Annotated in this window: 102 protein-coding genes (1 of these 102 only partly in view); 69 read left to right on the top strand and 33 right to left on the bottom strand. The window is 58.6% G+C overall.

From position 1 onward, the window contains the following. The first annotated feature begins 192 nt into the window (after positions 1 to 192). The 14 genes from ROO76_18120 to ROO76_18055 all read left to right on the top strand — a co-directional run bounded on the left by ROO76_18120 (position 193) and on the right by ROO76_18055 (position 12,655). Positions 193 to 537 carry a TM2 domain-containing protein gene (locus tag ROO76_18120; protein ID MDT8070086.1) on the top strand — a complete coding sequence of 115 codons (345 nt, stop codon included), beginning with the start codon at positions 193 to 195 and terminating at the stop codon, positions 535 to 537. 168 nt (positions 538 to 705) lie between these two features. Next, on the top strand, positions 706 to 1,062 hold the full coding sequence (locus tag ROO76_18115) for a PilZ domain-containing protein (protein MDT8070085.1): 357 nt from the start codon (positions 706 to 708) through the stop codon (positions 1,060 to 1,062). Between the two features lie 111 nt (positions 1,063 to 1,173). After that, positions 1,174 to 1,650 (top strand): N-acetyltransferase family protein, encoded by a 477-nt coding sequence (locus ROO76_18110; protein MDT8070084.1) that lies wholly within the window; start codon positions 1,174 to 1,176, stop codon positions 1,648 to 1,650. Between the two features lie 99 nt (positions 1,651 to 1,749). Then, positions 1,750 to 2,889, top strand: coding sequence for a tRNA guanosine(34) transglycosylase Tgt (tgt, locus tag ROO76_18105; GenBank protein MDT8070083.1), 1,140 nt, complete (start codon positions 1,750 to 1,752; stop codon positions 2,887 to 2,889). Positions 2,890 to 3,206: 317 nt separating this feature from the next. Further along, entirely contained in the window at positions 3,207 to 3,530 is a 324-nt protein-coding gene (yajC, locus tag ROO76_18100; protein ID MDT8070082.1) for a preprotein translocase subunit YajC, read from the top strand. A 14-nt stretch (positions 3,531 to 3,544) separates the two neighbouring features. Then, positions 3,545 to 5,182: a protein translocase subunit SecD gene (gene secD / locus ROO76_18095; GenBank protein MDT8070081.1), complete on the top strand. Its 1,638-nt coding sequence runs from the start codon at positions 3,545 to 3,547 to the stop codon at positions 5,180 to 5,182. 36 nt (positions 5,183 to 5,218) lie between these two features. Then, positions 5,219 to 6,460, top strand: coding sequence for a protein translocase subunit SecF (gene secF / locus ROO76_18090; GenBank protein MDT8070080.1), 1,242 nt, complete (start codon positions 5,219 to 5,221; stop codon positions 6,458 to 6,460). A 228-nt stretch (positions 6,461 to 6,688) separates the two neighbouring features. Further along, complete coding sequence (locus ROO76_18085; protein ID MDT8070079.1) at positions 6,689 to 7,420, top strand: energy transducer TonB; 732 nt, start codon at positions 6,689 to 6,691, stop codon at positions 7,418 to 7,420. A gap of 255 nt (positions 7,421 to 7,675) precedes the next feature. Next, on the top strand, positions 7,676 to 8,431 hold the full coding sequence (locus tag ROO76_18080) for a MotA/TolQ/ExbB proton channel family protein (GenBank protein ID MDT8070078.1): 756 nt from the start codon (positions 7,676 to 7,678) through the stop codon (positions 8,429 to 8,431). 27 nt (positions 8,432 to 8,458) lie between these two features. Next, the gene (locus ROO76_18075; protein MDT8070077.1) at positions 8,459 to 8,917 is read left to right on the top strand and encodes an ExbD/TolR family protein; all 459 of its coding nucleotides are present in this window, start codon (positions 8,459 to 8,461) and stop codon (positions 8,915 to 8,917) included. Between the two features lie 10 nt (positions 8,918 to 8,927). Then, positions 8,928 to 9,365, top strand: coding sequence for a biopolymer transporter ExbD (locus ROO76_18070; protein ID MDT8070076.1), 438 nt, complete (start codon positions 8,928 to 8,930; stop codon positions 9,363 to 9,365). A gap of 155 nt (positions 9,366 to 9,520) precedes the next feature. Next, positions 9,521 to 10,348, top strand: coding sequence for a tetratricopeptide repeat protein (locus tag ROO76_18065; GenBank protein MDT8070075.1), 828 nt, complete (start codon positions 9,521 to 9,523; stop codon positions 10,346 to 10,348). 265 nt (positions 10,349 to 10,613) lie between these two features. Further along, complete coding sequence (accC, locus tag ROO76_18060; protein MDT8070074.1) at positions 10,614 to 12,158, top strand: acetyl-CoA carboxylase biotin carboxylase subunit; 1,545 nt, start codon at positions 10,614 to 10,616, stop codon at positions 12,156 to 12,158. Further along, entirely contained in the window at positions 12,155 to 12,655 is a 501-nt protein-coding gene (locus ROO76_18055) for a biotin/lipoyl-containing protein (protein MDT8070073.1), read from the top strand. Before accC ends, ROO76_18055 begins: the two co-directional genes overlap by 4 nt. A gap of 160 nt (positions 12,656 to 12,815) precedes the next feature. Here ROO76_18055 and ROO76_18050 read toward each other — a convergent pair whose 3' ends face one another. The 5 genes from ROO76_18050 to ROO76_18030 all read right to left on the bottom strand — a co-directional run bounded on the left by ROO76_18050 (position 12,816) and on the right by ROO76_18030 (position 17,519). After that, positions 12,816 to 13,871 carry a SurA N-terminal domain-containing protein gene (locus tag ROO76_18050; protein ID MDT8070072.1) on the bottom strand — a complete coding sequence of 352 codons (1,056 nt, stop codon included), beginning with the start codon at positions 13,869 to 13,871 and terminating at the stop codon, positions 12,816 to 12,818. A 93-nt stretch (positions 13,872 to 13,964) separates the two neighbouring features. Next, positions 13,965 to 14,909 carry a thioredoxin domain-containing protein gene (locus ROO76_18045; protein MDT8070071.1) on the bottom strand — a complete coding sequence of 315 codons (945 nt, stop codon included), beginning with the start codon at positions 14,907 to 14,909 and terminating at the stop codon, positions 13,965 to 13,967. A gap of 185 nt (positions 14,910 to 15,094) precedes the next feature. Next, positions 15,095 to 15,946, bottom strand: a complete 852-nt coding sequence (gene larE, locus ROO76_18040; protein MDT8070070.1) for an ATP-dependent sacrificial sulfur transferase LarE — start codon at positions 15,944 to 15,946, stop codon at positions 15,095 to 15,097. Positions 15,947 to 16,040: 94 nt separating this feature from the next. Continuing rightward, entirely contained in the window at positions 16,041 to 16,418 is a 378-nt protein-coding gene (locus ROO76_18035) for a RidA family protein (GenBank protein MDT8070069.1), read from the bottom strand. A gap of 132 nt (positions 16,419 to 16,550) precedes the next feature. Beyond that, positions 16,551 to 17,519 carry an EamA family transporter gene (locus ROO76_18030; GenBank protein ID MDT8070068.1) on the bottom strand — a complete coding sequence of 323 codons (969 nt, stop codon included), beginning with the start codon at positions 17,517 to 17,519 and terminating at the stop codon, positions 16,551 to 16,553. 80 nt (positions 17,520 to 17,599) lie between these two features. On the opposite strand from ROO76_18030, the gene ROO76_18025 reads away from it, so the two are divergent. Then, the gene (locus ROO76_18025) at positions 17,600 to 18,229 is read left to right on the top strand and encodes an ABATE domain-containing protein (GenBank protein MDT8070067.1); all 630 of its coding nucleotides are present in this window, start codon (positions 17,600 to 17,602) and stop codon (positions 18,227 to 18,229) included. Positions 18,230 to 18,366: 137 nt separating this feature from the next. Here the strand turns inward: ROO76_18025 and add are convergent, their stop codons facing one another. The 4 genes from add to ROO76_18005 all read right to left on the bottom strand — a co-directional run bounded on the left by add (position 18,367) and on the right by ROO76_18005 (position 24,624). Next, positions 18,367 to 19,419 (bottom strand): adenosine deaminase, encoded by a 1,053-nt coding sequence (gene add / locus ROO76_18020; protein ID MDT8070066.1) that lies wholly within the window; start codon positions 19,417 to 19,419, stop codon positions 18,367 to 18,369. 75 nt (positions 19,420 to 19,494) lie between these two features. After that, on the bottom strand, positions 19,495 to 21,219 hold the full coding sequence (locus ROO76_18015; GenBank protein MDT8070065.1) for an amino acid permease: 1,725 nt from the start codon (positions 21,217 to 21,219) through the stop codon (positions 19,495 to 19,497). Positions 21,220 to 21,372: 153 nt separating this feature from the next. Continuing rightward, positions 21,373 to 22,344, bottom strand: a complete 972-nt coding sequence (locus ROO76_18010; GenBank protein ID MDT8070064.1) for a hypothetical protein — start codon at positions 22,342 to 22,344, stop codon at positions 21,373 to 21,375. Positions 22,345 to 22,485: 141 nt separating this feature from the next. Beyond that, the gene (locus ROO76_18005; protein ID MDT8070063.1) at positions 22,486 to 24,624 is read right to left on the bottom strand and encodes an alkaline phosphatase family protein; all 2,139 of its coding nucleotides are present in this window, start codon (positions 24,622 to 24,624) and stop codon (positions 22,486 to 22,488) included. A 257-nt stretch (positions 24,625 to 24,881) separates the two neighbouring features. Between ROO76_18005 and ROO76_18000 the strand changes: the two genes are divergently transcribed. The 3 genes from ROO76_18000 (at position 24,882) to ROO76_17990 (ending at position 27,848) form a co-directional block, all read left to right on the top strand. Then, positions 24,882 to 25,283, top strand: coding sequence for a MerR family transcriptional regulator (locus ROO76_18000; GenBank protein ID MDT8070062.1), 402 nt, complete (start codon positions 24,882 to 24,884; stop codon positions 25,281 to 25,283). Positions 25,284 to 25,295: 12 nt separating this feature from the next. Next, entirely contained in the window at positions 25,296 to 26,648 is a 1,353-nt protein-coding gene (locus tag ROO76_17995; GenBank protein ID MDT8070061.1) for an APC family permease, read from the top strand. Positions 26,649 to 26,795: 147 nt separating this feature from the next. Next, positions 26,796 to 27,848 (top strand): radical SAM protein, encoded by a 1,053-nt coding sequence (locus ROO76_17990; protein ID MDT8070060.1) that lies wholly within the window; start codon positions 26,796 to 26,798, stop codon positions 27,846 to 27,848. On the opposite strand, the gene ROO76_17985 is transcribed toward ROO76_17990, so the two are convergent. Continuing rightward, complete coding sequence (locus ROO76_17985; protein ID MDT8070059.1) at positions 27,817 to 29,490, bottom strand: cobalamin-dependent protein; 1,674 nt, start codon at positions 29,488 to 29,490, stop codon at positions 27,817 to 27,819. The genes ROO76_17990 and ROO76_17985 overlap by 32 nt on opposite strands. Before the next feature lie 357 nt (positions 29,491 to 29,847). On the opposite strand from ROO76_17985, the gene ROO76_17980 reads away from it, so the two are divergent. The 4 genes from ROO76_17980 (at position 29,848) to dacB (ending at position 32,848) form a co-directional block, all read left to right on the top strand. Then, positions 29,848 to 30,417 carry a hypothetical protein gene (locus ROO76_17980; GenBank protein ID MDT8070058.1) on the top strand — a complete coding sequence of 190 codons (570 nt, stop codon included), beginning with the start codon at positions 29,848 to 29,850 and terminating at the stop codon, positions 30,415 to 30,417. 117 nt (positions 30,418 to 30,534) lie between these two features. Continuing rightward, complete coding sequence (locus tag ROO76_17975; protein MDT8070057.1) at positions 30,535 to 30,981, top strand: DoxX family protein; 447 nt, start codon at positions 30,535 to 30,537, stop codon at positions 30,979 to 30,981. Positions 30,982 to 31,001: 20 nt separating this feature from the next. Beyond that, entirely contained in the window at positions 31,002 to 31,187 is a 186-nt protein-coding gene (locus ROO76_17970) for a hypothetical protein (protein MDT8070056.1), read from the top strand. Positions 31,188 to 31,267: 80 nt separating this feature from the next. Continuing rightward, entirely contained in the window at positions 31,268 to 32,848 is a 1,581-nt protein-coding gene (gene dacB, locus ROO76_17965; GenBank protein MDT8070055.1) for a D-alanyl-D-alanine carboxypeptidase/D-alanyl-D-alanine-endopeptidase, read from the top strand. Positions 32,849 to 32,922: 74 nt separating this feature from the next. Here dacB and ROO76_17960 read toward each other — a convergent pair whose 3' ends face one another. Next, positions 32,923 to 33,303: a hypothetical protein gene (locus tag ROO76_17960; protein MDT8070054.1), complete on the bottom strand. Its 381-nt coding sequence runs from the start codon at positions 33,301 to 33,303 to the stop codon at positions 32,923 to 32,925. 296 nt (positions 33,304 to 33,599) lie between these two features. Beyond that, complete coding sequence (locus ROO76_17955) at positions 33,600 to 34,031, bottom strand: DUF488 family protein (GenBank protein MDT8070053.1); 432 nt, start codon at positions 34,029 to 34,031, stop codon at positions 33,600 to 33,602. Between the two features lie 30 nt (positions 34,032 to 34,061). Here ROO76_17955 and ROO76_17950 point away from each other — a divergent pair, with 30 nt between their 5' ends. Continuing rightward, positions 34,062 to 34,421 carry a cytochrome c gene (locus ROO76_17950; protein ID MDT8070052.1) on the top strand — a complete coding sequence of 120 codons (360 nt, stop codon included), beginning with the start codon at positions 34,062 to 34,064 and terminating at the stop codon, positions 34,419 to 34,421. A 46-nt stretch (positions 34,422 to 34,467) separates the two neighbouring features. On the opposite strand, the gene ROO76_17945 is transcribed toward ROO76_17950, so the two are convergent. Then, positions 34,468 to 36,903, bottom strand: a complete 2,436-nt coding sequence (locus ROO76_17945) for an ABC transporter permease (GenBank protein MDT8070051.1) — start codon at positions 36,901 to 36,903, stop codon at positions 34,468 to 34,470. 182 nt (positions 36,904 to 37,085) lie between these two features. Here ROO76_17945 and lipA point away from each other — a divergent pair, with 182 nt between their 5' ends. Beyond that, entirely contained in the window at positions 37,086 to 38,012 is a 927-nt protein-coding gene (lipA, locus tag ROO76_17940; protein ID MDT8070050.1) for a lipoyl synthase, read from the top strand. 177 nt (positions 38,013 to 38,189) lie between these two features. Here the strand turns inward: lipA and ROO76_17935 are convergent, their stop codons facing one another. After that, a complete protein-coding gene (locus tag ROO76_17935) occupies positions 38,190 to 38,504 on the bottom strand; it encodes a hypothetical protein (protein ID MDT8070049.1) in 315 nt (104 codons plus the stop codon). A 160-nt stretch (positions 38,505 to 38,664) separates the two neighbouring features. Here ROO76_17935 and ROO76_17930 point away from each other — a divergent pair, with 160 nt between their 5' ends. The 3 genes from ROO76_17930 to ROO76_17920 all read left to right on the top strand — a co-directional run bounded on the left by ROO76_17930 (position 38,665) and on the right by ROO76_17920 (position 40,422). Next, positions 38,665 to 39,558: a sulfite exporter TauE/SafE family protein gene (locus tag ROO76_17930; protein MDT8070048.1), complete on the top strand. Its 894-nt coding sequence runs from the start codon at positions 38,665 to 38,667 to the stop codon at positions 39,556 to 39,558. A gap of 8 nt (positions 39,559 to 39,566) precedes the next feature. Next, the gene (locus ROO76_17925; protein ID MDT8070047.1) at positions 39,567 to 39,968 is read left to right on the top strand and encodes a DUF1634 domain-containing protein; all 402 of its coding nucleotides are present in this window, start codon (positions 39,567 to 39,569) and stop codon (positions 39,966 to 39,968) included. 139 nt (positions 39,969 to 40,107) lie between these two features. Further along, positions 40,108 to 40,422 carry an HU family DNA-binding protein gene (locus ROO76_17920; protein ID MDT8070046.1) on the top strand — a complete coding sequence of 105 codons (315 nt, stop codon included), beginning with the start codon at positions 40,108 to 40,110 and terminating at the stop codon, positions 40,420 to 40,422. Positions 40,423 to 40,534: 112 nt separating this feature from the next. Here the strand turns inward: ROO76_17920 and pgeF are convergent, their stop codons facing one another. Beyond that, a complete protein-coding gene (pgeF, locus tag ROO76_17915) occupies positions 40,535 to 41,575 on the bottom strand; it encodes a peptidoglycan editing factor PgeF (GenBank protein ID MDT8070045.1) in 1,041 nt (346 codons plus the stop codon). Positions 41,576 to 41,722: 147 nt separating this feature from the next. Between pgeF and ROO76_17910 the strand changes: the two genes are divergently transcribed. The 3 genes from ROO76_17910 to ROO76_17900 all read left to right on the top strand — a co-directional run bounded on the left by ROO76_17910 (position 41,723) and on the right by ROO76_17900 (position 47,542). Beyond that, positions 41,723 to 42,079: a hypothetical protein gene (locus tag ROO76_17910; protein ID MDT8070044.1), complete on the top strand. Its 357-nt coding sequence runs from the start codon at positions 41,723 to 41,725 to the stop codon at positions 42,077 to 42,079. A 234-nt stretch (positions 42,080 to 42,313) separates the two neighbouring features. Beyond that, positions 42,314 to 44,146 carry a phosphoenolpyruvate carboxykinase (GTP) gene (locus tag ROO76_17905; protein MDT8070043.1) on the top strand — a complete coding sequence of 611 codons (1,833 nt, stop codon included), beginning with the start codon at positions 42,314 to 42,316 and terminating at the stop codon, positions 44,144 to 44,146. Positions 44,147 to 44,278: 132 nt separating this feature from the next. Continuing rightward, a complete protein-coding gene (locus ROO76_17900) occupies positions 44,279 to 47,542 on the top strand; it encodes a glycosyl hydrolase (protein MDT8070042.1) in 3,264 nt (1,087 codons plus the stop codon). A gap of 90 nt (positions 47,543 to 47,632) precedes the next feature. Here ROO76_17900 and ROO76_17895 read toward each other — a convergent pair whose 3' ends face one another. Then, positions 47,633 to 50,110 (bottom strand): ABC transporter permease, encoded by a 2,478-nt coding sequence (locus ROO76_17895; protein MDT8070041.1) that lies wholly within the window; start codon positions 50,108 to 50,110, stop codon positions 47,633 to 47,635. Between the two features lie 294 nt (positions 50,111 to 50,404). Here ROO76_17895 and ggt point away from each other — a divergent pair, with 294 nt between their 5' ends. Continuing rightward, on the top strand, positions 50,405 to 52,084 hold the full coding sequence (gene ggt / locus ROO76_17890) for a gamma-glutamyltransferase (GenBank protein MDT8070040.1): 1,680 nt from the start codon (positions 50,405 to 50,407) through the stop codon (positions 52,082 to 52,084). 13 nt (positions 52,085 to 52,097) lie between these two features. On the opposite strand, the gene ROO76_17885 is transcribed toward ggt, so the two are convergent. Next, complete coding sequence (locus ROO76_17885) at positions 52,098 to 52,919, bottom strand: winged helix-turn-helix domain-containing protein (GenBank protein MDT8070039.1); 822 nt, start codon at positions 52,917 to 52,919, stop codon at positions 52,098 to 52,100. A 107-nt stretch (positions 52,920 to 53,026) separates the two neighbouring features. On the opposite strand from ROO76_17885, the gene ROO76_17880 reads away from it, so the two are divergent. The 12 genes from ROO76_17880 to ROO76_17825 all read left to right on the top strand — a co-directional run bounded on the left by ROO76_17880 (position 53,027) and on the right by ROO76_17825 (position 63,277). Then, positions 53,027 to 53,152, top strand: coding sequence for a hypothetical protein (locus ROO76_17880; GenBank protein MDT8070038.1), 126 nt, complete (start codon positions 53,027 to 53,029; stop codon positions 53,150 to 53,152). Further along, a complete protein-coding gene (miaA, locus tag ROO76_17875; protein MDT8070037.1) occupies positions 53,152 to 54,099 on the top strand; it encodes a tRNA (adenosine(37)-N6)-dimethylallyltransferase MiaA in 948 nt (315 codons plus the stop codon). The genes ROO76_17880 and miaA overlap by 1 nt, the downstream gene beginning before the upstream one ends. A 78-nt stretch (positions 54,100 to 54,177) precedes the next feature. Beyond that, entirely contained in the window at positions 54,178 to 56,082 is a 1,905-nt protein-coding gene (locus ROO76_17870; protein MDT8070036.1) for a glycoside hydrolase family 3 protein, read from the top strand. Continuing rightward, the gene (locus tag ROO76_17865) at positions 56,057 to 56,671 is read left to right on the top strand and encodes a hypothetical protein (protein ID MDT8070035.1); all 615 of its coding nucleotides are present in this window, start codon (positions 56,057 to 56,059) and stop codon (positions 56,669 to 56,671) included. The genes ROO76_17870 and ROO76_17865 overlap by 26 nt, the downstream gene beginning before the upstream one ends. A 117-nt stretch (positions 56,672 to 56,788) precedes the next feature. Continuing rightward, positions 56,789 to 57,436: a hypothetical protein gene (locus ROO76_17860; protein MDT8070034.1), complete on the top strand. Its 648-nt coding sequence runs from the start codon at positions 56,789 to 56,791 to the stop codon at positions 57,434 to 57,436. Between the two features lie 182 nt (positions 57,437 to 57,618). Next, positions 57,619 to 58,359, top strand: a complete 741-nt coding sequence (locus ROO76_17855; protein MDT8070033.1) for a zinc ribbon domain-containing protein — start codon at positions 57,619 to 57,621, stop codon at positions 58,357 to 58,359. Between the two features lie 60 nt (positions 58,360 to 58,419). Next, positions 58,420 to 58,995, top strand: coding sequence for a bifunctional pyr operon transcriptional regulator/uracil phosphoribosyltransferase PyrR (gene pyrR, locus ROO76_17850; GenBank protein ID MDT8070032.1), 576 nt, complete (start codon positions 58,420 to 58,422; stop codon positions 58,993 to 58,995). Continuing rightward, positions 58,992 to 59,906: an aspartate carbamoyltransferase catalytic subunit gene (locus ROO76_17845; protein ID MDT8070031.1), complete on the top strand. Its 915-nt coding sequence runs from the start codon at positions 58,992 to 58,994 to the stop codon at positions 59,904 to 59,906. The genes pyrR and ROO76_17845 overlap by 4 nt, the downstream gene beginning before the upstream one ends. Beyond that, on the top strand, positions 59,903 to 61,195 hold the full coding sequence (locus tag ROO76_17840; protein ID MDT8070030.1) for a dihydroorotase: 1,293 nt from the start codon (positions 59,903 to 59,905) through the stop codon (positions 61,193 to 61,195). The genes ROO76_17845 and ROO76_17840 overlap by 4 nt, the downstream gene beginning before the upstream one ends. A gap of 85 nt (positions 61,196 to 61,280) precedes the next feature. Beyond that, positions 61,281 to 62,027 carry a 3-oxoacyl-[acyl-carrier-protein] reductase gene (gene fabG / locus ROO76_17835; protein ID MDT8070029.1) on the top strand — a complete coding sequence of 249 codons (747 nt, stop codon included), beginning with the start codon at positions 61,281 to 61,283 and terminating at the stop codon, positions 62,025 to 62,027. 48 nt (positions 62,028 to 62,075) lie between these two features. Beyond that, positions 62,076 to 62,750, top strand: coding sequence for a DUF2238 domain-containing protein (locus ROO76_17830; protein ID MDT8070028.1), 675 nt, complete (start codon positions 62,076 to 62,078; stop codon positions 62,748 to 62,750). Between the two features lie 176 nt (positions 62,751 to 62,926). Next, on the top strand, positions 62,927 to 63,277 hold the full coding sequence (locus ROO76_17825; protein ID MDT8070027.1) for a helix-turn-helix transcriptional regulator: 351 nt from the start codon (positions 62,927 to 62,929) through the stop codon (positions 63,275 to 63,277). A 48-nt stretch (positions 63,278 to 63,325) separates the two neighbouring features. Here the strand turns inward: ROO76_17825 and ROO76_17820 are convergent, their stop codons facing one another. Next, complete coding sequence (locus tag ROO76_17820; GenBank protein ID MDT8070026.1) at positions 63,326 to 64,540, bottom strand: hypothetical protein; 1,215 nt, start codon at positions 64,538 to 64,540, stop codon at positions 63,326 to 63,328. 57 nt (positions 64,541 to 64,597) lie between these two features. Beyond that, positions 64,598 to 65,251 carry a response regulator transcription factor gene (locus ROO76_17815; protein MDT8070025.1) on the bottom strand — a complete coding sequence of 218 codons (654 nt, stop codon included), beginning with the start codon at positions 65,249 to 65,251 and terminating at the stop codon, positions 64,598 to 64,600. A gap of 235 nt (positions 65,252 to 65,486) precedes the next feature. On the opposite strand from ROO76_17815, the gene ROO76_17810 reads away from it, so the two are divergent. Both ROO76_17810 and purH read left to right on the top strand, forming a co-directional pair. Further along, a complete protein-coding gene (locus ROO76_17810) occupies positions 65,487 to 66,095 on the top strand; it encodes an MXAN_5187 C-terminal domain-containing protein (GenBank protein ID MDT8070024.1) in 609 nt (202 codons plus the stop codon). 178 nt (positions 66,096 to 66,273) lie between these two features. Next, entirely contained in the window at positions 66,274 to 67,863 is a 1,590-nt protein-coding gene (gene purH / locus ROO76_17805; GenBank protein ID MDT8070023.1) for a bifunctional phosphoribosylaminoimidazolecarboxamide formyltransferase/IMP cyclohydrolase, read from the top strand. A gap of 75 nt (positions 67,864 to 67,938) precedes the next feature. Here purH and prmC read toward each other — a convergent pair whose 3' ends face one another. The 3 genes from prmC to ROO76_17790 all read right to left on the bottom strand — a co-directional run bounded on the left by prmC (position 67,939) and on the right by ROO76_17790 (position 71,174). After that, positions 67,939 to 68,832 (bottom strand): peptide chain release factor N(5)-glutamine methyltransferase, encoded by an 894-nt coding sequence (gene prmC / locus ROO76_17800; protein MDT8070022.1) that lies wholly within the window; start codon positions 68,830 to 68,832, stop codon positions 67,939 to 67,941. Between the two features lie 97 nt (positions 68,833 to 68,929). After that, the gene (gene prfA, locus ROO76_17795; GenBank protein MDT8070021.1) at positions 68,930 to 70,006 is read right to left on the bottom strand and encodes a peptide chain release factor 1; all 1,077 of its coding nucleotides are present in this window, start codon (positions 70,004 to 70,006) and stop codon (positions 68,930 to 68,932) included. 163 nt (positions 70,007 to 70,169) lie between these two features. Next, entirely contained in the window at positions 70,170 to 71,174 is a 1,005-nt protein-coding gene (locus ROO76_17790) for a DUF1385 domain-containing protein (protein MDT8070020.1), read from the bottom strand. Positions 71,175 to 71,345: 171 nt separating this feature from the next. Between ROO76_17790 and ROO76_17785 the strand changes: the two genes are divergently transcribed. From ROO76_17785 to ROO76_17775, 3 genes are all read left to right on the top strand, one after another. Then, complete coding sequence (locus tag ROO76_17785) at positions 71,346 to 72,698, top strand: MFS transporter (protein MDT8070019.1); 1,353 nt, start codon at positions 71,346 to 71,348, stop codon at positions 72,696 to 72,698. Positions 72,699 to 72,771: 73 nt separating this feature from the next. Continuing rightward, a complete protein-coding gene (folP, locus tag ROO76_17780; protein ID MDT8070018.1) occupies positions 72,772 to 73,692 on the top strand; it encodes a dihydropteroate synthase in 921 nt (306 codons plus the stop codon). 20 nt (positions 73,693 to 73,712) lie between these two features. Continuing rightward, positions 73,713 to 75,122: a deoxyribodipyrimidine photo-lyase gene (locus tag ROO76_17775; GenBank protein MDT8070017.1), complete on the top strand. Its 1,410-nt coding sequence runs from the start codon at positions 73,713 to 73,715 to the stop codon at positions 75,120 to 75,122. 10 nt (positions 75,123 to 75,132) lie between these two features. Here ROO76_17775 and dtd read toward each other — a convergent pair whose 3' ends face one another. After that, entirely contained in the window at positions 75,133 to 75,582 is a 450-nt protein-coding gene (dtd, locus tag ROO76_17770) for a D-aminoacyl-tRNA deacylase (protein ID MDT8070016.1), read from the bottom strand. Between the two features lie 170 nt (positions 75,583 to 75,752). Here dtd and ROO76_17765 point away from each other — a divergent pair, with 170 nt between their 5' ends. Continuing rightward, positions 75,753 to 77,321: a fatty acid--CoA ligase gene (locus ROO76_17765; protein MDT8070015.1), complete on the top strand. Its 1,569-nt coding sequence runs from the start codon at positions 75,753 to 75,755 to the stop codon at positions 77,319 to 77,321. A 116-nt stretch (positions 77,322 to 77,437) separates the two neighbouring features. Here ROO76_17765 and ROO76_17760 read toward each other — a convergent pair whose 3' ends face one another. The 3 genes from ROO76_17760 to ROO76_17750 all read right to left on the bottom strand — a co-directional run bounded on the left by ROO76_17760 (position 77,438) and on the right by ROO76_17750 (position 82,509). Further along, complete coding sequence (locus tag ROO76_17760; GenBank protein ID MDT8070014.1) at positions 77,438 to 77,719, bottom strand: HU family DNA-binding protein; 282 nt, start codon at positions 77,717 to 77,719, stop codon at positions 77,438 to 77,440. Positions 77,720 to 77,866: 147 nt separating this feature from the next. After that, entirely contained in the window at positions 77,867 to 80,317 is a 2,451-nt protein-coding gene (locus ROO76_17755) for a DUF3536 domain-containing protein (GenBank protein MDT8070013.1), read from the bottom strand. Between the two features lie 614 nt (positions 80,318 to 80,931). Continuing rightward, complete coding sequence (locus ROO76_17750; protein MDT8070012.1) at positions 80,932 to 82,509, bottom strand: hypothetical protein; 1,578 nt, start codon at positions 82,507 to 82,509, stop codon at positions 80,932 to 80,934. A 398-nt stretch (positions 82,510 to 82,907) separates the two neighbouring features. On the opposite strand from ROO76_17750, the gene tldD reads away from it, so the two are divergent. From tldD to amrA, 7 genes are all read left to right on the top strand, one after another. Then, complete coding sequence (gene tldD, locus ROO76_17745) at positions 82,908 to 84,341, top strand: metalloprotease TldD (protein ID MDT8070011.1); 1,434 nt, start codon at positions 82,908 to 82,910, stop codon at positions 84,339 to 84,341. Positions 84,342 to 84,491: 150 nt separating this feature from the next. Then, on the top strand, positions 84,492 to 85,880 hold the full coding sequence (locus ROO76_17740; GenBank protein MDT8070010.1) for a metallopeptidase TldD-related protein: 1,389 nt from the start codon (positions 84,492 to 84,494) through the stop codon (positions 85,878 to 85,880). Positions 85,881 to 85,979: 99 nt separating this feature from the next. After that, complete coding sequence (locus ROO76_17735) at positions 85,980 to 86,933, top strand: hypothetical protein (protein MDT8070009.1); 954 nt, start codon at positions 85,980 to 85,982, stop codon at positions 86,931 to 86,933. A 402-nt stretch (positions 86,934 to 87,335) separates the two neighbouring features. Then, positions 87,336 to 88,598 (top strand): Glu/Leu/Phe/Val dehydrogenase, encoded by a 1,263-nt coding sequence (locus tag ROO76_17730; protein MDT8070008.1) that lies wholly within the window; start codon positions 87,336 to 87,338, stop codon positions 88,596 to 88,598. A gap of 133 nt (positions 88,599 to 88,731) precedes the next feature. After that, entirely contained in the window at positions 88,732 to 89,523 is a 792-nt protein-coding gene (lgt, locus tag ROO76_17725; protein ID MDT8070007.1) for a prolipoprotein diacylglyceryl transferase, read from the top strand. A gap of 338 nt (positions 89,524 to 89,861) precedes the next feature. After that, on the top strand, positions 89,862 to 90,515 hold the full coding sequence (pgsA, locus tag ROO76_17720) for a CDP-diacylglycerol--glycerol-3-phosphate 3-phosphatidyltransferase (protein ID MDT8070006.1): 654 nt from the start codon (positions 89,862 to 89,864) through the stop codon (positions 90,513 to 90,515). Positions 90,516 to 90,525: 10 nt separating this feature from the next. Continuing rightward, entirely contained in the window at positions 90,526 to 91,131 is a 606-nt protein-coding gene (gene amrA, locus ROO76_17715) for an AmmeMemoRadiSam system protein A (GenBank protein ID MDT8070005.1), read from the top strand. 170 nt (positions 91,132 to 91,301) lie between these two features. On the opposite strand, the gene ROO76_17710 is transcribed toward amrA, so the two are convergent. After that, positions 91,302 to 92,234, bottom strand: coding sequence for a hypothetical protein (locus tag ROO76_17710; protein ID MDT8070004.1), 933 nt, complete (start codon positions 92,232 to 92,234; stop codon positions 91,302 to 91,304). A 317-nt stretch (positions 92,235 to 92,551) separates the two neighbouring features. Between ROO76_17710 and aroE the strand changes: the two genes are divergently transcribed. Further along, positions 92,552 to 94,132 carry a shikimate dehydrogenase gene (gene aroE, locus ROO76_17705; protein MDT8070003.1) on the top strand — a complete coding sequence of 527 codons (1,581 nt, stop codon included), beginning with the start codon at positions 92,552 to 92,554 and terminating at the stop codon, positions 94,130 to 94,132. 992 nt (positions 94,133 to 95,124) lie between these two features. Here aroE and ROO76_17700 read toward each other — a convergent pair. Beyond that, complete coding sequence (locus ROO76_17700) at positions 95,125 to 95,661, bottom strand: transposase (protein MDT8070002.1); 537 nt, start codon at positions 95,659 to 95,661, stop codon at positions 95,125 to 95,127. A 72-nt stretch (positions 95,662 to 95,733) separates the two neighbouring features. Between ROO76_17700 and ROO76_17695 the strand changes: the two genes are divergently transcribed. Further along, positions 95,734 to 96,378: a sce7726 family protein gene (locus ROO76_17695; protein MDT8070001.1), complete on the top strand. Its 645-nt coding sequence runs from the start codon at positions 95,734 to 95,736 to the stop codon at positions 96,376 to 96,378. A 1,030-nt stretch (positions 96,379 to 97,408) separates the two neighbouring features. Here the strand turns inward: ROO76_17695 and ROO76_17690 are convergent. The 3 genes from ROO76_17690 to ROO76_17680 form a co-directional block, all read right to left on the bottom strand. Further along, a complete protein-coding gene (locus ROO76_17690) occupies positions 97,409 to 98,317 on the bottom strand; it encodes an FRG domain-containing protein (protein ID MDT8070000.1) in 909 nt (302 codons plus the stop codon). An 89-nt stretch (positions 98,318 to 98,406) separates the two neighbouring features. Next, positions 98,407 to 98,883 carry a zinc ribbon domain-containing protein gene (locus ROO76_17685; GenBank protein MDT8069999.1) on the bottom strand — a complete coding sequence of 159 codons (477 nt, stop codon included), beginning with the start codon at positions 98,881 to 98,883 and terminating at the stop codon, positions 98,407 to 98,409. 217 nt (positions 98,884 to 99,100) lie between these two features. Further along, a complete protein-coding gene (locus ROO76_17680) occupies positions 99,101 to 100,198 on the bottom strand; it encodes a sensor domain-containing diguanylate cyclase (GenBank protein MDT8069998.1) in 1,098 nt (365 codons plus the stop codon). Between the two features lie 664 nt (positions 100,199 to 100,862). Here ROO76_17680 and ROO76_17675 point away from each other — a divergent pair. From ROO76_17675 to ROO76_17655, 5 genes are all read left to right on the top strand, one after another. After that, a complete protein-coding gene (locus tag ROO76_17675; GenBank protein MDT8069997.1) occupies positions 100,863 to 101,588 on the top strand; it encodes a GvpL/GvpF family gas vesicle protein in 726 nt (241 codons plus the stop codon). Positions 101,589 to 101,784: 196 nt separating this feature from the next. Continuing rightward, positions 101,785 to 103,392 (top strand): response regulator, encoded by a 1,608-nt coding sequence (locus ROO76_17670; protein MDT8069996.1) that lies wholly within the window; start codon positions 101,785 to 101,787, stop codon positions 103,390 to 103,392. Positions 103,393 to 103,785: 393 nt separating this feature from the next. Beyond that, positions 103,786 to 105,297 (top strand): sigma-54 dependent transcriptional regulator, encoded by a 1,512-nt coding sequence (locus ROO76_17665; protein ID MDT8069995.1) that lies wholly within the window; start codon positions 103,786 to 103,788, stop codon positions 105,295 to 105,297. A 297-nt stretch (positions 105,298 to 105,594) separates the two neighbouring features. Next, the gene (locus ROO76_17660; protein ID MDT8069994.1) at positions 105,595 to 106,854 is read left to right on the top strand and encodes a hypothetical protein; all 1,260 of its coding nucleotides are present in this window, start codon (positions 105,595 to 105,597) and stop codon (positions 106,852 to 106,854) included. A gap of 402 nt (positions 106,855 to 107,256) precedes the next feature. After that, a complete protein-coding gene (locus tag ROO76_17655) occupies positions 107,257 to 107,628 on the top strand; it encodes a TraR/DksA family transcriptional regulator (GenBank protein MDT8069993.1) in 372 nt (123 codons plus the stop codon). A gap of 158 nt (positions 107,629 to 107,786) precedes the next feature. On the opposite strand, the gene ROO76_17650 is transcribed toward ROO76_17655, so the two are convergent. Next, positions 107,787 to 110,636, bottom strand: a complete 2,850-nt coding sequence (locus tag ROO76_17650; protein MDT8069992.1) for an AsmA family protein — start codon at positions 110,634 to 110,636, stop codon at positions 107,787 to 107,789. 279 nt (positions 110,637 to 110,915) lie between these two features. On the opposite strand from ROO76_17650, the gene ROO76_17645 reads away from it, so the two are divergent. Next, a complete protein-coding gene (locus ROO76_17645; GenBank protein MDT8069991.1) occupies positions 110,916 to 111,626 on the top strand; it encodes a tetratricopeptide repeat protein in 711 nt (236 codons plus the stop codon). Between the two features lie 73 nt (positions 111,627 to 111,699). On the opposite strand, the gene ROO76_17640 is transcribed toward ROO76_17645, so the two are convergent. Then, entirely contained in the window at positions 111,700 to 112,824 is a 1,125-nt protein-coding gene (locus ROO76_17640) for an aldo/keto reductase (GenBank protein MDT8069990.1), read from the bottom strand. 138 nt (positions 112,825 to 112,962) lie between these two features. On the opposite strand from ROO76_17640, the gene ROO76_17635 reads away from it, so the two are divergent. From ROO76_17635 to plsX, 5 genes are all read left to right on the top strand, one after another. Further along, positions 112,963 to 113,205, top strand: a complete 243-nt coding sequence (locus ROO76_17635) for a YtxH domain-containing protein (GenBank protein ID MDT8069989.1) — start codon at positions 112,963 to 112,965, stop codon at positions 113,203 to 113,205. 281 nt (positions 113,206 to 113,486) lie between these two features. After that, positions 113,487 to 113,972, top strand: coding sequence for a prepilin-type N-terminal cleavage/methylation domain-containing protein (locus ROO76_17630; protein ID MDT8069988.1), 486 nt, complete (start codon positions 113,487 to 113,489; stop codon positions 113,970 to 113,972). A 214-nt stretch (positions 113,973 to 114,186) separates the two neighbouring features. Continuing rightward, on the top strand, positions 114,187 to 114,732 hold the full coding sequence (locus tag ROO76_17625; GenBank protein ID MDT8069987.1) for a DUF177 domain-containing protein: 546 nt from the start codon (positions 114,187 to 114,189) through the stop codon (positions 114,730 to 114,732). An 80-nt stretch (positions 114,733 to 114,812) separates the two neighbouring features. After that, complete coding sequence (gene rpmF, locus ROO76_17620) at positions 114,813 to 114,998, top strand: 50S ribosomal protein L32 (protein MDT8069986.1); 186 nt, start codon at positions 114,813 to 114,815, stop codon at positions 114,996 to 114,998. A gap of 14 nt (positions 114,999 to 115,012) precedes the next feature. After that, a protein-coding gene (gene plsX / locus ROO76_17615; GenBank protein ID MDT8069985.1) for a phosphate acyltransferase PlsX crosses the window boundary here: on the top strand, positions 115,013 to 115,343 show its 5' portion. 770 nt of this gene lie beyond the right edge of the window; only the first 331 of its 1,101 coding nucleotides appear in the window; its start codon is at positions 115,013 to 115,015; its stop codon lies off the right edge, out of view.

Genomic DNA, 115,343 nt, shown 5'->3' with positions numbered 1-115,343 from the left:
TTGGTCTCGGCTGACGCCTGGGCCTGGGTGGCCGTTGCCTATTGCTCTTCGTTACGGTGCCGGGTACCGGGTACCGGGAGAACTACATCACCTTAGCGAATAGCAGATTGGCGATTGCGTTCTCGCAGTTGCTCTTGACCTTTCTCCCGCAACCGTTCTACTGTCGCTTCATCCCAAGGGAAGGAAGCAAGCATGGTTACTTCTTCTATGGTGTATTGCACAGCCTGTGGTAAGCAGATCCACGAATCCGCGGCGACCTGCCCGGGATGCGGAGCGCCGCAGCAGGTGAGGACGGCGCCGGCGATGGTTGCGGTAGCGACTCCGCCGACCGACAAACGCATTCTGCCGGCGTTTCTCCTGTGCTTTTTCCTCGGAGTTTTCGGCGCGCACCGGTTCTACGTCGGTAAGATTGGGAGCGCCATTGCGATGATCCTCACCATTGGCGGATTGGGAATCTGGGCGCTGATCGACCTGATCATGATCGTCACAGGGAGCTTCAAGGACGAGAACGGAGTGAGGATCACGGAGTGGACGTAGAAGGCTGCGAGGTAGGAGGCGCGAGGTACAAGATACGGGTCGTCGGGGGCATCCATATCCTTACTATTGAGTCACCACCGTTTCTTGACCTTCTTTCGGTTCCGTTCTAATTTCTGAACAGTCCCCCGAAATCTACTGCAGTCGTGGTTTCCCGCAAAGGAGGCGACCATGACGGATGCGCGGAATCCGCACGAAGAGAAGCGGAAGTGGAAGCGCTACTCGATCGACATAGCGGTGAAGGTGAAGGTTTCGGGTTCGGACGGACTCTCGACCTACTGTTATGGCCGGGGCAACGACGTCGGCGAGGGCGGAATGTGTCTCTACATTGCGCACGAGCTGAAGGTTGGCCGCGTGATCGACCTGACGCTGACGCTGCCGTACTCCGAACGTCCGATTCACTGCAAGGTCGTGGTGCGCAATCGCGAGAGCTTCAAGTACGGAGTGGAGTTCAAGGAGCTGGGGACGATCGATCGGGAGATCCTGTTCGACACGTGCAGGAAGTTGGGAGTTATTCAGTCGATATAGAGGTGCGAGGTACGGGGTACGGGGTACGAGGACCTGCGAACACACCTCTCAGCTGCTACGATTAACCCGATGAGCACGACGAAAGCAAAACACGAGCTGCATATCGACGCGATGGTTGAGGCGGATTGGGCGAATGTGTCGTCGATCTACCTGGAAGGGATTGCGACGGGCAACGCGACGTTCGAGACGCTGGCGCCGACATGGGACGAGTTCGACCGCGCGCACCTGCCGTTTGGGCGACTGGTTGCGCGGCATGGGAGAACGATCTCGGGCTTTGCGGTGCTGAGCAGGGTGTCGCAGCGGATGGCTTACCAGGGTGTTGCGGAGCTGAGCGTGTACGTGGCGAGTTGGGCACGCGGACAGCGCGTCGGTTCGGCGCTGATGGCGGCGGCCATCAAGGAGGCGGAGCGCGCCGGGATTTGGACGCTGCAGGGAACGATCTTCACGGAGAACAAGGCCAGCCTCAGGATGTGCGAGTCGGCAGGGTTCCGGCAGGTCGGGTATCGAGAGAAGATCGGGAAGCTGGCGGGAAAGTGGAGAGATACGGTGATCGTGGAGAGGCGGAGTAGGGTCGTCGGGATCGAGTAGAACGGTAAAACGGCAAAAGGGAAAAGCAGAAGCCAGGTAGGCAATTGGCCAGAATGACACTTCAGTAGTTCAGCATTGCTCCCATATACAATCAGGTTGATGGCGTTTGCGTTCCAGGTAGAGGCGGAGTGCGGGCCGGCGCGGGCAGGGCGGATGGTGACTCCGCACGGCGAGGTCGAGACCCCGGTGTTCATGCCGGTGGGAACGGTTGCGACCGTTAAGGCCGTGCCGCAGGACGTGCTGGAGGAGTTGGGCGTCCAGATTCTGCTGAACAACACCTACCACCTTTATCTGAGGCCCGGGGTGGAGCAGGTTCGGAGGCTCGGCGGGGTACAGAGATTCATGGCGTGGGACAAGCCGATCCTGACGGATTCGGGCGGGTTCCAGGTGTTCAGCCTCAGCGAGTTGCGGAAAGTGACGGAAGAGGGGGTGGCGTTCAAGTCGCACCTGGACGGGTCGGCGCACTTTTTTTCGCCGGAGAAGTCTCTGGAAGCGGAGATTGGGCTGGGCGCGGACATTATCATGGCCTTCGACGAGTGCACGGAGTATCCGGCGGAACGGGATCGGGCGCAGGAGTCGATGGAGATGACGGCGCGGTGGGCGCGTCGGAGCAAGGATTACTTTGAAGCTCACAGGCGGGAAGCGCCGTGGGTCGAGCGGTTGACGGAGGAGAAGGGCGAAGAGCAGAGGCAGGCACTGTTCGGGATCGTGCAGGGAGGGATGTACACGGATTTGAGGCGAGAGTCCGCGGAGCGAACGGTCGAGATTGAGTTCGACGGATATGCGATTGGCGGCCTGAGCGTCGGCGAACCGAGAGAGAAGACATGGGATATGGTAGCGGCGACCATCCCAATGCTGCCAAAGGACCGGCCGAGGTACGTGATGGGCGTGGGGACGCCGGAGGAGATCGTGCAGTATGCCTCGATGGGCGTGGACATGATGGATTGTGTGCTGCCGACGCGGGCGGCGCGGCACGGGCTGCTGTTTACTTCCGAGGGGAAGATTAATATAAAGAACGCGCGATATGCGCTGGACGAGGGTCCGCTGGACCCGAAATGCGGGTGCAAGGTTTGCGCCCGCTATTCACGCGCCTATTTGCGCCATCTGTATGCCGCGAAAGAGGTAGTGGCGCAAGTGCTAAACACCGTTCATAACCTGGCCTATTACCTTGACACTATGAGACGCGTGCGGCAAGCTATTAAGGTTGGAGAGCTCGAAAGTTTCCGTTCTGCTGTTTGATTCCGCAGTTCACTGTCGAGCGGCTGCAATTAGCTGGTCCAGAACGAGCTCACCGAATTACGAGTGAAGGAAGAAGGTTCGACCTCCCTAGGTCAGCGCCCGAAAGAGAAGGTGCTTTGACTGCGCGCGAAGCTGCCGCGCGCTCCGCTCAGCATGACACGGCCTCAGGCAACTCTGCTTAGCGACCCAGGTGATGGGAGATTTCCGAAGACACACGGGTCAGTGCGCATCGCAGTCCAGCAGGCAAGTGTCAGAAGTGTGAGTGGATCAGCGGTGAGGGATCAAAGGCGGTTGCTGTCAGGAGAGCTGGCAAGAGCATGAACTTAACATTCGGATTCATTTTGCAGCAGGCGGGGCCCTCGAGTTGGGGATTGTTTCTGCCCATCATCCTGATGATCGGGATCATGTACCTGCTGATGATTCGTCCGCAGCAGAGCAGGCAGAAGAAGTGGCAGGCGATGCTGGAGCAGTTGAAGCCAGGTAATAAGGTGGTGACCAGCGGCGGCTTGCGGGGCGCGATCATTTCCATAAAAGATGATGCACTGATTTTGCGGATTCCGCCGGATAACCTGAAGCTGGAAGTAACGCGGAATTCGATTGTTACGGTGATTACGGACGACGAAGAAGAGAAAAAGTCTTAGGTGGTTTTGGCTCCATGAAGAAGAATTTGAAGGCAAAAGTATTGCTGATCGTCGGGATCCTCCTGGTTTTTGTGTGGGGGATTTTTCTTGGTACCAATCCCGAGGCCAGCATCCAGGCGATCAAGCAGGGTGGCTTGCTGGCAGGTATTCAGCAGAACATCCATCTTGGTCTCGATCTCAAAGGCGGAACTCACCTCATCCTGCAGGTCCAGGTAGATGATGCGGTTCGGGCGGATTCGCAACAGGTCATCGAGCGTCTGAAAGACGCACTGCAAAAAGCGAACATTGCATACGCCGATATCTCGATGCCGGACCCGAAGGGCCATCCTGAGCTGATCGACATTAAGGGTGTTTCGCCGAATTCGGCTGGAGACCTGCGGACCATACTGAGCGACAGGCTCCCGGAGTACAACGGGACGTCATTGCCGAACGGTGACTGGACTGTGCAGATGAAGCCGGCCCAGCTCTCGCAGATGAAGCAGAATACGGTGACGCAGGCGATCGAGACGATCCGCAACCGTATCGACCAGTTGGGCGTGACGGAACCGACGATCCAGGAGTACGGCCTGGGCCAGTACCAGATCCTAGTCGAGTTGCCCAGCGTGGACGATCCGGCGCGCGTGAAAAACATCATGCAATCGACCGCCATGCTGGAGATCAGGCAGGCGATGGATAACGGCACGGCATATCCGACGGAGCAAGCCGCTCTGCAAAAGCACAACGGAGTGCTGCCGCCAGATGCGGAGATACTGAAGGGCCGGACGGAACGTACGGGCGAGGGGCCGGAGGAAGCGTTCTTCGTAGTTTCGCGTGTGCCGGCGGTGAGCGGTCGCGAATTGCGCGACGCGCAGCCCGGACAAAACCAGCAGGGCCAGCCCTCGGTGAACTTCACGCTGACGCGTGAAGGCGGCAACCGTTTCTGGGCGTTCACGAGCGCGCACGTCGGCGACTACCTGGCCGTGGTTCTGGACGGGAAGGTACGCGAGGTCGCCAGCATCAAAGAGCCGATCCGTGATCGTGGCGAGATTTCCGGCAGTATGACCGACCAGCAGTCGAAGGACCTGGCAATGATTCTGCGGTCGGGCGCGTTGCCGGCGAGCATTAGCTACTTGCAGGAGAGCACGGTGGGTCCATCGCTGGGCGCGGACTCGATTCGTGAAGGCGTGCGCGCGGCGGTCTATGGCATGGCCGCGGTCATGATCTTCATGTTCGTGTACTACAGGTTTGCCGGCGTCAACGCGAACGTGGGCCTGACGCTGAACCTGCTGATCCTTTTGGGGTTCCTCGGGTTTACCGGAGCGACATTGACGCTGCCGGGTATCGCGGGACTGATCCTGACGGTCGGTATGGGCGTCGACTCGAACGTGCTCATATTCGAGCGTATTCGAGAAGAATTGCGAAATGGAAAGACGGCATCGTCGGCGGTGGACCAGGGCTTCGGACATGCGTGGCTGACAATTGTTGACACTCACGTGACGACGATCGTATCGGCGGCGATTCTGTTCCTGTTCGGAACCGGTCCGGTGAAGGGTTTCGCGGTCACGCTGACCTTCGGTTTGCTGGCCAACCTATTCACGGCGGTGTACGTTTCGCGCGTGATCTTCGACAGCATCCTGAACCGGCACCAGCATGGCGAGGCATTGAGTATCTAGACAAGGTTGTCACCCGCATTTGCCGAACGAAGGCAGATGTGGGGCGCCAACACAGACAAAGAGTTTGAGGGTTACAAAGTGGAGTTTTTCCGCAATCCCAACATCGATTTTCTTGGCAAGAAGTGGTTCTTCCTGGGCCTGTCCCTGGTCCTCAGCGTTGGTGGCTTGCTGTCGATGCTGTTCTGGCACCACATTCCGCTGGGCATTGATTTCCGCGGCGGCACCCAGGTTCTTGTCAGGTTCACACACGCTCCGAACGCCGACAAGATTCGTGCAGATATGGATAAGGCCGGCCTGAAGGATGTGCGCATCCAGCCGATCAACCAGGCCAACAACGAAGAACTAATTTCGCTGCCTGAGAAAACGCTGAGCGAGATGTCGCTGGACAAGGGTCGCGAGACGATTGTCAAGGCGCTCTCGTCCGGCCATGAGCAGGCGGGCAAACTGGACCTCAATAACATTGGTTATGCGAGTTTGCAGCAGTACCTGATGACCAAGGACCCGCTACACGCGGGAACGGATGCGGAGCAGCGCTACTCGCAAATTGCGCGGGCGATTGTGGATTATCGGGACAAAACCAGCGGCGGTGTGCTGAACAACGTCTCGGAGATTTCGACGGTTGCGCCACCGGCGGTACAGCAAGCGATCCAGGCCGACTTCTACACTTCGGATTTTGGCGTCCGCAACGTGGATGTGATCGGTCCGACGGTTGGAAAGCAGCTGCAGAAGCAAGCAATTCTGGCGACGCTGTACTCACTGGCTGGGATGCTGATTTACCTGTGGTTCCGGTTCGAACTGATCTATGGTGTGGCAGCCGTGGTGGCCTGCTTCCACGACACGCTGATCACGGTGGGCCTGTTTTCCATTCTGAATGTCGAGATGTCGCTGACGGTGATTGCGGCGATCCTTACGTTGATCGGTTACTCGATGAATGACACTATCGTGGTGTTCGATCGAATCCGAGAAAACGTGAAACTGCTCCGGCGTGAGAGTCTGACGGATATCGTGAATCGCTCGATCAACCAGACACTGAGCAGAACGGTCCTGACATCCGGACTGACGTTCCTGACGGTTCTCTCCCTGTTTATTTTTGGAGGAGAGGTTCTGCATGGGTTCTCTTTGGCCCTTGTGATTGGCATCTTAATTGGGACGTATTCCTCGATCTTTATTGCGGCACCGATGCTGGTGGCGTACCAGGAATCGCGCGCTGCGAAGAAGGCGGTGGTTGCAACGCTGCCGGCGCAACGCGGCAAGAGCAAGTTAAAGGTAAAGGTATAAGTAATGGATTTGCAAGGGTTTAGAGGGTTAGCGGGGCGCAGCGAGCGTCCCGAAGGCAGTAGGGTTAGCGGGCGTCCGGAAAAAAGGGCGCCCGTAGCCCATTGCGGGGTTTAGAATGCTCCGGCTTGCGGAACGCGGTTGAAAGATCGTGACTGTAAGTGGTTCGATTTTGGGAGCAAAAGTGGTATCCCCGGTGTCTAAGAGAGTAGTACGACGGAGATCAGGCGTATGTTTGAAGACAGCCTACTTGAATTGAGGACGAAGAAGCGCAGTCCGTGGGCGACCTTGTTTTCGTTTGTGTTCCAGGTCGGTCTCGTCTTTGTGATGATTCTGGTTCCTCTGATTTACACCGAAGCTCTTCCCAAACAGCAATTAATGACGTTCCTAGTAGCTCCGCCTCCACCCCCACCGCCTCCACCTCCGCCAGCGGCTCAGCCTGTAGTTCATGTGGAGAGGGTAGTCAGCGAACTGGATAATGGCGAACTCCGCACTCCGACCAAGATTCCTAAAAAGATTCTGATTACGAAGGACGATGAGCAGCCAGTGGCTGCCTCGGCAGGCGTTGTTGGTGGCGTGCCGGGTGGCGTACCGGGTGGGCAGATGGGTGGCGTAATCGGCGGCATTATTTCGTCGACGCCGGTAGCGGTTCCCAAGGTAGCGACTCCGCAACGCATAAGAGTTTCCGCGGGTGTGACGGAAGGTCTGCTGATCCACAAGGTTCAGCCGACGTATCCGCCGCTGGCCCGGTCGGCCCGTATTCAGGGCACGGTTGTGTTGCAGGCTGTGATCGGGAAGGACGGTACGATCCAGAACCTGCGAGCGGTGAGCGGGCACCCGATGCTGACGCCGGCTGCGATCGACGCGGTGCGGCAGTGGCGTTACAAGCCATATTTCTTGAATGGCGAGCCGGTAGAAGTTGATACGCAGATCACGGTCAACTTCACGCTAGCCGGCGGTTAAACCTCGGCGGCCGCGGGGCGGAATGCGCTGCGGCTCAGGCCGTATCCCGGCTCGGGAAAGCTTCGGTGGACGGGCTCGAAAGGACGAGCCCGCCATTGATCACTCCGAATGCATCCTATCCTGAGCAGTCACGCGCCGGACTTGTTCCGCGATTCTCCCCGAAGGAGACCAGTGTGCGAAAGGAGCACAGCGGGAGCAAGTTCAGCAAGCCCAAGTTCTGAAGAGTTCTGAAAGTCCTGAGGAGGAAATCAACTTATGTTTCTCGCAAACCTAGCAACGTTAGCATTGTGCCAGACCCATCTTGCTGCAGTCTGGATGTTCCAGGAAGGTGGAGTAGGTTGGGACCCGATTTCGCTGTGGAAGCAGATGGGCTGGCTGGCCCGTATCGTTGTCATCGTTCTCTTCATTATGTCCGGTTGGTCGATTGGCGTCATGATTGATCGTGCGATGGCATACAGTGCGGCTCGCAAGCAGTCGCGTGCATTTGCTCCGGCGGTTGCCGGCGCGTTGCGTGAAGGCAAGATTGAAGAAGCGATCAAGATTGCCGAGCGCAACAAGAAGAGCCACCTGGCGAAGGTCGTAACGGCGGGCCTGCAGGAGTTCAAGGCGCATGGCGAGTCGAGCGAAATTCCTGGCGAGCAGATTGAAGCGTCGCGTCGCGCCCTGGAGCGCGCGGAAGCTATCGTGCACGCGGAATTGAAGCGCGGCCTCGGCGGACTTGCGACGATCGGATCGACGGCTCCCTTCGTGGGCCTGTTCGGCACGGTGGTCGGCATTTTGAATGCGTTCCGCGAAATCCAGAACCAGAAAGCAACCGGTCTGGGCGCGGTCGCCGGCGGTATTTCGGAAGCCCTGGTAACCACGGCTGTGGGTCTGTTCGTGGCGATTCCGGCGGTGTGGATGTTCAACTACTTCACGAACCGCGTGGAAGCGTTTGACGTGGAGATGGACAACAGCTCAAGCGAATTGATCGACTACTTCCTGAAGCGTCGCAACATGCTGCGGAAGTAAGCGGTCCCTGGAGAGATCAGTATGTCAATGGCAGGCGAAAATCGTAAGCGGCACGCCGGCGATGTCAACTCGGACATCAACGTGACACCGATGGTGGACGTGATGCTCGTGTTGCTGATCATCTTCATGGTGATCACGCCCATGCTGCAGAAAGGTCAGAGCGTCGATCTGGTCAAGACCGATAATCCGGTGCAGATGCCGGATGCGGATAAGGAAGATGCGGTGCTGGTAGCGGTAATGCGCGACGGCTCCATTTACCTGGGTCAAGACAAGGTCTCGGCTGACCAACTCGCTGAGAAGGTTAAGGACAAGCTGGAGAACAAGGCCGACAAGGAAGTGTTCGTGAAGGCTGACGCCCGCGCCAAGTACGGTGCCGTGGTGGAAGTCGTCGACAACGTCCGTTCGGCTGGCGTCGACCAGTTGGGTCTGTTGACTGAACAGCGCAAGCAGGGATCGTTCGAGAACCCTCCGGGCGGAGGGAAGTAGAGAGGCTTCTATGAGTATGAATGTTGGCGGAGGAAAGGGCGGTCCCTCCGCGGATATAAATGTAACGCCGCTGATCGACGTGCTGCTGGTGCTGCTGATCATCTTCATGGTCATCACGCCACTGACGCCGAAAGGCCTGAACGCGCTCGTACCACAGCCGCCGAAAGACCAGAAGCAGCAGCCCCAGAGCAACGATCGTACGATCGTGGTTCAGGTGCTGAAAGCCGGGAATGGCATCGCCTACAAGATCAACCAGGACGATGTGACTCTCGACACGCTGCAGGAGCGGCTGACGGACATCTTCAAGACGCGCGCGGAAAAGGTCGCCTTCGTGAAGGGCGACACGGACCTGACCTTTAACGATGTGGCGACGGTAATCGACAAAACGAAAGCCGCCGGAGTCGACAAGGTAGGTTTGATCACGGCCCGGATCGAAGCCGGCCAGTAGTCCGCTCCACCTCAGGATTTCTCCGGGGCGGGTGAGCGATCACCCGCCCAAGGAGCGGATCCCCACCGGTCGTCGTCCCGACAGGCGTGGAGCGCGGAGCGCTACGCAAGGGTCACGACTGCCGATTGAAATTGGCAACGGAAGGTGAAATTTCCATGAACAGAAGCGTACGAGTCCTGATCGGCCTCGCAGTGCTGCTGGCGCTGCTCTCGGCAATGGGATGCACGAAGCTCAAGGCGCGCGATCAGCTGAACAAAGGCGTCCAGTCCTACAAGAACGCCAGGTACGAAGAGGCGATCAACCATTTCAAGCAGGCCGTGGAATTGGATCCAGGCCTGATCAACGCTCGCGTATACCTGGCGACCGCATACGCGATGCAATACGTCCCCGGCGCGGATACCGAGGACAACCTTCGGATGGCGACTTCGGCCATCGAACAGTACAAGAAGGTGCTGGAGGCCGATCCCAAGAACATCAACTCGGTGAAAGGGATCGCTTACCTGTACCTGCAGATGAAGAAGTTTGATGACGCCAAGACGTGGTACAAGAAGGCAGCGGAAATCGATCCCAACGACCCCGAGGCGTACTACTCGGTGGGCGTGATCGATTGGACGCAGGCCTACCAGCCGCGCATGGAAGAGTTTGCGAAGCTGGGGCTGAAGCCGACCGAACAGCTCTCGGGAAAAAAGAAGGATGAGAAGGCGGTCTGCGAACAGTTAAAGGCGAATAACTCGGACAAGGTCGAAGAAGGCATCCAGGCGCTGGACAAAGCGTTGAAGCTGCGTCCGGATTATGACGATGCAATGGCCTACATGAACCTGCTGTATCGCGAACGGGGCAACTACGAATGCGATGACCCGCAGGCGCGCGAGGCGGACTTCAAGACCGCGGACGAGTGGGTAGATAAGACGATGGCGACGAAGAAAGCCCGCGCTGAGAAGCAGGGCACCGGCGGCATCGTTCTCGACAACCAGAAGCAGTAGCCGGTTCTGTTGGAGCGAGCAAGAAGGCACTCATACAGCCTCATAAGATTGCCCGCGAACCTGCGGGCGAGCTTACTCCTCAGGAAAAGGGTCTCCCGCGAGGGAGGCTCTTTTTTATGCTCGCTAGAACTGCCCACCCATCTGCGCAGAAGAGGCGTGGACAGGTGGACCGCAAGTCGTGGGGAGAAGTGCCGGTGATCCAAATTACTCGTGGATGTGCAACCGCTGGGCTACAATTCTCAATCCTTTGCAGTAGAGGGCAGGAATGTTTCAACGGATTCTGATCGCCAATCGCGGAGAGATCGCCGTTCGGATCCTGCGGGCGTGCCGCGAAATGGGCATCGAGTCGGTGGCAGTGTACTCGGACGTCGATCGGCGGGCACTTCACGTTCGGAAGGCCGACTACGCGTACCACATCGGGCCGTCACAGGCGAGCGAGTCGTACTTGAACGCGCAAAAGCTCATCGACGTAGCACGGCGGTCGGGAGCGCAGGCGATTCACCCGGGATACGGCTTCCTCTCGGAAAACGCGAATTTCGCGCGGGCGTGCGAGCAGGCTGGCGTGAAGTTCGTGGGCCCGACTGCTGCAGCCATGGACATGATGGGCAGCAAGACGCGTGCGCGGCAGAACATGAAGAAGGCCGGTGTGCCGTTCGTGCCCGGCTCGGAGAAGGGGCTGGAATCGTTTGAAGCGGCGGAGAGGCTGGCGGAGCAAATCGGCTACCCGGTGATGCTGAAGGCTGCGGCCGGTGGTGGCGGCAAGGGCATGCGGGCCGTCCACAGTTCCAGGGAGCTACGCTCGGCGCTGGATTCGGCGCAGAGCGAGGCCCAGCGGGCATTTGGCGACAACGAAGTTTACATCGAGAAGCTGATCATCAATCCGCGACATATTGAAGTCCAGATCCTCGCGGACGAGCACGGGAACTGTGTTTACCTTGGCGAGCGCGAGTGCTCGGTGCAGCGGCGACACCAGAAAGTGCTGGAAGAAGCGCCTTCGCCGATCGTGGACGCGGAGATGCGGCGCAAGATGGGCGAGGTCGCGGTGCGCGTCGCTAAAGCCGCCGGATACACAAACGCGGGAACAGTAGAGTTCCTCGCCGATGAGAACAGGAACTTCTACTTCCTCGAGATGAACACGCGGCTGCAGGTTGAGCATCCGGTGACGGAGTTGGTGACCGGGCTTGACCTGGTGCAATTACAGTTTCGAATCGCGTCGGGCGAACCGCTGCCGTTCAGGCAGGAAGACATAGAAATTCGCGGGCACGCGATCGAGTGTCGCGTGTACGCCGAGGATCCGGATAACAACTTCTTCCCTTCGCCGGGGCAAATCACGCGGTTGATTTCGCCGTCAGGCCCGGGTATCCGGCGCGACAGCGGCATGTACGAAGGCTGGACCGTGCCGCTGGAATACGATCCACTGCTGGCGAAGTTGATCGGCTACGGCACGACTCGCGATGACGCGATTCGCCGGCTGCAACGCGCGCTATACGAGTACTTCGTTGGTGGCATCAAGACCAACATCCCGCTGTTCCGGCGGATACTGCGCGACGAGGATTTTCGTGCGGGACGGCTGCATACGGGATTCCTCGATCGGTTGCTGAAGGAAAAGGTGGAGCTTCCACCGTCGACGAGCGAAGAAATTCGAATTGCCGCGCTTGCGGCAGCGATTTTTGCCCAAGGAGAGCAGAAGAGCACGGTCGAGCACACGGGCGAACCGATGCCGGGAGCAGCACCAGGGAAGAATGGGAACAGCGCTGGGCCACAGAAAAGCAACTGGAAAGCGACAGGACGCGCGGAGTCACTGCGATGATCTACGACGTGGTGATTGACGGGACTACCCATCGGGTTGAACTGACGAAACGCGAGCAAACGTGGCTCTGCAAGGTCGATGACGCCATGATGGAAGTGGACGCGGCGTTCACGGCACGCGATGTAATGTCGGTCCTGCTGGGAGGCAAGGCGTATGAGATCAAGCGGGAGCGGGCACTCAATGGCGAGGTCCACATGATAGTCGGCTCAGCGCGATACGCCTCCGAGGTGCAGGATCCACGCTCGCTCAAGACGCGACGCGCGAAGGCCGGAACCACCGAAGGTCCGCAGAAGGTCACGGCGCCGATGCCCGGAAAAATCGTTCGTATCCTGCTGCCGGAGAAGAGCGAGGTCGAGGCGGGGCAGGGCGTCATCGTCGTGGAGGCGATGAAGATGCAGAACGAGCTGAAGTCGCCGAAGAAGGGTGTTGTGGCGAAAGTGCTGGTCGCCGAGGGTGCGACAGTGAACGCCGGGGATGCGCTTGTCATCATTGAGTAAAAGGCAATTCGCTCGTAAATCTCCGAAGCAATTAGCCATTAGCAAATGGCAGGGTCAAAACCCCACCGAACAAAGAAGGCAGACACGAAGCGAATGCCCTACCCTTATCGCCAACAGCGGACGATAAGGGTAGGGCACAAGAGGTGGATTCACTGCGGTGCTATTTAGCGCCGTTGTTCTTCAGGATCTCCTCCGCGTAGTAGTTCTCAATTGTGGCCTTGTTGTGCAGGACTTCATAATAGGCCATCTTAATGAGTTGCTCGCGGCGGTCGCGTAACTGCTCGCGAATGGCCTGCTGTACGCGGGGATCGTTGAGGTCACGCTGGCCCTCCGGTTCCTTGCTGATCATCTTGATGATGCGGTAGGCCTCGACCTTATTCGTTTGGGGGTTGACGGCCGGCATGGGCGCGCTGTACTGGCCGGGTTTCAGCTTGCTGATCTCGTCCCAAGCCTGCTTGTCGCGCTTCAGCGAACTTTCGGGGATAAAGCCGAGATCGCCGCCATTGGCCGAAGTCTCCGGCTGCTCGCTGTAGTTCATGGCCACAGTCGCGAAGTCCTCGCCGCTATCGAGGCGGTTGCTGATCATCTGGATCTTCTTCTTGGCCTCTGCATCGTTCTGCGCCTTGTCGTTTTTCAGATTGCGCACCTGCGGGTTGGGCTGGGTGGTGACAAGGATCTGCGCCAGGTGATACTGCGGCTCGATGAGGTTGAACTCCGCCTTATGCTGGTTGTAGTAGTTCGTGATGTCGGCGTCGGTGATGTTGATCTTCGACGTGACCTCTTTGTTGAGGACTTTCTCGATCGTCACCGAGCGACGGATGTCGCGTTTCAGGTCGTCGACGGTGGTGTTGCGATCCTTGAGACGCTTTTCGAATTCTTCCTTCGTGTACGGCGCCTTGATTTCGTTGAGCTTGCTTTCGACTTCCTCGTCGGTTGCGAGCAAACCGAGCTTCTCGGCACGTTGCATGAGGATTTCATTATCGATGAGTTCGCGAAGGATACTGAGTTTCAGGCTCGCGGCCTGCTCATCGGAAGGCTGCTGGGGCTGGCCCTCTGTCTGGTTGCGATAGTACTTGTCAACTTCAGCCTTGGTGATTTTATGGCCGTTAACCTTGGCCCAGACGTCCGCGCCGCCCTGGCCGCCAGAACATGCCACTAACAGAAATGCGCCTGTAATCGCGCTTACTGCGAGGCACATGCTAAGAATGCGTTTCAAAGTAGGGGTCCTCCGTCGATCTTACCCAGCCCGGCGAACTTGCAGCCGGGGGGTACATCATGCCCGGCACGCGGCCGGACGCTTCACTGAAAATCAATTTCCAGCGGTGCTGGAGTCGGGTACCTTTTCGCCCGCGTCGCGCAGTGCCTGGTCGAGCGTGGCGCGCAGTTCTGTGACCGGAACCGCGCCGTCCAGCTTAATGCCGTTGATGAACAGTGCCGGTGTGCCCTCGACGCCCAGAGCGGTAGCTTCTTTCACCGAGGCCTGCAGGGCGGTCTGGTCCTGCGCCTTCACACATTGTGCGAGCTTGGTCATGTCGACATCGTGCTTGTGGCCGAGTTCCATGGTGATGCGATCGAGTTCGGCGACCTGGCCCTGGAGCGGGCGCTTGTCACCAATGATCTGTCGCGGATTGTAATGAACCGTGTCGGCGAAATCCCAAAAGGCGCCACCGCTCTGTTGGGCAAGGCAACCGGCGTTGACCGCAGCGCGGCCGGCCCAGGGATGAATCTCGAATAGCGGGAAATCCTTGTAGTAAACCTTCACGCGGTCGCCGTATTCCTTCATTACGTCCTGAAAGAGTTCCTCGTGCATGCGCGAGCAGAAGGGGCACTCGAAGTCGTCGTAGACAACGACGGTGACCTTTGCGTCCTTCGCTCCGCGGAACGGCCGCCCACTCAGGTCGATCTTCTTCATGAGTTCCGCGTTGGGATCGACGGTGAGGTCCATCTTCGTCATCTGCACCAGGGTCTTGTTGTCCTTGGAGATCAGAAAATCGTACGGCTTGGATTTTTCCGAGGCGCCGAAATTTACCGTGATGGTGTCATAGCCGGCGAATTCGCTGGGCTTGCGCTGGCCGATGTTGATCGGGATCTGTGCTGGAATGTGGAACGTCGACCGAATCTGTTTTTGAATGCTTCGATTCAAGTCGGCGGAGGTTGGCGTCTGGGCGGAGCAGGCCAGGCAGGCCAACGCGACCGCAAAGAACAAAAGCCGTCGATACAGGAACACTGCGAACCGCCTTATCTCCAAGGACATGGATGATTGATTATCGCATGCCAGAGCACCGCGCATATAGCAAATCAGGGGTAAGGGAAATCGCTAAATTCGGCTAAAACCGCGGCATTTCGGGGCTAAGACCGGGTGGAGTAAAGGCCCGCATCTGCCAGTTGCGGCAGTGTGGGGCGCCGAGGGTGACTGTGAGGGAGGTGGATGGTGGAAGGCTATTTCCCACGGTGGAGGACTTCGACGGGAAGAACGGCATTCATTGACCCGCTGCGGAACCCTTCGAGGTCCAGCGTCACGTAGGTAAAGCCGAGGGCCTTGAATATCCTCATAAATTCGTCGGCCATCGACGGCTGGAGTGCGCGCGGCATTTCCTCGCGGGCGATCTCGATGCGGACGAGGTTGCCGTGATGGCGGACGCGAAATTGCTCGAAAGCGAGGGAGCGTAGGGCATCCTCGCCCTGCTCGACTTGCAGGAGCGCTTCGCGGGTGACGGGCCGGCCGTACTCGATGCGCGAGGAGAGGCAGGCCGAGGCAGGCTTCTGCCATACACGCAAACCGGCGGCGCGAGAAAGATCGCGGATGTCCTGCTTGCCGAGGCCGGCTTCGAGTAGAGGCGCCGCGACTCCGTGATTGCGGGCGGCCTGCTGGCCGGGGCGGAAGTCGCCCCGGTCGTCGGCGTTCACGCCGTAAGCAACGGTTTCAAATCCGCCCTGGTCACGGAATGATTCCATTACCGTGAACAGCTCGTCCTTGCAGTGGAAGCAGCGCATGGCATCGTTGCGCACATAATCCGGCTTCGACATCTCGTCGGTGTTGATGACCTTCAGCGGGATATTCTGCTCGTGCGCGAAGGCCATTGCGTGGTCCAGGTGGGTGCGGGCGAGACTGGGGGAATCGGCGAGAACGGCGAGCATTTGCGGGCCGAGAACTTCGTGGGCCTCGAAGGCAAGAAAGGCGGAATCGACCCCACCCGAGTAGGCGACCAGTATGCGGCCGAGCGAGCGAAGATATTCGTCGAGCTTACTTTTCTTCTGCAGCAGTTCGGGCGCGAGTTCGGGGGAGGACATAGGAATATGGTACGGCATTTTCTTGCCAGCCAGAGGTTGAAGGGGAAGGAAGACGGCAGGCGAGGTTGCCTGCCGCCACCAAAACAGTGCCGCATTACTCGAGCGCGATTGCGTCAATCTCGACCTGGCAATCCTTGGGAAGACGGGCGGCCTGCACGGTGGAACGCGCCGGGGGATCGTTGGGGAAGAATTTGGCGTAGACCTCATTCATGGCGGCGAAATCGTTCATGTCCTTGAGAAAGACGCCGCAGCGGACGATCTTGGCCATGCTGGAGCCGGCCTGTTTGAGAATGGCTTCGATGTTGTGCAGGACGCGCTCGGTCTGCTCCCCGATGCTGCCGGAAATCAGTTGCTGCGTGGCGGGATCGATGGGCGTTTGCCCGCTGACGAAGATGAATCCGTTGGCACGAATTGCCTGGGAATATGGACCGATGGCCTTGGGTGCCCCGTTAGTCGCGATTACCTGACGCATGATTCCTCCGTTGGCTGAAACGCGAAATTGTCGCAGACGAGGGACAGCATTTCAAATCGAAGAAGAGCAAACCGCGATTTGCGCGGAACAGCGTGGATATTTGCACGTGCGCAGTACGCGCGAGCGCGAAACCTAAGCTGCTTCTTCGTCGAGCTTCCCCGTAATCCGCTGTCGTTCTTCGCTATGGCCAAAGCTGACGCAAATTACGGAAGCGACCACGAGGGCCGAGGCGATCAGCGTGCGACCGGTCATCGTCTCGCCTGCAAGCGCCCAGCCGAGGAACACAGCAACGACAGGGTTGACGTAGGTATGCGTGGCGACCAGGGTGGGCGAAGAACGCTCCAGTAACCACATGTAGGCCGTGAAAGCGATCATCGAGCCAAAGACGATGAGGTAGAGCAGGCCGAAGAAAGACTTGCCGCTGACGGTAGACCAGTGGAATCCACGGAATTCGCCGCTGAACCCGGCGGCGGCCAGCAGCATCCATGATCCCAGGAGCATGGACATTGCAGCTCGAGCCAGGGAATCGGCAGGCAGCGATTTGCTCTGCTTGGAATAGAGCATGCCGATGGACCACGCAATTGTCCCGGCAATCAGCACGGCAACTCCGATCAGGGACCGGTGCTGACCGAGAGCGCTGGAATCTGTTGTGAGCAGAATGACGCCAATGAAGCCGATTGCCAGACCGGCGATATTGGGGAGATTCAGGTTCTGCCGGGCAGAAAGCATCAGCGCAAATAATGTGAGGAAAAGCGGTTCGGTTGCAACCAGCAGTGCCGCCAGGCCCGATGGCACAACCTGCTCCGCCCAGTGCAGAGAGCCGTGGCCGATCAGAAAGAACAGGAATGCCAGGACGATGGTGGAGAGCCACTCGCGGCGCGTCGGACGAAAGCCGCGGAACCAGGCCCAGGCGAAGAGAACGCTTCCGGCGGTCAGGTGGCGCAGTCCGGCGGTGATCAGCGGCGGAATCGTCTCGACCGCGTAGCGAATAGCAAGGTAGGTCGAGCCCCAAACGAGATAGATGGTAGCGAAGGCGAGCAGGACGAGGAAGCGGGAATCCCCGGCACGGCTGCGAGCGGCGGAATTGCTTATAACCGACATATGCCACCTTACTGGTTAGCTAGCTTACTGCCGCGATTGTAACCTGTCAACCATCAGATAGGGGTTATAATTATTTATTTATGGGCAACGCGACGCTTTTTGGGAACTACGAATTCGAGCTCACGGGCGGAGCCTTGTGTCTCGATTTCGCAAACACCATGCCTGACCAGAAAGTTCCGGAGACACGCGCCGAAAAACTGCTCACCTATTCCGATCTGTTGTCCTGGGCGGTACAGACTGGGCAGCTTACCGCCTCAGATGCGCGCAAGTTGATGAACGCCGCAAATCATTCTCAGGCGAAGGCCAGTGCGGCGCTGCGGCGGGCGCGCGAATTGCGCCAGGCGATCTATTCAATATTCTCTGCGATCGCGCGGGAGAGCGCACCGGCAACCAAAGACCTTGATGTACTGAATCGCTTCTGGAAAAACGCTTCCATCCACGCGAGTGTCAGTCATGCCGGCGGGAAGTTTCAGAAGACATGGGTGATGGACGAAGATGATGCATTAGATCGCCCGCTGTGGCCGGTGGCGGTATCGGCCGCAGATCTGTTGACCTCTGAAGACTTGGCGATGGCGCGCGAGTGCGCTTCCGACCGCTGCAGTTGGCTGTTTCTCGATAACAGCCGCAATAAGTCCCGGCGGTGGTGCGATATGAAGACTTGCGGAAACCGGGAGAAAGCGAAGAGGCACTACGAGAAGTCAAGAGGCTAGGTCACCACAGAGCCACAGAGCACGCAGAGGTTCTTAGTCTAAAAACTAATGCCCCTGAGGTTGAGCTTTGTGAATTGGGTGTGATCCTTCGTGAATCGCATCCTCTGTGTTCTTTGTGCCGCTGTGGTGAGTCGGTTCTAGAACAGCCTAAGGTATTCGCGTTTCTTTTCTGACGGAAGCCATGACGCTTCGAAGCTGTTGCGGGCGACAATCGTTAACTGGTCGTTGGTGAAACCGAAGTGGTCCTGGGCAATCTGGTATTCCCGGACGAGGGATGTTTCAAACATTTCGGGGTCGTCCGTGTTCAGCGTAATGAGTGCGCCGGCGTCGAAAAATTTGCGGACGGGGTGGGCGGCGTATCCACCGCAACATCCGGTGCGGATGTTGCTGGTAATGCAGATTTCCAGCGGTACGCGGTCGCGAATGAGGCGCTGCATGAGTTGCTCGTCTTCACCGGCGTGGAGAGCATGGCCGATGCGTTCGGCGTTGAGGTAGTCCAGCGCGCCTGAGATCGATTCCGGGCCTACAGTTTCGCCGGCGTGCGCTGATAGTCGCAGACCGTGGCGTGCTGCCCGTTTGTAAACGCCTTCGAATAAATCGGGCCCCGCCTGGCGCTCGTCTCCGCCGATACCGATTCCAACCACGTTGCGCGACTGGAACTGCACGGCCTTCTCCAGCACCTTGTGACCTTCTTCGGGGCCGAAGTGGCGGACGGCATCGAAAATCCACAACAACGAGATGCCGAAGTCGCGTTCGCCGCGCTGGCGGCCACGCTCCATTCCTTCGAACAGCGGATCGAAATCCTGGCCGCGCCAGAAGACGACGCCGACGGAGATGAAGACCTCCGCGTGCAGCACGTGCTCGGCGGCGAGCTTCTGCATCAGGCGATATGTCACCAGTTCGTAGTCTTCCGGATCGCGCATGCGCTCGGTGACGGCCTTGAAGGCCATCAGGAAGCCGGTGAAGTGCTCGTACTCGTAAAGGTCGCGCGCCTGCTCGGGCGAGAGCGGGCGATTGCTGTCGGGTAGCGGCTTGTAGCGATTGTTCTCCCACGGAAACGGTGTCTGGTGCTTGTAACTGAGTTCACTGAGAGTCTGCGGACCGACGGAGCCTTCGAGATGGAGATGCAACTCAGCCTTGGGCAGCGAGAGGATGAAGTCGCTCGGCTTGTGAGGTTCGTGATCGAGCAAGGGAGCTCCGGACGTCAGGCTGAGAGCAAAGCTAAAGGCGCGCACCTGGCGCGCCTCTTATATTACAGAACTGGTTTACTGGGTCGCTTTCGCGGTGCTCTTTGGTGCGAACTCGGAGTGGCGGCGGCTGTAGAAGAAGTAGATCAGCAGGCCGATGCCAAGCCACACGAAGAAACGCACCCATGTAATCACGGTCAAGCCTGTCATCAGGCCGCCGCAAAGTACCACCGCGATCAGAGGAAACAGCGGAACTAAAGGAACCCGGAACCCTCGGGGACGATTCGGCTGCGTGCGGCGAAGCACAATGACGCCGATCGAGACGAGAACAAAAGCGAAGAGAGTACCGATGTTGGAGAGATCGGCGGCATCGCCGATATCGACAATGCCCGCGGGTATGCCCACTGCGAGCCCGGCTATCCAAGTGGACCAGTGTGGGGTTTTGAAACGCGCGTGGACGGCGGAGAACAGGCGCGGCAAAAGGCCATCGCGCGACATGGCGAACCAGATGCGCGTCTGTCCGTACTGGAAGACGAGCAAAGATGACAGCATGCCTGTGAGGGCTCCGATGATGATGACGGCCTGAATCCAGCGATTGGCCCCAAGCGTGGCGAGGGCGTAGGCGACGGGTGCCTCGGCGGCATTAGCGACGGTCGGTTCTTCGCGAACCTGTGTACCGGTCTGGCTCGCGAGTTGCGAAATCCGTGAGGCGATCGATCTTGCGAGCTCTTTATCGCCGTCAATGACGATACGGTAGGTATGGTTTGTGGTTTCGGCGACGTAGCCCACATCCGGAAGAGACCGCAGTTGCTGGTCGAACTGGGCCGACGGCGCGGCGAACTGCATCTTCACCACTTGCGTTCCCGAGCGGAACATTGGGAACGGCATCATGCCGAGCAATACGAGCGCGACGCCGACATAAAGAATGGTGCAGACGATCAGCGAGGCGATGATGCCGAACGGGATATCTCGTTGGGGAGTCTTGGCCTCCTCGGCAGCGGTGGAAACCGAGTCGAAGCCGATATAGGTGAAGAAAATGATGGCGCCGCCGGTGACGACACCGCTAAAGCCCGAGGGCATGAATGGGTGCCAGTTGTTCGGTTTTACCAGCATTCCGCCGACGACGAGGAATGTGATGATGGCGCCCAACTTCACGATGACCATTATGTTGTTGGTCTCGGCGGACTCGCGCACGCCGCGCACCAGCAGCATGGTGAGGATCATCACGATCAAGAAGCCTGGGACATTGAAGTATGCGCCGGTCCAGTGACCGCCGGCAAAGATGGGAGTCGACCATTTGTCGGGAATCATCAGCCCGAACGACGCTAGCTGCGCTTTCAGGTAACCGCTGAATCCGACTGCGACGGCGACGTTGGAAACCGCGTATTCGAGGATGAGGTCCCAGCCGATGATCCAGGCAAAGATCTCGCCGAGGGTTGCGTAGGAGTACGTGTAGGCGCTGCCGGCGATGGGGATCATCGACGCCAGTTCGGCGTAGCACAGGCCGGCGAAGCTGCAGGCGACGGCGACGAGTATAAAGGAGATCGCGATCGCAGGTCCGGCTGCGGGGCGTCCATGCATGAGGACATTTTCAGTACCGCCGCCGCGGAAGAAGTTGACGATGATATCGAGGACCTGCGCATGGAAGATCGAGGACGCCTGGAAGTACTCCCCAGCGGCGGCGGTGCCGGTCAGGACGAATATGCCGGAGCCAATTATGGCGCCGATTCCGAGAGCGGTCAGCGACCAGGGGCCGAGCGTTTTTTTGAGCCGATGCTCGGGCTCTTCCGATTCGGAGATCAACTTGTCGATGGATTTGCGGGCGAGAAGTTGGTTAGCCAGAAGGTGGTCCTCGCTTTATTGGGCGATTGCGTGCCGCCATCATATTCGATGGGCAGGGGATAGGAAAGCTCGGAAGTCGAATGCCGACAACAATAACGAAGGCGATGCGGGGATCTACTGGGTGCTCTTCGGTTTCTGTCGTCGGAAAACGGCGTTCCAGGCTTTGCGCAGCGACCTGCCCGTCGCGCGCGTGGCTTTGCCGAGGCTCTTTGAGGTATGGACATCGGCTGTGTCCAAGGCCGCGCCTGTGTGCTGAGCTCCGGTGGCAGCACCGTTGAGTACCGCGCCGCTACCCTGAATGGTTCCGCGTAGCGAACTGTTTCCGCGCAGCGTGATGATCGTTTCGCCGGAAGTTGCGTCGAGACGGGCGATCACATCCGGCGGGAAGTCGGAATCCATCTTGCTGGAGAGCATCCATTCTGGCGAACTGCTCCAGGTGGATCCGTTAGCAGGAGCCGTCGGCTCTCCAAGGTTGATTACGGTACCGGTGTTCGGAAGTTCGACATCGTTCTCGCAGGAATCGGCGCCGCATCCGTGACCGCACATCGCTTTTCGAAGATACAGAGCGTGTTTGCCCACGGAACTCCAGACCCGAGGTCCATGTTCCTCCGCACCGAGCGCTGCTGCGCGCGCTCCACTGCTGATATCGCAAACCGTCTGTTCGTGTGCGCCGGAATACCAGTAGAGAGCCTTGGGCGGCGATCCCGGGCTGTTCGAGACAATTACCGAGACGTGCTCGACGTCCAGCAGGTGGCCGTTTCGGCCGCAATCCCTGTCCCAGAGAGTGTAGTAGTGGATTTCAATGTTGGAGGAGCCGGGCAGCGGGAATACCTGTCCGTAGATTGTTCCGTCGGTTGCAAGAGGCTTCGGTGTAGCCACGTTGGGCTCAAACCTTGCGGGACGATTCGCGCAGTCCTTGGTGCTGATCATGAAGATCGGGCGAAATTGCTCAAGTAGCGGCTGCTCAAAAGTATCGGTGAGGCCGTCGTGGTCGGAATCGGTCCGCGCAATGGGCTGTGCCATCGCGCTATTGGTGAGCAAGCAGAGCAGGGGGACGGCGAAAAGGAGGCGGTTGATGCTCTTCATGAGAATAGGGCCGAATCGCATATCAACAGATTGTGAGGTGAAGAAGGCCGCCTTACCAGTGAATTCTTGGCGCGATTCGCACGGCAGACGTTGGACTCCAGAGTTTTGGATTGCCATCCGGAGTCCAGTGTCCAGCTTATTTCAGTTGATCTTCGGGTCGACCTCCGATTTGTGGGTCAGATCGCACGTGTTGTTGGTCGAGGTCGGCGGGCCGAGGTACTGGACGATTGCCTGGCACGTCTTATCGGACTGGTCGCAGTACCAGGGCTGCGGGGCTATCTCCGGTGGCGTCATCCAGGACGGGTTGCTGAAGTCGAAGAAGTCGAGCATGTCGCTGTCATTGGCATCGCGCGCGGTGAGCGGCGGCAGACCGAAACGCGTCTCGATGAACTTCAGGATCGCGGTATTAGTCGCCGATACGTGCGAGACGTAGTTCTTCTTCACCCACGGCGAGACGACGATCATGGGCACGCGGAAGCCACTGTAGGTGAACTGGTCCCAAGTGCCGATGTCGGTTGATTCGAAGTTCGGGGGCGTGCTGTCGGGAGCGGGTTCGGAGAGCGGAGCGACGTGATCCTGCAAGCCGCCGGCTTCGTCGTAGGTCAGGATGAAAACGGAACTGGGCCACGCGGCGCTGTTCATCAGTGCGCTCACGAGGCGCTGAGTATTGGCGGCGCCTTCCTGTATGCCCCACTTATTGTCGGGATGTTCATTGAGTTGCAGCGTCGCGGCCTGCTCGATGAAAACGACCTGCGGTAGCTCGCTGTCGGCGTTCGGGCTGGCGAGGATGTTGTAGTACTCACTGATATTGCGCACCCGTCCCTGGCTGGCGGGATCGCTCCAGAGCGAGAACTGTGCTAGGAAAACGTCGCCGCTCTGGTAGTAGTACTTCCACGAGATCCCGTGCTCGTTGAGGAGCTGGAAGATCGTCTTCTGCGTGTAAGGCGGATGGCTCGATGTATCGGGCCGGATGAAGCCGAACGAAGTTCCGGTGAACAGGTACATTCGGTTCGGAATAGTCGGCGCCATGATGGAAGAATGCCAGCTATCGCTGGTGGCGAAGTCGGTGGCCAGATCGTAATAGAAGGGAATATCGTCCTGAGTGTAGTAGCCGAGACTGCGTGTGTATCGCGGGTCAATGGTTGAGCCTTGCGAATCGCTTTGCTGCTTGACCCAGTAATCCATGCCGAAGCTGCCGTCGGATTTGCGATGCGCGAAGAAGTGGCTCTCGTTCCAGCCGGGGCTGGTGACCTCGATGCAGGTGGTCGGAATGTGGAAGAGCTTGTACTGGCCGCCGTAGGCGTCGGAGTAGACCTTGGTGAGGTCAGGAGCGTTGATATCCGCCGGGAGGCCCTTGCTGGCGCGATAGGCGCCGAGTTGGCCGAAGTAGTTGTCGAACGAGCGATTCTCGTTCATGTAGAAGATGATGTGCTTGATATTCTGCAGGCCGGGATTTGTGAGCACGGTCACGGTAGCCGCGGCGGTCGCGGTGTTGGAACTGCTGTCGGTCGCGATCAGTGAGTAGGTCGTGGTCGAGGTCGGGTTCACGGTAGTGGATCCCGAGGCGCTTACAGAGGTTCCGTTGAGGGTAACAGTGCTCGCTCCCTGCGAACTCCACGTCAGGGTTGAACTCTGGCCATCGGTGATGGTGGTTGGATCGGCGGTGATGGTGGCCGCCAGGCCGCTGCCGACGGTCACGGTGGCACTGGCGGTTTGAGTGCCGGTGCTGTTGGTGGCTGTGGCGGTGTAGGTGGTAGTCGCCGCTGGGGAGACGGCTGTGGTTCCGTTGGGATCGACGGCACCGATGTTGTTGTCGAGGGTGACCGTCGTGGCGTTCGTACTGGTCCACTGCAGGGTTGAGCTCTGGCCCGTAAGAATGGAAGTCGGATCGGCGGTCAGGGTGATGGTCGGTACCGGGATATTCACAGTGACCGTCACGGTAGCGGAGTTCGAGCCGCCAGTGCCGGTTGCGTTAAGGGTATAGGTGGTCGTCTGCGTGGGGGCGACCGTGGCGGTGCCGCTCAAGCCGGGCGCATCTTCGCCCACGGCAGGAGATATGCTGACCGAGGTAGCGTTCTGGGTGGACCAGGTCAGAGTGGCGAGATCACCGGCGGTGATGGTGGGCTTATCTACGGTGAAGGAGATGCTGGGGCCGGAGCCACCGCCGTTGCCACCGCCGCCGCTGTTGGAAGTGCTGGAAGAGCCGCAACTGGCCGAGAAGATTGCGGCGAGACAGACAAAGATGATCGAGAACAACGAAGCTACGCGTAGCCGAGGCATGGCCTAACATCCTCCCCCAAACATAGGATTCAGCTGTTTTGGGCGGAGTTGTTCCGGGATTCCCGCGCCCGACGGGGCGATTGCGCTGAATTGCCCAAGCGAAACCAGGAAATTTGCGTGGAAGTGCCTTTCCGTGCTTTTCCACAGCGCAGAAAGCGGGTACACTCTGCCTAACCGTTTGCCGGTGCACATCTCGCGCAGCAAGTTGGGGGTGCGCAGTGCGGCGGAATCCTGCGAGCGCCACTCGTACGGGAGCTATGGCAACTGCCAAGAAAGCTCGAGTTAAGAGAAGCGATGAGATCGTAATTCCGGATAAGCTGTACTTCCGGATCGGCGAGGTCGCGGAGCTGTGCAATTTGCCGACCTACGTCCTGCGTTTCTGGGAGACAGAGTTCCCACACCTGAAGCCGACGAAGAGCAGCACCGGGCAACGTATGTACCGGCGCCGCGATGTAGAGAATGTCGTCTACATCAAGCACCTTCTCTATGACGAAGGTTTCACAATTGCGGGTGCGCGCGAGCGACTCAAACACGAGTCGCGTCCGGCAAAGTCGCAGAACGCACTGCCGTTCCCGAAGAACAATTCGAAGGACGGCATTCGGCGTGTGCGCCAGGGATTGCGCGAGGTCCTGCAGATCCTCTCTGCAAGACATTCGTAAAGTCTTTGCCCGATGAGCGCATCTGTTGAGGCGACCGCAGCCGCGCCTACCCAAATAAGCCGCACACGAAAACTCACAACCCTGACGCTCCTGGGCGCGACATTCTTCATGGTGTCAGGTGGCCCATTCGGACTGGAAGAGTTGATCGGCAATGCAGGTTATCTGCGTTCGATCATCATTATCCTCGTCGTTCCGATTTTGTGGGCCTTGCCGACAACATTGATGGTAAGCGAGCTCTCGGCGGCGATCCCGCTCGACGGCGGCTACTACGTCTGGGTGACGCGCGCGCTGGGGCCGTTCTGGGGATTCCAGGAAGCGTGGCTCTCGCTGGCTTCAAGCGTCTTCGACATGGCGCTGTATCCCACGGTGTTCGTGCTCTATGCGAGCCAGGTGTTCCCCGCGCTTGGGACGCCGCGTAATGGGTTCATCGCCGGGACAATTCTCATCCTCTTCTGCACGTTGTTGAATCTGAGCGGAGTTCGGAAGGTCGGCGTCTCGGCGGTCATAATGGGCGTGGCCCTGCTAGGTCCATTTGTGGTGATGTCGGGGATCGTCTTCGCTCATCCAGGCCGTTGGCACGCTTTATCTCACACGACGGAAGGGACTTTGCTTACCGGAGTGCTGGTCTGCATGTGGAACTACATGGGTTGGGATAACGCGTCTACGGTTGCCGGCGAGGTGGAGAACCCACAGAGAACTTACGTTACCGCGATGTTTGCCGCCTGCGTGCTGGTGAGCGTCACGTACCTGGTTCCTGTGAGCGCATGTTGGCTCGCGGGCGTCGACCCTTCGACATGGAACACCGGGGCATGGGCAGATGTCGCCATGGGCATCGGCGGGCGCTGGCTATTCCTGGGAGTAGTGCTCGGGGGAATGTTGTTCGGGGTAGGAACATTCAACTCGCTGCACATGAGCTACACACGCGTGCCCTTCGCCATGGCGGAAGACAAGTGGCTGCCGAAATCGTTTACGAAGTTGAATCGATTCGGGGTGCCGTGGGTATCTGTGATCGCGTGTGCGGTCGCGTGGGTTGCAGCCTTGACGCTTGGGTTCGTGAAATTGATTGAACTCGATGTCGCAATCTACGGTCTGAGCCTGGCACTGGAATTTGCGGCGCTGATTGCGTTGCGGATCAAGGAACCGGATTTGTCCCGGCCATTTCGCGTTCCGGGTGGGATGATTGGCGTAGTCCTGATCACGCTTGGGCCGGCAGTCCTGATTGGGCTTGCAGTTTTCGACAGCTTGCATCACCACGTGAATTATCTTGGATTTACCTTCAACAATCTTGCACTCTCCTGTGGCGTCGTGCTATTGGGAATACTGCAATACTGGCCAATCGCGAGACGAACAAAAGCACAAAGTTAGATCATCTGCAAATCGCGCCAACATCTTATACTAGCCACTTCGTGTGGTGGTATTTGCACGACCTTTGCGGGGAGAGCTGCATCGAATCAGCAAAACGCAAAGTACTTCCGGCAACAGAACGTTGGCCGTGTACTCCACTGAGGGTTCATGAAGAAGACGGAGGTGTTTCGTGCCTGGGGACGCATTCTTTCCGGAAGACGTCCATCGCTCTCGATCGAATTGACGCGCGAGTGTCCACTGCGCTGTCCCGGGTGTTACGCGTATGGCGACGATCATCTTGGGGAAGGTGCGCCTAACCTGAGGACACTCTCGGATTTTAAGGGGGAGGAACTGGTTGCGCGCGTGTTGCGCGTCGTGAAAGAGCACAAGCCCCTGCACCTGTCGATCGTCGGTGGCGACCCACTGGTTCGATATCGCGAACTGGAAGTGCTGCTGCCCGAGTTATCACGTCGAGGCGTGCAGGTACAGATCGTGACCAGCGCGTTTCGTACCATTCCGACCGAGTGGGGGAAGATACCGGGACTGTGCATCGTGATTTCCGTGGATGGGCTTGCGCCCGAGCATGATTTGCGCCGGCGCCCGGCGACGTACGAACGGATACTGAAGAGCATCGAGGGACACCAAAACATGATCTCGGTGCATTGCACCATCACCGCGCAGATGCTGGTTCGCGCGGGTTACCTCGATGATTTTGTCGACTTCTGGTCGGCGCGGCCGGAGATCAAGCGAATCTGGTTCAGCGTTTATACACCTCAGCGCGGCGAGGTTGCGCCGGAGATCGTGAGCAGGGAACAGCGGGTGGAAATCGTGCACCGATTGCTCGCTGTTGCGCAACGGGATACGAAACTGGACATGCATCCGACGGCGATTCGCGCCCTGGCTAGTCCGCCGTCGTCTCCACGCGAGTGCACGTTCGCGCGTACCACGACTACGCTCTCGGCAGACCTGAGGACGCGAGTGACGCCGTGCCAGTTCGGAGGTGATCCCGATTGCTCTCAGTGCGGCTGCATGGCGTCGGCAGGATTGCACGCCCTTGCGGAGCACCGACTCATGTCAATGCTTCGCGTTGGGGATCTCTTCGACCTTTCATTCAAGCTGGGCAACACGATCTGCGGGCACAAGGAAATTCCGCAAGTATCGCGGGCGGTGCGCAAATCCAAAGAACTGGTTACGCTTCCACCCAGTTCCGGCGCTCGATGAAGGTTCGCGGCTCGTAAGTCTGCCCTTTGGCGAGACGCCGGTCTTCGCGCCTGGAACTCCAGAGCAGCACCGGACCGAGGACAATTCTCGAGAGGCGTGCCACGCCACCAAACTCGCGTTCGATCTCGCGTCGCAGAGTGCGGATTCGTATCGCAACGGATTCGTTCGCTCCACGCAAGCGCTTTTCCATGGCCCACAATGCGGCGTTATAGGTTCCTTTCAACTGGTGCATTTCCCAGTGGAAGCGTTCGCGAACGCGCGGGTCGGGGTAATTCTTGTAACGCTTCCACCCCTGCAACATGGTTTCGCAAATTCGGAAGATGCTGGGGCCGTTGCACTCGAAGTCGCGGAGAAATGCCCAGTCGAGGAATTTCTTGGACTGCTCGCGCGAGATGGCCGCGTGCTCGAAGTTGAACTTGAATTGGCCGTGAATATCGGCGAGGTCGATTCCCGGCAACATGCGTCCCTGCTCCTCCATTTCGGCGTAGAGCGGGGTACCAGGGACGGGCGTGTAGAGCATGAACTGATGGAAATCGGTGTGGTGCGCGACAGCGTAATCGATCTCTTCCCGAATGTTCTCCGGGGTGTGATGTTCGAGGCCGACAATGGTGGAGCCGAGCAGCTTGATTCCGTGCTTGCGGAGTTCGGCCGCGAGCGCATGCGTGTCGGTGTCTTTCAGCTTGGAATAGCTGGATTTCGGCGATTCGAGTCCCATCCAGATCCAGGAGATGCCCAGTTGCACCAGCTCTTCATAGGAATACTTCTTGATCGCGTTCGCCGAGGAGAAGACATAGAGGGCCCAGCTCCGATTGTCGGCCTTCATGAGTTCCAGCAACCGCAGTGCGCGCGGGCGATTCAGCAGAAAATTTTCGTCCATGATGAAGAACGAGCGCGTGTTCAGCCGTTGCTCGCTGTCGCGCATTACTTCGTAGAGTTCGTCGCCGGAATGCAGGAAATCGACGTATTTACCTTTGCCGCCAAAGAAAGAGGAGGTGGTGCAGAAGTTACAACCAAGGGGGCAACCGACCGAGGGAACGACCGTCGCGGCTGTAGAGCGCGCGTTATCGGGAACCCTGATTCCCATCACGCGCATGTCGAAGGCGGAGACAAGCGCGGGGTGACGAATGGGTGCGTCCGGGTTTTCGCCGAGATAACGCCGCATCCAGGAGATGCCTTCGCCTTTGACGATGTGATCGGCATCGATCATGCGCGAGAGACCGGGGACGGCGGCGACGTGGCCGCCGATGATGATCGTCGATTTCGGCGATAGCTTGCGGATGCGCTTACACATCTCGCGTACCTTGCCCACGTTGGCGATGATTCCGGAGATGCCGACGACGTCGTAGTCGTGCGCCTGCAGCTCTTTCTCGAAGGATTCCAGCGTAGGGAAGTCGAGGACGGTGCAGGGGGCGCTGATGTTCTGCTGGATCATCATGATGCCCCAGGAGCGGTGGAACATGCGGAGCGAAAAGCTACCCTGCGATCGGGTGACCTGGTTGTGGTATAGCTCCATCGGGTTGATGGCGCGGCTGCCGTAAGAGTCATCCTGCGCGTAAGGGCCGAACACGGACGAAAGAAGAATGCGTGCCTGGGTGCCTTTGGGGTGGCGGGGAAAAGCCTGAGTATCGATTACATTCAGCATCACAGTTAAAATCGTAAGACTGACGCAAGAGGTTCTCAGTGATGCGACAGAAGTATTACAAACCACAAGTACCTGTCCACCACAGTCACAGAGGATTTTCGACGAACTGCAAAACGGGTTCCAGAGCGGTTTTGCGTCCACTAGCTGGGTGTTTCCGTGGTGAATCGCGCCTTACGACTTTTGACGTAGTTCGCTGTTTGGTTGCCTGATCCTCAGAAAATAAAGGCCACGCTGACCACCGCAACACGGATGGCATCTAAGGGTTTAGACCATTAGCACATTTCGCCTAGACAGAGAACAGAAGAGACCTCGCAAGGGAGGGCCGAGTCCCTGCGAACTGTGGGAGGGAAACTCGATATGAAGTTCAATAGAATTTTGACGGCTTTTGCGGGATTGGCGCTTGCGGCTGTGATGACTGTGCCGGCCGTCGCGCAGGACCATGACCGCGACAACGGCTGGAAGAACAACAGGAACTACCAGCACGATCGCAACTGGCGCAAGAACCACGACAGAGACCGCGACCGTGATCGTGATCGTGACCATGATCGCCGTTACCGGAACAACGGCTACTACAACAACGGTTACTACAACAATGGCTACTACAACAACGGCCGGTATTACCCGAACGGCGCCTATAACCGTGGATATTACCCGAATAGCGGGTATTACCCGAACGGTGGGTATTATCCGAACAGCGGGTATGGCTACGGCAACGGAAACGCTTTCCAGAGCGGCTACCAGACCGGATTGCAGTATGGGCAGCATGACCGAGCGGTAGGTAAGCCGTTCCGTCCGACGGACGCACAGGTGTACGAGGATGCGAGGGGGTTTGGTGGAGTGAACAAGCAACAGTTCCGCCAAGGCTACCAGCAGGGCTACCAGCAGGGGTACGGAGTTCAGGGTGGCTACGGCTATGGGCGGTATTAAGCAACTTGGGTAGAGTTCAGGCGGCCGAATCGGCCGCCTGATTTATTGCCGCAACGTTTTTGGGCAAACCGCTTTCCCATATTCGAATCCAACTGCGTGCCTTGTGCGGAGGATTCGATGAAAGTGCCTTTCCTGATTGGCCGCCTCATGTTTGGTGGTTTCTTCATTTACAACGGAATCAATCACATCGTGAACCGTAAGCAGTTGGCCGAGTACACGCGGTCCAAGAGCGTTCCTAAGGCGGAAGCAGCCGTGGTCGCAACCGGCGCCATGATGCTGGTGGGCGGAGCAAGTGTCGCGCTGGGGATAAAACCGAAATTGGGTACGCTGGCGATTATGGGTTTCCTGGGAGGCGTAGCGCCGGTTATGCACGACTTCTGGCACGCCAAGGATCCCAACGAGCAGCACATGCAGATGGCGCATTTTGCGAAGAACCTTGCCATGGCCGGAGCGGCGATGGCGCTCATGGGCGTCGAAGAGCCATGGCCCATCAGCGTGCCGGTGCTGCAGCCGAGCGTCCGCCAACAGTTGGAAGGCGCCTGGAAAGGCAATGCTGCAGCGTAAGGCCCCCCTTAAGGGGCAAAATGGAACGCCGTGATTTTCTGGTGGGCACAGCGGCAGCCGTCACGAATGCCGGGAAGCTGAAAGGCGAGATGCTCTACCGGCAACTCGGCAAGACCGGTGTGGAAGTCTCGGCGACCGGGCTCCGGCGGCGAGGTGCCGGAAGAAGAGAAACTGGCACCCGCGGCGTAAAACCTCCAGCAGCGTAAATCCTGAATCGCGGACTTGTTGCTCTAAAAAACCAGCGCATTTCGTGTCAAAACCAGTGCTAAAATCCAGCTCAGAACCTATGTCTCAGCTACGCAGACGTCTCGCCTTCCTATTGCTGTTTCTCGTCTCCATTGCTGCGTTTGCAGAGGACAAGCCGGAAAACAAAGAACTGGCTAAGAAGATCGATGCCATCCTGGCGCAGCCCGATGTGGCGCGCGGGTTCTGGGGCATCGAGATCAACAATCTCGATACCGGCAAAACGATCTACTCGGAGAACGCGGACAAGTTGTTCACGCCGGCATCCAATACCAAGCTGTTCACGACCTCGGCGACGCTGGCACTGATCGGTCCCGACTACCGGTTCCACACAACGGTGGAGACCACGGGGACGCTGGACAAGTACGGACGGCTGGACGGCGATTTGATCCTGATCGGGCGCGGCGATCCGAACCTCTCCGGCCGCGACCTGCCCTACAATCTGAAGACCGAGCGCTCGCAATCGCCAACGCACGTGCTGGAAGAACTGGCGGACCAGATTGTCGCCAAGGGCGTGAAGGTCATTGATGGCGATGTAGTTGGGGACGACACATACTTCCCCTACCAGCGGTACGGCGAGGGATGGTCGCAGGACGACCTGATGTGGGACTGGGGCGCGCCTGCGAGCGCGATCACGGTCAATGACAACGTGCTGTTTCTCTCCGTGAAGCCGGCGACGCATCCGGGCGAACGTGCCTTCATCGACCTGCTACCCTTCTCCGACTACTACAAGATCGAGAATCGCATTATGACAACGCCGGCGGGAACCGGGCCGAGGAAAATAGTTCTTCTGCGCGAGCCGGGCTCGAACGAAATCCTCGCGTGGGGCAACATCCCGGTCGATGACGTAAGCGGTCACTCGGAAGCGATCGCGATCGATGATCCGGCGAAGTTCGCGGCACAGGAGTTGCGGCAGCTTCTGCAGGAGCGCGGCATATCGATCTTCGGGCATTCCAAGGCACGTCATGCGGACCTGGCATCGCTCTCGACGTTCAGCGTTACAGCGTTCGCGCCGTCAACAGGCGGCGGCGACTCCCGTCCGCCGAGCACCCCGGCAACGATCGTCTTCGCCAATCACGTATCGACGCCGATAATCCAGGACCTGCGGGTGATCAATAAGGTGAGCCAGAACCTGCACGCGGAACTGATGCTGCGGCTGCTGGGCAAAGAGAAGGGAACGTCGGGGACGATCGATGCTGGGCTCGAAGTGGAGCGCGGATGGCTGAATACGATAGGCATCACGCCTGACGAGTACGTTTTCTTTGACGGCTCGGGCCTCTCGCGCGAGAACCTGGTATCGCCGCGCGCCATCGTCACGCTACTGACATATATCTCGAAACAGCCTTGGGCAAAGGAATTTGAAGACACGCTTCCGGTCGGCGGCGTGGATGGCACGCTGGTGGACCGCTTCCGGACGCCGCAACTCACGGGCAAAGTTCACGCCAAGACCGGATCGCTGGGGCACGTGAACGCGCTCAGCGGTTTCGCAACCACGGAGAAGGGAGAACACATCGTCTTCTCCATCCTCGCGAATAATCACATGCTCACCGACCGCAGGGCGCTGGAAACGATCGACAGCATAGTTACTGCGGTGGTCGAGGACTCCAAAGCAAAAAAGGATTAACGCAAAGAACGCAAAAGAAACTGCACCTGGGTGTTTAAGTTGTTTTTTGCCTTTGCGTCCTCAGCGTTTCTCTTTCAGTGGCGGCGGAGATCTCGCGGATGGGGTTCGGTGATCGCTCGCTCGCCTATGGCGTCGAAGTAGATCGTTGCATCGCCTAACGAGACGGCAATTTTCTTTGCGGCGGCGCGCTCGCTTTCGAAGCAGCGGTTGCAGAGACAGTCGAAATTGTGGCGGGTGCCGTCGGCGCGTTCCGAAGTGATCGCTAACACATGTCGCACGTGTGCATGGCAGACGCTGCACTTCGCGCCGCCATGAATGCAGAACTGTAGTTCCGCGAAAGCGCGCATCAGGTCGTACTTGGCGTGCTCGTCATTCTGATCTTTCTGGCAGCGGCTGAGGGCTTCAAGGTAGTCGTGCATGTCTCGGGGACTGAGGGTGTTCTTTCTTACTGACATAGGCGCCTCGGGAGAGTTGGGCTATTGCAGCACGAAGGGCATCGGGGAGCAAGTGGGAAAGAAGTCTTATTTGTATTCTATCGATGTCGCAAACTGGTAATGGCCTTTTCAGAGTAATTTTCCAAAACAACCGCGCAGATGCGCTCGGACGGGTCGCGGGCGAGAGATTGCAGACGAGAATCGTCGTCGGGTGTGCCGCAGACTTCGCAAAAAAATCGTGTACCGAGCGGCGTCTATCGGGTGAGGACGATATCGGGGAGAGGGCCCGGATTGATCGTGAACGAGAGCATCGCGTCTTACGTCCTCGGTGCTCGCGCTCTTCCCCGCCTTGCTCCCGCGGCGCTAACTGCGCCCGACGTCGCGGGCGGCTTGCGCGTACCTTCGAGGAGTTCCTTCAGGACGGTTGCGTTGTTCTTATCGAGGTTGCGCGAGGCGAATAGCAGGGTGACGCGATCGCTGGCTTCGGCCAGGTCGTAGAGTTCTTCGAGGGCGGCGGTTGCTTCGGGGCCGCGAAGTTCTTCAAGATATTTCTTGCGGAAGGCGAGCCATTGCGAGGGGCGCGCATGATACCACTTGCGAAGGTCGTCGGACGGCGCGAGGGCTTTCAGCCATGCTGTGAGCTTCGCCGCATCCTTGCTAAGGCCGCGTGGCCAGAGGCGATCGACGAGCACCCGGGCTCCGTCGCTGCGCAGAGGTGTGTCATAGATGCGCTTGATGCTGATCGCCATGGGCTATCATGTTACATCGGATTCATGGTCATGGCTCATTACCACCGGTACGGCTGGGCTGTACTAGTGTCATTTCTCTTGTTATTTGGCTGCGAGATGCAGCGCCGCAAGTCGGACGCCGAACTCGGGCTGAACCCGCAACAGGCGCGCGGGCGCCGCGTCTTCGACCGCGATTGCGCGCGCTGCCATGAAGCGTATTCCTCGCGCGGACTGCAGGGGCCGAGCCTGGAAGGTATTTTCAGGCGTAAGTATCTCCCCAGCGGAATGCCCGCGAACGACGCTCGCGTTTCCGACGTGATCCTGATGGGAAGGGCGAAAATGCCGAGCTTCCGTCCAGCGCTGACGGACCAGGAATTGCAGGACCTGATCGCGTACCTGCATACGCTGTAGTTGAGCCGAGACTGCGAATCGAAGCCTCGTGCTTCGCGCATTTTTGTCACTCGCATCGCAACGCGACGATGGGGTCGACCTTGGTTGCCCGAAGGGCGGGGATGTAGCTGGCCAGCACCGCGACGGCCGCCAATAGTGCCGCGACAGCGATAAATGTGAGAGGATCGCCGCTGCCGACGCCGAACAGCAGGTTGCGCATGACTCGCGTAACCCCGAATCCGACCGCCGCCCCGAGCACGATGCCTATGCCGGCCATGCGCAATGCGTCGCGCAGCACCAGGCCCAGAACCGTTCTCTTGCGCGCGCCAAGCGCCATGCGAACGCCGATATCATGCGTGCTCTGTCCGACGAAGTATGACATTACGCCATAAATTCCGATGGCGGCGAGCGCCAGCGCCAACACGGCGAAGGCCCCGAGCAGCAGGCGCAGAAAGCGGCGAGCGAGCAGGGAATCGCGGATTACATCCTTCATGCTCTGTTCGTCGTAGAAGACCATTTTGCCGTTAATGTCGTCCACTGCTTGCTTGAGCGCGGGAACGAGAGCGTAAGGATCTCCCTGCGAGCGAGCTACGAAGTCGGAGCCGCCGGAGATCAAGTCCATGATGGCGTCCGGAACCTGGCGGAACTGGAGGTACATCTGCGAACGAACCTTCGCGGTGGCGTCGGAGTCGAGGCCCCACTGGCTGACGTGGCCGACGACCCCGACGACTTCGCACTGCATTTTGATCAACTCGAGATTGATGTGCTGGCCGATGGGATCCTGGTTGGGAAATGCCCTGCGCTGGAACTCCTCGTCGATGGCAACGGCACAAGGTGTGTTCTCGCGATCCTGCTCGGCAATGAATCGGCCGCGAAGCAGCGGTATGCGCATGATGTCGCGGTAGTCAGGGTTGACGGCATAGAGCAGCGCCAGATCCATCTGGCTCTGTTCTACGGGTTTCGTGCGCCCCTCGACCCAATAAGGCACTTCGGTATCTCCCCTCATTGGAACAGCGCCGGTGGCTACGCTGACTGCCTGGACCCCCGGAACAGTTCGCAATCGCTCCACAGTCTCTGCGTAGCCGCTTCGTATGGCCGCGGGCGTGCCGTGTACGGCAGGCGATCCGGCGATGGAGAACAGCAGCACATGGTCGGGGTCGAAGCCGGGACTAACGGTCCACAAGCGCGACATGGTGCGGATCATCAGTCCGGCGGAAACGGTAAGCACGAGCGCGAGTGCGACCTCGACGCTGACCAGCGCGCGCTGGAAACCATGACGCGCGACTTTGCTTCGCCCACCTTCCTTGAGCGTCTCGTTGAGGTTGAGGCGCGAACTCTGGAGCGCGGGTGCGGCACTGAATAAGAGGCTTGCCGCGACTGAAACGAGAGCAATGAATGCCATGACGGGCAGGTCGAGGCGGATGAGATCGGCGCGGGACAACTGGCTGGTGAGCCTGACGATGAAGATCTTGTTGATGACCCAGGCGACAGCAACACCAAGTGCTCCGCCGCCGACGCCCAACACCAGGCCTTCGGTGAGCAGTTGATGCAGAATCCTGCCGCGCTGCGCGCCGATGGCGACGCGGACGGCGAATTCGCGGCGACGCCCGGTTCCGCGCGCCAGCAGCAGATTGGCAACGTTGGCACACGAGATGAGGAGAACGAAACCGACGGCACCGAACAGGAGGAGGAGCGGACGGCGAGCGTCGCCGAGGATGTCATCGCTCAGCGAGAGCGCGAAGATTCCTTTATCTTTGTCCTCCTTCGGGTACTCGCGCGCTAGATTCGCGGCGAGTCCATCGAGTTCGGCTTGGGCCTGCTGGATGGAGACGCCGGGCTTGAGACGTCCGACGACCCGCATGCCCATGCCGACGCCTCGATCCTGGAACAACGGTTCGGTCCACTGGCCGATGGGAACGACGACGGAGATTCCGTCCAACAAGAGATCGTCGCCCGGAATTACGCCGATAACCGTGAATAGTCTCTCGTTGAGTGTGAGCGTGGAACCTAGTACCGCCGGGCTGCCTCCGAAGCGCCTCTTCCAGAAGTTGCTCGTGAGCAGTACGACCGGAGCACCGCCGCGCCGATCCTCGTCGGGAGTGAAGGTGCGACCAAGCAGCGGATTAATGCCGAGGACGGAGAAGATTGTGGCCGACACCATGTGTCCGCGCAGACGTTCGGGATTGGCCCGACCGGTGAGGTTGAAGTTCTCGTTTCGGTAGGCAGCCAAACGTTCGAAGGAGCGGCTGCGCTCCTGCCAGTCGAGAAAGTTGGGATAAGAAACCGAACCCTCGACAAATTGCGGCATGCTCGTATAGAGCATGACGAGACGATCAGCTCGAGGATAAGAAAGAGGACGGAGGAGAACGCCGTTCACGATGCTGAACATGGCGGCATTGACGCCGATGCCAAGCGCAAGCGTGATGACCGCGATTGTGGTAAAGGCAGGAGTTTTCCGCAGCGAACGGATACTGTAGCGGATGTCTTGCAGCAACGTCTCCATCGGACAGCCCTCCGGAAGAACCATCAGGCCCAAAGTCACTACCCCACTACTTTTCAGCACGGAACTCTAACGGCAACACGGCCGCGGTTCTGTGACCTGGCGCACAGGCCGGTGCTCAGCCAAGGCTGTTTGGCAGCTTTGAATCGCCAGCCAACTAACCGGCATCGTAAAATAGAAGATTCATGGCGACTCCTGACCTTATCCAGATTGATGTTGCCCCGCGGGTGCGGACACCCAAGCCTGCGTGGCTGCGCGCCAAGGCGCCCATGGGCGAGAACTACCACAGCCTCAAGAAGTTGGCGCGCGGGCTGAACCTGCACACGGTTTGCGAGTCGGCGCAGTGCCCGAACATCGGCGAGTGCTGGAACCACAAGACCGCGACCTTCATGCTGCTGGGCAACACTTGCACGCGGCGGTGCGGGTTCTGCGCGGTGCCGAAGGGACGGCCGGAGGCGATCGATTTCGACGAGCCCCGGCGGGTGGCGGAAGCGGTCGAGGCGCTTGGGCTGAAGTTTGCCGTGGTCACCAGCGTGAATCGCGACGACGACAACTACGGCGGCGCACGCGTTTTCGCCGAAACCATCCGCCAAATTCACCGGCGTGTGCCGGATTGCAGCGTCGAAGTGCTCATCCCCGATTTCCAGGGCATTGAAGAGTGCCTGCGCATCGTGCTCGAGGCCAAGCCGCAGGTGCTGAATCACAACACCGAGACGGTGCCGCGACTCTATCGCGCGGTGCGATCCGGGGCTCGCTACCAGCGCACGCTAGACCTGCTCGGTAACGTAAAGAAGATCGACCCGCATATGACCAGCAAGACGGGCGTCATGGTCGGCATCGGCGAGAGTTCGGATGAACTGCTCGACGTTTTCCGCGATCTCGCCGAACGCAAAGTTGACATCCTCACTATCGGCCAATATCTGCGACCTTCGCGCGATCACCTGCCCGTCGCGCGGCTGTATCCGCCGGAGGAGTTCCAGTACCTCAAGGAAGAGGCTCTGAAAATTGGCTTTCGACACGTCGAGTCGGGTCCGCTGGTGCGGTCGTCGTATCACGCTCACGAACAGGCGGAGAGCACGTACGGGGCGACGACGACGAGTCCTGCGAGATAACTTCAAAAGATTAGAGTGCTGACCCACGTCCGCGATAGCCGTGGGGCACCGAGCTATCCTAATTCCCGCGCTTCGTCGGCACAATCGTAGAGACGGTTGAGGTCAGGATCGGCAGTTGGTTTCCGAGGCTCAGCACGAGACCAATTGCCAGCCCAGCATGGGGCAGAGTGGCATAAGTCAAGCCGTTTCTTGCCGGCTTCGGTGCTGCGCAACATGCATTACCGCTTGTACCGGGTAATCGCCCTGCGTGGGTGATCGCCGACGATGGCACATCGCTGCGGCGTTGAACCGCGCGCTTGTACTCCGAAAACTGTTCCGCTGCGCGATTTCGCGCAGACGGCTCACCTCACCCATTATGGTTGTGAAGTCGTAAGCAGTTTTCGATTCAGTTTTCCGCGGAGAAGGCTTGAGCAGGAAGCCGCCGACGAGAATCGCCGCGGCGATTACGGCAAGGACGATGGGATATGCGTGCTGTCCTGCGTAGAACTTCATAGCGCTGTAGTGTACACATTCAGCCACGGAGCGCGGCACTCTCACGACCTGCGACAGAGTAACGGCAGGTGCGAGATTGCATCGAAGGTCACCCCCGTGCGAAGCTGATAGGGGTCAGCCCGTCAGAATCACTTCTGCGGATCTCAAGGAACAACTTCGGATGCAATATTCCGTTCATTTTGTACTGTGGCTCTTCGGAGCTTCGTGTGTTGCCGGCTTCTTCGGCGCGCTGCTCGGGGTGGGTGGTGGCATTTTCATTGTTCCAATGATGGTGCTGGCATTTCATCTGCCGATGAAGGTCGCGGTGGCCGCAAGCATTGTGTCCGTTATCGCGACCTCGAACGCGGGGGGATCTTCTTACGTGGACCAGCGCATCACCAACCTGAAGCTGGCCATGTTCCTGGAAATCTTTACGACTGTGGGCGCACTTTCCGGCAGCGTGCTGGCGCTTTTCCTCCATGAAGGGGTGATGGCGCTGATATTCGCGGCCCTTCTCGCGTACATGGCCTATGCCGCATTTTCTACGCGCAACCTGGACGACCAGAGGATCAAGGCCGGGGAATTCGCCAATGCCAAGTCGGATCGGCTGACCCACTACCTGGAGCTCCGCGGAACCTACCACGATCTGGCCGCCAATCGCACCGTGCCCTACGTCGTGAACGGATCGTTGATCGGCGCCGGCATCTCTTTTCTCGCTGGTATTGCGTCTGGGCTGCTGGGAGTGGGCGGAGGAGTACTGAAGGTTTCGGGGATGAATCGCTACATGAACGTGCCGATGAAGGTGGCGGTCGGAACCAGCAAACTGATGATCGGAGTGACGGCGGCCGTGGGTTCGATCTTATTTTTCATGGCCGGTTTGATTCATTTTGTAGTGGTCGGACCCGTGGCGATAGGCACGACGACCGGTGCAACGATAGGTACGACGGTCATGAACCGCTTACACAGTGTCGCTCTGAAATGGCTGTTTGCGGCCCTGATGGTCTATCTCGCTTACGGCATGTTCGCCCGCGGGCTCGAGACGCAATTCCACCTTCACTTGCCGAACCTAGGTTGATGAGAGACATGGCACAAGATACGGAAATCGCGAACCCACCGACCTCGACCGAAGAGAACGTTTATTCCGTTGTCTACTACGCCCTGCTGGGCGGAATGATCGTCAGCTCTATCCTGTTCGCGATCGGGATTATTCGCGCGCTCATGCACCCGGCGTACTATCCGCTGGATCCCGCCTGGGTACGCTCCCATTACAGCTTCTCCTGGGTGATGCACGGGCTTGTGGCGCTGGACCCGGTGGCGCTGATGATGGCCGGGGCGGTATTGCTGATCCTGACTCCGGTCGCTCGCGTAATTGTCTCTATCTACGCCTTCTCGGTTGATCGTGACTTCAAATTTGTGGTCATTACCGGGATTGTCTTCCTCGTTATGGTTCTGACCGTAGTTGCGGGCCTACTGGGCCTAAAGTAGGCTGGCCGGGAGAACTCCCGGTCTCGGTCCCGAAGCCCTCCTCCTGCTGGCCCAGAACTCCCGGTGGTGTTAAACTCCTTACTTGCCAACAGCTTATAGAATCTGAGATTGTATTGGGCATTCGAGGACAGGAACTACCATGACCAAAGCCGACCTGATCGAAGAGGTATCTCGACTGGCAGAAGTGACCCGGAAGGACTCCGAAGTCATCGTCGAAACGATTTTCGACAGCGTAGTGCGTGCGCTTCGCGCCGGGGATAAGATCGAGATCCGCGGCTTCGGCAGTTTCCGCACCCGCCAGCGCAAAGCCCGCGTCGGCCGCAATCCCAAAACCGGCGACCGCGTCGAAGTGCCGCCCAAGAAAATTCCTTTCTTCAAGCCCAGTAAGGAGTTGAAGGACGTCGTCAACGAGAGCGAGGCGACACCTGCAGCAACTCCGAATCAGCCGGAGTAAAGAAGTTCCGAGCTCCCGGTTAAGGCGCGATTCGATCGCGCCATTTGTTTTTGGGCACCTTTCGATGGTTCAGCCGTCAACTGGGAACTGGGAACTTGTTTTCTACGAAAAACTAAGAACCGCCTTTAATTCCTACGGCCGCCATCATCCTCCCTGTCACATGCTCTTTACGGTGTGAGAAGAAGATATCGGTTCGACACGCGGTGCACAGGTTCAGTGCTTCGATGTTCTGCTCCGGCACGCCGGCATCGACAGCCTGACGCGTGTTGGCCTTGATGAGATCGAGATGCGGGACTTTAGGCAGTTCGCCATGGCCGGGTGCGCGCTGGTTGAGGAAGAGCAGCGGATATTTCACGTGCAGGGAATGCGAGTCGAAAACCTCTTCGATGAGTTCATCCGCATAGGAGAACTGCGAGTGGAACTGTTCGAGGACTTCATCTCCGACCTGGTAGCAGCAGACACTGATCCCGGCGCCGATGGCGACCAGGATGTCAGAGGGATCGCTGCCGAATTGGCGGCGCATCTCGCCAATTCCTTTCTGTAAGATGCGCTGCATGGTGCCTCGCCACCCCGCATGAAAAACTCCCACGGCACGGCGCACCGGGTCGACAGCGATTACCGGAATGCAATCGGCGACTTTCACCGCAATCAGCACTCCGGGAGTGTTGGTGATCAGTCCGTCACCAGCCGCAGGGTGGGGTTCTGAGCAGCTGACGCGGTGAACGATCGGGGAGTGAATCTGATGCGTCTGCACCAGTGGCCAGAGATGGCCGTCGGTTTGAGCCCCGAGCGCGCGCGCAAACAACTCCCGATTCCGCGCAACGTTCTCGTGAGTGTCTTCCTTCGTGACGCCTAGATTTAACTGGCGTCGACCGTACTCGGAAGTGACGCCGCCCTGGCGCGTGCTGAAACCGTGTACCAGCCAGGGGAACTTGCCCAGAGACTTCGCTCGAAGAATCTGCAGTTTGCCCGTCTTGGGCGCAGGGCCGGATCGCTCCCGATCTCTCTTTGCGCGCTGCTGCTTGATTGCATACGGCGCGGCCATGGGCGCCTTGCGGCTAAAACCGGCATCGGCGAGGCTGGTTTCGATTTCGGCAGTGCTGAGGGAGCGCTTGGCTGCGCGCCTTTTTGGGACATTGCGCTTGGACACCATGGTCTTGGATTTCCGGATGGAATTGCCCACATAGCGATTCTACCGTAGCGCCTTGTTCCGTCCTTCCGCTGGCCCGATCTTCGGTTCGCCGGTTGCCTTTCCCGTTTCTTGCCCGCTGCCGTTTCGCTGGACTACACTCTTAATAGAATGTACGAGGACTTTCGGGTAAAAGACCGCTGGAGTGGCCAGGACGTTCATTGTCTCTTCCAGGCCATAATCACCGCCATTTCGACTCGCCATGCCGACGCCGTGGATGTGAAGTTCCTGGCCGGCGGACGGCCGGTTTGGATCGCCCTGCCGCATACTGCGTGGGGCGAATACAACAAGCGCTCGGGGAAGGTCATCACCGATCCGCTCGCGGCGCAAATCGCGGGACATTTCCTGAAAACGGCAATTGAAAGCGGCGAAGAGGATGGCCGCGAGATGTACAACCTGACCGTTGCCGAAACCTTAGAGCACCTTGACGCGGTAGTACGCGAGTATGCAACGGCAGGTGTGGGGTAGGGTATCGAACAAATAGAGTACGCCCAGGGGTGAGCTAGGTCACCTCCGTGTGTAATAGCAGGTGCTTCCCCTTGCGTGGCGGCTGACCAGAATCGTATGGTTCTTCATTTCCATCTCGACGCGCGTCCCTGAACCACGTTCCCATTTCCGCGCCTTCGAGCAGTGGGAATCTTTTCCGGCCCCGCACCCGGTTTCCGGGTCCACTTCATACGTGCTTTTGCAGGAGACGCTTTTATGGCAAGCATTACCGAGGCGACGCCGAATGTTGGGAACATGCCGATCAGGCACGAGAAACTTGTCCGCTGGGTGGACGAGGTAACCCAACTCTGCAAGCCGAGTAGTGTTTACTGGTGCGACGGCAGCGAAGCGGAATACGAGAACATGCTTCGCCTCATGGTGCATGCCGGAACAGCTGTCCGGTTGAATCCTGAGAAGCGTCCCAACAGCATCCTGGTACGCTCAACTCCCGCCGACGTTGCGCGCGTGGAAGACCGCACCTTCATCTGCTCAGTGAAGGAACAGGATGCGGGGCCGACGAACAACTGGCGTGACCCTTCGGAGATGAAGTCGGTTCTCCGCCGGCTGTTTACCGGTTGCATGATGGGCCGGACACTCTACGTGATTCCTTACAGCATGGGGCCAATCGGCTCGCCGATCGCGAATATCGGCGTCGAACTCACCGATTCACCTTACGTCGTCGCCAACATGCACATCATGGCGCGTGTCGGTAAAAGAGTTCTTGAAGTGCTCGGGACCGACGGCGCGTTCGTTCGTGGGTTGCATTCCGTGGGAGCGCCGCTCGAGTCCAATGCCGCGGATACACCGTGGCCGAACGATCCGACCGAGAAATACATCTGCCACTTCCCGGAAACGCGCGAGATCTGGTCATTCGGTTCTGGCTATGGTGGCAACGCGCTGCTTGGGAAGAAATGCCATGCGCTTCGCATCGCGTCCGTTCAGGCACGCGATGAGGGCTGGCTTGCCGAGCACATGCTCATCCTGAAACTCACGAATCCGCAGGGCGAGTCAAAGTACATGACGGGCGCGTTCCCGTCCGCCTGCGGTAAGACCAATCTCGCCATGCTCATCCCGACGATCCCCGGATGGAAGGTCGAAACCGTTGGCGATGACATTTGCTGGATGAAGTTCGGCGAAGACGGGCGGTTGTATGCCATCAATCCGGAAGCCGGGTTCTTTGGGGTCGCGCCGGGCACCAGCATGAAGTCGAACGCCAACGCGATGCTCACGGCATCGAAGAATTCGATTTTCACCAACTGCGCCGTCACGCCCGAGGGCGATGTCTGGTGGGAAGGCATGACGGATGAAAAACCGGCGCACCTGACTGATTGGCTGCGTCGCTCCTGGACCCCGGCCAGCGGGCGCAAGGCGGCACATCCCAACGCTCGCTTTACGACGCCAGCACGGCAGTGCCCGGTGATCGCTCCCGAGTGGGAAGACCCGAAAGGCGTGCCGATCGACGCCATTTTATTCGGCGGACGCCGTGCGACAATCGTTCCGCTCGTCACGGAATCTTTCGACTGGCAGCACGGAACATTTCTTGGTGCGACCGCGAGCAGTGAAACTACGGCCGCTGCGGCCGGCAAGGTCGGTCAACTTCGAAGAGACCCCATGGCGATGTTGCCCTTCTGCGGTTATCACATGGGCGACTACTTCGCGCATTACCTCGAAATAGGCAGCAAGGCAGGCGCGAAACTGCCGAAGATCTTCTACGTGAACTGGTTCCGCACCGGTCCGAACGGCAAATTCCTGTGGCCGGGCTACGGCGACAACAGCCGCGTGCTGAAGTGGGTATTCGAACGAGTCGATGGCAAAGCTGGCGCTGTGGACACACCTATCGGACGATTGCCGCGACCGGAGGACATCGACACCGACGGCCTCGATATTGCGCCAGATGCAATGCGGAAGCTCCTTGAAATCGACGTCGAGGGCTGGCGCGCCGAGGTTCCGCTCATCCGCGACCATTTTTCGAAGTTTGGTTCGCGCCTGCCGAAGGGCATGAGCGAAGAAGTCGATAAGCTTGAGGCGCGACTGAGCAAAACGCGATAGGTACAAGGTTCAAGGTGCAAGAAGATCTATTTCTTGCACCTTTTGTTTCTTCTCCGGCACCCTCTGCCCCTTCTCAATTCCCGATCTAAGTTTTAGGATAGCTGGCACTCTGAAAAGGGAGGCGGCCCGCTCATGCAAAAACTCGTTCGTCGTGTGTTCTTTCTGTGTCTCTGCGCAATCGTTCTGATCGTTGTTCCAGCTTCCGCTCAGAAAAAGACTCCGGGTAAGGAAGGCCAGCCCAAAGCGCAATCCGCGGTGCAGCCGAAACCGGCGGAACAGCCAACGGCCGAAAAGAAAGAAGAGAAGAAGGAAGAAAAGTTTCACGGGATGCAGTATCGCCAGATTGGTCCATTCCGGGGCGGCCGTTCGCTGACGGCGGTGGGCATCCCGGGCGATCCCAAGGTCTACTACTTCGGCGCGACCGGTGGCGGAGTCTGGAAGTCAGTCGATGGGGGTGCAAGTTGGGCGCCCATCTTTGATAAAGAAGGAACCGGCGACATCGGCAGCATCGCCGTTGCCGATTCCGATCCCAACATTGTTTACGTCGGCACGGGCGAAGCCTGCATTCGCGGCAACACGTCGTTCGGCGACGGTGTTTACAAGTCGCTCGATGGTGGCAAGACGTGGAAGAACGTCGGCCTGAAGGACACGCAGGCGATCGGAAAGGTCATCATCAACCCCACGAATCCCGACATGGTGCTCGTGGCGGCGCTCGGGCATCCGTTTGGTCCCAACGAAGAGCGCGGAGTCTTCCGCACCACGGACGGCGGCAAGACCTGGCAGAAGGTCCTCTACAAGGACGAAAACACCGGCGCGGTGGATATCACCTTCGATCCCGACAATCCGCACATTCTCTTCGCGACGCTCTGGCAGGTGCGCCGGTTGCCGTGGACGCTAGACAGCGGCGGGCCGGGCAGCGGCATTTATCGCTCCGATGATGATGGCGCAACGTGGAAAGAAGTAACGGGCAAGGGTCTGCCCGAGAAGCCCTATGGGCGCGTTGGCGTCGCGGTCGCCGCAAATTCAGATCGCGTCTACGCGCTGATTGAAGCCAAGGACGGCGGCCTTTACCGTTCGGATGACGGCGGCAGCAAATGGCAACTGGTGAATCCCGATCCGCGTCTTCGTCAGCGCGCGTGGTACTACATGCACATCACCGCCGACCCGAAGGACAAAGACACCGTCTACGTGATGAACGTCGACTTCCACAAATCCACGGACGGCGGCCGCACGTTCAACAAGATCGATGTTCCGCACGGCGATAATCACGGCCTGTGGATCGACCCTGCGGATACGAACCGAATGATCGCCGTCAATGATGGTGGCGCGACGATCACGATCGATGGTGGCAAGAGCTGGACGCGCGAGGACAATCAGCCAACGGCGCAGTTCTATCACGTCACCACTGATAACCGCTTCCCCTATTACGTCTACGGTTCGCAGCAGGACAACACCACCGTCGCGATCGCCAGCATGAGCGACGACGGCTCGATTGGTCGTGAGGACTGGTATCCGGTGGCGGGCGGCGAGGCCGGTTACATTGCTGTCGATCCGACCAATCCCAACATCGTGTATGGCGGCGAATACCAGGGAAATATCACGCGATTCGACAAGAGCGACCAGCAAGCGAAGGAGATCAGCGTCTACCCCGTGGTTCAGGACGCGATGGGTGCTGCCGTACAGGAGCATCGCTTCCAGTGGACGGCGCCGATCCTGATCTCGCCGCACGATCACAATGTCATTTATCACGGTGGTGAGCGCCTGTTCAGGTCCAGCGACGGCGGCATACACTGGACGGCGATTTCGCCCGACCTGACGCGCAACGACAAGAGCAAGCAACAGGTCTCCGGTGGGCCCATCACAAAGGACGATACCGGAACCGAGTTCTACGACACGATCTTTGCAGTCGCGGAATCGCCTCAGCAAGCCGGAACCATCTGGTGCGGAACCGACGACGGGCTGATGCAGATCACGCGCGATGACGGCAAGACCTGGACCAACATCACCCCGAAAGATATGCCGGAATGGGGCACCGTCAGCCAGATCGACCTGTCACCGTTCGACAACGGAACGGCCTATGTCGCTGTCGACCGGCATCGTCTTGACGATCTGAAACCGTACATCTTCAAGACTACCGACTTCGGCAAGACCTGGACGACGCTGGTGAAGGGCATCCCCGAAGGCAGCTTCGTCCGTGCGGTCCGCCAGGATCCGAAGAAGAAGGGCCTTCTCTACGCCGGCACTGAAACCGGAATGTATATCAGCTACAACGACGGCCAGAGTTGGGAGAAGTTTCAGCTCAACCTGCCGACCGTCCCCGTGCATGATCTCGTGATCAAGGGCGACGACCTGGTGCTGGCGACCCACGGACGCGGCTTCTGGATTCTTGATGACCTGGCCCCGGTTCGCCAGGAGACCGGCGAGATCACGAAGCAGGATTTCCATCTCTACACTCCATCGATGGCTCTGCACACATGGGCGCGATCGGGGAAGGGCAATGCATACACGGGGACCAATCCACCCATCGGAGCGGTTTTCTATTATTGGGTGAAGGACAAACCGAAGGAGATGAGCCTGGATATCCTCAATTCCAGCGGGAAAGTTCTGCGCCACATCACGAGCAAGGACACCGGAGACCTGGAAGAGCCTCTCGATCCCGACGATGAGAAGCCGAAAAAGCTGCTTGATCCCAAGCCGGGGTTGAACCGCTTTGTCTGGGACCTGCGGCGCAATCCGATCGAGCGTCCGGCGAATTACTACCTGTTCGGCTACCAGGATGGCACCACGCTGCCGAAGGCGCTTCCGGGCAAGTACGAGGTTCGCATGACCGTCGACGGCAAAACCCAGACAGCACCTTTCGAAATTGCACTCGACCCTCGGGTGAAGGTTCCGATGGCCGATCTACAGAAGCAATACGATCTGGTGACGGCGATCCGCGGCGAAATCGAGCGTGTGTTCGCCACCGAGCGGCAGATCCACGATCTCAGGAACCAGCTCGCGGCGTTGCAACAGCGGTTGCCGAATACGCCGTCGCTGTTGCCTGTCGTTGATTCCGGCAAGAACCTCGACGCGAAGCTGGTTGCGATCGAAGATCAGCTTGTGAACTGGAAGATCAAGGCCAATGAGGACTCGCTCCAATACCCCGTGAAACTCGATGGCCAGCTTTCGGTGCTGGCCAGCTATGTCGGGTACGGCGATTCGGCCCCGACACAGGCCGCGCTCGACCGCTTCCAGCAACTCAAACAGGATGTCGATAAACAGGTTGCGGCGTGGAACTCGGTCGTGAGCACGGATCTCGTCGCTTTCCAGAACATCGCGCGCGAGCACAAGGTCGACGCTGTCGTCGTTCCGCAGCAGTTCGAGGCGAAGGGGGCGGTCGCAGGAGAGGGGAAATGACGGCAATTTACGAATGACGATTGCCGGATTGACGATTGAAAAATAGCCCCCGTCCAATTGACGGGGGCTCTTTTCGAGGATTTGACTACACTACTGGTACCGCAGCACCTCCAGCGGTTGCACGCGCGTTGCCCGGCGCGCGGGGATGAGGCAGGCGGCGCATGCCATCAGCATCAGCAGAATAGCCACCATCGTAAACGTCATCGGATCCGTGGCGCTCACACCGGACAACATGCTCGACATGACACGGGTCAGGAGCGCTGCTCCCAGCACGCCGATAGCGATTCCGATCAGCACCATCTTCGAACCTTGTTTGATGACCATCGCGAGCAAATCGGAAGGCTTTGCGCCAAGAGCCATGCGGATACCGATTTCATGCGTGCGCTGGCCGACGGCGTAGGACATGAGTCCATAGATGCCGATCATCGCCAGCAACAGCGCGAGCGCAGCAAAGGTCCCCATTAAGGTCATCGAAAAGCGCATCGACTTCAGCGAACCGGAGACGATGGACTCCATGGTCTCAGGATTTGCCATTACGACGTTCGAATCGTAGCTGGTCAGTACCTGGCGGATGCTGCTGATCTGACTGGCGGGGTCTCCAGACGTACGCACGAACACGCGGATGAACTGCGCCGTGGTCTGCGCCGAGTCCTCCGGCAACTGTGATACGGCGTAGAAAGCTTCGGTGCGCAGCGGCAGGGTAGAGCGCGGATCGAGACCCCACTGGTTCACGTGTCCGACCACGCCGACGATCCTGTAATCCAGTTTCATCGGCGTCTTGCCGGCATTGTTCTCGGTGTGGAAGACCTTGCCGATCGGGTCCTCGCCCGGATAATACTTGCGGGCGAACTCCTCATCGACAACGGCGACGCGTGGCGAGCTTGGCGTGTCCTCGTCGGTGATAAAACGCCCAGCCTTCAGTTGCAGTCCCATGGCCTTCAGGTAACTGGGTTCGACCACGTAGTCAATCAACCAGTTCATCTCCCAGGCGGACGAAGGTTTTGCCTGGCCATCTTTCCAGAACTGGTCTTCGTCATCGTTCTGGAACGGCGTAGCTCCTGCAGAATACGAAACGGTTTCTACCCCGGGAAGCGCGCGCAGACGTTCTTCAATGTCGCGATACTCGTTTCGAATCGTCTCGACCGGCGCCGAGAACTGTTGCGGCGGCAGAGCCATGGTGAATACGAGCACATGATGCGGGTCGAAGCCGGGATCCTCCTGCCAGAGGTGAAGAAGCGTCCGAATCATCAGTCCCGCGCCGACCAGCAGGACGAGAGCCATCGCGGTCTCGGCAACTACCAGCGCGCTCTGCGTCCGGTGATGCATTCCTGTAGTGCCGCGCGCATTTTCTTTCAGCGCCTCGTTCAGGTCCGGCCGGGAGATCTTCAGGGCCGGCACAAGGCCAAACAGGACGCCGGTCAGCAGCGATATGCCCATCGTGAACAGCAGAACCCGGAGATCGATTCCGATGTTTTCAGCACGGGGAATGGCTCTTGGCATGAGGTGCAGGGCGGCGTTGGTGCCGAGCACCGCCAGCAGGAGTCCGAGAGCGCCCCCGATGATGGCGAGAACGATGCTTTCCGTCAACAGTTGCCGGACGACCTGCTTGTGCGAGGCGCCCAGGGCGGAGCGAATCGCAAACTCGCGAGTACGCGCTGTAGATCGGGCCAGCATCAGGTTGGCAACGTTCGCGGCGCCGATGAGCAGGACAAAGCCGACCGCAGCCAGCAGCATGATCAACACCGGGCGGATCTCGCCGACCATGGCGTCATGCAGCGAAAGCATCGTGGTACCGAGGCCTTTATTCACATCCGGATATGCCGCTTCGAGGTCGCGCGAGACTTTCGACATATCTGCGCGTGCCTGCTCGAGCGTCATGCCGGGCTTCAAACGGCCGATCGCATCGAGTCCCCAATGGTGAATCCGGCCCTGGAAGCCAGGATCGTCGAAGGCTCCAACCGCTGTATAAACGTCGATATGACGGCCGAAATTCTGGATCGGCAGATGCAGCGAGTCGGGGACGACCCCAATGATCTGGTAGGTGTCGGCATCGAGGTGGAGTGTCTTGCCGATGACATCCGTCGCTCCCCCGAACCGCCTCTTCCAGAAACCTTCGCTGATCATGACCGTCTTCGGCCCTTGAGGCACGTCTTCTTCTGCCGTGAAGCTTCGACCAAGCAGCGGTTGTGCCTGGAGTATCGGGAAGAACTCGTGCCCAACCATTTCCGCCTGTACCTGCTCCGCTTCGCCGAGGCCGGTGAGGCTGTAGCCGGTCTGGCGGTACCCGGCGATCGCCTCGAAGGTGTGGTTCATGCGCTGCCAGTCGAGCAGGTTGTAATACGAGATGGAACCCCGCTCGAAGTTCGGCATGTTCTGGTAAAGCGTCACCAGGCGGTCGGAATCGTTGAACGGCAGCGGCCGCAGCAGTACACCGTTCAGCACCGAGAACACGGCCGTATTCGCCCCAATGCCGAGCGCCAGCGTGAGTACGGCAACCACAGTGAACCCCGGGCTCTTCCGGAGCATGCGAAAGGCATAGCGAACATCTTGGAGGACACGATCGAACATGGAACCTCACTCTACAGGGATCCAAAGCAATCCGAAGGCCAATGGGTGGCTGGATAAGCTCCTGTGAGGATTCAGGTTAGGTGGTTAGGTGCGAAATCGATTGGTCGGTGATGGACTTGATTGTCCGGAAGTGAACAGTGAAGAACTCGTACCACTCCATCCAGGGTACGAAGCCAAGCGTATAAGCCTATCTCACAATCCATCGCGTGTAGCTGGATCTCACCCAGTGGTTGCTCCGCTGTGCTCCCGGGTGTACATTCGCAAGTTTTAATCCTTCCTGCCTGCGAGGCAATCATGTTGCGTTGCGCCTTTGTGTCTGTTCTCCTCTTGGCCATGACCTTCACGGGCGTTGCCCAGGATCGCTCGTACGGGCGGTCGATGGTGATCACTGATCGCGGCATTGTTGCGACCAGCCAGTACCTGGCGTCGCAGGCCGGGGCGCAGATTCTCGCGCGCGGCGGTTCGGCGATCGACGCCGCAATCACAGCCAACGCCGTGCTGGGCGTCACCGAGCCGATGATGAACGGCATGGGCGGCGACCTCTTCCTCATCTACTGGGACGCGAAGACGGGCAAACTCTACGGACTGAATTCCAGCGGGTGGGCGCCACGCGGCCTTTCGATCGAATACCTGAAGCAGCGCGGAATCACGACCATGCCCGAACACGGCATTGACAGCGTGACGGTGCCCGGCGCGGTGGAGGGGTGGAGCGAGGCGCACAAACGCTTTGGCAAGCTGCCGTGGAAAGAGCTGTTCGGCCCGGCGATTTATTACGCCGATCACGGTTATCCCGTCGCCGAACTGGTGCACGGATACTGGCGGCGCGGCGCGCCCGTGTTTCAGAACGACGAAGCCAAGCATGTCTTTCTTCCGGACGGCAAAGTGCCCGAGGTCGGGCAGATGTTCACGAACAAAGATGTCGCGCAAGCGCTGCGACTGGTCGCCGATGGCGGAGCCGATGCGTTTTACCGTGGCGCAATCGCGAAGGCAATCCTCAAGACCGAGGCTGATGCCGGCGGCACGATGAAGGCCGACGATCTCTCGGAGTTCAAGGCCGAGTGGGTCGATCCGATCTCGATCGACTACCGCGGCTGGCGCGTGTACGAGCTTCCGCCGAACGGGCAGGGCATGGCTGCGCTGGAGATGCTCAACATTATGTCGAATTTCCAGCCCGACCCCGGCGGCCCGGAGGGCGCGGTCGAACTGCACAAGAAAATTGAGGCGATGAAGCTGGCATACTCGGACCTCTATCGCTACAACGGCGATCCGCGCTTCGCGAAAATTCCCGTCCAGGGATTGATCTCGAAGGAATACGCCGCCGAACGCGCGAAGCTGATCAATCCTGACAAGGCGAACTGCAACGTCGAGGCGGGAAAGCCGCCGTCCAGCGACACGACTTATCTTTCAGTCGTCGACAAGGACGGCAATATCGTTTCGCTGATTCAGAGCAACTACGATTATTTCGGTTCGGGCATAGCCGTTGAGGGCATGGGATTTTTCCTGCAGGACCGTGGCGCGCTGTTCCGGCTCGATCCTTCACATCCGGACGCGCTGGCTCCACGCAAGCGTCCGTTCCACACCATCATCCCGGCCTTCATGCAGCGCGGCGACATTCACATCGGCTTCGGCATCATGGGCGGCGCGAACCAACCTGTAGCGCACGCGCAGTTTGTTTCGGACGTGGTCGATTACGGAATGAATATTCAGGCGGCGCTCTCGGCGCCGCGATTTACCGTCCACGGCAGCAAAGTCGATTGCGGAGTTCCGATCGAGTCGCGCGTGAAGCCCGAGGTGATGCAGCAACTCAGGCAGAAGGGTCACGAACTGATCGTTGTCGGCGATTACTCCTCAGCGATGGGCCGCGGGCAGGCGGTCATCTACAACAGCAAGACGGGCATGAAGTACGGCGCCTCCGATCCGCGCGCGGATGGGAATGCCGAGCCGGAGCCGTTACCGGCAGCTGCCCTGCAATAGACCTCAGTTCTAACTATTTCGATGGGTACGCCATCAAGGCGAGCACTCGCTGCGCGAATGGCGAATAGACCAGCGCGGCACAGGCCGCGAATGCCAGCCCGATGCCGATCAGTTGGATGATGAGGAACGGCGAGGTCGCCCACAGAACATCCAGAACGAGAATCACCGGAAAGAGCTTTCGGAAATTCGTTCCGAGGTGGCGATAGTTGAATAGCGTTGCGTTGAGCGTGTACAGGCGCAACGGAATCCCAACAAGTGCGGAAACAAGAACTAGAGGAAGAATGAGGTTGGCGCCCAGGTGGATTTGGCCGGCGGTCCGTACGAGTTCGTCGAGACGCCACAAAGCAAGCGTGTAAAAGACCAGGTACATCGCTTGCAGCAGACCGAAGAGCGCACGGGCAATCGCAGGATTTGCCTGCGGAATTTCGGCTCCGCTGACCTCAACCGCGGGCGCCGGGGCCGGTGTCGGCGGTGCTTGTTCGGCAGTGACGCCGTTAGCGGCAACGCTTTGTACCGGCGCGATGAAGCGGTAGCCCCGCCGCGGCAGGGTTTCAATAAATCGCGGATTTGCGGCACCGTCGCCGAGGGTATCTCGCAATTTGTTAATCGCCGTGTTCAGGCTGTGGTCGAAATCGACGAACGTGTCCGAAGGCCAAAGGCGCTGGCGCAGGTCTTCGCGCGTCACGACCTCACCCGGGCGCTCCAGCAGCGAGACCAGCACCTGGAAGGGCTGCTCCTGCATCCGAAGCTTCCGCCCCTCGCGGAACAATTCGCCGGATTGCGGGTCCGCTTCGTACAGTCCGAACTTGTAACGCGCAACCTGCTGCTGGGACATCGGGCAAAGGATAACAAAAGATGTAGCTGGTGGCTGGTGATTAGTGGCTGGTTGACCAGCGACCAACAAGCAGCGACCAGCCACCGTGTTTTTGATAGTCTCTTGCCATGCTGCACGATGACGAAAAGCCGCCATTAGACAGTCGCCTTGCCGGTCTGCTTGTAGTCGCGGCAATCGTTCTGGTCATCATCCTGGTGCGCTGGGGACACTACATCCCATGGGGCGCCCGATAATGCCGGACGCGCCGCTCGTCGTCATAGTTGGGCCGACGGCCAGCGGCAAGACGGCACTGTCACTGCATCTGGCCCAGCGGTTCGGCGGCGAGATCGTCAATTGCGATTCGGTTGCCGTCTATCGTGAGTTTGAGATCGGCACTGCCAAGCCGGATTGCTCGGAACGGCAACTCGTCCCCCATCACTTGTTCGATATTGTCGCCCCGACAGAAAAATTCACCGCTGGAGACTACGCCCGGGGCGCGCGGCCCCTCTTATCGGAAATCGTGACGCGCGGTGCGATCCCCATCGTTGTCGGCGGTACCGGACTCTACTTGCGTGCGGTGCTCGAAGGACTCTTCGAGGGCCCACAGCGTTCGGAAGAGTTGCGCGAAAGATTGCGTGAGCGAGTCGCGAGTCGCGGACCGGGTTATCTGCACCGAATTCTGCGCCGCTTCGATTACGCCGCCGCCGAGAAAATTCACCCCAATGACGATTCGAAGATCATTCGCGCCATCGAAGTGAGCCTTCTTAGCCGGCAGCCCATGACCGAGCTTTGGAAAGAAGGGCGCGATCCGCTGAAGGGCTTTCGCATTCTGCGCATTGGTCTCGATCCGAATCGAGACGCCTTGTACGCACGTATTAACGAGCGCGCGGCGGAGATGTTCGAACGGGGCCTCGTAGAGGAGACGCAGGTACTCCTCGAAAAGTACGGGGCCACGGCTCCCGCGCTCGGCTCCCTGGGATACAAACAGGCGGCGCAGTTTCTGAATGGCGAGATTCCACGCGATGAAGCGATCCGCGCAGCCCAGCAAGGCCATCGCAATTACGCCAAACGTCAAATGACGTGGTTCCGCCGAGATACAGAGGTACGTTGGATTCGCGGCTTTGGCGATTTCGAGGATGCGCAGAGGCAAGCGGATGAACTAGTGGCGCACTGGACGCTCACCCCGGACGCCAGTCATTAATTTTAACTTCCGCGCGCCACCATTCGGCCAGCATCAAGCTTCTAGAGTCCAGCGTCGTCTTCTGTTACATTTCCAGCCATGCGAAAAGGGTTCCCTCTCCTGGTACTTCTACTCTTAGTGTCCTACTGCGCGGCGGGCGAAAAGAAAGCAACACCCGGGCCATTGCATCTCGACAAAGATGGCGAAAAGTGGGTGCGCAAGACGCTCAAGAAAATGTCGCTTGAGCAGAAGGTCGGTCAGATGTTCATGGTCTGGTCGCGCGCCCAGTTCTACAACGTCAACAGTCCTGACTACCTGAAAATGGTGGACGAAGTGAAGAAGTACCACCTGGGCGGCTTCGGGCTAACGGTAGCGACCGACGGGCCGTTTCTTTTGAAGAACGAGCCTTACGAGGCCGCAATGGTGACCAATCGGCTGCAGCACGAGGCGGAATTTCCGCTGCTGTTCGCAGCCGATTTCGAACGTGGCCTCTCCATGCGGCTCAATGGAGTCACAGCGTTTCCTCACGCGATGGCATTCGGCGCCACCGACAATCCGCAGTACGCGAACGATTTCGGGCGTATTACCGCCGAAGAATCGCGCGCCATCGGTGTCGAATGGAATTTCTTTCCCGATGCGGACGTGAATTCGAACCCGGCTAACCCGATCATCAATACGCGTTCCTTCGGAGAAGACCCGCAAGAGGTCAGTCAAATGGTGTCCGCCTACATTCTTGGCGCGCGCTCTAACGGGATGATGACGACGGCCAAGCACTTTCCCGGGCACGGCGACACCAGCACGGATTCACACCTTGCGCTCGCGCGGGTGGATGGGGATCTTGACCGTCTCAATCACGTCGAACTGGTTCCCTTCCGGGCGGCGATCGAGGCGGGTGTGGATTCCATCATGATCGGCCACCTGATCACGCCGGCACTCGATCCGGCTCCCAACGCCGTTGCCAGCGTCTCGCACAAGATCGTGACCGGGCTCCTGAAGGACAAGATGGGCTTCCGGGGAATTGTCGTCACCGATGCCCTGGACATGAACGGCCTGATGCAACTCTATCAGCCTGGTACCAAGGCTGAAACCAGCGCCAGGGCCGCCGTCGCAGCCGTCAAAGCCGGCGACGACATGATCCTGATTCCTGGCGATCTCGACGGCGCCTACAACGGCGTTCTGAACGCTGTAAAAAGCGGCGAGATCCCCGAGAAACAAATCGATGAATCGGTGAGGAAGATCCTCGAGGCAAAAGCGTCTCTTGGCCTCAACAAACATCGCGAGGTGGACATCAAGAATATCGACAAGGTAGTTGCCAAGCCCGAAAACCTCGCCCTGGCACAGAAGATCGCTGATGATGCTGTCACCTTGGTGCGGGACAACGGGCAGGTCTTGCCATTGGTACCGAAAAATCTGGGAACCCCGCAGTCAAGCCTTGCGTATCAACCACAGGTGCAGTCCGCCAACCGGACGCTGGTGCTGATCTTTACCGACGACATGCGTTCGGATATGGGCCGGCTGTTCGAACGGCAGTTCCGGCAGCGCATTCCGGAAGCCCACATCACGTACGTGGACATGCGGACCGCAGCGGCCATGACGCCGCAGTTGTTACAAGCCGCCGGCGAGGCGCAAAAGGTGATCGTGGCGGTTTACGCGATCCCCAGCGCCGGACGTGGAGGCGGCACCGGCTCCATCGGGCTCGCGCAAGGGATGGGCAACTTGCTTACAACTCTGGTAGGGCAGTACGGGGCGAAGACAGCCGTGGTGGCACTGGGCAATCCTTATTTCGCTTCCGACTATCCGCAGATACAGACGTATATGTGTACGTTCTCCAATGCAACGGTTTCAGAGATCAGCGCGGTCAAGGCGCTGTTCGGAGAGATTCCAATTCACGGCCATCTGCCGGTGACCATTCCGGAAGTGGCGCAGCGCGGTGCCGGTCTCGAAAGGCCGGTTCGACTGTTTACCGCGGGAGGGTCCAATGACGCATCGCACAATCGCAAGTAGAAGGCTGCTGGGTTCAGGGTGCTGGGTGCTGGGGATAACAACCGCTCTGGCGCTCCTGCTCGTCCTGCCGGCCTGTAATGTCAAAACCGAAAAAGGCGCGGACGGCAAGGATAAGAAGGTCGAGATCTCGACCCCGTTCGGCGGCCTGAAGGTGAACAACGACGCCGACGCACACGACACAGGGCTCCCGATCTTCCCGAACTCCCGTCCCAAGCCGCAGGAGCACGACAACGACAGCAGCGCCAACGTCAACATGAGCTTCGGTAAGTTCGGGCTGAAGGTCGTCGTCGCCAGCTACCTTACCGACGCTCCGCCCGATAAGGTGCTCGACTTCTATCGCGGCGAGATCGGCAAGTACGGCAAGGTGCTGGAGTGCAAGGGCGGCTCCATTGGCAGCTTCAAAATGGACCGTAGAGGCAACGACAAGGAACTCCACTGCGACAAAGAGGGCGACAGCACCGTCGTCGAACTCAAGGTCGGCAGCCAGACCCTGCAGCACGTAGTCGCCGTGAAACCGGACGGCAAAGGCAGCGAGTACTCGCTGGTCTACGTCCGCACGCAGGGAACGGATAAGGAAGAGCCAATCTAGAACCGTGGCTATTGGCTGGTTGTTGGGTGCCGGTTGATTGCGTGCGTTGCATGTTTGACTTTGGGTCACTGCGGTCCAAATCAGCTGGAATCCAGCGTCGAGCGGGCGGGGCGGCAAATGACTGATGGAGCAAGATTTCTTCTGGGTTTCTTATTCTTCCTCTTCTTGATCGTTATCCCTGTCTTCAGCTATCTGAAGCTGCGACACGAGAGTAACAAGCACATCGTGTTGTGGATTTTCGCAATCTGGTTCCTTTGGAGTGCGATTCACGCTCCTGTCCACGAGGGCGCCCACATGCTCGGCGGAGTTCTTGTCGGGATGCCCGTCCAGGAGTACCAACTCATCCAGCACTTTTGGCGAGGCGACTTCGTCAATGGATTTGTCAGGTTTAAAGACCCAAGTGTGCCGCAGTTGCTCGTGAGTTGCATATCCGCGTATGTTGCGGACTTCCTGATTGTTCTACTCGCTTTTTTGCTGTTCCGGCTCTGGCGTTTCAGTCCGTTTTCTGGGGCGCTTATTCTGGCAGTGACGTTCCTGCGCTCCACCTTCGATTTGGCCGTCAATTACACCGGAGATACCGTCTTCGGCGGAAACGGCGACTTCAGGTTCTTGCTCAGCGGGTATCCGCGAATAGCGATCCACGTCGGTGCCTGGGCGTTAATGCTCCTCGGAGCCGCAGGTGCGATGCGGGAACTCGTTCGAGCGCACAGCAACGGAAGAAAGATCGAGGAGGACATGAAAGTCCTTCCTGTCGGCTGCAAGTAAGCGTCCGGGCTATCGCAATGACGCTCGGGGGCGGCTCGGTTCCGCCAGGGTGGAGCGCCTGGGACGCCGTCGCTCAAGAGCTGATTTGGACAAGAGTGACTTTGGGTGTACGAGGTGTTTAGCTTTGCCGGCCACCAGCCCACGTCTTGCATCTCTCTGTTCCCCGCTGATAACTTCATCTTGTGGAGCATGCTTGTCCCAAGTGCGGCGCGCAGGTAGAAGACGGTACGCCGTTCTGTCCGCAGTGCAATTCGCCGCAGATCCGGGTTCAGTCGTCGGCAACCGAACCGGCCACTCCGCCGATGCCTCCTGGCACGCCCGATGAGGTTCAGCCGCCGGCCGAGCCCTTACGGCACGGGATCACCCCCCAGCATGACGACCGGCCTTTCATGCAGTTTCCACCGCCGCCCTTGCCGCCAAGAAGGCCAGGACTTCGGCTGTCTTCGGCGCGCAAAGCGGCGCTCTGGGCGGGCCTGATCGCCGGTGTCGGCGCGGCGGTTCCATTTGCGCCGTTCATCATTCTGTGCATGGTGGCTGCCGGGGGAATGTCTATCGCGTTTTACATGCGAAGCGAGCCCAATGACGAGGTCCGAACCTCGTCCGGCTTGAAGATGGGCGCACTGGCCGGACTCTTCGGTTTCTCGATGTACGCGATCGTGGCCTCGCTGAGCCTGCTCTCGGTACAGACAAGAACGGCCTTTCGCAGCGACATGGCAACGGCCTTAAAGGAGGCTGCCGCCAGGAGTGCCGATCCGTCGCGTGCCGCCGACATGATTCGCCCATTTGTGGACCGCCTGAACACTCCCGGTGGCCTGGCGACCATGTTCCTGATGATGCTGTTCTTCCTGCTGGTGTTCTTCGTTTTGCTGAGCGGGGTCGGAGGGGCAATTGGGGCCTCATTGTTCGGCCACCGGCGCCACTGATTTCCACCTGTTTCCTACAGTTGCCGCCCCCGTTTGCCCTCGCGTATCATTCGGGGCAACATGACAGTCAATCGTCCGCCTAATTTGCGCGAAAAAGGTCAACTCATGTCCGCCTCCGAGATCGAACGAACCATCGTCCGGCTCGCACACGAAATTGTCGAAAAGAACAACGGAATCGGGAGCCTGGGCCTCGTCGGAATCCGGCGGCGGGGGATCCCGCTGGCGCAGCGCCTGGCCCGCTACATCGAGCGGATCGAGCATGCCGCCGTTCCCGTGGGAACGCTGGATATTACGCTGTATCGCGACGACCTCTCCACGGTAGGACCGAAGCCGGTCGTGGAACCAAAACCATGTGAGTTCGACGTCGTCGGTAAAGACATCGTACTCTGCGATGACGTGCTTTATACCGGGCGAACCGTGCGCGCCGCGCTCGACGCGCTGTTCGACCTGGGACGGCCACGGCGGGTGCAACTGCTGGTGCTCATTGATCGCGGACATCGCGAACTGCCCGTCGAAGCCACCTTCGTAGGACGACGTGTGCAAACCTCAGACCTGGAAATTATCGAAGTCAAGTTCCAGGAAACCGACCAGATGGAGAAAGTAATGCTCGTCGAGCGCGACCCGGTTACCGCATGAAAAAGAATGGTCGTGGCTCGTTGCTTGCCATCGAGCCGCTCACGCCGGAACAGATCAACGTCTACCTGAGGACCGCGCGCAAAATGCATCCGGGGCGCAACCGCCCGCTATTGAAGGGCAAGCGCGTCGTGCTCCTCTTCTACGAGTCGTCCACGCGCACCCGGACGTCTTTCCAACTAGCCGCCAAGGAACTCGGTGCTCTGACGACCGTCATTACCGCCAGCGCGTCGAGTATCGAAAAAGGTGAGTCCCTGATCGATACTGGCCTGACGGTGCAGGCGCTGGGTGCCGACGCCATCGTCATTCGCCATCCGTCTTCAGGAGCGCCTTACGTCCTCGCGCGGCATCTGCATGTGCCCATTATCAACGCCGGCGACGGCATGCATGCGCACCCCTCGCAGGCGCTGCTCGATGCGGTCACCATGCTCGACCACTTCAAGACCCTCAAGGGCTTGAGGGTTTTGATCACCGGGGACATCTTCCATAGCCGCGTGGCACGTTCGAACATCCAGTTGCTCACCAAGTTCGGCGCGCGTGTAACGCTCTGCGGGCCGAAGATCCTGCTTCCGGATGTGGCCGCCGAAATCGCGCCGGGACTGCGCATTGTGCGCGACTTCAACGAGGCACTTCAGGGGACAGAAGTAATCATGATGCTCCGCGTCCAGAAGGAGCGCCTGCAGGGGCTCGACATCGACGCCCGCGAATACGTTGCCAACTATCAACTCACCATGGACCGCGTGAAGATGGCCGCAAAGAACGCGATCGTCATGCATCCGGGGCCGATCATTCGCGGAATGGAAATCACCGACGAAGCCGCCGATTGCCCGCAATCGGTCATACTCGAGCAGGTCCATAACGGCCTGCGCACACGCATGGGAATCCTGGCGCACCACGTTGGAGGGCGGCGATGAACGGCATTCGCAGCATTCTTATTCGCGGCGGGCGTCTCGTCGATCCCGCCGCACGCGTGGACCAGGCCGCTGACATCTTGCTCAAAGAGGGCCGTGTAGCCGCCGTGGAGGCCACCGGGAAGATCAAGGAGCGCGCCGACCAGGTGATCGATGCCCGCGATCTGATCGTCGCGCCCGGATTCATCGATCTGCACGTGCATTTGCGCGAGCCTGGCCAGGAGCACAAGGAAACGATCGCAACCGGCACGGCGGCAGCCGCAGCCGGCGGATTCACTTCCGTCTGTGCCATGCCGAATACGACCCCGGTCAACGACTCCGCCGAGATCACGCGTTGGATGCTGCAACCGGAACGAGGCGCGGTCGTAAACGTGTTTCCCATTGCGGCTGCTACGAAAGGCTCGCAGGGCAAGGAACTCACGGATTTTGCGGCGCTTCATCGGTCGGGCGCCATTGCGGTAAGCGATGACGGCAAGCCCATCCTCGACAACGGCCTGATGAAGCAGGCCCTGCTCGCGGCTTCCAAGCTGCGAATCCCCGTAATCCAGCACTCAGAGGACCCGCGCCTCACGGCGAACTCGCCCGTGAACTACGGTGCGTTTGCCTTCCGCATGGGATTGCGCGGGCAATCCACCGATGCCGAGGCAAAGATCGTGCAGCGCGACATAGCTCTCGCGCGCGAAACCAACGGACATCTCCACGTCGCGCACATCTCGACGGCCGCTGCCCTCGAGGCGGTTCTGCAGGCTAAGCGGCACGGCGTCCGGGTGACCTGCGAGGTCACGCCGCACCATTTCAGCTTTATCGACCGGGATATCGGCGAGTACAACACGAATTACAAGATGAATCCGCCACTGCGCTCGGAAGCCGATCGTGAGGCATTGCTCGCGGGCCTGGTTGATGGCACGGTCGATGCCATCGCCACCGATCACGCGCCCCACTCTGCCTTCGAGAAAGATGTAGAGTTTGAACGTGCAGCGTTCGGCATCACTGGACTGGAGATCGCGCTCGGAGCGGCTATGACGCGTCTGCACCGCGCGCACGACGTCACCATTCGCCACATCGTCGCTCTCCTTTCGTCGAATCCCTCGCGCATCGCCGGTCTTGCGCACCGGGGAACCCTCGCCAAGGGCGCCGCCGCAGATGTGACCATTTTCGACCCGGCGAAGAAATGGACCTACGATGTCTCGCAGACAAAGTCCAAGTCGCGCAATTGCCCATACGACGGCATGACGTTCTACGGCAAAGTAACGCAAACGATCGTCGGCGGCAGGGTCGTCTACTCGTCGTGAGAGTGAAAGTCCACAGTCGGTGCTCCACATCTGCCGTTGTCAGCAGATGCGGGTATGGTGAACTCGTATTCACAAGGGAGCGGAAATGTTCAGTTTGCAGGGACGGGTCGCGCTGGTAACGGGCGCATCGCAGGGCATAGGACGCGAATGCGCACTGGTTCTTGCCGAAGGCGGCGCAACGGTTGCGGCGGCAGCCCGTAATGAAGAGAAGTTGCAGTCGTTGGTGCAGGAAATCGAATCGAAAGGCGGCAAGGCCGCGGCATTCAAACTCGATGTGAGCAGCGAAGACGCGATCAAGTCCACCGTAAAATCCGTCGTCGCACAGTTCGGGAAAATCGATATCCTCGTCAACAACGCCGGTATTACGCGGGACCAACTACTCATGCGCATGAAACGCGTGGACTGGGATGACGTGCTCTCGACGAACCTGACCGCGCCCTACCTGCTCATCCAGGCGGTCATCAGTTCCATGCTCAAACAGCGCTGGGGCAGGATTATCAATATCACTTCGATAAACGGCCAAATGGGACAGGCCGGGCAGGCGAACTACGCCTCGTCGAAGGCTGGCCTGATCGGCCTCACGATGTCGGTCGCGCGCGAAGTCGCCTCGCGGAATATCACCTGCAACGCCGTTGCGCCGGGTTGGATCGATACAGCCATGACCGCCGAACTCGCGCAGGACCTGAAGGACAAGATGGTCGCCGCGGTTCCGCTTGGTCGCCCGGGTTCTGCGAAAGAAGTCGCAGCCGCCGTGCAATTCCTGGCCTCGGACGAAGCCGCTTACATCACTGGCCACGTGCTGAACGTGAACGGCGGAATGTTGATGGGATAAGGAAGCCACCGACGACTGAATGTCAAATGACGAATGTGGGAATGACGAATGAAAAGCGGAGCTAAAGCAGCAGAATTTGAATCCGTCTTAAGCGCACCACCACAAATGCGCGTCGGAGCATTGCATTGGACGCTCCTCACCGTCTTTTTTGTCGTCCTGATTTGGTCGGGAGTCCGTCCATTTGATCAGTTCACATGGTTCCTCGAAGTCGTTCCCGCGCTGATTGCGCTCCCGATCCTGGTTTTCACCTATCGACGCTTTCCACTCACAAGTGTGGTTTATATTCTCATCCTGCTGCACGCAATCGTGCTGATGGTCGGCGGCCATTTCACCTATGCCCGTGAGCCGTTGTTCGAATGGCTGAAGCAGGTGATGCACTGGCCGCGCAACAATTACGACAAACTCGGCCATTTTGTGCAGGGATTCGTCCCGGCGATGATTGCGCGCGAGGTATTCCTGCGAAGGACACCACTTCGGCGCGGCGGCTGGCTATTTTTCCTCGTGGTCTGTTTCTGCGGAGCCCTCAGTGCGACCTACGAACTGGTCGAATGGTTGACCTCGATCTTGTCCGGTGGGAAGGCCGATGAGTTCCTCGGAGGACAGGGCTATGTATGGGACACCCAGTCGGATATGCTGATGGCATTCATTGGCGCCATCATTGCCCAAATTACCCTCTCGCGCGTACAGGACCGCCAACTCCAGCGTATGGGTCTAAGTAACTGATAAAGCAACACGGTAGCCAAACTCGTCCTCTTACAAAGGTCACTCCAGCGCAGACGTGAGGTGACTTTCGTTACCTCGAGTGTTGCCGATAGACAAAAATTATCCTTGCGTCGAGGTTTGTACACTGATTACTATGCGACTACCCCAGCGGTCCGTGTAGGCTCGAAGAAAAACACATGAACATCGGCGAAACGATTCGAAATTTCCGGCTACAAAAAGGCATGTCGCAGGGCGACATCGAGAAGCGGACCGGGCTGCTGCGTTGCTATCTTTCCCGCGTCGAAAACGGGCACACCATTCCATCACTTGACACCCTGGCCAAGATCGCGACGGCAATGGAACTGCCGCTGGCGAATTTCTTTGCCGAAAGCAACGGCGACGGCGCCAAGGCCAACCTGCCGCAACTCAGCGAAGAAGAAGTCCGCTTCCTCTCGCAAATCAGGCGCTATTCCTCGAACCTGAACGACAGCGACCGCAAACTCGTCCTGGCCATGGTCAAGAAGATGGCCGCCAGCATCGCAAGATAATTTTCAGCCAGCAAGAATTTGACCCGGCGAGAGCCGGGTCTTCGTGTTTCAATGCAATTGAATTACGGCAACGCGAATGGGCGCGAGCTTGTTTGGATCGACAATACGCCCTTCGTTCCAGTTGTCGATTTGCGTATTCGCCATGAAATAGAATTTAGATCCGTCGATCGCACCTGTTGTAGGCAACTCCACAAGATTCGACCTGTACTCCAGGACCGTTTTTCCTGTCACTCGTTCACCTGAAGCATCGAGTTGAAAACGTGCAACTCTCGGCATCCCTAAGCCGTTTTGTATGCCAACCAGGCTGCCGCGATACCAGTAGAGGCCGTCGAATCCAGAAAGGGTAGTCCCCATTCCCGGCGCAACCTCGCGTCCTCGATTACTCCGCAGATCGTATTGGAGGACGCCGAACGCATCCGCGATGTAGAGCAAATTTCCATCTTCGGAGAGCGTGATCCCGTTCGGGTAATAAACAGGCCGAGGCAGGCGTAATGCGGTGAAAGAATGCTTTTCGCGATCGAATCGGAAGGCTTGGTTCGCGAGGCTATCGGTCAGGTAAATTTCGTTTTCGTTCCTCAGCACCAGGTCGTTAAAAAGGTGAGGACCAGCGGTTGTAAGGCCGAACCGTTCGAGCAGTTTGCCGTGCGAGTCGAAATGCACGAGTTCCGCCCCGGTGCCCTCGTTGCGGCAGGTATTCGCCCAGACGTCGCCATTCCGAGCGTCCGCTTTTATTCCGCAGATTGGTCCGAGGTGATCTCGCTCGGACGTAAACTCTGTCGCCTCGCCTTTCCTGATCCGGAGGATCTTCCGTTTACTCAAACTACCCATGTAGAAGACGTGCTCGCCTGGATCGAAAGCCAAGCCCTCTGGTATCAGGTCCTTCTCCGGAATTGTGAATGCCACCCTGGCGCGGTGCACTGGCGGAAAATCCCCGTGAACCTGCTCAAGCAGCGCTTTGAATTCAGCATTGCCTTTGAGGGCGGCGAAAGCCGGATCGCCCTCCGGATTGAATCCTTCGCCGAGCGCGATGCACTGCCGCAGCAGTGACATTGCTTTTGTGGAGTCGCCGAGAGTTGCGTAGTCGTGGGCAAGCTGGAAAAGCGCAGGAGCACGGTCAGGGAGCTGAGAAAGCAGCTTCTCGATGAGTTGAATCTCGTTCCGCGTGGCAAGTTCGGCAGAATTCGGGGGAGCAGTTTCCTGACCGGCTGCCAGCCCAACCACGGTGATTGCTAACAGAAGTAGCTTTAGGCTTTTCAGAGGCATTTGGCTCATTATCCAACTTGGATAAAGGATTGAGCCAACAGTTTCGGGACGCCGTGCTCACGCGGCGTGCGTGATATCCGACAATGTCAGGACCGCCAATTCCAGCCGATCCCGCGCTCCGGTCTTGCTGAAGATGCTCTGCAAGTGCCGCTTCACCGTGTTCTCCGAGATTGACAGTTCAGTCGCGATGTCACGGTTTTTGAGCCCTCGGGCGACGAGATACGCGATCTGCTTTTCGCGGTCGGAGAGGCGGTTCATGTTCGAGGGCTGCTGTTGCTGCGGCTCCTCGGCCATCGCCGTTATGATCCCCTGTGCGACCTCGTCGGCAAAAGCAAGTTCGCCATTTGCGACCGTGCGGATGGCCGTAAACAGCTTGTCGGGGCTGTCGCCCTTGAGCACGAGTCCACGCGCACCAAGGCGGACGACCTGGACGTAGTCGGGATGGTTTTCGGAGCCGGTCAGAACGACGGATGCTACTCGCTGTCCCGCGCGTTCCAGGGTCCGCAGGACATCGAAGCCGTCGCCGTTGGGCATGAAGAGATCGAGAACGAGAACGTCCGGTTGGGTCTTCTGCACGACTTCCACGGCCTCAGTACCGTTGGAAGCGGTGCCGGCAACCTCGAGATCCTTCTGGGCTGTCAATAGCGCGGCCAACGACTCGCGCAGCACGGCATGGTCATCGGCTATGACTACTCGGATTTTCTTGCCCAAGAACATCCCAGTATTTTAGATGCAATCCAGTGCTGGTTCACGTTGTGTGCCCGAGTGACTTTTTTCATGAGCTCTGGCCGGCAACTCCGGCGCAAGAACCTTCGTAACCGCGGGAACCCGGGTTGTCCATTGGGAGCGGCTCCCGAACGTGCTATATTCCGCCTCATTGTGGAATTTTGCCGTCCCGCATTGCCAGGCGTGCGCTAATCGCCTGTGAGATAAGACCGGAGCCAGCGTGACCGTAGACGAAGAAATATCGAAACTGGACGAAAATCTTCGCCGGTTGAAGATCGAATACGACGTCTACTTTGGTGGTGGCTCCAAAAAGCCCCCTGCTGAAACCGAATGGCGCGTCTCCAACGGCATGAAGCGCATAGGCGAGACCCTGAAGCTCAACTACGCCCAGCGCTTCCGGTTCAACGCCATCGCCCAGCGCTACGCTGTCTTCAGCGATCTCTGGCGCCAGAAAATGAAGGTCAAGGAAGAGGGCTACCGGCGTCCCGCCGACGCACAGCTCGGCATCTCCGGTATGCGCTACGAAGAAGAAACGGCGGCGGCGAAGGAGCTCGACAGCAAGCCGAAGAAGCATGACGATACGCCATTCTCGATCGCCTGCTCGGATCCCGCTCACGAAGCGAGCAAGATCAAGGCGCTCTTCGAAGCTATGGCAGAATCTCAGCGGATGCACGGCGGTTCGGCTAAGGCCAGCAGCTTTGCATCCTTCCAGAACTTCGTCCAGAAGAAGACCGAACAGATCCGCCGCCAGTACGGCTGCCACTCCGTCCAATACACCGTCGAAGTTACCGACGGTCAAGTTAAGCTAAAAGCCAAGGCGAAGGTATAGTTCTTCGTTGTTCGTTCGTCGTTAAGGCGGTTCCCGGTTCTCAGTTCCTGGTACGGTGTCTCCCGAGCACAGCTTCACCGCGCGGAGCCGAAGGACACTTCGTTTCCTCTGCTCGATCCCCCACTCTGCATTTAGAATCTTCTGTTCTCTTCCGACTTAATTTCTGCACGGAGCAATCATGGCGAGAATTCAGCGGGCAATCTTAAGCGTTACCGATAAATCGGGGCTGGTGGAGTTCGCAAAAAAACTGGCAGGCATGGACGTGGAGTTGATCTCCACCGGCGGAACCGCGAAGCTGCTGCGCGAGAACGCTGTACCGGTGAAAGACATCAGCGACCTGACCGGTTTTCCCGAAATGCTCGATGGTCGTGTAAAGACCCTCCACCCGAAAGTTCATGGCGGCATTCTCCACATTCGTGGTAACGCCGCTCACCGCGCCGCCGTCGCCGAACACGGCATTCAGCCCATCGACATGGTCGTGGTCAACCTTTATGCCTTTGAGAAGACTGCGTCGAAGCCGGGCGTGCACTTCGAAGAAATCATCGAGAACATCGACATTGGCGGCCCGTCGATGGTTCGTTCCGCCGCAAAGAACTTTCAGGACGTCGCGATCGTGACCTCGCCCGCGGATTACGACGCGATTGCCGCCGAGATGCTGTCCAGTGGCGGAGAACTCTCACTGCGCACAAAGTGGGCGCTGGCGCAGAAAGCTTTCGCGACCACGGCCGCCTACGACTCGGCAATCGCAGCAACCCTCGGGAAGATCACGACCGACGGCGAGAAATTCGATATCTCGGCAATCGGCGGCACGACCGAGTTTCCCCAAACACTGGAACTCGCTTTTCGCAAGGCCTACGACCTGCGCTACGGCGAGAACCCGCACCAGAAAGCCGCGCTTTATTCCGATGGCGGCGACACTGGAATTGCGAATGCCCAGCAACTGCAGGGCAAAGAACTCTCCTACAACAACATCGTCGACCTCCAGGCCGCGTGGGACTTGGCGACCGAGTTCGACGAGCCTTTCTGCGCCATCATCAAGCACACCAACCCGTGCGGCAGCGCCGTGGGCAAAGATTTGTCCGAAGCCTTCCTGCGCGCCTTCGAGTGCGACCCGGTCTCGGCCTTCGGTAGCGTCATCGCGCTGAACCGGCCCGTGGACTTCGCAACAGCAGAAGCGATGGCCGGCCTGCGACACAACGGAGTAGCACTCTTCATTGAATGCATCGTCGCGCCGCACTTTGACCAGGCCGCGCGCGAACGCTTCGCCAAGCGCAAAGACCTGCGCCTCGTCGAGATTAAGCACAAGCCGCAGAAATGGGTGATGAAGTCGGTCAGCGGCGGCATGCTGGTGCAGGACAATGATCTGCACAAACTTGATCCCGAGACGCTGCAGGTGGTCACCGAACGCAAGCCCACCGAGCAGGAAATGCGCGACCTGCTCTTTGCGTGGAAGATCGGGAAGCACGTCAAATCGAACGCGATTCTCTACGCGAAAGACGGGCGCTCGGTTGGAGTCGGCGCCGGACAGATGAGCCGCGTGGATTCCGCACGCATCGGTGCGCAAAAAGCCGTGCTGCCGCTCGAAGGTTCCGTGGTCGCAAGCGACGCGTTCTTCCCATTCCCCGACGGCGTCGAAGAAATTGCAAAAGCCGGCGCAAAAGCCGTCATTCAACCAGGCGGCTCAAAAGCCGATCCCGACGTGATCGCAACGGCAAACCGGTTGGGCTTGGCGATGGTACTCACGGGCGTGCGGCATTTCCGGCACTAAAACCGATTCACCACAGAGACGCAGAGACACAGAGGAACTGATTCATAAAAGCCCAGGCCCTCAAGGCCGTTTTTCCTAAAGTCTCTGTGCCTCTGTGGCTCTGTGGTGAATCGGTTTTCTCCCCACCACGACCCTCGGTATCCCCGCCAGGTCCGGAACCGCGTGCACATTCTCGAAGCCGTCCATGATCCCCACCACCGCCTCTGACATCGAGTACCCGATCTCCATGACGAGATACCCGCCGGGTCGCAGCGCCTCATGCGCCTGCGGGATCAGTCGCCGAATGACATCAAGGCCGTGTTCACCGGCAAAGACGGCCTGCTTGGGCTCGAACTTCTTCACTACATCCTGAACCTTGTCGGCTTCACTCAGAGCGACGTACGGCGGATTGCTGACCACGAAATCGAAGCTGCCATCGCGCGAGACCGAGTCGAGGACATTGCTCTGTTGAAAACGAATCCGAGCTTCGAGTTGCAGTCGTGCGGCATTGGCGCGAGCGACTTCGAGTGCTTCGACGGAAACATCCGTAGCAAGCACGTCTGCGTTCGGCAACTCCTTCGCGAGCGCCAGCGCAATCGCGCCCGAACCAGTCCCCACATCGACAAGTTTCGGGCGGCCACCCTGATCTTTGTAATCCGCCGTTCGTGCGGTCTCCGTGACGACCTCGACGATGTGCTCGGTCTCTGGCCTGGGAATCAGCACGGCGGGCGTGACGATCAGGTCCAGTCCCCAGAACTCCTGGTGTCCGGTGATGTATTGCGAGGGATACCCCGACGCACGCCGCGCAATCGCCTCGTCATAGCGCGCCTGCTCGTCCGCATTCAGTTCCCGCTCAGGATGCGAATACAGATACGCCCGATCGCAGCCGAGTGTGAACATCAGCAGCACCTCGGCATTCATCCGCGGCGAACCGACGGCATTGGCTTCGAGTTCCGCAATGGCTGAGGTGAGTGCTTGTTTCAGAGTCACGAGAAAAGATTAACGCAGAGGCCGCTGAGGACGCGAAGAGAACCGCAATACTTCCGTCAGCGCCCTTCGCGCCCTCTGCGTTATTCCTTCTTCCCCGCTAAACGATCGCCGCCTCTTCCTTCAATTTTTCCGCCTGGAAGTGCGTCACCAGGGCATCCACGAACGGCTGCAGCTTGCCGTCCATGACCTCACCGAGTTGATGCATTGTCAGCCCGATGCGGTGATCCGTGACGCGGTTCTGCGGGAAGTTGTAGGTGCGGATCTTTTCGCTGCGGTCGCCTGAGCCGACCTGTTGCTTGCGCTCTTTCGCCAGGGCCGCATGCTGCTTCTCCATCTCGATCTCGTACAGACGCGAGCGCAAAACGCGCATCCCTTTTTCGCGGTTCTTGATCTGCGATTTCTCGTCCTGGCAGCTCACCACGGTGTTGGTCGGGATGTGCGTGATGCGCACCGCCGAGTAGGTCGTGTTCACCGACTGCCCGCCCGGTCCGGATGAGCAGAACGTGTCGATGCGCAAATCCTTGGCTTCGATTTTGATATCGACGTCTTCGGCCTCCGGCAGTACGGCCACGGTGATGGCCGATGTGTGAACACGGCCCTGCTGCTCGGTTTCCGGCACGCGCTGTACACGGTGCACGCCGGATTCGTACTTGAGCTGCGAGTACACATTCTGGCCTTCAATGATGGCTATAACTTCCTTCAGCCCGCCGACGCCCGACTCCGAACTTGACAGCACCTCGACCTTCCAGCGCTTGGTTTCAGCGTAGCGCGTGTACATGCGGAAGACCTCGGCCGCAAACAACGTTGCTTCGTCGCCGCCCGTCCCGGCACGAATTTCCAGCACGATGTTCTTCTCGTCGTTCGGATCTTTCGGGATCAGCAGTATCTTCATCGCTTCCTGCACCGAGGCAATGCGCTGCTCCAGTTGCGCCAGTTCATCCTGCGCATAAGCCTTCATCTCGACATCGGACTCCTCGGCGATCATCGCCCGGCTGTCCTCGATGCCTTTCTTCAAGTCCTTGTACTCGCGATATTTCTCGACGATCGGCACCAGTTCGCTGTGCGCCTTGGCGGTCTTCTGGTACTTCGCCGAGTCGTTCATGATCTCCGGCGAGGCGAGCGCCGCTGTCAGCTCGTTGTATCGCGCTTCGATTTGGTCTAAACGGTCGAACATTGTCAGTTCTCAGTTCTCGGTGTCAGCTCTCCCTTATGGCGAGGCGAACCGGGCAATATCTTGGATTCTTCGGGGCAGGCGCGTGCGCGCCCAGTGCGTCGCGAAGGCGGGAACCGCTAGGCGTGGCCTGCAGAGGCGAAGGCGTGGATGGAAGTCGAGAGCTTCATGCTATTACCAATTCTCCACCATTTTGCTTCTCCAGCGCCATAGCTTCGTCGAGGGCAGTAATCGCGCACTCGACCATGCTGTCATCAGGCGGCTGGGTAGTGATGCGCTGCAGCCACAAACCGGGCTTTGTCATCAGCGCGAACAACGACTTCCCATGTTTCGCCGCAAACCGAATGATCTCGTATGACACTCCGGCAATGACCGGCAGCAGCAGGATGCGCACAACGAACTTCGCCAAAAATCCCTGCACCGGCACCAGCATGTAGATGAAGATCGAAATCAGCATCACCGTCATTAGGAAGCTGGTTCCGCAGCGCGGATGGTAGGTCGAGTACTTCTGCACTGTCGCGGGCTGAAGCGGGTCATGGTTCTCGAAGGCGAAGACTGTCTTGTGCTCGGCCCCGTGATACTGGTATACGCGCCGTATATCTGCCCACTTCGAGGTCCCCCAGATGAACAGCAGGAACAGCCCGATGCGGATCATGCCCTCAACCAGGTTGAAGAGGATGTTGTTCCCCAGCGCAGCGTCGTAGCGCTTCAGCCCGGTAGTCGCCGCCAGCGGCAGGAACTTGTACATGAAAATGAAGAAGCCAAGAGAGAGGGCGATGTTCAGCGCCGCCACCCAGCCGCTCATTTCCAGCTTCTTGCCGTTCTCGTCCGGCGGAGCCTCGTTCAGGGCAACATTGGCCGAGTAGCGCAGGGCCTTGAAGCCCAGCACCATGGCTTGCCCCAGCGTCATCAGGCCGCGAATAAACGGCCAGCCCTTCCATGGACTCTTATCTGACGGCTTAGCCAGCGGCTCGGAATGGACGACCACCTCGCCCGGTTGACCCTCTGGCGTCGCCGGTTTGCGCACGGCGATGCCCCAGGCATGCGGCGAGCGCATCATGACGCCTTCAAGCACGGCCTGACCGCCCACAAGCGTGTCCTCGCCGCTTTCGAGTGCCAGGAGCAGTTGCAGTGCGGTGTGGAAGCGAAGCTGTTTACGAAGCCAAGACATAGCAGTGTTTATTAGATGACCGTAAGTTCCGGGGCGACGCGGGCAGAACTCTCCTGCTTTCAGGGTAGGGCCTTCTGGAGGGGGTGTCAACGGTACCGCAGGGGTAGGCGGGGGCGCTGCCCACCCGGCAGCTAAATACCTGCTTCCCCGCCACTTAGACATGAGCCCGGTATGGAAGCCTCAGAAATCTCGGAACCGGCTTCCCAGGGCGATGTGAGAAACTACCCTCAATCCGGCATGAGCGACGTTTCCGCATCGCAGTCGAGGATTGCTTTCCATTATCCGAACTTCCGCTACTACCAGGCGGCGCGGTTCCTCGCCATCACGGCGTCGGAGATGCAGTCGGTTGCGGTCGGATGGCAGGTCTACGAGATCACGAGGCGGCCGCTCGATCTTGGGCTCGTCGGCCTCGCCCAGTTTCTTCCCGGAATCCTTTTATTTCTGCTGGCCGGCCATACCGCCGATCGCATTCGGCGGCAGCACATCATCGCCACCTGCTACGTAGGATTCGCCACCTGCTCGTTACTACTGCTGGCCTTCACCGTCCATGGTCGGAGGTCGGTTGAGCCGATCTATGTCATCCTGGTGCTGATCGGAGTCGTGCGCGCCTTCAATGGCCCGGCCGGCCAGGCGTTCCTCCCGATGCTCGTTCCCGAAGAACATTTCCCCAATGCCGTAGCCTGGGGTTCCTCAATCTTCATGTCCGCGACGATCTTCGGTCCCACCGTAGGCGGAATTCTATATGGCTGGACCGGTGGTCCGAATGTGGTCTATGGCACGGCGGCCGTGGCGCTCGGAATCGCGTTCATATTCGTCGCGATGATTCGCATCCAACCGGCCCAGCGCCCGCGCAAGAGCGCCTCCGCAGACACCGTCATGGCGGGTTTTCGTTACGTCATTGAGAACAAATTAGTGCTGGGCGCGATCTCGCTCGATCTCTTCGCGGTTCTCCTCGGCGGCGCCGTGGCTTTGCTGCCGGTTTACGCGAAAGAGATTCTCTTCGTCGGACCGTGGGGCCTGGGCCTGTTGCGAGCCGCGCCCGGCGTCGGCGCAGTGATCACCGCGATCGCGGTCGCGCACTGGCCTCTGCGAAAGCGCGCGGGCACAACCATGCTGTGGTGCGTCGCTGGTTTCGGCGCCTTCACCGTTATTTTCGGCCTCTCGCGGAATGTCGTGGTATCGCTGCTCGCGCTTGTCCTGGTCGGCGCCACGGACATGATCAGCGTGGTTGTACGCTCGACGATGGTTCAACTGGCGACGCCGGACGAGATGCGCGGACGCGTCAGCGCCGTCAACATGATCTTTGTCGGCGCGTCCAACGAATTCGGCCAGTTCGAATCAGGCGTGACCGCAAACTGGTTCGGAACCGTCCCGGCTGTGGTCCTTGGTGGGATCGGAACCCTCGTCGTGGTCGCCCTCTGGTCGGCCCTGTTCCCCGAACTTCGCCGTGTCAACGAACTCACGCCAGGACTTCGCAAAGTGATCCCGCAAGAGCCAGCCGTCACCGCCGACCCGAACGACTGACCTGCCTTCGCGTGTTCAAGGATTCGATGGTTCGTGGTTTCTGTTCGCCTCGGCTACCAGTACAATCCTCGAGATGCGTCAGCGCTTCACCTGGAATCTCGGCAAGCGGAGCCTTACCCTCGGCGAGCGCACCCTCGTCATGGGCGTGCTCAACGTCACGCCAGATTCGTTTTCCGACGGCGGCCTCTTCGCCGATCGCTCCGCCGCAATCCAGCACGGTATCCGTCTGATCGAAGAAGGCGCCGATATCCTCGATATCGGAGGCGAATCGACGCGTCCCGGAGTCCCCCTCTCCGCCGTGGAAATTTACGAGGGGGTCTCCGCGAAAGAGGAGATCGGTCGCGTCATTCCCGTCATCGAAGGCGTCTTGCTGGCCAAGCCGGATGCGGTGATTTCGATAGATACGTACAAGGCGGAAACCGCGCGCGCGGGCACTGCTGCCGGCGCCGAGATCGTTAACGATGTCAGTGGTTTTACCTGGGACAGCGAGATGCCGCAGACGGCGGCAAGCCTCGACTGCGGCGTCGTCCTCATGCATACCCGCGGAACCCCGAAGGAATGGCGCGAGCTTGATAAACTCACCAACCCCATGGAAGTTGTTCTCCACGAATTGACCGCAATCGTAGAGCACGCAACGAAGGCCGGTATTGCCCCTGATCGGCTCGTCGTTGACCCTGGCTTCGGTTTCGGCAAACGGCTCAACGAGAACTATCCGCTGCTCGCGCACTTCGGCGAGTTCGGCGCACTCGGTCTCCCTCTGCTCGCCGGCCCCTCGCGAAAGTCATTCATCGGGTGCACTATCGCCGAGCGCCTGGCTGAAGTCGCTGGTTCGGAACTGGCCGAATTGCCCGCCAGCCAGAGACTCTACGGAACTTTGGCCGCAGTCACCGCTTGCGTGCTGCAGGGCGCCCACATCGTTCGCGTCCATGATGTTCGCGCTACCGTCGAGGCGGTCGCAGTCGCCGACGCTATACTGGCTGCAACGGAAGCCTGATTCCAAGGCGCCTCAAGCACGTGGCCACCATCAACCGCATTCTCGAAAAATTTGGCGCCCGCGTTGCCGTCCGCCGCCCCGGCGACCCCGCCCCCGACGGCCGTTGTATCGTCTACTGGATGCAGCGCGCCCAGCGCGCCCTCGACAATCCCGCGCTCAACCTCGCGGTCGACCTGGCCAACAAACTGAAGCTCCCCTGCGTCGTCTTCTTTGCTCCCGTGCCGTACTATCCGCACGCGAACCTGCGCCATTATCGATTTCTTCAGCAGGGCATCGCCAACACCGCAGCGCGCTGCGAAAAGCGCAACGTCGGATTCGTCCTCCGACGCTATCCCGATCACAGCCTCCTCAAGTTCTGCGACGAGGTGAAGGCCGCACTCGTCGTCGGTGACGAAAACCCTCTGCGCGAACCGCGCGCCTGGCGCGAAACGGCCGCAAAGAAGCTCAAAATTCCGCTCTACACCGTCGATGCCGACGTGATCGTCCCGACGCGCCTGCTGCAAAAGGAACAATACGCCGCTCGAATCATCCGCCCGCGAATCCGGGCCTACCTCGAAGAATTTTTGAACCCCTCGGACGAACCGAAAGCCCAGATTGTTTGGAGCTCACCGCGAGGCCTGCCCTCGCTGCCGCCAGACTTCGACATAACCGAGGATTGGCGAGATCTCGACCGCGGTGTCGCCCCAGTCGAGTCATTCATCGGCGGCACCGATCACGCACTCGCGCTACTCCGAAACTTCGTCGACAAGAAACTAGCGCATTACCCCGAGCGCCACTCGCAAGCTGACGCCGGCGGCACCTCGCGGCTGTCACCGTATCTGCATTTCGGACACATCGGCCCGATCACCATCGCTCAGGCTGTGGAGAAGTCGATCGCCCCGCGCGCCGCGAAAGACGATTTTCTCGATCAGTTGATTACGTGGCGCGAACTCTCCATCTGCTTCGTCCACTACAACGAGTTTTACGATTCCCTGGAATGCGCCGAACCCTGGGCTCATAAGACACTCGCCGCGCACGCGAAAGACAAGCGCCCCGTCCTCTACACGCGCGCGCAACTCGAGCGCGCAGAAACCCACGACGCTCTATGGAATGCCGCCCAGAAGCAGATGCTCCACGCCGGCTGGATGCACAACTACATGCGCATGTATTGGGCGAAGAAAATCCTCGAGTGGTCGCCTTCTCCCGCGGCGGCCTACAACACCGCCGTCTACCTCAACGACAAGTATTTCCTCGACGGCCGCGACCCGAACGGCTACGCGGGAATTGCCTGGGCGATTGCCGGGAAGTTTGACCGCCCATGGTTCGATCGCCCGATTTTCGGGATGATCCGCTACATGGCAGAGAGCGGCGCGAAGAAGAAGTTCGACACGAATCGCTACATCGCGCAGATGAACGAACTGGCGGGTGAAGGGCAGCCGGAGCTGTTCTGATGAGACGCAGTCAGAAGACTTTCGTCGAATCCAACAGGATCGTCACCGGCCCAGCGTTCAGCAGTTCTACATCCATCATCGCCTGGAAGACGCCTTCCTCGCAGCGTAACCCGAGTGCACGAATGCCCTTGCAGAAATAGTCGTAGAGCTTGTTCGCCAACTCTGGCCGAGCGGCCGCATCGAACGAGGGCCGCTTGCCCCGCCGCACATCGCCGTACAAGGTAAACTGCGAAACCGCCAACACCGCGCCACCAACCTCCGCGACCGCGAGATTCATCTTCCCGCCGGCGTCTTCGAACACCCGCAGTCCGGCAATCTTGTCGGCCAGGTAGTCGGCATCCTGCTCGGTGTCCGTCTGCGCCACACCCAATAGCACAAGAAGACCGAGCCCGATCTCGCCCGTGACTCGCCCCTCGACGGTCACTTTCGCCTTCCGAACGCGCTGCACCACCGCTCGCATCAGTTGAATTATCTCAAAGCACAACAACAACCGCTGAAGTCGGGAAATGTCCACAGCAGCAGTGATAGACTTTGCGCTCCGGGAAACGGCTCACCACGGTCTTATAAATCAGTTTCTGAGCGCCTTTGTGTCTACTGTGGTGAAACGGTTCTTTCGGCCGGCACGATTCCATGAACATCCCTCTCACCCCGATACGTTTTCTTCGTTACGCGGAGCAGCAGTTTCCCAACAAAGTCGGCGTCGTCTGCGGCGACCAGCGATTCACCTATGCGGAGTTCTCATCGCGAATTGCGTGTCTCGCCGGAGCATTGCGCTCCCTCGGTGTTCAGCCCGGCGATCGTGTCGCCTTCCTCAGCACCAACTGCCACCGTCTGCTGGAGGCCTACTACGGCGTCCCTGAAGCTGGCGCCATTCTGCTTGCGCTCAACGTGCGCCTCTCCGCCCAGGAGCTCACTTATGTTCTCAATAACTCCGGGGCGAAAATTCTTTTCTTCGAAGATGCGTTCCTGCCTCTCGTTGAATCGTTCCGCGACGCCGTTCCGCAGATCAAGAGTTTCATTCTCCAGAACGACACCCCGCGTCCGGAGTGGGCCGCCAGTCGCACCTACGACGAACTCATTGCCACCGCCGAGCCATACAAAAGCGACTACATGCAGATTGACGAGAACTCAGTCGCCGAACTTTTCTACACCAGCGGCACCGGCGCCAATCCCAAGGGCGTCATGCTGACCCACCGCAACGTTTATCTGCATGCCCTAAGCGTCATCATTGGCCTCGGCGTGAACCACGACACGGTTCAACTGCACACCATCCCGTTGTTTCATGCCAACGGCTGGGGCGCCGCACACACCGTCACGCTTCTCGGGGCGCGCCACGTGATGATCCACCGCTTCGACCCGCGCGATGTCTTCCGCCTCATTGAGCAGGAAAAAGTCACGTGCCTCCATCTAGTGCCGACGATGGCTGTCGCGCTGGTAAATTGTCCGGACGTTTCCAAGTACGACCTGAGCAGTTTGCAAAAGATGAACCTTGGCGGTGCCGCGGCCTCACCGACGCTTGTGCGGCAATTGGAAGAGAAGCTTGGCTGCCTCGCTTTCTCCGGTTACGGCCTGACCGAAACCTCGCCCGTGCTTACCCTCGCGACCCCGAAAGAAGGCGCTCACTACAAAGACGAACGACGGTATGAGCAGCAGGCGCGCACCGGCTATCCAATCCCCGGGGTTGAACTCCGCATTGTTGGCTTGGACGACAAGGATGTGCCGCACGACGGCCAGGCCATGGGAGAAATCTGGGCGCGCGGCGACGGCGTCATGGTGGGCTACTGGAACGATCCCGAAAGCACGGCTCGCGCCTTCGAAAACGGGTGGTTCCACACCGGCGACGTCGCAACCATCGACGACGACGGCTACGTGCTCATCATGGATCGCCGCAAGGACATGATCCTGAGCGGCGGCGAGAACATCTCCTCACTCGAAGTCGAGAAGGTAATCGTCGCCCATCCCGACGTTTACGAGGTCGCCGTAATACCCGTTCCCGATGATCGCTGGGGTGAAGTGCCGAAAGCCGTCGTGGTCCTCAAGCCAGACTCTCATCTCAGTGAAGCCGAACTGATCGAGTTCTGCCGCGCACGTCTGGCTCACTACAAATGTCCTAAGTCGATCGACTTCGTCGAGAGTCTGCCCAAAACCGGCACGGGAAAATTCCTGAAGCGCGAACTGCGCAAGAGGTATTGGCGATAATCCGGTACCCCCTGGTTGGCAGACTTGGGTCTTGCAATGGCACGATCTCCGTTGGCACGTTCCCAAAATTAAAGCGGCAGGCACGCGGCCTGCCGCCTCTCTGGCCTATGTATACGTCATTTCGCTTTATTAACAGCTTTCTTGAGCTCGATACCCGGTGTGAATTTCGCGACCTTGCGGGCCGCGATCTTGATGACAGCGCCGGTCTGTGGGTTCCTGCCATTCCGCGCTTTCCTCTGCGAAACGGCAAAGGTGCCGAAACCGACCAATGTCACCCTGTCCCCTTTCTTCAGGGAAGCGGTCACGCCATCAATCATGGTATCGATGGCTAGACCGGCGTTCGTCTTGCTGATGCCGGTGGTTGCCGCGATTTTATCGATCAAATCGGCTTTGTTCATGCTATCTCCTGCAGGTTGGCACCTGTGTTGCGCCGATTAAGCGCCAGCAGCAGCGGTGTTGTCAAGGAAGTTTCGAAAGAAATGCGTGAAAAACCCGCTTCCCATGCGGGTTTCCAAAATTTCTGGAGCGGGTGGCCTGTAAAAGCCTTAACTGGCACGCAATGACGCTTCCGGTTCCTCGGAAAGCCGTGGTAGGCACAGCTTCAGCAGGTCGCACAACTCTGTGAACTGCCGCACCCACTGATGCTCGTCTCTTGCCGCATGGTCCAGGTACTTCGTTTCGAGGTATCCGTAGACGCGGTCCTGCATCCTCGTCAGGTCCACCTCGAACGGAAACTCCCGCACCAGCGCAATCACATCGTTCAAATACTCGAGCATCAAAACATCGGGATCATCCGGCAGTTCCGCGCTCATCCGGTTCAGCCTCCGCGAGATCACAAACCCTATGCCATTGATCCCCAACATCACCCGTTCGCGCTGCGCCGTCTGGATCACCGAGCGAAGTTCTGCGGTCGGGATCGGGTGTTCGACATCGAATGCGCGGCGAATGCGTGCGTTCAGCACAAACTCCGATGTATGCCGCAGCACGTTCGGTATCGGCGCGCCGATCTCACCGAAGAAATCGATGAGCGAAGCATGATGCTCATACACCTGTCCATAGGCCGACTCCACCTCTTCCATCGTCGATCGCAAGATCTGTCCCAGCACCTTGCGCTGCTCATCCTTGAACAGCGAGCGCAGCGAGTACGATGTCCCTTCAAACTGATGGTCAAGGACCCGCAGAGTTGCGGGCAGGTCGGCAGCCTGGAACGCGCCCAGCGCATTCGCCGCCGTCTCCATGAACTCTTTTTCTCCGCGTAGTTTTCGAACTCCTGCACTGACGTTATGATCGCCAAAACGCAACACACCGTAGGTCAGGTCGGTTTCCTCGGTGGTTATGCGGGAATGCACACAAATCTGTCCCAACCCCAATTGGGATAAGCCCGAAACGCTTCGCCGCTCCCGCTTAACTTCAACGTCATAACAGAAGATGCTTTTCAGTTGTTCCCGGGGATCAAACAATGAACTGATAGCGTAGTGTGCCCCCACGTCCGGCAGGTCGATTCGCGCCGGCTTCACCCACTTCTGGTAAATTTGCGCGCCATCGCCGTTTTCGGGAATATTGCTGATCGCCACCGACAGCCGGTTCAGGAACCTCTGCTCCAGTCCGTCGCCGAATAATTCCTGCGCCAGCTGCAAAGCCCGCCCCGCATACATGATGACCTGCACGGTCTCAATCCCCGACAGTTCACTGAAGAACCACCCGCAGCTTGTGTACATCAGCAACGCGTGCCGCTGCATTTCCAGCAGTTGGAGCGCCCGCACCTGCTCATCGTGGGTCAACTCATGCGTCGCGTTTTCGCTGAAGAACGCATCCAGGTTCTCCATTGAACGGTCAAGGATTACGTCGATGTACTCATCGCGTGCTCCCCATGGATACTTCAACAACTCCGCCGCTGTCCCCTCGTACATCGGCGCCAGTTCATCCCGCAGGGAGTCGAGTGCAGCCCGCAGCGGCGCTCGCCAGACCTGGTTCCAGTCGCCATTTCCGCCGGTATTGCATCCGCAGTCGCTGCGCCAGCGCTCCACGCCATGCACGCAACTCCACGAGGTGTTATTGATGATCTCGACTTCGTGCGTCGGCGGGTTCTCCTCCAGGAACTCGCCATAATTGGTGAGCTTCGCCTGCTCGTGGCTCTCGATGTATTGCAGCGCGAACGCCAGGGCCATCTCGCCGAAGCGGTGATGATGCCCGTAGGTCTCACCGTCGGTAGCGATGTGCATCAACTGCGGCCAGTCGCGTGTATCCGAAAAGCCTCCCAAAATACGCTTGGCAAAAGTCTCACCATTGTCGAGAAGCTTTTCGAATGCCACCGCCTGCGATACGGGGCCATCGTAGAAGAACAAGTTGATCGTTCTCCCGGAAGGTAGTTTCAGCAGGTACGCCCGGGTTGGATCAATCTTCCCACCCTCAAGATTGCGAAATCTTCCGCCATGTCCCAGCTTGCGAACCCCTCGCGCCTGGTGTGGGGCCAGCACCGTAAAACGGATCCCGTTGTCCGCCAGCGCCTCCAGCGTGTCGAGATCGGCCGCGGTCTCCGACACCCACATTCCTTCCGGATCCCGCCCGAAGCGCTTCTCGAAATCGCGAATGCCCCACAAGACCTGTGTATGCCGGTCCCGCGGATTCGCCAGCGGCATGATGATGTGGTTGTAAACCTGCGCCAGCGCATTCCCGTGTCCCGAGCGTGACTCACGGCTCTGCCGATCCGCCTCGAGAATCGCCGCATACGTATCCTTCGCCTTCTCTTCCATCCAGGAGAGCAGCGTCGGCCCGAAATTGAAGCTGATCGACGAGTAGTTGTTGACGATCTGCCGAATCCGCCCGCCTTCATCGAGAATCCGCGCATGCGCGTTTGGCCGGTAGCACTCGGCCGTTACCCGTTCGTTCCAGTCGTGATAAGGCTCGGCGGAATCCTGCACCTCGACCGCTTCCAGCCAGGGGTTTTCGCGGGGAGGTTGATAAAAATGGCAATGAATACAAACGTAGCGATCCATGGCGTGCAGGTGGTTGGATGCGGAGACACCAAGGTGGGTCTGAGAATCTTGGAATTTGGTGGAATCTCAAAGGTCTGGTGCCCTACATCTGCCGCAGTTAGCAGATGTGGGCACTCCGGGCCGGCGCCCAAACTGCGGTCCCCGGCGGGCGTGCAGAAACTCTCGCCCTAACGGCCATTGCATCGGTGCCGCGCTTCGTGATCCTGCAGCTCACCTTCTGTACTGGTCCCGAGCACGCTTCCAACCGTCACAAAACAACGCGTGCAGATTGAGTCGACACTCCCGTCCTTGTTCAATCGATGAATGAACGGCTGTTTCTGCAATTCAGACAAGTCGATTTTCGTCATAGCGGGGAGATATGGTGCAATGAGCGTGCCAAAGAAAGAGCACCTAAGTAACTGAGGAGAAAGGTCGTTATATCGAGTTGTCCGTAATTTCGAAATAAGTTCCTGTAATCTTTCCGCGGTGCAATTTAAGTTGTCCGAGATTCGCTGAAAAATCGCGAGCGGCACCGATCGTTCGTAACGTGTGGAACTTTCGTCGTACCTCAGCAGGCACAGTCAACTGACATGAACCCTATGCTTTTCAATGTGATGTCGCCCTCTTCGCCGTCCTTAGAACGGATCAAACTGCCCTCCCGTAACCATCCCCTCGCTAATCCGCCGCGCCTCGCGAAATGTCTCTGCCGTTCCCAGGTCCTTCCCCGGATTCGCGATCAGTTTCTCCAATTCCTCGTCGAAGAGCTTTGTCAGCAGCGTTGGCGTTTGCAGAATCGCCTCACCCGTGGCTTCGTCGATGATCGGCGTTTGGTCCGAATGCTTGAGCCTCTGCGCCAGCATCAGCCGGTAGATGCGATCGGTCGCGAGGTCTTCCATGTAGCCGTCCAGCAGACTCGCGCCTTTGCCGTTCAGCACGCCATTGCGATACCGAATCACCGTCCGCACCGCCGCCCGCGTTCCCGCGAGCGTGCGTTTTCCCACGCCCTCCGGCACCGGCCGCAGATCGGGATATCGTTCTGCATTCGGAAGTCTGCTTCCGACCTGGTTCGGGTAAGGGAACTGATCGACGGCGATCTGGTTCTGGTCCGGATGCCCGGTCCACGCGCCATCCATCAGTGAGTTGGCTTCGTTTTTCTTGTCCTTCGCCAGCACCGTCAGCGCCCGCTCGTTCAGCTCCCCATCCTCGCGGCTCGGGTACAGCGCCGTCATGCCGCCGATCGCCATCGCCCCGTGCTTATGGCAAAGCTCCGGCAGCAGCTCGCGCAGGTTCTGGAAAAACGCGACGTCGTGCGGAATCGTGTTGCGGTCGGGCAGCACCCAGCGCGGCTCTTCCAGGTTGAAGTGGATGAGCGACGCCATGTAATCCCACCGCCCAAGGTTCAGCCCAAGAATGTGGTCGCGCAGGTTATATAGAAATTCCTCCATCTGGTACGCCAGCGGATGCGACTCCACCAGCGCCATGCACTTGATGTAATCCTTCGGCCACCCGCGCTTCTCCGCCACCGTCTTGAACAGCTCGTTCCACCACAGCGCCTCGTCCGCCGACTCCGACTTCGGAATGTAGAACGCCAGCGGATGCTTCAGCTCCTTCGGATCGACGCGGTACACGAGGTTTGCGACGTCGAACAGCGACGCCGACATCACGTCTTTCATCACGCCACCCTGGTGCAGATGCAGCCCGCGCACCCGCAGCCAGATCACCGTCTTGCTCGGCTTGATCCCGATCTTCTGGCCGCGCTTCTTGTCGTCATACGTCAGCTCGCCGCGCAGCGCCGCCATGATGTTCTCGACCCCAAGCTGTTGGTGATACCACTCGTTCACCGTCGAGTCCTCGAGATCGAGCATCACGCCCGGCGCGCCCGAGTTCAGCATCTTCACCACCAACTCGGCCTCATCCGCCGGCCCGGTCATCTGGTTGCGCTGATCTTGACACCACTCCGGCAGCGCAATCCGCCACTCGGTGGTCGTCGCTTGCGAAGGCTGCAAATGATCCGGCGGCTTTCCCGCATGCGCCGCCTGCAACACCTGCTTGCGCTTCGCCCCCAGCTCCTGCTGCCACGGCGTAAACCGCTCGTGCAGCGGAGCCAAAAATTCCATGAACCCTTCGGGCAGTTCGTGCGCGGGATCGAACCCGGCGGGCGCAGCGTTCAGGCGAAATCCAATAGAGTTGAAATTCACAGTCGAGACAGCCATAGCCGTCACCTCAATTGCCATCAGCGACGCCAACGGCGAAATGTTAGAAGCAGAAACCCGGGAGGTCGTTGGCCTTAGTAGATGCGTTTGGCGCGATTAGGACGCGGGATTCGTCGCGATTTTGACGGAGTGAATGCTAGAGGTTCCGTTCGGAAGCTACATCTTCACGACAATTCGCAAGCCGATCTTGGGCGTCTCATCCTGCTCTTACTTGTGCTGCTGGGGTTAGTCCTTCCACTTTGGCTGGAAGCCCGTCACGGACAGCGAGAATCTGATACTACTGCTCCCCAAAAAGACAAATCGAGCTGACCTCCCCAACGTCCCAACCTATGAAATAATCACTTCACCCCCGCCTGCTCCTTCCGGGCCGGGTAGCTCATCTAATAGACGTGACCCTAGTGACTTCTCCTGAAAAACGCTTCTTCTTCGAAAAATACGGGCTGAATGAGAAAGACGTCGAGCGCTACCTCGGGGCGGCTCTCTCCGCCGGCGGCGACTATGCCGATCTCTACTTCGAATACCTGACCTCGACAGCTCTCAGCCTCGACGAGTCCATGGTGAAGTCGGCCTCGCAGGGCATCAGTGCCGGATGCGGCGTTCGCGTCATCAGCGGCGAGCGTACCGGCTACGCCTACACCGACGATCTCGCGCCCGAAAAGATTCTTCACGCCGCCCGAACGGCCGCTCTCATCGCCAGCGGCCCGGCCAAGACCCCGGTGGTCGACCTGAAAACGAATCGCCGTCACGACCTCTACCCGCTCGCGCTGCCCCCGGTCGACGCCGAGATTTCGACCAAGCTCGATCTCGTCGTCCGAGCCGACAAGGCCGCCCGCGCCTTCGATCCCCGGATTAAAGAAGTTCGCGCCAGCTACGCCGACGAGTTTCGCAACATTTTCGTCGTCGGCTCCGACGGCACCTACGCCGAAGATGCGCAGCCTCTCGCGCGCATGAGCGTCTTCGTCCTCGCCCGCGACGAAAAGAATTCGTCGAAGGGAACCTCCGGCGGCGGTGGACGCATCCCGCTCGACGTCTTCCTCAACGAGAAGACGCCCGAGCATTTCGCCATCGAAGCCGCGCGCCAGGCGCTCATTCAACTCGACGCCCGAGAGTGTCCCGCCGGCGAAATGGAGGTCGTCCTCGGTCCCGGCTGGCCCGGCATTCTTCTTCACGAAGCCATCGGTCACGGCCTTGAAGCCGACTTCAACCGCAAGCAGACCTCGGCCTTCACCGGACTGCTGGGCAAGCGTGTCGCCAGCGAGAAGTGCACGGTTGTCGACAACGGCACCGTTCCCGGCCGCCGTGGCTCGCTCAACATCGACGACGAGGGCAATCCGACCTCGGACACTGTTCTGATCGAGAAGGGAATCCTCAAGGGCTACCTCACCGATAAGCTCTCCGCTCGCCTAATGAACATGGGCAACACCGGCAACGGCCGTCGCGAGAGCTACGAGCACATTCCCATGCCGCGCATGACGAACACCTATATGTTGAGCGGTGACGATTCGCCCGACGACATCATTCGTTCGGTGAAGCGCGGCCTCTACGCTGTCAATTTTGGCGGGGGCCAGGTCGATATTACCAACGGCAAGTTCGTCTTCTCGGCATCCGAGGCCTACATGATCGAGGACGGCAAAATCACCGCCCCGGTGAAGAACGCGACCCTGATCGGCAACGGCCCCGACGTCCTGACGCGCGTCAGCATGGTCGGCAACGACCTCAAACTCGACGAGGGCGTAGGCACCTGCGGCAAAGACGGCCAGTCCGTCCCCGTCGGCGTCGGCATCCCGACCCTGAAAGTCGACCGCCTGACCGTGGGCGGCACTGGACATTGATAAAGACTAAGAAACCACGAAGACACAGAGACCCGAAGGCTGAGGGCAAACGACCCTTTAACGCGTTGCACTAAGATCTCGAATTTGGGTTTTTCAGAATTCATTCTCTCGGTGCCTCGGTGTCTCAGTGGTGAATAAACACTTTGAACTATGACGAATACTGAAACTCAACCCGCCGCCCCCGCCGTAGAAACCGACCTTCGCGAAATCGTCACCGACGTGGTGAAGCAAGCCATGGAAGGCGGCGCCACTGCCGCCGAAGCCGTCGTTGGCGACGGCTCCGAATTCTCCACCGTCGTCCGTCTCGGCGAAGTCGAGACCCTCAAGGAATCCGGCAGCAAAGCCCTCGGCGTCCGAGTCTTTCGCGGCAAACGTGCCGCCAGCACATGGACCAGCGATCTCTCCGTCGAAGGTGTGCGCGGCATGGTTCGCAGCGCGCTCGAACTCGCCAGGATCACATCCGAAGATCCCTTCAGCGGCATTCCCGAGCCCGACGAACTCGGTTCGCTCCCCGGCGACCTCGATCTTTATTACGACGACGTCTACTCGCTCTCCAACGCCGATCGCATCGACTACGCGCGTCGCGCCGAGAAGGCCGCGATTACTGCCGACCCGCGGATCAAGAACTCCGAAGGCGGCACCTTCGATGCCGCGCTCGGCCGCAAGGTCATGGCGAACTCGCACGGCTTCGTCGGTGACTACCAGCGCTCCTACTGCTCCATATCCGCCGTGCCCATCGCGCAGGACGACAAGGGCAACATGCAGCGCGACTACTGGTACTCGGTCTCGCGCACGCTGAGCAAACTCGAATCACCCGAAGAAGTCGGACGCATCGCCGCCGAGCGCACGCTGCGCCGTATCGGCTCACGCAAGGTGAAAACCGCTCGCGTCCCAATCGTCTTCGACTGCAATATTTCCAAGGCTCTGCTTGATCACATCTTCGAAGCCGTAACGGGCGATGCCGTCTATCGAAAGGCATCGTTCCTCGCCGACAAGCTCGGCCAGAAGATCGCCGGCTCCAACATCACGATCATCGATGACGGAACCATCGTCGGCGGCTTCGGCACCAGCCCGTTCGACTCCGAAGGCGTTCCCTCGCGCCGCACCGTCGTCGTCGAAAACGGCGAGTTGAAATCGTATCTCCTGAACTGCTATACCGCACGCAAGCTCGGCATGAAGACCACCGGCAACGCCGCGCGCGGACTCGCCGGAACTCCCGGCATCGGTTCCGGCAACTTCTTCCTCAATCCGGGCACGCACTCGCCAAAAGAAATCATCGGCGACATCAAGGAAGGCCTGTTGGTAACGGAATTCCTCGGCTTCGGTGTCAACCTCGTCACCGGCGACTTCTCTCGTGGCGCCTCGGGCCTGTGGATCGAAAACGGCGAACTCACTTACCCGGTCGAAGAGATTACTGTCGCCGGCAACTTGAAAGACATGCTCAATAACATCTCGGAAATCGGCAACGACCTCGAATTCCGCGGCGCCCTGGCCTGTCCCACGCTCCGCATCGATGGCATGACCGTTGCCGGAGAGTAGTTCTGCACGAGGCCCGCAAGGGCCACTGCTTCCAGCCCGCCACTTTCAGTGGCGGGTCGCTATTTTGGGCTAAACTAGTCTCGTCGTTAAAAGCGCAGCATGCACCGAATCCGACTCATCGCTCTTCTTTTCCTTTTCTTCTGCGCGACCTTTTCCACGGCCCAACAAACCCCTCCGCCCGGACCCCAAAACCCCATACCCTCTCAAAACGCCCAACAACCAACCACGGCTCTGGCCGCTCCCACCGACGCCTTAACGAAAAAACACTTTTCTCAGGATGAACTCCGCGACCTCGTTCGTCGCGCCATGCTCAACGATCAGGAGAATTACCAGAAGCAGAAGGACCTCACTCACATCGAGCGCCAAGTGGTGCAGCACCTCGACAAGCAGGGCAATGTCAAAAGCACGGACTCCGTTACCCGCGAGATCCTGATCCTTTACGGACGCCGCATGGAGCACATCCTCGAACGCAACGACAAGCCGCTCAGCCCCGAGGAGCAGAAGAAGGAAGACGCCAAGTTCGACAAAGCCGTCGAGAAGTTAGAGAACGAATCGCCCGCCGACCGCCAGAAGCGCATCGCGAAATTCGAGGAGAACAGCCGCAAGGCTCGCGAGTTCGTCACCGAAGTCGCGAACGCCTTCAACTTCACCTTCGACGGCGAGGACACGGTCAACGGCCGCCCCGCCTACGTCATCAGCGGCACGCCCCGCGCCGACTACCGTCCCAAATCACGCGAAGGCAAGATACTGAAGAAGACGCGCGGCAAGATGTGGATCGATGTCGCCTCCACCCACTGGGTCAAAATCGACGCCGAGTTTACCGACACCGTGAGCTTCGGCTGGTTCCTCGCGCGCGTTCACCCCGGTACGCGCGTACAGGTCGAGCAGCATCTCTTCCGCGACGGCGTCTGGGTCCCCAGCGAAATCAAATTTAACCTCGATGCGCGCGTCGGCCTCTTCAAGCAAGTCAATCAGGATATCGACGTGACCTTCCGCGACTGGCGCAAGTTCTCCGCCGACGCAAAAATCATCGACTACTCCGAAGTGAAATAGCTCTTCTGCGTGTCGTTATCCTGAGCGAAGATCGCGAATTACATTTCGTGCCCCACATCTGCCGCAGTTAGCAAGTGGGTTCAGCGCTCGCGAACGCAGTCGAGGGACCTGCATCTTGCTTTCTTCGGGATCACCAACCTCGGTTATTCCCATGATTCCCATCACACACGGAGGTTCATGCTCCTTGCTTCCCCTCAAACCCCATGCATATACTACTGAGTTTGTTCAGCCAGGAGTGGGGTCAAAAAGGGGTGCGCACCGCATCTGCGGTATTCAGCAGACGCGGATCTTTCACACGAGCGTGATTGGCCGGTAGCCAGTCGCGGTGCCTTTGTGCGCTCCGTACCTCTCCTGAAACTGCCCTGTTAGGTTCTGGGCTCGTGCTGCGAACTCGGAGATGGTATGGCAACCGTAACTACGCAAGAAACGAATCCCTGGGAAGCCCAGGCTGCGCGCTTCGACTTCGCCGCGCAGAAACTCAACCTCGACGAGGGTCTCTGGAAGATCCTCAGCCAGTCCAGCCGCGAGATCACCGTCCACATTCCCGTGGGGATGGACGACGGGCACCTCGAAGTCTTTACCGGCTATCGCGTGCAGCACTCCATCGCGCGCGGCCCCGCCAAGGGCGGCATTCGCTTCTCGCCCGACCTCAACCTCGACGAAGTTCGCGCGCTCGCCGCCTGGATGACCTGGAAGTGCGCGGTCGTCAATATTCCCTTCGGAGGTGCCAAGGGCGGCATCATCTGCGATCCCAAGAAGATGTCGATGAGCGAACTGGAACGCATGACCCGCCGTTATACTGCCGAACTCATCGAATTCCTCGGTCCCGAAAAAGACGTTCCCGCCCCCGACATGAACACCAACGAGCAGGTGATGGCCTGGATGATGGACACCTACTCCATGCACATGCGCCAGACCGTTACTGCCGTCGTCACCGGCAAGCCCATCAACATTGGCGGATCGCGTGGTCGTCGCGAGGCGACCGGGCGCGGCGTCATGATCGTCACCAACCAGGCGATGAAGAAACTCGGCATGTCGCCCGAGAGCACGCGCGTCGTCATCCAGGGCTTCGGCAATGTGGGTTCCAATGCCGCTCGCCTCATGTACGAAGCAGGCTACAAGATCGTCGGCATCGGCGAGTGGGACGGCGGACTTTACAATCCCAGGGGCATCGACGTAGATGCGCTCTGGGAGCATCGCCAGCGCAACGGCGTAATCCACGGCTTCAGCGGGGCAGAGAAGGCCGACACCGCCGACCTCCTGGTCGCCGAATGCGAGGTGCTTGTTCCCGCAGCAACCGAGAATGTCGTCACGACTCAGAACGCGGCACAGATCAAGGCCAAGGTGCTAGTCGAAGGCGCCAACGGCCCAACCACCGCCGCCGCCGATGACATCCTCGCCGACAACCACGTCTTCGTCATCCCCGACATTCTGGCCAACGCCGGCGGCGTCACCGCTTCGTATTTCGAGTGGGTGCAGGATCGGCAGGGCTACTTCTGGAAGGAGTCGCAGGTCAACGAGCAACTGGAGCACATCATGGTTTCGTCGTTCGACGATGTGATCCGTTACGCGGAGATGCACAACGTCAACAACCGCATCGCAGCCTACATGCTCGCCATCGACCGCGTCGCCTACACCATCCGCCAGCGCGGAATTTACGCCTAGCTGATTGTTCGGAAATTCCGTGCCCCACATCTGCCGCAGTTAGCAGATGTGGGGCTTTTCCAGGCCTTTCGTGCTATTCCTGCCGCGTGTCTCAGCCGAGTCCTTCCGAGCCACCCTGCATCCAAACCTGTAGATGATTCATATTGACTGGAACCCCATGCCGCACCTGGGGCCCCTGCCTATCAATTGGTACGGCCTCACGTTTGCACTGGGCTTCATCGTGGGCGGATGGCTGGTGTGGCGCTGGGCTGCAGGATTTCCCGAACTGCGCGCCAACCTCGAGTCCCTGATGATTTGGATCGCGGCCGGCACCGTGATTGGAGCCCGGCTCTACTACGTCGCCCAGAACGACACCATGCAGTACCTCACCCACCCATGGCTGATCCTGGCCGTCTGGCAAGGCGGACTAGCTTACTTCGGCGGCCTCTTTGGAGCGATCGCCGCCTCGGTAATTTATCTGCATCGGCACCGACTCAACTTTTGGAGAGTCGCAGACGTCTTTGCGCCCGCCATTGCTATCGGCTCCGCAATCGGACGAATCAGTTGCGGGCTTGACGGCATGGACTACGGCACTCCTACAAAGCTGCCGTGGGGCGTCATTTACGAAAACCAGAACAGCTACGCGCCCATCGATGGCGTCGCGCGCCACCCCGATCAGTATTACGAACTCCTCGGCGACCTGCTCATCGCGTGGATACTGCTGAAACTTCGTGGCAAGATGCCCAACGGCGCATTGTTCGTGCTGTACCTGATTCTCTTCAGCGTGTTGAGGTTCTTCGTCTTTTTTGTCCGAGGCAGTTCGCCGGTCGTGGCATTCGACCTCAAGAATGCTCAATGGACCGCCCTGGCTTTCCTGGCCTTTGCCATACCAGCCTTCCTGTGGCGAATGCATCGTAAGAAGACTTCCGCGGCACTCGCCCGGTAATCCGGGTCTGTTCTGTAGATTATTATGCAGTGCGGATGCACTTGGAGCTTACAGGGAGCCGACGCGACTGACAGGAGCAGGATGCAAAACGGATTTGCGGGGGTAGGACGGCACCGAAAAAATCGTCAGTGTTGATGTATCCAATTCCATGCCTCCCTCCCCGTTGCTGGACAGATTCCGAGCACGCGGGGGCCCGCCCTGCTTTGAGGAGCCTCCGTTCCTTCCTCCCGGGCATCCGACCCATTATGGGAAATCGGGTGGAATGCTGCTTCGGCCAATTGATTTAATCCAAAGCCTCGGAGCATAATTCAGTCTGAAGCCCCGCTGCGTGGTCCTGAGTGAATCTGCCGAATTACATCACGATGGGTCGCATTTTCAGTGTGCCGATCCTTATCTGGATCCTATGCAGCCACTATTTTCCCGAGGCACACGGCCAGCGAGAGTTGATCGCCTCGGGCGTCTTCATCCTCGCTTCCATCACTGACGGGCTGGACGGCTACCTTGCACGCCACCGAGGCCAGGTCACAACCCTCGGCATGCTCCTCGACCCGCTTGCCGACAAGTTGATGATCGCCGCCGCCTTCGTCACGCTCGTGCAGGTCGCGCCTGAACTGGTCGCCGCGTGGATGGCCGTCATTATTATTGGGCGCGAGTTCCTCGTCAGTGGCCTGCGCTCCATTGCCGCGCAGGAAGGCTTCACCATCCAGGCCAGCGATCTCGGCAAGTTCAAAATGGTCGTCCAGATCGTCGCCGTCGTCGCCGTCATTTTGGCGCACCGCTGGGTGTACTGGCCCATCGGTCCTTACATCTTCCCGGTACACCTCATCGCGCGGATCGCCATCTGGTTCATGGTTGCGCTCTCGCTCATCTCGGCCATCGATTACTTCGTCGCCTTCTGGTCCAAGATTGACCGTCAGGCCGTCAAGCGGCGCAAGCGTCGTGTATTCGTCCTCAGCCGCCGCCACAAGAACAACGACGTTCCTGCGACATAGGAGTCGCGTCGTGAGTTCCAGTTCACAACTCGCGGAGCAGTCCAAAATCCCTTCCGCCGAATATTCCGCCGACGAGCGCAAGCTGCTTCTCCGCTTCGCTCACCAGTCTATCCGCGAGCGCCTTCAGGGCCTCGAGTTCGAACCGCCCGCGCCCTCTGCGCACCTCGCCGAAATGCGCGGCGGTTTCACCACGTTGCACATCCAGGGAAAGCTGCGCGGCTGCATCGGCTACGTAGTCGCCATGAGCCCGCTATATCAGACGGTGATCGAGACCGCGTCAGCCGCTGCATTCGAAGATCCGCGCTTCATGCCCCTTCGCGAACCCGAAGCGCCGTTGCTGCAGATCGAAATCAGCGTGCTCTCGCCTCTTGCCCGCATCGCGCCCGAGGAAGTCGAAGTAGGCCGCCACGGCCTCATGATTTCGCATCGCGGCCATCGCGGGCTGCTTTTGCCGCAAGTGCCCATGGAATGGGGCTGGGACCGCGAGCGCTTCCTCTCCGAAACATGCCGCAAAGCCGGCCTTTCTGCCGACGCCTGGCGCCACGGCGCCGAGATCGAAGCCTTCAGCGCCGAAGTCTTCTCCGAATCCTCCCCCGCCGAATCCCTCCGTGACTGAGAATAAGAACTGCCGTCATTCCGAGCGAAGGTCGCGAGTTGTTGTTTGCGCGCGGTCGTTGGCGCGCTCGCGACCGTAGTCGAGGGACCTGCATTCCTTCAGCATCGCGCAATAGAAAAGGCGGGCCAATTTCAGCCCGCCTTTCCGCGCAAGGAGTCACCCGAGAAAACTTATTGTTCTTTTTCCACAGCGACCACGTCGCCCACCAGCACATCCTCCAGCGACATCGTGATCATGCAGGTCGCCGTGTCCGGTGTCACCGACAGTACTACCATTTCGCCCACTCCGCGGTACGGCAACTTCTTATAGTCGCGATTCGTGAGTTTTACATTATGCTTCGACTCATCGCTATAGTACGGCGGATACAGTGATAACCGGTCCACCGGATACATCGTGCTCGGATCGTAATTTCTTACAACCCGCAGATAGTCGCCAGGATGGAGCCCCTTGTTCGCTCCGATATTGACGTACACCTTCTGTCCTGCTCCCAACTCCTGGTCAAAATCCTTCCCGTCAACGATCCGTCCCGTCACGCCGCCATACGGCGCAAAGCGCGCGAACTCAACGTGTCCCTTGCGGAACTTCACCATTTCTTTTTCGTGGAATGGCATCAGGATGTCGCCCGGCGTCATCGGCTCGCAGCTGAACTCGATCTGTCCCACTGCCACTTCCTTATCGATATACGTGACAACCACGCGCCCGATATCGAAGTATTCGTCGCCGGCATCCTTCAGCAGTTTGTGCAGTCCCGGCATCGATTCATACCGGTCCGGGTCCTCAACTCGCCGCACCACCGAGTACCGGTTCCCCACCGCGTATCCCGGTCCCGAGAGGTAGATATACGAGTTTCCCGACGGGTTACCGGCGAACCGCGTCTCGTGCGGCGAATTCATTCCCGCCAGCACATGGTCCGCGTTGGAGAGGTGTTCCTTGGTGACGAAGCCCGCACAGTAAATGTCCGAGTACGTCGGCTCCTGTTCGTGAACTTTCAAGTTCGTGCTAGGCACATACATCGCCTCCGGCGCGGCCGGAGCCTGTTCCTGTTCCTGCGCGAAAGCGATTAGCGGAATGGCTAGCAGCATGGCTGCCAAAACCTTTTTCATGTTTCCTCCGGCCCGGGAGACCCCGAACCCCTCGGTGCCCCATATCTGCGCGTTTTCGTAGATGTGGGCTCAACCTAACCCTGTCCGCCCCAGTGACTTAGGCACCAACGCCCCAACCTCTGGCCCCCGTCTCTAAGTCTTTGTTCTGAACGGACTTCGACATTCGAACGCTACCATCCGCTTATTTTCCTGACAAGTTACCGAAAGTGCATCGTATTAACGGTAAAGGTACTTACAACCCCTTTCTGACCCCATTAAAAACTCTTTAGTTGCATATATTTGCATCGATCCTTATGATTCCCTCGCGAACACGCTAAATGTCCTTATCTGCCAACATGAGCGCCGCGCGCCTGATGCGCCTGCGCCTTCCCAAACTGTGCATCGCCGTCACCGGCGCCGATCCCAATGAACTTGTGGACAAGGCCGAGGGCCTCGTCTCCGAAAACCCGTTCCTTGAGTTCCGCCTCGACTATCTGAAGAATCCCGCATCCGCCGCACCGCGCATCCGCAAGTTCCTCGAAACCCGCACCGACGCCACCGTAATCGCCACCTGCCGTCGTGCGCCTAACGGCGGCAAGTTCAAGGGCTCGCTCGCCGCGCAACTCGACGTCCTCCTCAAGTCAGCCGCCGCCGGATGCCAGATCGTCGACATCGAACTCGAATCCGCCGAAGCCCTCCGCGCCGGCGATCTCGACAAGCTTCGCGGCCGCGCCGCCATGCTCCTGTCGTTCCACGACTTCAAGCACACGCGCAAGATCGACGAAACCTTCGCGCGCATGAAGCCCTTCGCCGCCGACTTCTACAAGATCGTCACCACGGCGACCAGCCTCTACGACAATGTCCTCATGATGAAGTTCCTGCAGGAGAACCACGATCGCTATTCGCTCGTCGGTCTCTGCATGGGCGAGCAGGGAATCATCTCCCGCGTTCTCGGCCTGCGCGCCGGAAGCGTCTTCACCTTCGCCGCCGCCGGCCGCGGCGAGGAAACCGGTCCCGGCCAAGTCACCGCCGCCGAGCTTCGCAGCGTCTATCGCATCGACAGCGTCGACGCCGCCACGCGCGTCTACGGTGTCGCCGGAGATCCCGTCGAACACTCGCTCTCGCCCGTCATGATGAACGCCGCCTTCCGCCGCGAAGCCGTCAACGCCGTCTACCTTGCGCTCCACGCCAAGAAGCTCGACGATCTCATCAGTTGCGCCCGCGAGATCCCCTTGAGCGGCTACAGCGTGACGATGCCTTACAAAGAGGAGATCCTGCCGAAGCTGGAGAAGACCGACGCTGTCTCCGCGCAAGTCGGCGCCACCAACACCGTCGTCCGCGGGCAGGACGGACGCCTCTTCGGCTTCAACACCGACGTTGCTGGCGTCACGGTTCCGCTCGAGGAGCGCCTTTCGCTTCAGGGAGCGCGTGTGCTCGTCCTCGGCGCCGGAGGCGCGGCCCGCGCCGCCGTTCACGCCGTGAAGTCACGCGGCGCCGAAGCCTTCATCCTCAATCGCACTCCCGCTTCGGCGCAGAAACTGGCCAAGAAAGCGCACGCCAAGACGATCAAGCGAGCCGATCTCGCGAAACTCGAGTTCGACGTCATCATCAACGCCACTCCGGTCGGAATGGGCGGCAACGGCCAACCGCTGCTCAACGAAAAAGAGCTGAAAGCTCGCTACATCTTCGACATGGTTTACAACCCGCAGGAGACTCGCCTTCTGGCCCTCGCGAAGTCGAAGGGGCTGCACACCATCAGCGGCGTCGAAATGTTCGTGCAGCAGGGCGCGCGCCAGTTCGAGATCTGGACCGGCAAGCCCGCACCCATCTCCGAAATGCGCTACGCCGTCACCCGCGAACTCGACAACCGGGCCGCAGCCGCAGCGAAATCCAACGGGAAGGCGAAAAAGAAACACTAACTGCGGGTACCAGGTACCGGGTTCCGGGTACCCACCCCCCTATTTCCCGAATCTTTGTTTCCAATATTTTGCGGAGATTTTGATCGCAAAATATTGAGCCACTTGGTCTTAAATCCTCGGGTATAGAAAACAAAAGACTTAAGGGCGGGAAATGGCCGCCAGATACGGGCTCCCTCTCCGCTGTTCTCCGAACAATCAAAAGCAACATCAAAAGAGATTCTGAACGAGCCAACGCAAAAGTCCACAGGACGACTGGTTGTAGCCCAGGATTTTCAATCCTGGGAGGTGGAAGGCGCACATCTTCCTTTTGTTTGTTAAAGCAGGTGCGCGGGTTGAGAAAGATCAAAACCCCACCCTGTCGCTGCGCGACAAGGGTAGAGCACGACCGAAGAACCGAAGATCGGGTGAACCGAACAACGGACTTCAGCACCAAATAGCGACGGCGCCCGCAAAGGGCGCCGTTCGATGGAACTCTGTCCGAGTACATTATATCAAATTGAAGGGTGATTTCTGAGGTTTTGGTTGGGAGCTATATTTCGAGCGCCGAGAATATTTTGCGGGGAATTGGTGACGTCCGTCTCTTGACAGTGTGATCGTCGACCGAGGGATCGGGCAGAATTCCCGGAGAGGACAAGGTTCGTGGTCAACCGGCCCTTTCCAAGAACGGGAAAGGACCGGGCACCCAACGCCTGTGTCGTAGGAAGGTTCGGCCACCCGCCAGGGCGCACGCCAGTTCGAAATATGGACCGGCAAACCCGCACCCATCTCCGAAATGCGCTACGCCGTAACCCGCGAACTCGACAACCGCGCCGCCACAGCAGCTGCGAAATCCAACGGGAAGAAAAAGAAATAGACGGTTCTAATCGTTTTGATCCATCGGATATCCCATGACGGTGCCCCACATCCGTCGTAGTTAACGGATGTGGGATTGGGGACTTCTCCAACTCTCTCGGTGCCCCACATCCGTCGTAGTTAACGGATGTGGGCATACCTCACTCTGGAATCGTCAACAAATTCGGGGTTCTTCCGTTTCTCCGATCCGCCGTCCACTGACTCTCAACCTCCACCACTCCAACTTCCGCCGTCATGTAATGTCGAAAACTACTCCACTTCCAATCCTCGGGATTCTCAACGAGACCGCGTTTCACGGGGTTCCGATGGATGTACCGCAACTTGTCGGTGAAACTCTCATGTGACCGGACATTGTGATCGTAATAGCGCTTCTGCCACAGCGGGACGTCTCTTTCCGGCCAGTAATGCCGCGCTCTCCCCGCCACCGAAACCTTCAGTGCCTGCAGCGCCTGCGCCAGCGTGTCCTTCTTCGGTTCCGACACCAGCAGATGCACATGCTCGGGCATCACGACATACCCGTAAACTCGAAACAGGTATTCACGCCGCGTCCTCTCCAGGCATTCGACGAACAAATCTCGAATCCACGCTTCCCGCAGAAGCGGAAGCCGCCCATAGCAACTGAAGGTGATGAAATGAGATTGCCCGGATTGGTGATATCGTACGAGTCCCGTTGGCACGAGCCAACCGTATCAGCCCATCGAGGCCGCCCATGACCAACGGTGTTCAGTTGGTTAATTCCGAGCTCGCAGATGATGCTAGAATTTGCATCATCTTGTTCCCATATGCGTGATATAGACATACGTCGAGAACTACGCCGGGAAATGACGCTCCAGCATGGGCGGGATCCTGAGACGCTGGTCGTTGAGGAGTTAGGGCTGTGCCAGGGGCTCGCTAGGGTTGATCTAGCCGTGATTAATGGAAGTATTCATGGCTACGAGATCAAGAGTGAACAGGACACCCTGAATCGATTGCCCGGCCAAACGCAGACGTATAACAGGGTCTTCGACTACGTGACAGTTGTGACCTCCCGCAAGCACGCCGACAAAATCGCAAAAATGGTGCCAAATTGGTGGGGGATTTCTATTGCGGTACCCGCTGAGTCTGGTGTGCTTTTAATAAAGAAGCGGCAGGCAAAGAAGAATAGGAAGACAGATTCATTCGCCCTAGCGCAACTGCTGTGGCGGGACGAAGCCATCGACGCTCTTGTCTCAGTTGGCGTCACGGGAATCAAAAGCAAGCCGCGGCAATTACTTTGGCGTCGACTCTCGCTTGATATTCCTCAAGAAGAACTCGGAAGGATTATCAGGACCCGCCTGAAGCAGCGTTCAACGCGTTGGCGAGCGCCCTCACAACTAACGTCAGGTGATGGTTTGTCCCAACCTTCCGCCAAGTAGTAGCGTTGCCGGGGCCTTGCATCCCCTGAGCGCATTGTTCTATGAAGTTGTCCCCCCAACTAAAACCGCGCCCACTATATTCAGGTCTTCCAACCAGGACTCTGCACAGTTCAAAGTATTGTTCGAATCCGTACTGTCGAACATTTCTTCCTTTGATGATCAACCAATCATCAACGCTCGTGTATCTTATGTTCGCACTCATCCGCATGGTCCGAGGATCCAACTCCTTCGGGATGGGATGCGCAATTGCGTAGTCTCCGTAAATTAAATCTCGGCGCGGCAGAGCCGTAGGGCGCCTCTGGAGAGTTCGCCAAAGCTGCCACTCTCGGCGAGGTAGAGTTGAGATGCTACCTGCGTTAACATCGCTGAGGTCTTCAGGAAATGACGCAGACGCTGCAATCATCCGTCGCCACTCGTCTCTGCGAGGAATCATTGAAAAAATGGACCGCACGATAAGTAACGCACGACTCGTTTCATAACTGAGGTCCTCGAGGTCAATTAAAAGGTCCAAGGAATCCGCTGTACGCGTCCCGAATGCGGTCACTAAACGAGAAACGTCCGCTTCAATGTCGACCTCTTCTTCGAAGTCATCAACTACGAGACGTACACATGCTCCTAATCTGCTCGTCGCTGAGTATCCGACCACAGCGTCAAGAGTCTCCTGAGATGGAGTGCGAGGGAGAACCGGGATCGCTCGAATCCCAAGCCTACGACACTCGTCTAGAACGATCCCGAAGGCTACCTGCCCGTCAGAAAGAGATTCCGTTTCATCCAACCAGGAAAGGTCAACGTACAAGGAGCGATCAGTCCAGCATTTCCTGATTCGCTCAATTACGGCCGATACATGCTCTTCCAGCGTCCGGGCTGGACGCTCGTTGGCATAGTCATACGGCACGCCGGGAATCTCGATCAGGGGCATCATTGAATCGCGAACATCGTTGGAAAAAATGGTAAGAGCTTCCAACGCCGCGAACTCACCTTCTTTACCCTTCAGAATAGGTACATAGCTCGGTGTGGACATTCGCTCGTCTCAGCCTCCCAGTTCAGACTTCAAGTTTACGGAACGTGACGCCCCAACCAAGTCCGGGAATAAGGAGAGATGGTTGATATTCATCCGATCAAGTGTCCGAAGGCAGATGAGTCGATCATCATTTGGAATCTCAATGCGCATCAAAATGGGGCTCGAAATACCCTCGAACGCGTGGGCGACCCACTGCTCGATGGGTGTCCCGATAGGCGCTCGCGTGAATAAGCCACCCTGGTTCACGAGTCTCTGATTTTCGTCGGACATCGGCTCTATGAATTCGATGATTGGTACCCGGCCCTGCTCCAAACTCGGAAGGTCAGCTATATCGACATTCCGCTTCATTACGGCCCACTGGTCCAACCCGTAGACCACTCGAGTCGCGGTCTGATCAGTGGGATTTTCTTCAAACGCGAAATATGCCGCAGCGAACGGAGACCGCGTCCAATCGAGTAGTGGGGTAGCTAGGCCGTAATGCTGCCCTAATGCCCACCAGTCGTTCTCACCTTCGAGAGTTTGCGGATTCGGCCCTCTTCGCCCTCGGGCCGCATACTTGAATGATCGGAGGTGTTCTGTCGACCTAGTCTCCAGAACGTCTGGCGCTTTCTGAATAATCCCAATCTTTTCGAAAAAACGGTCCAGTGAAGAACTTAGGCTCCAATCCGACCGCCTTTGACCACGCCAAATATACACCTGCTTGTTTGTCAAAGCAGACTGAAACACTTCCTCTTCGAGAAAGTCAAAGAAATGTGCCCAAGCACTCAGACGGTAAGTAGCGATCCCATCGCCCAGCGATACTTGTGACCACCTTGCATTCTCGTGAGCGTTACCCGCCCCTTGGTGAACATCTGGTTCCTCGGGCACGCAATTCCTCCGATAGCAGTTCGAAAAAAGACCAGCACTGCATGTAATCATAATCAACGTGTTCTTGAAACCCACAGAGGATTCGACGTGCAATTCCCGTATTGGGACTTTCGTAAGTTCTTGCGCTCGTCCGACTCAGCTCACCCTTCCGCGATCTGCTTCCACTCCGTTTCCGACTCGGCCGGTAGCAGCACGACCAGCGTGTAGATTCCGAGCGCTGTTCCAAAAGGTATGGAGAGCAGGCTGAAGAAGGCCATTACCAGGGCGAGCATGCGCGCCCACGGTGCTCGCTGATACAGTCCCCAACCGACGGCCAGCGACAACACCGCGATTGTCGCCACCAGTATGCCAACGCCCGTCAGCAGCGTTTGTACCGGGAACGGAATTGGCTGACGTTGCTGCTGGGAGATCATCGGCAGCATGAACGACCCGATTCCGAATAGCACGAGCGCGCCGAACAATCGCAGTGCTCCCATCGCGAACCACAACGCGGTCAGCAGCGTCAGCTGACTCTGAACCTTCGGCTTTCTTTCCGTGACCACGACCGCCTTGGCCTGGCAACTCGGACAAAACGCCGCGCCCGCCGGAAGCACACTCCCGCAATAATTGCAGAACATGGTGTCCTCCATCTGTATGTAGTACGTGCGAATCATCGCTAAGACGCACTTTATACACCGGCGCAATGGGGTGGTAAAGCAGGTCCGTGCTATTGCCGAGGAATGCAGGTCCTTCGACTACGCAGATTCGCGTCTGCGACGCGAACCTGCTCCGCTCAGGATGACGAGGGTGGGGTTGGGCGCGGGTAATGCAGGAGTGAAGGCCTGCTCCACCCAACTACGACACTTCCTTCCGCTTCGCCAGCTTCTCGTACATGACGACGCGGTTTCTTCCCCCGGATTTGGCTTCGTAGAGAGCGGAGTCGGATGCTTCGATGAGGTCCTGTTTGAACTGGGCGTCCTGGCTGTACATGGCGATTCCGACCGAGATGGTGAGGTGCTCGATGCGGTCGGGCGAGCCGGCGAAGAAGTTGGCTTGTTCGACGGCGCGGCGCAGGCGTTGTGCGACCTGGAGCGCACCCTGCGCGGTGGTGTCCGGCAGGATGATGCAGAATTCTTCGCCACCGTAGCGCGCGACGGTATCGATCTCGCGCATGTCCTTCATGAGGATGGTCGAGATGTCGCGGAGAACCTGGTCGCCGACCTGGTGCCCGTGGGTGTCGTTGAGTGCTTTGAAGAAATCGATGTCGATCATGAGCAGCGCGAGCGGCGACTTCTTGCGTTCGGCGCGCTTCAGTTCCAGGTCGAGCTGCTGTTCGAAGTATCCGCGCGTCTTCATTCCCGTAAGGAAATCGGTAAACGCGTAGCGCAGTAATCCTTCGTTGGCGTAATCGCGCGTGAGGAGATTCTCCGAGACGAGAGCAAGGATCCAGAGAAGCTGCGCGTCTTCGCGGCAGAATGTGTTCGCGCAGCGCGCGAAGAACTGCATGGAACCGAGCACGCGATTGCTGACGAACAGCGGAATCACGAGACACGACTCGGACTCCATCGCGCGGAGAGCGACATCGGCTTGCGGATTCTGGCCGAGCGTGATGAGCAGCGGGCGCGCGTGCTTCGCGGCCCAGAGATTGAGGACATTGCCGCGCTCGTAAGTCTCGGGATCGACTTCGACGACCGAGCGAGTAACGCGAAGATGCATCTTCTGCTCGTCCTCGTCCCAGAAGTAAACCATTCCGCGGTCGAAGGAGATGATTTCGGAAGCGAGGTCGCACAGCATGCTCAGCGTCGCATCGAGCTGCATCTGCAGTCCGGAGAGGATGCTGAGTCGGAGCAGCACGTTGACCTCGCGCCAGCGTTCGCGGAGCGTGCGCTCGTCGATCTCGGTGAATACCTCGACGACAAAGCTCTCAGTTGCGTAACTGTCGCTGGTTTCCATGTCAGGGATCAGGGGCTGCTTGCGAATCTCGAGTCGCAGACCGATCAGGACCAGTGAAGCTCCCGAGACGAATAGCTCTCTCCGCCATTCCGCGCGGGAGCAAACGAGCGTGAACCCGTAGGATGCATTCTACTGTGGCTTAGATGTCGATTGGGAGCGGATTTTAGGCCACAGCCAAGGGCGTCGAGAGGACAGGGATGCAACGTATGTTGCAGATGGCAAATGAGTTCTAGCAGAAGACTCAGGCTAATCGCCAGTTTGGGAGCGAACCGGGGGCACCATTGGGAATGAGTTATCCATGGGAATCTCAAATTGAGCCACTTGGATTACGGGAAAGCAGAAGCGGCAAATATGCAGAGAGTTGCGTAGTGGGTTACAACAGAGGTCATCATCTGGAAGACCAAAGCGCGGAGATGTGGACACCGAGGGAGTAAACACGGGGCTCCGAAAGTGGTATTGCAATTTTGAGCGAGAAAAACGGCCTATTCTGGTTGCCAATTCTGGTTGTGAGCAGTAGGATGGGAATGCGGATGATCGTCCGCTTCAATTGCAGCAAGTTAAGGATTCACCTTATCCCACGTTCTTAAAGGCGTTCAACGCGAGTCGGCCATATTAACTGTCCGCGGCGTAGTTGCCGTACCGCGGACGACTTGGAGTGACGGAAATGGCGTGGTACGCATACTGCATTGCGGAACAAAAGACCTTTCCCAACGGTCGTGTCAGGCGTCCTTTTGCAATTGAGAACCTGAGCGGCATCAACGGTGCCCCGATTTTCGGTTATCCGAGCGGCGAGTTTGTCGTTCTGGTGAGCGAGTTCTCCCAGGGAACACCCCTAACCCAGCAGTCAGTGTTAGACCATGCACGGGTGGTGAGTGACTGTTTCCGTGACCGCACGGTTTTACCCTTCAAGTTTGGAACCATATTTGAGTCGGACGAAGCGTTGCGGCAGGCTGTACGCGGCAACAAGCGCTCGTTTACGGAGAGTGTGGATCGGCTGCGCGGCAAGTCCGAGATGCACATCAAGATGATCGTGCCGGAAAACCTGGTGCAGCATATTGTCAGCGATGCAGCGCCGGCGAGGCCGGGAAGCGAGTACCTGACCCAGTTGCGCGAGAAGGCGTCGCGCGATCGGGAGCGGCAGTCGAAAGCACGGGCGCTGTCGGTGCAGGTGCACAAGCTGTTCAATCCGCTGGAAGAAGAAGTCACGTGCAAGAAGGTGGAGTCGGGGGTGCTGCTGGATATTGCCCACCTGATAGAGTCGAAGTCGGTGGAGAAGTATCAGACGCGGTACAACCTTGCGATGCGGCAGTTCAAGGATATTCACATTTCGCTGAGCGGCCCCTGGCCGCCGTACCACTTCACGCCGAGTAAGAGGCGGGCAGCGAGCTAACCACAACAGATTGATCTGCGCAGAACAGCGACCGAGAGATCGGTCGCTTTTGTTTTATTCGAGAGATTGTGGCATTCGTAAGAGAATGCGGGTCCCTCGGCTTCCCCCGGAATGACGGTGTGGGTTCATTTTCCAGGGATTGAGTTGTCCAACGCGAGCAGCGGGAACGGCATCCAACTAACGTGCCGGAGATCGCATGACCCCTGTCCGCGCCCGCATTCTTCTTGTTGACGACGAACCCAATATCCTGATGACGGTCAAGGAGATCCTTGTCCGGCAAGGGTATGACGTGGACGCAGAGCCGGATGGACTATCAGCGCTGAAGGCGTTGCACCACTCTACCTACGATCTCGTGCTTACCGATTTAAAGATGGAGGGAATGGATGGGCTCGCGCTGCTTGAAGAAGTGCGGAAGCACTCGCCGCAGACGGTGACAGTAATGATGACCGGGTACGGTTCGGTCGACAGCGCAACGGAAGCGGTGCGGCTGGGGGCATATGAGTATCTGCTGAAGCCGGTTGCGGTCGAGGAATTGAAGCAAGCTGTCGAGCGATCGCTGGAGCGGAAGAGATTTTCGGAAATCGACACGCTGTATCGAGTCAGCAATGAGCTGACGCTGGCCACGACGGAACAGGCGATTCAGTCGGTAATTGTTAAAGCGGCAACGCAGGTTTTGGGGACTTCTCGCGCGATCTGGTTCCCGGTGAAGAGCGATGGCACGGTGGAAGCGCCGGGACGGTTCGCGGCGCTGTTTACGCCGACGGTCACTTTGCGGTTAGCGAGTGGAGAAGTCGTGCTGGAGAATCGACCCACGTCTGAACCCACTTCTGCTGACTACGGCAAAAGTGGGGCACGGGAGATGCTTGGTGCGGCGAGCATCGCGTTGGTTCCGGGACTGGCGAACGATCATCTGACGGGCGTGTTGTATGTCGATCACGGGACGGAGCAGTTTGAGTTCCATGCTTCGTGGCAGCGGTTCCTGTGCGGGTTGGCGCGGCAGGCGGTCGTGGCGCTCGATCGCCTGGCTGTGATTGAAGAGCTGCGGCAGAGCAATTCCGTGCTGGCGTCGGCGAACCGAAGACTGCAGGAAGTGGATGTGCTGAAGTCACAATTCCTCAGTGTGGCGACGCACGAGTTGAGAACTCCACTGAGCATCATTCTTGGATACAACGCGATGATCGAAGAGTCGGCGCTGGAGCGGTTGACGGCGGAAGAGCGGGGGTTGTTGCGCGAGTCGCTCTCGGCATGTAAACGGCTGATGCGGTTGGTGAACTCGATGCTGGATTTGTCGCAGTTGCAATCGGGAAAGATTCGATTGCAGGTTTCGGCGTGCGATATCGGGCAGTCGTTGCGCGGAGTGGTGAAGTTGTTCGAGGCAGAGGCACACCGGCGAGGATTGAAGATGGATTTGAACCTGGATCCCTCCATTCCGCAGATCGAGGTGGACCCGGAGCGGATAGAGCAGGTATTCGTTAACCTGGTGAGTAATGCCTTGAAGTACACGGATGCAGATGGCGTTGTTTCGATCTTTGGCGGAACATTAGAAAACGGCAGGGTGACGATTCATGTAAGCGACACTGGAATTGGCATCGCTCCGGAGTACCAGGAGATGATTTTCGACGAGTTCGCAAGGGTGAGGGGCAATTCGAGCAGGCCGGGATCGGGGCTCGGTTTGGCCATCGTGCGCCGGATTCTAGAGGCGCATGGTGGTGACATTTCGGTAAATAGCTCGCCGGGACAGGGCAGCACGTTTACAGTCCGCCTGCCCCTCAGGCAGAGGATTCACAACGCCATGGTGGCATAGGGAGAGACTTTAGATTCCCACTAGTGGAACTGAGGTACAATATCGCTCACCTTTTCGTGCGGAACACAGAGTTGATTGGGGAAGTTGGCGGGATAAATTAAGTTCGCTGGTACTTAATCGGCGAACCTAAATGGTGTATCTACCATCATAACTGTGTAGTACACGGATTGGCATCTTCAGGTCGGCAGATGGTACGGCAGGGAAGATACCGAGCATGCAACTTCCATCGTCGTAACCCTGAAGAAATTTGAAGTGAAAAGCAGGACCTGCGTCGGTGCAGAAAGTGCAGGTCCTTCGACTCGGGTTTTCCGCGCTGGAGAAAGGGCACGGAACCTGCCCTCGCTCAGGATGACGGCGCAGGGGTTACGGTGTGAGAAGTGCGAGGGTCCCCAGATGTTATCGAACCAGAAAGCCAGAGTTTTGGTGGTGGACGACGATGCCGCGATGGCGAAATTCCTGTCGTCCTATCTTGCGCGGCGAAACTTCGATTCCAGCACTGCCGCGAGCGGCGAAGAAGCGATCCGGATGTTCCGGGTGTACGACCCGGTGCTGGTGCTGCTGGATGTTTCCATGCCAGGCATGGGCGGGTTGGAGACTCTTGAACGCCTGAAGCAGATCAAGCCCGAAGTTCTGGTCATCATCCTCTCTGGACAAAACAATCCTGAAATCATATTCCGGGCTTCCAAGGCTGGCGCAGACGACTACGTTGCGAAGCCATTCGAACCGAAGGATCTGGAAACCCGCATCAACAAGGTTCTCGAGAAACAACAGGTTTCGAACGAAGTTACTCAGTTGCGGGACCAGGTTCGGCGGCAGAGCGACTTCTCGATGCTCTTCGGCACCAGTCCGAAGATGGAAGACGTAAAGAACACGATCGAGCAGGTTGCTGACACGAACGCAACGGTGCTGATTCGCGGCGAGAGCGGAACGGGAAAAGAAGTGGTAGCGCGCATGGTTTACGGGAATTCATCGCGCCGCGAGCGACCATTCGTCAAAGTGAATTGCGCGGCGATCCCGCATGAACTGCTGGAAAGCGAACTGTTCGGCTACGAACCCGGTGCGTTTACTGGCGCAAATCGGCAGAAACTGGGCAAGTTCGACCAGGCGAATAACGGCACGATCTTCCTCGACGAGATCAGCGAGATGCATCCGGCGCTGCAAGCGAAGCTGCTGCACGTTCTGCAGGACGGCGAGTTCGCGAGACTTGGCGGCAAGCGCGATATCGCAGTAGATGTGCGTGTGCTTGCGGCGACGAACAAGCCGCTGGAACGCGCGGTAGAAGAAGGCATGTTCCGCGAAGACCTCTTCTATCGCCTGAATGTCGTCACGATTCACATTCCGCCACTCCGGGAGCGCCGCGAAGAGATACCGATATTCCTCGACTTTTTCCTGCGGAAATACAGTGAGTATTACGGGAAGAATCCGCCGCCGTTCAGTGATTATGCGGTTTCACGGATGATGGAGTACTCGTGGCCGGGCAATATTCGCGAGCTTGAGAACCTGGTAAAACGGTACGTCATTGTGGGCAACGAGCCGCAGATCATTCGGGAGCTCTCGACGCACAAGCCGATTCTGTCGTCAATTTCTGGAACGAGCCCTCTGTGGGGAATCAAGGATAAGTCGCGGCAGCAGACGGAGGCGCAGCAAGGGCAGACGTCGAATGGGGCTCCACTCGTGGTGCCGCCGGTCCCGAAGAACGAGGCGGAAATGCCGTCGCTGCTGGAGATTGGAAAGCGTGCGGCGATGCTGGCGGAACGCGAAGCGATCGAACGGGTGCTGGCGCAGACCCGGTGGAACCGCCGCCAGGCGGCGAAGATTCTGAAGATCAGCTACAAAGCTCTGCTCAACAAACTGAAAGTTATCGAGGAGCAGAACCAGAGCCAAAGTAAGCAGCGCCTTGCTTAGGGTTGGTATTCAGGTGCCGTTTCCCGTCCGCTCTGGCTTGGGAGCGAAGTGGGCGAGCTGTGGACAACTTCAGCAGTTCCGGCCTAAGCGGCTTAATTTCAGATGGTTGTGAGTTCGATGGGAGCAACTCTGGCCACGAGCGATTTTGGACAGGAAAGTGCTTTAGAAAGTGTCAACAAAAGAGGCCGTAAAAACTTCCAATGTTTAGAACCCTCTTCCAGAATTCTCGACTTCTCTTTAGGCGTTCCGTGAGGAACGATACCTTGCATCGCCTTCCCTAAAGATTTCCCTCCCTCCTTGCCTCTTTATAGCGGTCCCGAAAGGGATCGCTTTTTTCGTTTTGCAGGTGCAGGCGTAAACTTCGGGACTATGAAAGGTGCAGTCGTAGCAGGCTTTCTGCTCATCGTCGCTATCACTTTGCATGCACAGGCCAGCGCGGCTCCGCTGTCTGTTAGTGTTTGCCAACTTACGCGGGATCCTGCGCTTTACGTTGGTAAGCAGATCGAAGTACGCGGGGAGGTGACACGGGCATTCGAGGACTTCTCGATTCACGACGAACGGTGCCCGGCTTTTCAGAATAGGGTTGCGCTCGCTTACGGCAACAGGAAAGAAATCGTGCACTATTGGCGGCACTTTTTTCACGTCCAATTGCCGCAGATTGCTTTTCTTCAGGACGAACAGGCAGAAGAATTCGATCATCTCCTTCAATCATTCAGGGTCTTCGCGCCCGATGGGGATGAGTGTGGGCCTGAACTGTGCTCATTCTTTCGGGTCTCGGCACGCATCACTGGTTGGTTTCTTGCGATGAAGAAACAAGCGAAGTACTTAGGACCATGTTGTGTGCTGGTAATGGAAAGGATTTCAGATGTGACCGAAACGCGTACGGAGGTCCCATTCGGTGGCACCTATAAATGTGAAGATCAAGAATGGCGCCCAACGGACCTTGAGCGTGCGGCTTTGGTCAGTTCAAATCCGCAAGTGAGCCCGAACCGTGATCCGCGTTCAGGCAGGCTTCTGATGTTTTCTCGCGTTGCGCAGCACTGGCACGATCCGGATGTTGCAGATGGATCTCTGTCGATCACGACCGGCGCATGGAGATCACCAGACTTGCTGCGCCAATATGCCGTCCAATCACTCGGGAAAGACCAAGGGCTGCTTGTAACTCGCCAAGTCTGCCATGCGAGCGCGGAAGTCCCGACGTATCAGAAGGCACCTGACTCTCAGTGCACGCAAAAATACTGGGACGCATCGACGCAATCGAATACGCCACTGCGGTCAAATGGGGACTCGCAATTAGAGTCCGTGGCTCGAAACGCAGTCGCGGAAGCGATGGCATCATGGCACACGCAATCGCCTGACCTTCTGCTAAATACGTGCAAGCACCAGATCGGCGATAACTCTGATTACGGCCAGTGCTCCTTCACGACGCGCGACGGCACGGTTTCAATGTGGGTGGAACTGCTACGTACGCAGAAGCGTAACAAGCAAGCGAAATATGTGTGGGACGGGATCCCTTGGAGGGCTAGTCGTGTACGGGGCGGCTTCTGCTCCCAGTGATAACTGCTGAATCTTCTTCGACTCCTGTCGGGGGACCTAACTGAGCCCGGATTGGGCAGCCTTGGTCTGCTCTGGTGCAGTGTCACGGAGCGGACTTCGCCGCGCTACTCGGAATGCCTGGACGTACACGGCCAGCAGGATGATGGACGCGAAGGGGCCGATGTCGAATGGCGGCGGGGTTGATCGCAGGACTTAAGTCGCCACATTTCTGGATAGCCGACGCAAGAATTCGTTTCTTTCGAAAATAACTGCTCGAAATCGAAACGATTTGTCTGCTGGCGGCATCCAACGTTGTTCGGGCGAGCGAGGAAAGTTGACGCTCGGACGTGGCACGAATATGATTCCCGTTCTAACTAGTGGGCGCGAAACTGATCGCCAGGGTTTCGGCTCGGTGAAATCGCAATGGATAAGAAGAAGATAGAGGCATTCAAAAAGCGACTGGAAGATCGGCAGCGGGAGCTGCGCACGAACGTTTCTCGGAATGAGCAGGACGGGCGCGCGGCGGACTTGGACACGGCACAGGACATCGCGGACCGCGCTTCGAGTTCCTATCAAAAAGAGTTCCTGTTTCACCAGAGCAGCAATGAGCGGCAACTGTTGCAGATGGTGGAGGGCGCACTGAGCCGGATTCGCGAAGGTACCTTTGGAGAATGTATCTCGTGCGGAAACGAGATCAACATTAAGCGACTCGAAGCGGTGCCGTGGACGAGATACTGCATCGAGTGCCAGGAAAAGCTGGAGAAGGGATTGCTGGAGCAGGATACCGGAACATAAAGAAAGCAGAGCGAAAAGGGCAGAACGAAGATCAAAAGCAAAGACAGACCGCCGAGGGGATCGGCGGTTCTTATTTTGCATGGGAGAATCGGCTGATGCGTGGAAGTACCCCATCCTGGCCAACTGCAGGCCGAGACGGGGCACCCGGCGGTTTGAATCTACTGTGGTGGAGGTTGTTGCTGTTGCTGCTGCTGCGGTTGCTGTTGCTGCTGTTTTTTCTTCTTGCCGAAGAGGCCGCCCAGGGCGTCCTGAATCGTGTTCTGAACATTGTTTTGCTGCTGTTGCTGTTGTTGCTGCGTCTGCGGCTGGTTGGTGTTCGCGGGCGGAGTCTGCGTCGGTTGCTGGCCTTTCAGAGTGCCGAGAACCTGGCCCAGCGGGTTCTGCTGCTGCCCGCCCTGGGCGCCGCCCTTTCCGAAGATTGAGTTTAGGATGCCGGGGTTTTGCAGCGACGGCACGAGGTTTTTAAGTTTCATTTGTGCGATGGCTTGCGTGTCAGGGGCGACCTGCGGTGATTGCAGGGTTCCGGTGACCAGCACTGGAAGGACGAGTTCGCCCTGGTTGTTGGCGAGGGCGGCCTGCATGAATCCGCCGATTTGCGATCCGCCGACCTGCTGGCTGTAAGCCTTGTTCAGTACGGTCGTAACCTTCATGTTGAGGGAGTTGTTGACGAGGCTGAGCCAACCGGAGGCGGCGAGGTTTCCGGTGCCGAGATCGGCGCGCAGGTTGTTGGTGCTGGCGACGCCGTCCTGAATGTTGAAATCGCCGGATAGTTTTTTGAGCTCGGTGAATCCGGTTGCCGCGCGTCCGAGGGACTGGAATTGAGCGACTTGACTGAGCTTCTGGAGGAAGTCGACGCCTGCGATCTTGCCGCCGGTGAGATCCAGCGAAAGGTGACCGTTGAGTGTGCTGGCGATGTCCGTGCCAGCGGGCACGGAATGGAACTGGGTCTGCATGTTGGAGGCGAGCAGGCCGTAGAGCGTGTTCTTCACGTTGGAGACGGAGGAGAGCAACTTGTTGGCGTCCACTTTCTGGACGTTCATGGCGATCTGAAATTGCGTTTGCGCGGGACGCGTATCAATGGTGATAGCGCCTGTACTGAATCCGCCTGCGACCTGCGCGGAGACGGGTGCGAGCTTGATTACGCCGTGGTCGAGAGTGACGTTGCTTTTCACCTCATTGAGCACGAGTTGGTCGTAGATGATGCTGCCGATGGTAACGGGGCCGCCGCCAGTCGTCTTCAGGAGCAGGCTTGGAGATCTCTGTTGTGGCTGCGGAGATGGCGCGACGAGTCTCTGCCATTCGAGCGCATCGATCTTATCGACATTGAGGGCGAACTGAACCTGAGGGGCTTCGAAGTTGTGGACGGAGAGTTTTCCGTTCGCGTGCGTCGAAGCGATCGATCCGGAGAAGTTGTCCATGGCGACGCCGTTTTGCGTGAAGGTCATCGCAGCGTTCTGGATATTCAGTGGTTGCGTAAGCTGTGGAGTGCGAATGGTCGCATTGCGCAGCGAACCGTTGCCGCTGAAGGTCATGGCGGCGGTGTTCTTGATGGGCCCGTTCGCGGTTATGTTGAGGGCGACGCGTCCGCTGCCGGTCACGTCCTGCGCGGTGCCGAAGCTGTGTGCAATGTTCAAGACGTCGGCGATTTCGGTGTCGGGGATCTGCAGGGCAGCGTTCACGATCGGCGATTTCGACGAGTACTGGGTGAGCGTGAAGTGTCCGTTGACGGTGGCGCCTGCGGTGGTGGCAGTGAAGTTGCCGGACCTAATAGCGTCCGGCGTGAGCGCGAGGCGAAGGTCAGCGACCTTTACCGGTTGCTGCAGGCCCTTGCCGCTGATCACGAGGTCGTGGGCGTCGACGTTGCCGTTCAGCACTGGAGATGCGGTTGAGCCCTGGGCATGGATGTCGGCATTGATGCGGCCGGCAACCTGCATGTCTGGATTGAAGGCATAACCGAAGGCTCCAGCGAGTTTCGCCAGTTCGCCGATAGAGACGTCGCCGGCCTTGAGATTAACGTCGATGAGCGCGGGAGTGCTCTTCGCGTTCATCGTGCCGGAGATCGAGAATGGAGCGGAGCCGAGTTTGATATCCGCGTGCTTGATGTTGATGGAGTTATTGTTGAGGTCGTTGGCAGCGTCATAGTTGATGGTGATCGGGTAGCCGATGTTATGCCCGTGCGCGACAGCGTTCTGAATGTCGAAATTGCCGTTGGAACTGACCACGCCGTTCTGATTCTTGACGGAACCTTTCCCGGTGATGGTCGCGTTGGTGTCCGCAAGCGACGGGTTGTTGAGGAACTTCTGGAGTCCGTCGAGCGAGACCTGGTCGAGAGTGATGGTGCCGTCGAACGGCGTATTCGACATGTTGCCTTGATTGATGGGGCCGCCGTGACCATCAATTTTCGCGACCTGTTTTCCCTGGCCGGGCAGATGCGCGGCCAGGCTCAGGTCGAAGGGTTCTCCGGGGGCGAAGTTCTTCAGCGTGAGATCGATGTGGTCGTAAACCGCGCGGGGCTGATGCTTCTGCTCGTCGGTAACACCGACGGTACCATCCGTCAGCTTGAGTTGGCCGAGGGAAAAGTTTTGCTGTGACTTCGGGCTTGGAGCCGCTGCCTTGTTCTGGTTGCCGAGCGTAGAGAAATTCCAGACGCCCTGCGGGTTGCGGACGAGTTCGACCTGGGGGCGGACCAGTTCGAGCGAGTTGACGACGAAATCCTTGTGCAGCAGGGGCAGGAGTTGCAGGGAGATATAAAGCTTCTGGGCCGAACCGAACGGGCGACCGGCCTGGAACTCCGGGCTCTCGCCGATTATGACGTTGTCGACAGTGACCGAGGGTGGCAGCAGGCTGGCATGCATGTCCCCCAGGGTGACGGGACGATTGAGCTGCTTTTCGAGCTGCGCCTGAATTTGAGGACGATAGTTATTAACATTGATGAACCGCGGCACGATGGCTGCGAGGATCACCAGGACGACGAGGACACCGATGATGATGAAAGCGGCTTTGCGCATACGAGTTCTCCCGACGGCAGTTCAGGGTTGCTGGACGTCTGTTCTCCCGAGAGATAAGTATTAAGAAGCGGCACATTGGTTCTAGCGTTGCCGAGTATGTACCTTTGCGCGCCGGTGCGCCACGCAGGGGCCGCTCTAAGACGATAAGCTCAAAAGCGCCCTTGTCTTTCGACGGGTTGCAAGAAGGGCGGGGTACCAGCCGTTTGACGCTGCGGGATTTCGGCTGATAAACTCATGTTTTCCCAAGTACTTATTCCATCCACTTGGTAAGGACCTACCGTGCGTTACACCCGCCAGGCACTGAAACAGGATCGATTCAAAGAAGCGGCTGTCGATGCCGTCGACTGGACTGTTGAGCACCGCTCCAAACTCGTCGCGGGAGGGATTATTCTCGCGATCCTGGTTGCCGCAATCGCAGGCTTCTGGTGGTATACCAGCCACCGGGATGCCGAAGCCGCAGAGTTGCTGGGCCATGCGTTGATGGTTTACCAGGCGCCGATTCGTCCGGCCGGAATGCCACCCGACCCGCAGCAATTGAGCTTCACCTCGATCAGGGAGCGCGCAGAAGCCGCCGGAGTCGAGTTCAACAAGGTAGCGGCTGAGTTCGGTTCAACACGCTCCGGGAAGTATGCGAAGTACTTCGCCGGCCTGGCCGCGATGGATGCCGGCAACGACAAAGTTGCTGAAGATCACTTGAAGTACGTCGCCGGGATCAGTGACAAAGACATTTCCAGCCTTGCGAAGCTGGCGCTGGCTGCCCTTTACCGCGATACGAATCGGCAGGCCGACGCGATCAATCTCTACAAAGAATTGATTTCGCATCCGACGCAGACAGTACCGAAGGTTACGGCCGAATTGCAGTTGGCGGATCTCTACGCGGCTGCGAACCAACCAGACCAGGCGAAGGCGATCTACCAGCAGATCGTGAAGGATGATCCGCAGAGCGCAGGCGCGGAAATCGCGCAGGGGAAGATGCAGCAGACGAAGTAATTCAGTCCAGGTTACTGCGAAAGGCGCCGGTGATCGGCGCCTTCTCTTTTTGAGCGCATGCGCTGGTTCAACTCTATCCTTTCGGGAACAGTGATTCGATGGTGTCGTTGTTCAGCGGCGGAGTCAAAGCTGTACGGATGTTTTCAAGAACGTGGGCGGGCTTTCCCATTCCCACCAAAGCGGAGATGATTCCCGGGGCGGAGCGGGCGAACTGAAGAGCACGTTCGGCATCGCTGGACATGCCAAATTTTTCAGCGAGCCACGTGGGCAGATCGTGCGCGAGTTGTCCCTGGTAAAGAGAAGCGCTGGCGATTGCGGCCATGTTGTGCGCACGAATGAACTCCAGCGAAGACCTGTTCTGGTTGCCATCAGCTTGAGTCGGGAGTGCGAAGGCTTCGGGCATGCCCAGACTAAACGGTAACTGTATGAAGCGGAGGTGATGCTGGTGTCCGCCAACTTCGCGCGCGATGTCAAGACAGCTTTCGAGCGAAATATAGGGTTGCTCGGTGCTGGAGACGCGGAAGGAATTCCACGAGGCGATGCCGTACCAGCGAATCTTGGCGTCACGCACAGCCTTTTCGAGGGTGGCGAAGGCATCCTTGAGACGAGCTCGAAAGGTGTCGCGCGACACTTCACCCAGTTGGGATTCGGGGTTGTGGACATAGAAGATGTCTATGGTTTCAAGGCCGAGGTTGGCGCGGCTGCGTTCCAGTTGGTTTTCCAGGTAACGCGGGGCTATGCAGTGCATGCCGCCGGCGATCTCGGTGGGATTCAGCACGCCGGTCTCGACGTATTCCCGCATGAAGTAACTGCGAGGATCGGCGGGGACGTCTGCGTCGAAGGTGAGGTACCCGGCCTTGGTGCAGATGATCATTTCGTCGCGGTGGACTGAGCCGGCATTGATGAGGTTCTGGAGGGCAGCGCCGACGGAGCGTTCCGACCGCTGGTGGCGATAATTGATGGCAGAGTCGACCAGGTTGATGCCGGAGCGGAAGGCGGTTTGGACTGCCTGAGTATAGAGCTGATCGGCGGCTTCGTCGGGTTCGCCGAGATATGTACCAAGGCCGAGCGATGAAAACCAGAGTTCGTTCGGGCCGGGCACGTCCTTGGGCTGGCGAAAATGTCCAGCTGCCTGTAGTTGTGGAAAACGGTTGGCGAGACGGAGAGTACCTTCTGAGGTTGCGAAGCCCGAAATCATAGAAAGGCAGCATACCAATTCTGCTGGAGGGCGTGGGCCAAACTCTCAGGAACGAGGTGCATCAGTTGGAATGTCCGCAGTGTAAGCAAGAGGCTGCGGAAAAAGGATTCCCACAAAATTTTCCGAGGAGGTACTTCGATGAAAGGATTTCTGTTTGGGCTGGGGCTCGGTATCGGCCTCGGCGTTTTGTTTGCCCCGATGAGCGGAGAAGAGACCCGAGACCAGTTGACGGAGCGCGCGAGCGATCTTGCGGATTCTGCGCGGGAGACGTTTGAACAGGGGCGTGAGAGAGTGCGGCGAGGGGCGGAATCGATTCGCAGCACGGCAGAGCGGGCAGTCAACCAGGCCCGTACAGGCACCGAAAGCACCGGAAACGTATAATCTCGACAGAAGGGGGGAGCCGAACCGAAGGCCGCCCTCCCTTCGCTTTCGGGAACCTGCTGAAAAGAAATCCCTTATGCCCTAAATGGGGTACGCCCTTTCGTAACCTCGCCACCTATTGGCGAGGCTTCAGTCCTGCTGTAGTATCTTCCGTGAACCCTCCCCAGGTGCCTGCCTCAGGACTATTTTCAGTCCGATGATCCGACTGTTTGCGGTGAAGGATCGGTGCAATAAAGCCGAGCAGCTGTGAGCTGAGGACTGATGGGATCTTGGGAGAAGGTATGAGACAGCGAGGGTTTTCTTTAATTGAGCTGCTGATCGTGGTCGCTATCATTTTGATCATAGTAGCGATCGCGATACCTAATTTGCTTAGATCAAGAATCCAGGCGAATGAAGCGTCGGCGGTATCGTCAGTTCGAGCGATAAATACCGCCCAGGTCGCTTACGCGGCCACCTACCCGGAAATCGGCTATGCAAATGATTTGGCGAAGCTTGGGGAGAGCACGGACGGCCACGTCGACTCCTTGCATGCCGGGTTGCTGGATTGGATTTTGGGATGTGCCTCGCAACCGTGTCCCAAGAGTGGTTATAAGTTCGCAATCGTTAATGTGACCACGGGAAGCAACGGACTGGTTACCGGATATGGCGTAACGGGCGTTCCGAGCGCTCCCGGATCTACCGGAATCCGGGGATTCTGTTCCGACAACATGCTTCCGGTGAAATTCGATCCCACCGGCGGTACCAGTTGCACGACGGAGTTGCAGTAGAGAGATTGGCTAAGTCGCGGAATTGAAAGGCCTAACCGCAGTTTGAGACGCCGGGTTCAGATTGACAGGCCCGGCGTCTGACCGTTATCCTCATATTTTGCCCTGAGCAGCGAATCCCGCCAGGCTGATCCCTGCGGAAATCAAGTTCGGGTAGGACCCCCGGGTTAGGAGTGTGCCCCAGCCCCCTCGCTGTTCCCGGTGTGGATAATTTGCCATGTATATCCGAATTGCAGATCTGGAACTCCGTCCACTGGAGTACGATGAGGAGTTTCAGCCCGGGGCGATCGACTTCGGTCCCGACATTCGCCAGACTAAACCCCTGCGCGTGAAGGGTCGCGCGGAGTTGGTGAAGGAGCACCACGGCGGGCGCGTCGTGGTCCCGAACATTCGGCTGGTTGGAAAGTTTGCGGTCGATTACGAGGCGAATTGCGCGCGGTGCCTGGAGAACGTCCCGCAGCACCTTGAGCGCGAGTTCGATTTGATCTACCGGCCTTTGGGTAGCGATCGGCGCCGGGAAGAGGTTGCGATCTCCGAAGCCGAAACGGAGATCGGATACTATCAGGGCGAGGGAATGGAGTTGGCGGACTCGCTGCGGGAGCAGGTTCTGCTGGCGGCACCGGTGAAAGTTGTGTGCCGCGAAAACTGCAAGGGCATTTGCGCGCAATGCGGCAAGAACCTGAACGAGGGTGCGTGTGATTGCGCTCCGGCAGTGGCGGACCCGCGGTGGCATGCCCTGCGCGATTTGAAAAAAGGTTTGTAGTAATAGCTCTGCTGCGGCAGAGTCGGGCGAGGCCCGAAAGAATTTCAGCGGGCGTGCCCGCAAGAAGAAAGGTTCCAGTCATGGCAAATCCAAAACGGCGACATTCGCAGCGCCGGTCTTCCACCCGTCGTGCGCACGATTTTCTGAAAGCGCATGCGGGTTCGGAATGCCCGAACTGCCACGAGCGGAAGATGCCGCATCGTGCGTGCCCCAAGTGTGGTTATTACAAAGGTCGTGAAGTACTCGAGGTAGAAGAGTCGAAGTAGCGGCCATCTGAGAGATGCCACTTCCCACCACGATCGCGGTTGACGCAATGGGGGCGGATCGCGCCCCGAAACCCGAAGTTGAAGGTGCCATAGCGGCGGCCAGGCACTACGGAGTCCGTGTCCTGCTGGTAGGACGCGAACATGTAGTGAAAGCCGAACTTGTGCACCATCCTGCGTGGCGTCAACTGCCGATTGAAGTCGTGCCGGCGAGCGAAGTGATCGAGATGCACGAGAAGGCGGCGCAAGCCGTACGCTCAAAGCGCGACTCGTCCATGCGGGTCGGGCTTCGGTTGGTACGAGAGGGCAAGGCCGCCGGATTCATCACTGCAGGTAACACGGGCGCGG

It is taken from the genome of Terriglobia bacterium (assembly GCA_032252755.1).
Lineage (GTDB): Bacteria > Acidobacteriota > Terriglobia > Terriglobales > Acidobacteriaceae > JAVUPY01.
Note: the sequence above shows the minus strand (reverse complement) of the source record. Positions and strands in the feature narration are given on the sequence as shown.

What these genes read in the sequence shown, in the direction of transcription:
- miaA (MDT8070037.1), top strand. Translation starts at nt 53,152, where the DNA reads ATGCCGGACGCGCCGCTCGTCGTCATAGTTGGGCCGACGGCCAGCGGC.
- ROO76_17950 (MDT8070052.1), top strand. Translation starts at nt 34,062, where the DNA reads ATGGCTCATTACCACCGGTACGGCTGGGCTGTACTAGTGTCATTTCTC.
- ROO76_17760 (MDT8070014.1), bottom strand. Translation starts at nt 77,719, where the DNA reads ATGAACAAAGCCGATTTGATCGATAAAATCGCGGCAACCACCGGCATC.
- ROO76_17640 (MDT8069990.1), bottom strand. Translation starts at nt 112,824, where the DNA reads ATGATTTCGGGCTTCGCAACCTCAGAAGGTACTCTCCGTCTCGCCAAC.
- ROO76_18055 (MDT8070073.1), top strand. Translation starts at nt 12,155, where the DNA reads ATGATCTACGACGTGGTGATTGACGGGACTACCCATCGGGTTGAACTG.
- ROO76_17905 (MDT8070043.1), top strand. Translation starts at nt 42,314, where the DNA reads ATGGCAAGCATTACCGAGGCGACGCCGAATGTTGGGAACATGCCGATC.
- ROO76_18045 (MDT8070071.1), bottom strand. Translation starts at nt 14,909, where the DNA reads ATGTCCTTGGAGATAAGGCGGTTCGCAGTGTTCCTGTATCGACGGCTT.
- ROO76_18085 (MDT8070079.1), top strand. Translation starts at nt 6,689, where the DNA reads ATGTTTGAAGACAGCCTACTTGAATTGAGGACGAAGAAGCGCAGTCCG.
- ROO76_17945 (MDT8070051.1), bottom strand. Translation starts at nt 36,903, where the DNA reads ATGGAGACGTTGCTGCAAGACATCCGCTACAGTATCCGTTCGCTGCGG.
- ROO76_17960 (MDT8070054.1), bottom strand. Translation starts at nt 33,303, where the DNA reads ATGTCAGTAAGAAAGAACACCCTCAGTCCCCGAGACATGCACGACTAC.
- ROO76_17980 (MDT8070058.1), top strand. Translation starts at nt 29,848, where the DNA reads ATGAAGTTCAATAGAATTTTGACGGCTTTTGCGGGATTGGCGCTTGCG.
- ROO76_17765 (MDT8070015.1), top strand. Translation starts at nt 75,753, where the DNA reads ATGAACATCCCTCTCACCCCGATACGTTTTCTTCGTTACGCGGAGCAG.
- ROO76_18110 (MDT8070084.1), top strand. Translation starts at nt 1,174, where the DNA reads ATGGTTGAGGCGGATTGGGCGAATGTGTCGTCGATCTACCTGGAAGGG.
- ROO76_17895 (MDT8070041.1), bottom strand. Translation starts at nt 50,110, where the DNA reads ATGTTCGATCGTGTCCTCCAAGATGTTCGCTATGCCTTTCGCATGCTC.
- ROO76_17695 (MDT8070001.1), top strand. Translation starts at nt 95,734, where the DNA reads ATGATGCTAGAATTTGCATCATCTTGTTCCCATATGCGTGATATAGAC.
- pgeF (MDT8070045.1), bottom strand. Translation starts at nt 41,575, where the DNA reads ATGGTGTCCAAGCGCAATGTCCCAAAAAGGCGCGCAGCCAAGCGCTCC.
- rpmF (MDT8069986.1), top strand. Translation starts at nt 114,813, where the DNA reads ATGGCAAATCCAAAACGGCGACATTCGCAGCGCCGGTCTTCCACCCGT.
- ROO76_17995 (MDT8070061.1), top strand. Translation starts at nt 25,296, where the DNA reads ATGAGCGCATCTGTTGAGGCGACCGCAGCCGCGCCTACCCAAATAAGC.
- ROO76_17840 (MDT8070030.1), top strand. Translation starts at nt 59,903, where the DNA reads ATGAACGGCATTCGCAGCATTCTTATTCGCGGCGGGCGTCTCGTCGAT.
- ROO76_18025 (MDT8070067.1), top strand. Translation starts at nt 17,600, where the DNA reads ATGGGCAACGCGACGCTTTTTGGGAACTACGAATTCGAGCTCACGGGC.
- ROO76_17655 (MDT8069993.1), top strand. Translation starts at nt 107,257, where the DNA reads ATGGATAAGAAGAAGATAGAGGCATTCAAAAAGCGACTGGAAGATCGG.
- aroE (MDT8070003.1), top strand. Translation starts at nt 92,552, where the DNA reads ATGTCCTTATCTGCCAACATGAGCGCCGCGCGCCTGATGCGCCTGCGC.
- folP (MDT8070018.1), top strand. Translation starts at nt 72,772, where the DNA reads ATGCGTCAGCGCTTCACCTGGAATCTCGGCAAGCGGAGCCTTACCCTC.
- ROO76_17870 (MDT8070036.1), top strand. Translation starts at nt 54,178, where the DNA reads ATGCGAAAAGGGTTCCCTCTCCTGGTACTTCTACTCTTAGTGTCCTAC.
- ROO76_17785 (MDT8070019.1), top strand. Translation starts at nt 71,346, where the DNA reads ATGGAAGCCTCAGAAATCTCGGAACCGGCTTCCCAGGGCGATGTGAGA.
- ROO76_17685 (MDT8069999.1), bottom strand. Translation starts at nt 98,883, where the DNA reads ATGTTCTGCAATTATTGCGGGAGTGTGCTTCCGGCGGGCGCGGCGTTT.
- ROO76_17730 (MDT8070008.1), top strand. Translation starts at nt 87,336, where the DNA reads ATGGCAACCGTAACTACGCAAGAAACGAATCCCTGGGAAGCCCAGGCT.
- larE (MDT8070070.1), bottom strand. Translation starts at nt 15,946, where the DNA reads ATGTCCTCCCCCGAACTCGCGCCCGAACTGCTGCAGAAGAAAAGTAAG.
- ROO76_17820 (MDT8070026.1), bottom strand. Translation starts at nt 64,540, where the DNA reads ATGCCTCTGAAAAGCCTAAAGCTACTTCTGTTAGCAATCACCGTGGTT.
- ROO76_18065 (MDT8070075.1), top strand. Translation starts at nt 9,521, where the DNA reads ATGAACAGAAGCGTACGAGTCCTGATCGGCCTCGCAGTGCTGCTGGCG.
- ROO76_17665 (MDT8069995.1), top strand. Translation starts at nt 103,786, where the DNA reads ATGTTATCGAACCAGAAAGCCAGAGTTTTGGTGGTGGACGACGATGCC.
- ROO76_17845 (MDT8070031.1), top strand. Translation starts at nt 58,992, where the DNA reads ATGAAAAAGAATGGTCGTGGCTCGTTGCTTGCCATCGAGCCGCTCACG.
- ROO76_17710 (MDT8070004.1), bottom strand. Translation starts at nt 92,234, where the DNA reads ATGAAAAAGGTTTTGGCAGCCATGCTGCTAGCCATTCCGCTAATCGCT.
- ROO76_18120 (MDT8070086.1), top strand. Translation starts at nt 193, where the DNA reads ATGGTTACTTCTTCTATGGTGTATTGCACAGCCTGTGGTAAGCAGATC.
- ROO76_17830 (MDT8070028.1), top strand. Translation starts at nt 62,076, where the DNA reads ATGAAAAGCGGAGCTAAAGCAGCAGAATTTGAATCCGTCTTAAGCGCA.
- ROO76_18035 (MDT8070069.1), bottom strand. Translation starts at nt 16,418, where the DNA reads ATGCGTCAGGTAATCGCGACTAACGGGGCACCCAAGGCCATCGGTCCA.
- ROO76_17670 (MDT8069996.1), top strand. Translation starts at nt 101,785, where the DNA reads ATGACCCCTGTCCGCGCCCGCATTCTTCTTGTTGACGACGAACCCAAT.
- lgt (MDT8070007.1), top strand. Translation starts at nt 88,732, where the DNA reads ATGATTCATATTGACTGGAACCCCATGCCGCACCTGGGGCCCCTGCCT.
- ROO76_17690 (MDT8070000.1), bottom strand. Translation starts at nt 98,317, where the DNA reads ATGATTACATGCAGTGCTGGTCTTTTTTCGAACTGCTATCGGAGGAAT.
- ROO76_17985 (MDT8070059.1), bottom strand. Translation starts at nt 29,490, where the DNA reads ATGCTGAATGTAATCGATACTCAGGCTTTTCCCCGCCACCCCAAAGGC.
- ROO76_17650 (MDT8069992.1), bottom strand. Translation starts at nt 110,636, where the DNA reads ATGCGCAAAGCCGCTTTCATCATCATCGGTGTCCTCGTCGTCCTGGTG.
- ROO76_18070 (MDT8070076.1), top strand. Translation starts at nt 8,928, where the DNA reads ATGAGTATGAATGTTGGCGGAGGAAAGGGCGGTCCCTCCGCGGATATA.
- ROO76_17910 (MDT8070044.1), top strand. Translation starts at nt 41,723, where the DNA reads ATGTACGAGGACTTTCGGGTAAAAGACCGCTGGAGTGGCCAGGACGTT.
- dacB (MDT8070055.1), top strand. Translation starts at nt 31,268, where the DNA reads ATGTCTCAGCTACGCAGACGTCTCGCCTTCCTATTGCTGTTTCTCGTC.
- ROO76_17790 (MDT8070020.1), bottom strand. Translation starts at nt 71,174, where the DNA reads ATGTCTTGGCTTCGTAAACAGCTTCGCTTCCACACCGCACTGCAACTG.
- ROO76_18010 (MDT8070064.1), bottom strand. Translation starts at nt 22,344, where the DNA reads ATGAAGAGCATCAACCGCCTCCTTTTCGCCGTCCCCCTGCTCTGCTTG.
- ROO76_17625 (MDT8069987.1), top strand. Translation starts at nt 114,187, where the DNA reads ATGTATATCCGAATTGCAGATCTGGAACTCCGTCCACTGGAGTACGAT.
- pyrR (MDT8070032.1), top strand. Translation starts at nt 58,420, where the DNA reads ATGACAGTCAATCGTCCGCCTAATTTGCGCGAAAAAGGTCAACTCATG.
- ROO76_17930 (MDT8070048.1), top strand. Translation starts at nt 38,665, where the DNA reads ATGCAATATTCCGTTCATTTTGTACTGTGGCTCTTCGGAGCTTCGTGT.
- ROO76_17885 (MDT8070039.1), bottom strand. Translation starts at nt 52,919, where the DNA reads ATGTCCCAGCAGCAGGTTGCGCGTTACAAGTTCGGACTGTACGAAGCG.
- ROO76_18080 (MDT8070078.1), top strand. Translation starts at nt 7,676, where the DNA reads ATGTTTCTCGCAAACCTAGCAACGTTAGCATTGTGCCAGACCCATCTT.
- ROO76_17630 (MDT8069988.1), top strand. Translation starts at nt 113,487, where the DNA reads ATGAGACAGCGAGGGTTTTCTTTAATTGAGCTGCTGATCGTGGTCGCT.
- ROO76_17740 (MDT8070010.1), top strand. Translation starts at nt 84,492, where the DNA reads ATGACGAATACTGAAACTCAACCCGCCGCCCCCGCCGTAGAAACCGAC.
- ROO76_17635 (MDT8069989.1), top strand. Translation starts at nt 112,963, where the DNA reads ATGAAAGGATTTCTGTTTGGGCTGGGGCTCGGTATCGGCCTCGGCGTT.
- ROO76_17735 (MDT8070009.1), top strand. Translation starts at nt 85,980, where the DNA reads ATGCACCGAATCCGACTCATCGCTCTTCTTTTCCTTTTCTTCTGCGCG.
- tgt (MDT8070083.1), top strand. Translation starts at nt 1,750, where the DNA reads ATGGCGTTTGCGTTCCAGGTAGAGGCGGAGTGCGGGCCGGCGCGGGCA.
- ROO76_17880 (MDT8070038.1), top strand. Translation starts at nt 53,027, where the DNA reads ATGCTGCACGATGACGAAAAGCCGCCATTAGACAGTCGCCTTGCCGGT.
- ROO76_17865 (MDT8070035.1), top strand. Translation starts at nt 56,057, where the DNA reads ATGACGCATCGCACAATCGCAAGTAGAAGGCTGCTGGGTTCAGGGTGC.
- ROO76_17825 (MDT8070027.1), top strand. Translation starts at nt 62,927, where the DNA reads ATGAACATCGGCGAAACGATTCGAAATTTCCGGCTACAAAAAGGCATG.
- secD (MDT8070081.1), top strand. Translation starts at nt 3,545, where the DNA reads ATGAAGAAGAATTTGAAGGCAAAAGTATTGCTGATCGTCGGGATCCTC.
- ROO76_17680 (MDT8069998.1), bottom strand. Translation starts at nt 100,198, where the DNA reads ATGGAAACCAGCGACAGTTACGCAACTGAGAGCTTTGTCGTCGAGGTA.
- ROO76_17975 (MDT8070057.1), top strand. Translation starts at nt 30,535, where the DNA reads ATGAAAGTGCCTTTCCTGATTGGCCGCCTCATGTTTGGTGGTTTCTTC.
- ggt (MDT8070040.1), top strand. Translation starts at nt 50,405, where the DNA reads ATGTTGCGTTGCGCCTTTGTGTCTGTTCTCCTCTTGGCCATGACCTTC.
- ROO76_17860 (MDT8070034.1), top strand. Translation starts at nt 56,789, where the DNA reads ATGACTGATGGAGCAAGATTTCTTCTGGGTTTCTTATTCTTCCTCTTC.
- ROO76_17990 (MDT8070060.1), top strand. Translation starts at nt 26,796, where the DNA reads ATGAAGAAGACGGAGGTGTTTCGTGCCTGGGGACGCATTCTTTCCGGA.
- ROO76_18005 (MDT8070063.1), bottom strand. Translation starts at nt 24,624, where the DNA reads ATGCCTCGGCTACGCGTAGCTTCGTTGTTCTCGATCATCTTTGTCTGT.
- ROO76_17755 (MDT8070013.1), bottom strand. Translation starts at nt 80,317, where the DNA reads ATGGATCGCTACGTTTGTATTCATTGCCATTTTTATCAACCTCCCCGC.
- fabG (MDT8070029.1), top strand. Translation starts at nt 61,281, where the DNA reads ATGTTCAGTTTGCAGGGACGGGTCGCGCTGGTAACGGGCGCATCGCAG.
- ROO76_17900 (MDT8070042.1), top strand. Translation starts at nt 44,279, where the DNA reads ATGCAAAAACTCGTTCGTCGTGTGTTCTTTCTGTGTCTCTGCGCAATC.
- ROO76_17935 (MDT8070049.1), bottom strand. Translation starts at nt 38,504, where the DNA reads ATGAAGTTCTACGCAGGACAGCACGCATATCCCATCGTCCTTGCCGTA.
- prfA (MDT8070021.1), bottom strand. Translation starts at nt 70,006, where the DNA reads ATGTTCGACCGTTTAGACCAAATCGAAGCGCGATACAACGAGCTGACA.
- yajC (MDT8070082.1), top strand. Translation starts at nt 3,207, where the DNA reads ATGAACTTAACATTCGGATTCATTTTGCAGCAGGCGGGGCCCTCGAGT.
- ROO76_17925 (MDT8070047.1), top strand. Translation starts at nt 39,567, where the DNA reads ATGGCACAAGATACGGAAATCGCGAACCCACCGACCTCGACCGAAGAG.
- ROO76_18030 (MDT8070068.1), bottom strand. Translation starts at nt 17,519, where the DNA reads ATGTCGGTTATAAGCAATTCCGCCGCTCGCAGCCGTGCCGGGGATTCC.
- ROO76_17920 (MDT8070046.1), top strand. Translation starts at nt 40,108, where the DNA reads ATGACCAAAGCCGACCTGATCGAAGAGGTATCTCGACTGGCAGAAGTG.
- dtd (MDT8070016.1), bottom strand. Translation starts at nt 75,582, where the DNA reads ATGCGAGCGGTGGTGCAGCGCGTTCGGAAGGCGAAAGTGACCGTCGAG.
- ROO76_18115 (MDT8070085.1), top strand. Translation starts at nt 706, where the DNA reads ATGACGGATGCGCGGAATCCGCACGAAGAGAAGCGGAAGTGGAAGCGC.
- purH (MDT8070023.1), top strand. Translation starts at nt 66,274, where the DNA reads ATGGCGAGAATTCAGCGGGCAATCTTAAGCGTTACCGATAAATCGGGG.
- accC (MDT8070074.1), top strand. Translation starts at nt 10,614, where the DNA reads ATGTTTCAACGGATTCTGATCGCCAATCGCGGAGAGATCGCCGTTCGG.
- ROO76_17970 (MDT8070056.1), top strand. Translation starts at nt 31,002, where the DNA reads ATGGAACGCCGTGATTTTCTGGTGGGCACAGCGGCAGCCGTCACGAAT.
- ROO76_17675 (MDT8069997.1), top strand. Translation starts at nt 100,863, where the DNA reads ATGGCGTGGTACGCATACTGCATTGCGGAACAAAAGACCTTTCCCAAC.
- secF (MDT8070080.1), top strand. Translation starts at nt 5,219, where the DNA reads ATGTGGGGCGCCAACACAGACAAAGAGTTTGAGGGTTACAAAGTGGAG.
- ROO76_17955 (MDT8070053.1), bottom strand. Translation starts at nt 34,031, where the DNA reads ATGGCGATCAGCATCAAGCGCATCTATGACACACCTCTGCGCAGCGAC.
- ROO76_17750 (MDT8070012.1), bottom strand. Translation starts at nt 82,509, where the DNA reads ATGGCTGTCTCGACTGTGAATTTCAACTCTATTGGATTTCGCCTGAAC.
- ROO76_18075 (MDT8070077.1), top strand. Translation starts at nt 8,459, where the DNA reads ATGGCAGGCGAAAATCGTAAGCGGCACGCCGGCGATGTCAACTCGGAC.
- ROO76_18000 (MDT8070062.1), top strand. Translation starts at nt 24,882, where the DNA reads ATGGCAACTGCCAAGAAAGCTCGAGTTAAGAGAAGCGATGAGATCGTA.
- lipA (MDT8070050.1), top strand. Translation starts at nt 37,086, where the DNA reads ATGGCGACTCCTGACCTTATCCAGATTGATGTTGCCCCGCGGGTGCGG.